The organism is Butyrivibrio hungatei, from assembly GCF_001858005.1.
GTDB lineage: Bacteria > Bacillota > Clostridia > Lachnospirales > Lachnospiraceae > Butyrivibrio > Butyrivibrio hungatei.
Genome location: NZ_CP017831.1, coordinates 630,001 through 745,343 on the forward strand (window position 1 = coordinate 630,001; position 115,343 = coordinate 745,343).

General features: G+C 40.8%; 101 protein-coding genes, 6 tRNA genes, 1 rRNA gene and 1 other annotated feature (2 of these 109 only partly in view). Of the genes, 93 read left to right on the top strand and 15 right to left on the bottom strand.

Features of this window, described 5'->3' with window-relative positions; all coding sequences use genetic code 11:
- The 6 genes from bhn_RS03320 to bhn_RS03345 form a co-directional block, all read left to right on the top strand.
- Positions 1–984, top strand: a 23S ribosomal RNA gene (locus bhn_RS03320); it begins 1,878 nt to the left of the window's first position.
- Between the two features lie 109 nt (positions 985–1,093).
- Positions 1,094–1,166 (top strand) — tRNA-Asn (locus bhn_RS03325).
- Positions 1,167–1,197: 31 nt separating this feature from the next.
- A tRNA-Glu gene (locus tag bhn_RS03330) sits at positions 1,198–1,269 on the top strand.
- Positions 1,270–1,273: 4 nt separating this feature from the next.
- A tRNA-Ile gene (locus bhn_RS03335) sits at positions 1,274–1,347 on the top strand.
- Positions 1,348–1,389: 42 nt separating this feature from the next.
- Positions 1,390–1,462 (top strand) — tRNA-Val (locus tag bhn_RS03340).
- 55 nt (positions 1,463–1,517) lie between these two features.
- Positions 1,518–1,603: transfer RNA gene (locus bhn_RS03345), tRNA-Leu, on the top strand.
- Positions 1,604–1,617: 14 nt separating this feature from the next.
- Here bhn_RS03345 and bhn_RS03350 read toward each other — a convergent pair.
- The gene (locus bhn_RS03350) at positions 1,618–1,980 is read right to left on the bottom strand and encodes a helix-turn-helix domain-containing protein (RefSeq protein WP_071175359.1); all 363 of its coding nucleotides are present in this window, start codon (positions 1,978–1,980) and stop codon (positions 1,618–1,620) included.
- A 124-nt stretch (positions 1,981–2,104) separates the two neighbouring features.
- On the opposite strand from bhn_RS03350, the gene bhn_RS03355 reads away from it, so the two are divergent.
- Both bhn_RS03355 and thrS read left to right on the top strand, forming a co-directional pair.
- Positions 2,105–3,238 (top strand): PDDEXK nuclease domain-containing protein, encoded by a 1,134-nt coding sequence (locus bhn_RS03355; RefSeq protein ID WP_071175360.1) that lies wholly within the window; start codon positions 2,105–2,107, stop codon positions 3,236–3,238.
- 238 nt (positions 3,239–3,476) lie between these two features.
- Positions 3,477–5,237 carry a threonine--tRNA ligase gene (gene thrS / locus bhn_RS03360; RefSeq protein ID WP_071175361.1) on the top strand — a complete coding sequence of 587 codons (1,761 nt, stop codon included), beginning with the start codon at positions 3,477–3,479 and terminating at the stop codon, positions 5,235–5,237.
- A 206-nt stretch (positions 5,238–5,443) separates the two neighbouring features.
- On the opposite strand, the gene bhn_RS03365 is transcribed toward thrS, so the two are convergent.
- The 3 genes from bhn_RS03365 to bhn_RS03375 are packed head-to-tail and all read right to left on the bottom strand — an operon-like array spanning position 5,444 to position 6,848.
- Positions 5,444–6,133 (bottom strand): hypothetical protein, encoded by a 690-nt coding sequence (locus tag bhn_RS03365; protein WP_071175362.1) that lies wholly within the window; start codon positions 6,131–6,133, stop codon positions 5,444–5,446.
- Positions 6,134–6,139: 6 nt separating this feature from the next.
- On the bottom strand, positions 6,140–6,376 hold the full coding sequence (locus bhn_RS03370) for a helix-turn-helix transcriptional regulator (RefSeq protein WP_071175363.1): 237 nt from the start codon (positions 6,374–6,376) through the stop codon (positions 6,140–6,142).
- Positions 6,369–6,848 (bottom strand): hypothetical protein, encoded by a 480-nt coding sequence (locus bhn_RS03375; protein WP_071175364.1) that lies wholly within the window; start codon positions 6,846–6,848, stop codon positions 6,369–6,371. The genes bhn_RS03370 and bhn_RS03375 overlap by 8 nt, the downstream gene beginning before the upstream one ends.
- Before the next feature lie 161 nt (positions 6,849–7,009).
- Between bhn_RS03375 and bhn_RS03380 the strand changes: the two genes are divergently transcribed.
- A complete protein-coding gene (locus bhn_RS03380; protein ID WP_071175365.1) occupies positions 7,010–7,828 on the top strand; it encodes an MBL fold metallo-hydrolase in 819 nt (272 codons plus the stop codon).
- A 42-nt stretch (positions 7,829–7,870) separates the two neighbouring features.
- Entirely contained in the window at positions 7,871–8,776 is a 906-nt protein-coding gene (locus tag bhn_RS15905; RefSeq protein WP_236845959.1) for an NUDIX domain-containing protein, read from the top strand.
- Between the two features lie 60 nt (positions 8,777–8,836).
- Here bhn_RS15905 and bhn_RS03390 read toward each other — a convergent pair whose 3' ends face one another.
- The gene (locus bhn_RS03390) at positions 8,837–10,114 is read right to left on the bottom strand and encodes an endo-1,4-beta-xylanase (RefSeq protein WP_071175366.1); all 1,278 of its coding nucleotides are present in this window, start codon (positions 10,112–10,114) and stop codon (positions 8,837–8,839) included.
- 760 nt (positions 10,115–10,874) lie between these two features.
- Between bhn_RS03390 and bhn_RS03395 the strand changes: the two genes are divergently transcribed.
- From bhn_RS03395 to sdaAA, 3 genes are read left to right on the top strand one after another with little or no spacing between them, the layout of a single operon-like run.
- The gene (locus tag bhn_RS03395; RefSeq protein ID WP_071175367.1) at positions 10,875–11,981 is read left to right on the top strand and encodes a hypothetical protein; all 1,107 of its coding nucleotides are present in this window, start codon (positions 10,875–10,877) and stop codon (positions 11,979–11,981) included.
- Between the two features lie 20 nt (positions 11,982–12,001).
- On the top strand, positions 12,002–12,670 hold the full coding sequence (gene sdaAB, locus bhn_RS03400; protein WP_071175368.1) for an L-serine ammonia-lyase, iron-sulfur-dependent subunit beta: 669 nt from the start codon (positions 12,002–12,004) through the stop codon (positions 12,668–12,670).
- A gap of 8 nt (positions 12,671–12,678) precedes the next feature.
- Entirely contained in the window at positions 12,679–13,566 is an 888-nt protein-coding gene (gene sdaAA / locus bhn_RS03405; RefSeq protein WP_071175369.1) for an L-serine ammonia-lyase, iron-sulfur-dependent, subunit alpha, read from the top strand.
- Between the two features lie 19 nt (positions 13,567–13,585).
- Here sdaAA and bhn_RS03410 read toward each other — a convergent pair whose 3' ends face one another.
- On the bottom strand, positions 13,586–14,608 hold the full coding sequence (locus bhn_RS03410; RefSeq protein ID WP_071175370.1) for a glycosyltransferase family 2 protein: 1,023 nt from the start codon (positions 14,606–14,608) through the stop codon (positions 13,586–13,588).
- Positions 14,609–14,761: 153 nt separating this feature from the next.
- On the opposite strand from bhn_RS03410, the gene bhn_RS03415 reads away from it, so the two are divergent.
- From bhn_RS03415 to prfB, 5 genes are all read left to right on the top strand, one after another.
- Positions 14,762–15,268 carry an acyl-CoA thioesterase gene (locus bhn_RS03415; RefSeq protein ID WP_071175371.1) on the top strand — a complete coding sequence of 169 codons (507 nt, stop codon included), beginning with the start codon at positions 14,762–14,764 and terminating at the stop codon, positions 15,266–15,268.
- 144 nt (positions 15,269–15,412) lie between these two features.
- Entirely contained in the window at positions 15,413–16,333 is a 921-nt protein-coding gene (ptb, locus tag bhn_RS03420) for a phosphate butyryltransferase (protein WP_071175372.1), read from the top strand.
- A 2-nt stretch (positions 16,334–16,335) separates the two neighbouring features.
- Complete coding sequence (gene buk, locus bhn_RS03425; protein WP_071175373.1) at positions 16,336–17,400, top strand: butyrate kinase; 1,065 nt, start codon at positions 16,336–16,338, stop codon at positions 17,398–17,400.
- Positions 17,401–17,986: 586 nt separating this feature from the next.
- Positions 17,987–20,554, top strand: coding sequence for a preprotein translocase subunit SecA (secA, locus tag bhn_RS03430; protein ID WP_071175374.1), 2,568 nt, complete (start codon positions 17,987–17,989; stop codon positions 20,552–20,554).
- A gap of 77 nt (positions 20,555–20,631) precedes the next feature.
- Positions 20,632–21,774 carry a peptide chain release factor 2 gene (gene prfB, locus bhn_RS03435; RefSeq protein WP_071175375.1) on the top strand — a complete coding sequence of 381 codons (1,143 nt, stop codon included), beginning with the start codon at positions 20,632–20,634 and terminating at the stop codon, positions 21,772–21,774.
- A gap of 90 nt (positions 21,775–21,864) precedes the next feature.
- On the opposite strand, the gene bhn_RS03440 is transcribed toward prfB, so the two are convergent.
- The gene (locus bhn_RS03440; protein ID WP_071175376.1) at positions 21,865–22,923 is read right to left on the bottom strand and encodes a LacI family DNA-binding transcriptional regulator; all 1,059 of its coding nucleotides are present in this window, start codon (positions 22,921–22,923) and stop codon (positions 21,865–21,867) included.
- 226 nt (positions 22,924–23,149) lie between these two features.
- On the opposite strand from bhn_RS03440, the gene bhn_RS03445 reads away from it, so the two are divergent.
- From bhn_RS03445 to bhn_RS03465, 5 genes are all read left to right on the top strand, one after another.
- Positions 23,150–24,070, top strand: a complete 921-nt coding sequence (locus bhn_RS03445) for an ABC transporter permease (RefSeq protein ID WP_071175377.1) — start codon at positions 23,150–23,152, stop codon at positions 24,068–24,070.
- Between the two features lie 11 nt (positions 24,071–24,081).
- Positions 24,082–24,996 (top strand): carbohydrate ABC transporter permease, encoded by a 915-nt coding sequence (locus bhn_RS03450; protein WP_071175378.1) that lies wholly within the window; start codon positions 24,082–24,084, stop codon positions 24,994–24,996.
- Between the two features lie 67 nt (positions 24,997–25,063).
- Entirely contained in the window at positions 25,064–26,716 is a 1,653-nt protein-coding gene (locus tag bhn_RS03455; RefSeq protein ID WP_071175379.1) for an ABC transporter substrate-binding protein, read from the top strand.
- Between the two features lie 73 nt (positions 26,717–26,789).
- On the top strand, positions 26,790–28,271 hold the full coding sequence (locus bhn_RS03460) for a glycoside hydrolase family 32 protein (RefSeq protein WP_071175380.1): 1,482 nt from the start codon (positions 26,790–26,792) through the stop codon (positions 28,269–28,271).
- Positions 28,272–28,274: 3 nt separating this feature from the next.
- Complete coding sequence (locus bhn_RS03465; RefSeq protein ID WP_071175381.1) at positions 28,275–29,243, top strand: carbohydrate kinase family protein; 969 nt, start codon at positions 28,275–28,277, stop codon at positions 29,241–29,243.
- A gap of 13 nt (positions 29,244–29,256) precedes the next feature.
- Here bhn_RS03465 and bhn_RS03470 read toward each other — a convergent pair whose 3' ends face one another.
- Positions 29,257–30,339: a GGDEF domain-containing protein gene (locus bhn_RS03470; RefSeq protein ID WP_071175382.1), complete on the bottom strand. Its 1,083-nt coding sequence runs from the start codon at positions 30,337–30,339 to the stop codon at positions 29,257–29,259.
- A gap of 92 nt (positions 30,340–30,431) precedes the next feature.
- The gene (locus bhn_RS03475; RefSeq protein WP_071175383.1) at positions 30,432–31,481 is read right to left on the bottom strand and encodes an NHL repeat-containing protein; all 1,050 of its coding nucleotides are present in this window, start codon (positions 31,479–31,481) and stop codon (positions 30,432–30,434) included.
- A gap of 71 nt (positions 31,482–31,552) precedes the next feature.
- Between bhn_RS03475 and bhn_RS03480 the strand changes: the two genes are divergently transcribed.
- The 32 genes from bhn_RS03480 (at position 31,553) to bhn_RS03620 (ending at position 65,056) form a co-directional block, all read left to right on the top strand.
- Positions 31,553–32,575 (top strand): tetratricopeptide repeat-containing glycosyltransferase family 2 protein, encoded by a 1,023-nt coding sequence (locus bhn_RS03480; RefSeq protein ID WP_071175384.1) that lies wholly within the window; start codon positions 31,553–31,555, stop codon positions 32,573–32,575.
- A complete protein-coding gene (rfbG, locus tag bhn_RS03485) occupies positions 32,575–33,612 on the top strand; it encodes a CDP-glucose 4,6-dehydratase (protein WP_071175385.1) in 1,038 nt (345 codons plus the stop codon). Before bhn_RS03480 ends, rfbG begins: the two co-directional genes overlap by 1 nt.
- Positions 33,613–33,624: 12 nt before the next feature.
- The gene (gene rfbH, locus bhn_RS03490) at positions 33,625–34,971 is read left to right on the top strand and encodes a lipopolysaccharide biosynthesis protein RfbH (RefSeq protein WP_071175386.1); all 1,347 of its coding nucleotides are present in this window, start codon (positions 33,625–33,627) and stop codon (positions 34,969–34,971) included.
- Position 34,972: 1 nt separating this feature from the next.
- Complete coding sequence (locus tag bhn_RS03495; protein ID WP_071175387.1) at positions 34,973–35,881, top strand: NAD-dependent epimerase/dehydratase family protein; 909 nt, start codon at positions 34,973–34,975, stop codon at positions 35,879–35,881.
- A gap of 8 nt (positions 35,882–35,889) precedes the next feature.
- Positions 35,890–37,428, top strand: a complete 1,539-nt coding sequence (locus bhn_RS03500) for a glycosyltransferase family 2 protein (protein WP_071175388.1) — start codon at positions 35,890–35,892, stop codon at positions 37,426–37,428.
- A 4-nt stretch (positions 37,429–37,432) separates the two neighbouring features.
- Complete coding sequence (locus bhn_RS03505; RefSeq protein WP_071175389.1) at positions 37,433–38,170, top strand: zinc ribbon domain-containing protein; 738 nt, start codon at positions 37,433–37,435, stop codon at positions 38,168–38,170.
- Positions 38,171–38,523: 353 nt separating this feature from the next.
- Entirely contained in the window at positions 38,524–38,859 is a 336-nt protein-coding gene (locus bhn_RS03510) for a transcriptional regulator (RefSeq protein WP_071175390.1), read from the top strand.
- Between the two features lie 120 nt (positions 38,860–38,979).
- On the top strand, positions 38,980–40,167 hold the full coding sequence (gene glf, locus bhn_RS03515; protein WP_071175391.1) for a UDP-galactopyranose mutase: 1,188 nt from the start codon (positions 38,980–38,982) through the stop codon (positions 40,165–40,167).
- 169 nt (positions 40,168–40,336) lie between these two features.
- Positions 40,337–41,641, top strand: coding sequence for a flagellar filament capping protein FliD (gene fliD, locus bhn_RS03520; protein ID WP_071175392.1), 1,305 nt, complete (start codon positions 40,337–40,339; stop codon positions 41,639–41,641).
- Between the two features lie 117 nt (positions 41,642–41,758).
- A complete protein-coding gene (locus bhn_RS03525) occupies positions 41,759–43,633 on the top strand; it encodes a hypothetical protein (protein ID WP_071175393.1) in 1,875 nt (624 codons plus the stop codon).
- A 122-nt stretch (positions 43,634–43,755) separates the two neighbouring features.
- Positions 43,756–43,905, top strand: a complete 150-nt coding sequence (rpmG, locus tag bhn_RS03530) for a 50S ribosomal protein L33 (protein ID WP_013281689.1) — start codon at positions 43,756–43,758, stop codon at positions 43,903–43,905.
- Positions 43,906–43,936: 31 nt separating this feature from the next.
- On the top strand, positions 43,937–44,215 hold the full coding sequence (secE, locus tag bhn_RS16055; RefSeq protein WP_083385679.1) for a preprotein translocase subunit SecE: 279 nt from the start codon (positions 43,937–43,939) through the stop codon (positions 44,213–44,215).
- A 16-nt stretch (positions 44,216–44,231) separates the two neighbouring features.
- Positions 44,232–44,855, top strand: a complete 624-nt coding sequence (gene nusG, locus bhn_RS03540; protein ID WP_083385681.1) for a transcription termination/antitermination protein NusG — start codon at positions 44,232–44,234, stop codon at positions 44,853–44,855.
- 126 nt (positions 44,856–44,981) lie between these two features.
- Positions 44,982–45,407: a 50S ribosomal protein L11 gene (gene rplK, locus bhn_RS03545; protein WP_071175394.1), complete on the top strand. Its 426-nt coding sequence runs from the start codon at positions 44,982–44,984 to the stop codon at positions 45,405–45,407.
- A 13-nt stretch (positions 45,408–45,420) separates the two neighbouring features.
- On the top strand, positions 45,421–46,110 hold the full coding sequence (rplA, locus tag bhn_RS03550; RefSeq protein ID WP_071175395.1) for a 50S ribosomal protein L1: 690 nt from the start codon (positions 45,421–45,423) through the stop codon (positions 46,108–46,110).
- 72 nt (positions 46,111–46,182) lie between these two features.
- Positions 46,183–47,430 (top strand): CapA family protein, encoded by a 1,248-nt coding sequence (locus tag bhn_RS03555; RefSeq protein ID WP_148661907.1) that lies wholly within the window; start codon positions 46,183–46,185, stop codon positions 47,428–47,430.
- A 59-nt stretch (positions 47,431–47,489) separates the two neighbouring features.
- Positions 47,490–47,619, top strand: a sequence feature (ribosomal protein L10 leader region).
- Positions 47,620–47,642: 23 nt separating this feature from the next.
- A complete protein-coding gene (gene rplJ / locus bhn_RS03560; RefSeq protein ID WP_071175397.1) occupies positions 47,643–48,218 on the top strand; it encodes a 50S ribosomal protein L10 in 576 nt (191 codons plus the stop codon).
- A gap of 71 nt (positions 48,219–48,289) precedes the next feature.
- Entirely contained in the window at positions 48,290–48,667 is a 378-nt protein-coding gene (gene rplL, locus bhn_RS03565; protein ID WP_071175398.1) for a 50S ribosomal protein L7/L12, read from the top strand.
- 290 nt (positions 48,668–48,957) lie between these two features.
- A complete protein-coding gene (gene rpoB / locus bhn_RS03570) occupies positions 48,958–52,827 on the top strand; it encodes a DNA-directed RNA polymerase subunit beta (protein WP_071175399.1) in 3,870 nt (1,289 codons plus the stop codon).
- Between the two features lie 59 nt (positions 52,828–52,886).
- Complete coding sequence (gene rpoC / locus bhn_RS03575) at positions 52,887–56,609, top strand: DNA-directed RNA polymerase subunit beta' (protein ID WP_071177418.1); 3,723 nt, start codon at positions 52,887–52,889, stop codon at positions 56,607–56,609.
- A gap of 144 nt (positions 56,610–56,753) precedes the next feature.
- On the top strand, positions 56,754–57,173 hold the full coding sequence (rpsL, locus tag bhn_RS03580) for a 30S ribosomal protein S12 (RefSeq protein WP_026515647.1): 420 nt from the start codon (positions 56,754–56,756) through the stop codon (positions 57,171–57,173).
- Between the two features lie 164 nt (positions 57,174–57,337).
- Positions 57,338–57,808, top strand: a complete 471-nt coding sequence (gene rpsG, locus bhn_RS03585) for a 30S ribosomal protein S7 (RefSeq protein WP_071175400.1) — start codon at positions 57,338–57,340, stop codon at positions 57,806–57,808.
- A 54-nt stretch (positions 57,809–57,862) separates the two neighbouring features.
- The gene (gene fusA, locus bhn_RS03590; RefSeq protein WP_071175401.1) at positions 57,863–59,980 is read left to right on the top strand and encodes an elongation factor G; all 2,118 of its coding nucleotides are present in this window, start codon (positions 57,863–57,865) and stop codon (positions 59,978–59,980) included.
- Between the two features lie 138 nt (positions 59,981–60,118).
- Complete coding sequence (gene tuf / locus bhn_RS03595; protein WP_071175402.1) at positions 60,119–61,309, top strand: elongation factor Tu; 1,191 nt, start codon at positions 60,119–60,121, stop codon at positions 61,307–61,309.
- Between the two features lie 115 nt (positions 61,310–61,424).
- Positions 61,425–61,559 carry a shikimate kinase gene (locus bhn_RS15560; protein ID WP_148661908.1) on the top strand — a complete coding sequence of 45 codons (135 nt, stop codon included), beginning with the start codon at positions 61,425–61,427 and terminating at the stop codon, positions 61,557–61,559.
- 43 nt (positions 61,560–61,602) lie between these two features.
- Positions 61,603–62,160 (top strand): hypothetical protein, encoded by a 558-nt coding sequence (locus bhn_RS03600; RefSeq protein ID WP_071175403.1) that lies wholly within the window; start codon positions 61,603–61,605, stop codon positions 62,158–62,160.
- Between the two features lie 47 nt (positions 62,161–62,207).
- Complete coding sequence (locus bhn_RS03605) at positions 62,208–62,627, top strand: GNAT family N-acetyltransferase (RefSeq protein WP_083385683.1); 420 nt, start codon at positions 62,208–62,210, stop codon at positions 62,625–62,627.
- A 94-nt stretch (positions 62,628–62,721) separates the two neighbouring features.
- On the top strand, positions 62,722–62,865 hold the full coding sequence (locus bhn_RS15380; protein WP_202816791.1) for an NUDIX hydrolase: 144 nt from the start codon (positions 62,722–62,724) through the stop codon (positions 62,863–62,865).
- Positions 62,862–63,404 (top strand): histidine phosphatase family protein, encoded by a 543-nt coding sequence (locus tag bhn_RS03610; RefSeq protein ID WP_071175404.1) that lies wholly within the window; start codon positions 62,862–62,864, stop codon positions 63,402–63,404. The genes bhn_RS15380 and bhn_RS03610 overlap by 4 nt, the downstream gene beginning before the upstream one ends.
- A gap of 120 nt (positions 63,405–63,524) precedes the next feature.
- Positions 63,525–64,400, top strand: coding sequence for a metallophosphoesterase family protein (locus bhn_RS03615; RefSeq protein WP_071175405.1), 876 nt, complete (start codon positions 63,525–63,527; stop codon positions 64,398–64,400).
- Positions 64,400–64,546, top strand: a complete 147-nt coding sequence (locus bhn_RS15785) for a hypothetical protein (protein WP_193399764.1) — start codon at positions 64,400–64,402, stop codon at positions 64,544–64,546. Before bhn_RS03615 ends, bhn_RS15785 begins: the two co-directional genes overlap by 1 nt.
- Positions 64,547–64,561: 15 nt before the next feature.
- The gene (locus tag bhn_RS03620) at positions 64,562–65,056 is read left to right on the top strand and encodes an HAD domain-containing protein (RefSeq protein ID WP_071175406.1); all 495 of its coding nucleotides are present in this window, start codon (positions 64,562–64,564) and stop codon (positions 65,054–65,056) included.
- A gap of 43 nt (positions 65,057–65,099) precedes the next feature.
- Here bhn_RS03620 and bhn_RS03625 read toward each other — a convergent pair whose 3' ends face one another.
- Positions 65,100–66,710 (bottom strand): hypothetical protein, encoded by a 1,611-nt coding sequence (locus bhn_RS03625; RefSeq protein ID WP_071175407.1) that lies wholly within the window; start codon positions 66,708–66,710, stop codon positions 65,100–65,102.
- Positions 66,711–66,917: 207 nt separating this feature from the next.
- Between bhn_RS03625 and bhn_RS03630 the strand changes: the two genes are divergently transcribed.
- The 12 genes from bhn_RS03630 to bhn_RS03685 all read left to right on the top strand — a co-directional run bounded on the left by bhn_RS03630 (position 66,918) and on the right by bhn_RS03685 (position 79,520).
- Entirely contained in the window at positions 66,918–67,976 is a 1,059-nt protein-coding gene (locus tag bhn_RS03630) for a hypothetical protein (protein WP_071175408.1), read from the top strand.
- Positions 67,977–68,021: 45 nt separating this feature from the next.
- Positions 68,022–68,546: a cysteine hydrolase family protein gene (locus tag bhn_RS03635; protein WP_071175409.1), complete on the top strand. Its 525-nt coding sequence runs from the start codon at positions 68,022–68,024 to the stop codon at positions 68,544–68,546.
- A gap of 142 nt (positions 68,547–68,688) precedes the next feature.
- Entirely contained in the window at positions 68,689–69,384 is a 696-nt protein-coding gene (locus bhn_RS03640; RefSeq protein WP_071175410.1) for a hypothetical protein, read from the top strand.
- A 175-nt stretch (positions 69,385–69,559) separates the two neighbouring features.
- The gene (locus tag bhn_RS03645) at positions 69,560–69,763 is read left to right on the top strand and encodes a hypothetical protein (RefSeq protein ID WP_071175411.1); all 204 of its coding nucleotides are present in this window, start codon (positions 69,560–69,562) and stop codon (positions 69,761–69,763) included.
- A gap of 7 nt (positions 69,764–69,770) precedes the next feature.
- Positions 69,771–71,006: a bacterial transcriptional activator domain-containing protein gene (locus bhn_RS03650; RefSeq protein ID WP_071175412.1), complete on the top strand. Its 1,236-nt coding sequence runs from the start codon at positions 69,771–69,773 to the stop codon at positions 71,004–71,006.
- Between the two features lie 189 nt (positions 71,007–71,195).
- Entirely contained in the window at positions 71,196–71,933 is a 738-nt protein-coding gene (locus bhn_RS03655) for a GTP pyrophosphokinase (RefSeq protein ID WP_071175413.1), read from the top strand.
- A gap of 112 nt (positions 71,934–72,045) precedes the next feature.
- On the top strand, positions 72,046–74,274 hold the full coding sequence (locus tag bhn_RS03660; protein ID WP_071175414.1) for a DUF3160 domain-containing protein: 2,229 nt from the start codon (positions 72,046–72,048) through the stop codon (positions 74,272–74,274).
- Positions 74,274–75,725 (top strand): CapA family protein, encoded by a 1,452-nt coding sequence (locus bhn_RS03665; protein ID WP_161487289.1) that lies wholly within the window; start codon positions 74,274–74,276, stop codon positions 75,723–75,725. The genes bhn_RS03660 and bhn_RS03665 overlap by 1 nt, the downstream gene beginning before the upstream one ends.
- Positions 75,726–75,853: 128 nt before the next feature.
- Complete coding sequence (locus bhn_RS03670) at positions 75,854–76,660, top strand: hypothetical protein (RefSeq protein WP_071175416.1); 807 nt, start codon at positions 75,854–75,856, stop codon at positions 76,658–76,660.
- Positions 76,661–76,743: 83 nt separating this feature from the next.
- Positions 76,744–77,265 (top strand): peptidylprolyl isomerase, encoded by a 522-nt coding sequence (locus bhn_RS03675; RefSeq protein WP_071175417.1) that lies wholly within the window; start codon positions 76,744–76,746, stop codon positions 77,263–77,265.
- 829 nt (positions 77,266–78,094) lie between these two features.
- Positions 78,095–78,166: transfer RNA gene (locus tag bhn_RS03680), tRNA-Trp, on the top strand.
- 151 nt (positions 78,167–78,317) lie between these two features.
- A complete protein-coding gene (locus tag bhn_RS03685; protein WP_071175418.1) occupies positions 78,318–79,520 on the top strand; it encodes a hypothetical protein in 1,203 nt (400 codons plus the stop codon).
- Positions 79,521–79,872: 352 nt separating this feature from the next.
- On the opposite strand, the gene bhn_RS03690 is transcribed toward bhn_RS03685, so the two are convergent.
- Complete coding sequence (locus bhn_RS03690; RefSeq protein ID WP_071175419.1) at positions 79,873–80,115, bottom strand: helix-turn-helix domain-containing protein; 243 nt, start codon at positions 80,113–80,115, stop codon at positions 79,873–79,875.
- 115 nt (positions 80,116–80,230) lie between these two features.
- Here bhn_RS03690 and bhn_RS03695 point away from each other — a divergent pair, with 115 nt between their 5' ends.
- The 16 genes from bhn_RS03695 to bhn_RS03770 all read left to right on the top strand — a co-directional run bounded on the left by bhn_RS03695 (position 80,231) and on the right by bhn_RS03770 (position 95,936).
- Positions 80,231–80,746 (top strand): B-box zinc finger protein, encoded by a 516-nt coding sequence (locus bhn_RS03695; RefSeq protein ID WP_071175420.1) that lies wholly within the window; start codon positions 80,231–80,233, stop codon positions 80,744–80,746.
- Positions 80,747–80,759: 13 nt separating this feature from the next.
- Positions 80,760–81,821 (top strand): hypothetical protein, encoded by a 1,062-nt coding sequence (locus tag bhn_RS03700; protein ID WP_071175421.1) that lies wholly within the window; start codon positions 80,760–80,762, stop codon positions 81,819–81,821.
- 157 nt (positions 81,822–81,978) lie between these two features.
- Complete coding sequence (locus tag bhn_RS03705) at positions 81,979–83,007, top strand: CPBP family intramembrane glutamic endopeptidase (protein WP_071175422.1); 1,029 nt, start codon at positions 81,979–81,981, stop codon at positions 83,005–83,007.
- 23 nt (positions 83,008–83,030) lie between these two features.
- Positions 83,031–84,695: an alpha-amylase family glycosyl hydrolase gene (locus bhn_RS03710; RefSeq protein ID WP_071175423.1), complete on the top strand. Its 1,665-nt coding sequence runs from the start codon at positions 83,031–83,033 to the stop codon at positions 84,693–84,695.
- A gap of 177 nt (positions 84,696–84,872) precedes the next feature.
- Positions 84,873–85,544, top strand: a complete 672-nt coding sequence (locus bhn_RS03715) for an HAD family hydrolase (RefSeq protein WP_071175424.1) — start codon at positions 84,873–84,875, stop codon at positions 85,542–85,544.
- A 23-nt stretch (positions 85,545–85,567) separates the two neighbouring features.
- Entirely contained in the window at positions 85,568–87,367 is a 1,800-nt protein-coding gene (gene pepF / locus bhn_RS03720) for an oligoendopeptidase F (protein ID WP_071175425.1), read from the top strand.
- A gap of 13 nt (positions 87,368–87,380) precedes the next feature.
- Positions 87,381–87,998 (top strand): flavin reductase family protein, encoded by a 618-nt coding sequence (locus tag bhn_RS03725; protein ID WP_071175426.1) that lies wholly within the window; start codon positions 87,381–87,383, stop codon positions 87,996–87,998.
- Positions 87,998–88,579 carry a VanZ family protein gene (locus tag bhn_RS03730; RefSeq protein ID WP_071175427.1) on the top strand — a complete coding sequence of 194 codons (582 nt, stop codon included), beginning with the start codon at positions 87,998–88,000 and terminating at the stop codon, positions 88,577–88,579. Before bhn_RS03725 ends, bhn_RS03730 begins: the two co-directional genes overlap by 1 nt.
- Positions 88,580–88,793: 214 nt before the next feature.
- Entirely contained in the window at positions 88,794–89,303 is a 510-nt protein-coding gene (gene infC, locus bhn_RS03735) for a translation initiation factor IF-3 (RefSeq protein WP_178297644.1), read from the top strand.
- 69 nt (positions 89,304–89,372) lie between these two features.
- Positions 89,373–89,573 carry a 50S ribosomal protein L35 gene (rpmI, locus tag bhn_RS03740; protein WP_013280183.1) on the top strand — a complete coding sequence of 67 codons (201 nt, stop codon included), beginning with the start codon at positions 89,373–89,375 and terminating at the stop codon, positions 89,571–89,573.
- Positions 89,574–89,623: 50 nt separating this feature from the next.
- Positions 89,624–89,980 (top strand): 50S ribosomal protein L20, encoded by a 357-nt coding sequence (rplT, locus tag bhn_RS03745; protein WP_071175429.1) that lies wholly within the window; start codon positions 89,624–89,626, stop codon positions 89,978–89,980.
- A gap of 105 nt (positions 89,981–90,085) precedes the next feature.
- Entirely contained in the window at positions 90,086–91,537 is a 1,452-nt protein-coding gene (locus bhn_RS03750; protein ID WP_071175430.1) for an aminoacyl-histidine dipeptidase, read from the top strand.
- A 33-nt stretch (positions 91,538–91,570) separates the two neighbouring features.
- Positions 91,571–92,137 (top strand): TetR/AcrR family transcriptional regulator, encoded by a 567-nt coding sequence (locus bhn_RS03755; RefSeq protein ID WP_071175431.1) that lies wholly within the window; start codon positions 91,571–91,573, stop codon positions 92,135–92,137.
- Between the two features lie 2 nt (positions 92,138–92,139).
- The gene (locus tag bhn_RS03760) at positions 92,140–94,515 is read left to right on the top strand and encodes an alpha-galactosidase (protein WP_071175432.1); all 2,376 of its coding nucleotides are present in this window, start codon (positions 92,140–92,142) and stop codon (positions 94,513–94,515) included.
- A 31-nt stretch (positions 94,516–94,546) separates the two neighbouring features.
- Positions 94,547–95,581 carry an aldo/keto reductase gene (locus bhn_RS03765; protein ID WP_071175433.1) on the top strand — a complete coding sequence of 345 codons (1,035 nt, stop codon included), beginning with the start codon at positions 94,547–94,549 and terminating at the stop codon, positions 95,579–95,581.
- Between the two features lie 79 nt (positions 95,582–95,660).
- Entirely contained in the window at positions 95,661–95,936 is a 276-nt protein-coding gene (locus bhn_RS03770) for a DUF1858 domain-containing protein (RefSeq protein ID WP_083385687.1), read from the top strand.
- 63 nt (positions 95,937–95,999) lie between these two features.
- On the opposite strand, the gene bhn_RS03775 is transcribed toward bhn_RS03770, so the two are convergent.
- From bhn_RS03775 to bhn_RS03790, 4 genes are all read right to left on the bottom strand, one after another.
- Complete coding sequence (locus tag bhn_RS03775; RefSeq protein ID WP_071175434.1) at positions 96,000–96,869, bottom strand: carbohydrate ABC transporter permease; 870 nt, start codon at positions 96,867–96,869, stop codon at positions 96,000–96,002.
- Complete coding sequence (locus bhn_RS03780) at positions 96,869–97,966, bottom strand: carbohydrate ABC transporter permease (RefSeq protein WP_148661909.1); 1,098 nt, start codon at positions 97,964–97,966, stop codon at positions 96,869–96,871. Before bhn_RS03780 ends, bhn_RS03775 begins: the two co-directional genes overlap by 1 nt.
- A 77-nt stretch (positions 97,967–98,043) precedes the next feature.
- The gene (locus bhn_RS03785) at positions 98,044–99,390 is read right to left on the bottom strand and encodes an ABC transporter substrate-binding protein (RefSeq protein WP_071175435.1); all 1,347 of its coding nucleotides are present in this window, start codon (positions 99,388–99,390) and stop codon (positions 98,044–98,046) included.
- Positions 99,391–99,744: 354 nt separating this feature from the next.
- Positions 99,745–100,758: a LacI family DNA-binding transcriptional regulator gene (locus bhn_RS03790; protein WP_071175436.1), complete on the bottom strand. Its 1,014-nt coding sequence runs from the start codon at positions 100,756–100,758 to the stop codon at positions 99,745–99,747.
- A gap of 197 nt (positions 100,759–100,955) precedes the next feature.
- Between bhn_RS03790 and bhn_RS03795 the strand changes: the two genes are divergently transcribed.
- The 10 genes from bhn_RS03795 to bhn_RS03835 all read left to right on the top strand — a co-directional run.
- On the top strand, positions 100,956–101,930 hold the full coding sequence (locus tag bhn_RS03795) for a nucleoside/nucleotide kinase family protein (protein WP_083385690.1): 975 nt from the start codon (positions 100,956–100,958) through the stop codon (positions 101,928–101,930).
- Positions 101,931–102,027: 97 nt separating this feature from the next.
- Positions 102,028–103,689, top strand: a complete 1,662-nt coding sequence (locus bhn_RS03800) for an alpha-amylase family glycosyl hydrolase (protein WP_071175437.1) — start codon at positions 102,028–102,030, stop codon at positions 103,687–103,689.
- Positions 103,690–104,401: 712 nt separating this feature from the next.
- Positions 104,402–106,315 (top strand): hypothetical protein, encoded by a 1,914-nt coding sequence (locus bhn_RS03805; RefSeq protein WP_071175438.1) that lies wholly within the window; start codon positions 104,402–104,404, stop codon positions 106,313–106,315.
- Positions 106,316–106,582: 267 nt separating this feature from the next.
- Positions 106,583–107,647 carry an MFS transporter gene (locus bhn_RS03810; RefSeq protein ID WP_071175439.1) on the top strand — a complete coding sequence of 355 codons (1,065 nt, stop codon included), beginning with the start codon at positions 106,583–106,585 and terminating at the stop codon, positions 107,645–107,647.
- Positions 107,637–107,804, top strand: coding sequence for a hypothetical protein (locus bhn_RS15670; protein WP_161487290.1), 168 nt, complete (start codon positions 107,637–107,639; stop codon positions 107,802–107,804). Before bhn_RS03810 ends, bhn_RS15670 begins: the two co-directional genes overlap by 11 nt.
- A complete protein-coding gene (locus tag bhn_RS03815) occupies positions 107,801–108,178 on the top strand; it encodes a hypothetical protein (RefSeq protein WP_071175440.1) in 378 nt (125 codons plus the stop codon). Before bhn_RS15670 ends, bhn_RS03815 begins: the two co-directional genes overlap by 4 nt.
- Positions 108,179–108,312: 134 nt before the next feature.
- A complete protein-coding gene (locus tag bhn_RS03820; RefSeq protein ID WP_071175441.1) occupies positions 108,313–109,302 on the top strand; it encodes a LacI family DNA-binding transcriptional regulator in 990 nt (329 codons plus the stop codon).
- Between the two features lie 130 nt (positions 109,303–109,432).
- Complete coding sequence (locus bhn_RS03825) at positions 109,433–111,742, top strand: glycogen/starch/alpha-glucan phosphorylase (protein ID WP_193399765.1); 2,310 nt, start codon at positions 109,433–109,435, stop codon at positions 111,740–111,742.
- Between the two features lie 645 nt (positions 111,743–112,387).
- Positions 112,388–114,469 (top strand): DUF1266 domain-containing protein, encoded by a 2,082-nt coding sequence (locus bhn_RS03830; RefSeq protein WP_071175442.1) that lies wholly within the window; start codon positions 112,388–112,390, stop codon positions 114,467–114,469.
- Positions 114,470–114,632: 163 nt separating this feature from the next.
- A protein-coding gene (locus tag bhn_RS03835; RefSeq protein WP_071175443.1) for a sensor domain-containing diguanylate cyclase crosses the window boundary here: on the top strand, positions 114,633–115,343 show its 5' end (the start). 1,137 nt of this gene lie beyond the right edge of the window; 711 of the gene's 1,848 nt are visible here — the first part of the coding sequence; it begins with the start codon at positions 114,633–114,635; the stop codon falls past the right edge of the window.

Below are 115,343 nucleotides of genomic sequence, written 5' to 3' on the forward strand. Positions count from 1 at the left end.
AACGGTCCTAAGGTAGCGAAATTCCTTGTCGGGTAAGTTCCGACCCGCACGAAAGGCGTAATGATTTGAGCACTGTCTCGGCAATGCACCCGGTGAAATTGAAGTACCAGTGAAGATGCTGGTTACCCGCGCCAGGACGGAAAGACCCCATGGAGCTTTACTCCAGGTTGATACTGGGGTCCGGTACCATATGTACAGGATAGGTGGGAGACTAAGAAGTAGTGACGTCAGTTGCTACGGAGTCGCTGTTGGGATACCACCCTTATGATGCTGGGCTTCTAACCAAGGATCTTGAAACAGGTCCGGGGACAATGTCTGCCGGGGAGTTTGACTGGGGCGGTCGCCTCCGAAAGGGTATCGGAGGCGCTCAAAGGTTCCTTCAGAATGGACGGAAACCATTCGCAGAGTGCAAAGGCAGAAGGGAGCCTGACTGTGACACCGACGGGTGGAACAGATACGAAAGTAGGACTTAGTGATCCGGTGGTATGAAAGTGGGATTGCCATCGCTCAACGGATAAAAGCTACCCTGGGGATAACAGGCTTATCACTCCCAAGAGTTCACATCGACGGAGTGGTTTGGCACCTCGATGTCGGCTCATCGCATCCTGGGGCTGTAGCAGGTCCCAAGGGTTGGGCTGTTCGCCCATTAAAGCGGTACGCGAGCTGGGTTCAGAACGTCGTGAGACAGTTCGGTCCCTATCCGGCGCGGGCGTAGGATATCTGAGAGGAGCTGTCCTTAGTACGAGAGGACCGGGATGGACGGACCGCTGGTGTATCAGCTGCATCGCCAGATGCATAAGGCTGGGTAGCCACGTCCGGAAGGGATAAACGCTGAAGGCATCTAAGCGTGAAGCCCCCCTCAAGATGAGATATCCCTGCTTCGGCAGTAAGACCCCTTGGAGAGTACGAGGTTAGATAGGCACAAGGTGTAAGCACGGTAACGTGTTCAGCTGATGTGTACTAATAGGTCGAGGGCTTATCCAAAACGCAAGTATAGGAAAATGGATTTAGATATCAGTGTTCGGTTTTGAAGGTACAAAGCAAAAGGACCATGCAGTAGCATGGCATTTTGTATATATAGTATCTTTAATAATCCTCCTTAGCTCAGTCGGTAGAGCATTCGGCTGTTAACCGAAGTGTCGTTGGTTCGAGTCCGACAGGGGGAGCTAAAAAAAGACTGTTACTACGGTCTGATACGGCTCCGTGGTCAAGCGGTCAAGACATCGCCCTTTCACGGCGGTAACACGAGTTCGATTCTCGTCGGAGTCACTCAGGAGATTTAGCTCAGTTGGTTAGAGCAACCGGCTCATAACCGGTCGGTCCCGGGTTCAAGTCCCTGAATCTCCACTAGGTTTCTGTATTGAAATCATTACCCAGTTATTTAAATTAGGGGTCTTAGCTCAGCTGGGAGAGCATCTGCCTTACAAGCAGAGGGTCACAGGTTCGAGCCCTGTAGGCCCCACTCGCGATATGTCTAGGCATATCGCGAATTTTTTACCAATTAAATATGGTAGAATGCCGGCGTGGCGGAATTGGCAGACGCCCGGGACTTAAAATCCCGTGGGTAGTAATACCCGTACCGGTTCGATCCCGGTCGCCGGCATTAAAAAAGAGAAGCTATTGCTTCTCTTTTTTTTGTTTATTTTCTGACTGAGTTATTTTTTTAAAATACGCTAATAGTCTTTTTTCCAGATCCTTATCTTTTTGCATTGAATTAACAAATGAAAAGATTTCCGGATCTTCAGATGAAGAAATCGTTATTGTACTTGGCGATGGATCATCAGTCAAACCATAAAGATAGTCAGAAGTAGTGTTGAAAGTTGATGCAATGTAACATACTGTTTGGAAAGAAGGCTCCCTCTGTCCATTTTCATAACGTCCATAGCCCATTGCAGACATATTGAGCTTTCTGGCTGCTTCAGCTTTGTTTATACCTAATTGTTCACGTAGTCTTATTAGTCTTTCAGCTTTGAATTCCATAGACACCTCATTTCTATGTTGACAAATAACCATTGGTTATGTATTATTTAATAACCGTTGGTTATATTATAATCAAAATAATATATTTTTCAAGAATATAAATAAGGAGAATCAGTAAGTAATTATGGATCAAAGATACAGAGATGCTGTAGATCTCATTAAAACTGCAATACTTCAGAGTCAATATGAAGCTGCAAGGTCAGTAAATGAGAAACAACTAATGCTATATTATGGAATAGGGAAATACATATCGCTAAATTCTCGTAATGGATTTTGGGGACAGGGCGCAATTGATAATATTAGTGAACAACTTACGAGAGAATTACCAGGACTTAGAGGCTTTTCTGCTAGAAATATCAGAAATATGCGTACTTTCTATGAGGAGTGGACTGTTCTAGACAACGATAAAATGAACAACGACAATTTGGCAGTTGCAACTGCCAAATTTGAATATGAGTGTGAACTGGCAATTTGGCAGTCACAACTGCCAAAATTAGAGGGCTTTCCTATTGAAGAGTTTTTGGCAATCAGTTTTACCAATCACATTCTGATTATTTCTAAGGTGAAAGAATATGAGAAAAGAATTTTTTATATAAAAAGGTGTGCTACAGAGCATCTTTCGGTAGAACAACTCAAGCAGAGCATAGCGGAAGATGATTATTTACATCAAGGAAGATTGTCAAATAATTTTTCAAAAGCTGTGAACCCATCGCTTCAGGCTTTTAAAGCGATTAATACATTTAAGGACGAATACCTTTTGGATTTCATCAACGTGGAGGAGATAGATGTTCGTGATGCGGCAGACATAGATGAGAAGGTTGTTGAGAACTCAATTGTTAACAATGTAAAGAATTTCATTCTTACTTTTGGAAAGGATTTTGCATTCGTTAGTAGTCAGTATCACCTGGATGCATTCGGAGAAGATCAATATATCGATTTGCTTTTCTTTAATAGAGAATTGAACTGCTTGGTTGCAGTAGAACTTAAAAGAGGAAAGTTTAAAACTTCATATTTAGGACAACTTCAGGGATATCTGAGTGTGCTGGATGGCTTTGAGAAGAAAACGCATGAGAATCCTGCCATTGGTCTTATTTTGTGTAAGGATATGAATAAGTCATTTGTGGATTATGTTATACAGGATTATTCAAAGCCTATGGGTGTTGCAACATACAAAACATCAAGGGATATGTCAGAAGAGCTGAGGAAAGCATTGCCAAATATAGAAGAATTGAAGAGATTGCTTGATACAGAAAATTAAGAAGAATGACAGACGAAAACCATTCCTGAGCTGTAATGCTGAACATCAGTAAGCGTTACCGTATGCCTGCGTCAAAGGATAGGATTTGTTAGAATCTGAAGTGAAAAGTTAAGGTGGAACCGTGCATCATGCACCCTTAAGATCAAAGGATCTTTTGGGTGCTTTTTTAGTTTGAAAAACACTATTTCTTATGTTGTTGCAGATACTAATAATCTATTCTAGAAAGGAGCAACACATTATGAAAGTATTACAAAGAGATGGTCAGGTGATGGAGGTGTCTTTTGATGACAATTATGGAAAGAAAGCTTTTTGGCATACAAGTGCTCATGTCCTGGCACAGGCTGTAAAGCGTCTTTATCCGCAGGCAAAGTGCACCATAGGACCTGCAATTGAAAATGGTTTCTACTATGATTTTGATTTTGGTTTTTCTTTTAATGAAGATAACCTGGGCGCAATAGAAGATGAAATGCGAAGGATTATCAAGGAATCCTTATCGTTACAGGTATATGAGATGTCAAAGAAGGATGCCATCTCATATATGGAAAAGGCGGACGAACCATTCAAACTTGAGATGATAAGAGAACTTCCTGAAGGTGAAGTGATTTCTTTTTACAAACAGGGAGATTATGCGGAATTCTGTGCAGGTCCACATATCGTCAATGTAAGTCACATTAAGGCGGTTAAGCTTCTATCGGTAGCAGGGGCATACTGGCGAGGAGATGAGCACAATAAGATGCTTACAAGAATTTACGGAATCTCTTTTCCTAAGGCATCTTTGATGGATGATCATCTTCACCAGCTTGAAGAGGCTAAGGCAAGAGATCACAGAGTGCTGGGAAAAGAACTTGAACTGTTTGCGCTGATGGATGAAGGGCCAGGACTTCCCTTCTACTTCCCCAAGGGACTTGTACTTAAAAATCTTCTGATTGACTATTGGAGAAAAATACATGTTCGCGAGGGATATCAGGAAATATCCACACCTATAATGCTGACAAAGGCGCTTTGGGAAAAGTCAGGCCATTGGGTTCATTACAGAGATAACATGTATGTAACAAGCGTGGATGATATGGATTATGCCATTAAGCCGATGAACTGCCCGGGAGGAATGCTGGTCTATAAGTCTAAGCCTCATTCATACAGGGAGTTTCCAATCAGATGCGGAGAACTTGGAATTGTCCACAGAGCAGAGAAGTCCGGTACACTGCACGGACTCATGCGCGCAAGATGCTTTACACAGGATGATGCACATATCTTTATGCGCGAAGACCAGGTTCTTTCTGAGATTCAGGGTGTAATGAGGCTTATAGATGAAGTTTATTCTAAGTTCGGCTTTCCATATGAGATAGAGCTTTCTACAAGACCAGAGAATTCCATCGGAAGTGATGAAGACTGGCAGTTGGCAACAGAGTCACTTAAGGTAGCAGTAGAGGGAATGGGAAAACCATATAAGATAAATGAAGGTGATGGCGCATTCTACGGGCCTAAGCTTGATTTCCATGTGAAGGATTCTATTGGAAGAACATGGCAGTGCGGAACAATACAGCTTGATTTCCAGCTTCCGCAGAGATTTGATCTTGAGTACATAGGCGAAGATGGTAAGGAGCATCGCCCAATCATGCTTCATAGAGTTGTGTTTGGCTCAATAGATCGTTTCATGGGTATATTGATAGAACACTATGCCGGTAAATTTCCTGTCTGGCTTTCACCTGTGCAGGTTAAGGTGTTGCCAGTATCTGATAAATACCTTGATTATGCAAAAGAAATCATGGCAAAGCTCTATGAAGAGGGAATACGTGCAGAACTAGATGATCGTGATGAAAAGCTTGGCTTTAAGATTCGCGAAGCAAGAATGCAGAAGGTTCCTTACATGATAATTGTCGGGGAAAAAGAAAAGGATAACCGTCTTGTCTCTGTCAGACAGCGTGACGCTGAACAGGATAAACAGGAAATTGGGGAGATGGATATGGCAGATTTCATTGATTTGCTGAAAAGAAGTTGAGGATTACTATGAATAATATGTTTAGTGTACAAAAGAAAGGCAAGGCCGGCGAAGCCCCTTTCTCTGCGGATTCGCGAGATTACTAAAAGTTCGATCCCGGTCGCCGGCATTAATGAGTTTAGTCGCAAACTTAGTTTGATCTAGGTTTGCGATTTTTTTATTCTGTAGGAAATTACATAGAAAAGGGTGTACAAAGAATAAACTGCTTACTGATAATTTACGGTTATAGTTCCAAGCATTATTTTATCCAAAACTTTATCATTGGTAATAACTGAATGTCCCGGTAAAATGTTTTCCTGATAATATGCTCCATCCCAGTTCATTAGCTTTTCCGGAGGATCAGCGTATCCAGTGAAGTTCAGGACTTTTGCAAGATTGTTGGAGTATTTCCTTGCGATAGTTTGTTTTATTCTCATGTTGATAAGGATATTTTTATCTACACCTGTCTTAGCAAGCTGATAACCATTCATGCTGTTTAAGATCATCTCAGCTTCGGCTATAGCTTGTTTTTCTTCCTCACTACTTAGTACAACACCATCAGAAAGAGCTTTTTTATAATAAATCTCGTCTGATATACAGCTGTTTACAGCGTACTTCTTGGCATAGTCGCAAACAAACTGAGAATCCAAACCTGCGGAAAAATGAGTATTCCACCAATGCTTTGGGTTCTCAGGATCATACAAAAGAGCCTGATCTTGAACAAACTCTTCAACTAAATATATGTAATATCCAAATTCTCTTAAAGTTATCTCACTGTCATCAACTGTGATAAGCGGCTCATCAAGATGGTCTTCGTAAACAAATCTGCTGAGTATTTTTCCACATGTGGCGGCAATAATCAGGAAGCAACTAAATATGATGAGTCCGATAATGCTTTTTTTATTAGCTTTTTGCATAAGATTTTATCCATCCTGTCTAAAAAGTTCTATAAATTCCTTTTTTCCTGGTACCCAGGCTTTTTCATAAATGTGTGTGAAATGATTTTTGACTGTCTGCTCTGAAATGCCGAGCATATAAGCGATTCTACGATTGGAAAACCCGGCTACTTTTAGGTAGCCGAGTTCGAGTTCCCTTGTGGTAAGCCCCAAATTACGGGCGATATTCAGATATTGTGCTTTTGTGATTCCAGAATCAGTCATTTTCCATATCCATTTCTTCATTCATTTTGCGCTCAGCATTAAGCTTAAGAGGGAGAAGAAAGAACTCTATAATAACTGCATAAAAGCCTGCAAGGAAGCAGATAGCAAGGCTAGGTCCAATTGTTTCTGGCTTGGAGATATTTCCCAAAACGAGTATTGCTGATATTATGATAGCAAACAGAGATCCAAAGACAACAAGTTTCTGAGCAGCACCTACTGCTTCAATGATATTTTTTAACTCAAGGAGCCTGTATTCTTTTATTCCTACAGAGAAAGACTTTAAGAAATCTTTCCACTCTCCTATGATGATGAGACCGGGAATCAGTGTAAGTATAATAACTAGCAGCGAAGGCAAGTCAAAAAACCATGCCATAACTGAAAAACCAAAGTTGGATCCAAGTGTGCTGATCAAAAAAACTGCAATAAAAAGCAAAAGTTCTCCCAATAAAACGGTACGTATATTCTTTTTCATTAGTATTCTCCTTTTTTATTCTCATATCAAAATAGAAGTACTTCTAATATGACGTTATCATATGTGTGAAAAGAAATATATAGTACCTTTTTGCTTGCTAGTAAAACTGGAACATATTGTGATATGCTGATGGTGTATGAAAAATAAACGAGGGGAAAGTTATGGAGACGAAACTTACAGTAGTTGTTGATAATATTTCAAATGAAGATCTGCAGGGAGAATGGGGATTTTGCATACATGCAAAAGTTGGTGAAAATAATGTACTTATAGATACTGGTGCGTCTAATCTTTTTGCTGAGAATATGGAAAAGCTTGGACTTAATATTGCAGATGTAGACTATGGCGCTATCAGTCATGCTCATTATGATCATTCTAACGGACTTCAGTATTTCTTTGATCACAATGATAAAGCTAATTTTTATTTAAGAGAATCAGCAGCAGAGAACTGTTACCACAAGAAATTTATTTTCCACTTTTATATAGGTCTTCCAAAGCATATCATCAAGAGAAATCCCGACAGACTCAAATTCGTATCAGGTGATTACAAGCTTTGTGAAGGTGTTTATCTTATTCCTCACAAGACTCCAGGATTGGAAGCCATTGGAAAAAGAGAAATGATGTATGTTCGTACAAAGAAGGGCTGGAAGCCAGATGATTTTTCACATGAACAGAGCGTTGTAATTGATACTGATAAGGGGCTTGTGATCATTAACAGCTGTTCTCATGGCGGAGCTGTTAATATCATAAACGAAGTGAAAGAAACATTTCCTGACAAGCATATCTATGGACTTATTGGAGGTTTCCATTTATACAATAAATCAGAAGAGGAGGTAAAGACTCTTGCTGAGGGTATAATCAGCACTGGTATTGATTACGTTTGTACTGGTCATTGCACCATGAATAGAGCTTATCATATTCTTAAAGATATTCTTGGGGACAAGCTTGAACAGTTACAGGTTGGTAAAATAATTGAAATTTGACACTTAAACTAATTAGAGATGACTGAATAATGAGGTGGTTACATGATAGAGAAGTCATGCGGGGCAATTGTTTTTACTATACGAAGAGAACAGATCTTTTACGTGATAGTCGAGGAAGATTCAGGATTTCATAGCCTTCCCAAGGGACATGTTGAAGAGGGTGAAAATGAGGAACAGACAGCAATCCGTGAGATAAAGGAAGAGACAGGACTTGAGCTTGACCTTATCCAGAATTTTAGGATGGTTGATGAATATGTGCCAAATGAGAGACCTGATGTTACAAGGCAGATCGTATATTTTCTTGCTGAGTATCTAGATGAAGAGCCTTGTATTGTAAGGCCTGATGAAGTTAGGTCTATCAAGGTTCTTAATCTTGAGGATGCGCTTAAGACTCTTGAATATGATGGAGTCAGAAATATCTTAAAGGCAGCAGACAAATATATCAAAGAGCACATAAAGGGAATAGAGCTTTGGGATGCTTATAATAGAGATTTTACAAAGATACCTGGTGAGACTCTTGTAAGAGGCGAGGGGATTCCTGAGGGACAGTATCATCTTGTTGTAGATATAGCGGTTAAGCATGTTGATGGCACTTATCTTATGATGCAGCGTGATTTTAAGAAAATGCATGGCGGACAATGGGAGTTTACAGCAGGTGGGTCAGCTTTTAAAGGTGAGGAACCTTTAGGCGCCGCTAAAAGAGAGCTTTCAGAAGAAACAGGTATCACAGGGAAAATAGAAGAGATTGGAAGAGTTGTACAAGATGAAAACAGGTCTCTTTATGTGATTTATTTCTGTGAAACTGATGCAAAAAAAGATAGCGTGGTACTTCAAAAAGGAGAAACTATTGACTTTAAGTGGGTCAGCAGAGAAGAGCTATATTCATTTAATGAATATGAACTGGCGTCATTAAGGCCTCTTAAAATGGTAAAAGAAAAGAACTTATAAGAAAATGCCTAAGTAGGAAGGATAACATCCACTGCTTAGGCATTTCTTTATGTAAAAAAATCAGTAGTTCTCCATAGCCTCTTTTATCTTGAAATAAGCAGGCTTAGGCTCGTAGTTCATATCAAAGATTCGTGTATTGGTTGAATCTCCTTCTCTGTAGTGGTCTACAAGTCCAAATAATGTTACGTTCGTGATGTTTGCTGGGCCGCCAGCTTCTTTATCCATATCGTGGAGAAGCTTAAATACTTCGCCGTATCTTTCACCCTGTTTTTCAATAAGAGCGTCGGTTTCGTTGTCAATTCCGATGGAAAGCTCAGTTACGTGGATCTCAAGGTCAAGCTCTGAAAATTTCTCGATGGCTTTTTTGATAGCTTCGTCCTTGGGATAGTCAATTCCCCAATAGCCCTGCATTCCAATACCATCAATGAGTCCTTTTTCTTTAAGGCGACTGCATAGAGCGTAGATTCCTTCTGTCTTTGGCTCCTGATAGGTGTTGTAATCATTGTAAAAGAGCTTTGCTCCGTCAGTTACGTATTTTCTGGCGTAGGTAAATGCCATCTCAACATAGTCTTCGCCTATGGTCTCGTACCATGGGTTTGGCTCGTCTCCGGTCTTTACTCTGCATTTAAAGAAGCTGTCTGGATCGCAGGCATCTGGCTCTACAGCTTCATTTACAACGTCCCAGCAATAAACAACACCAGGATATTCTTCCTGAACGTGAGTTACCAGCTGCTTAATATAGCTTTCCATTCTAAGGAGCATAGTGTCTTTATCCACATATTCGCCTTCGTCTGTATAGCCTTCTCTAAAGAACCAGTTTGGAGCTTGTGTATGCCATACAAGGGTGTGACCGCGCATCTTCATGCCGTTTTCCTGGCACCATTTCAAAGTAGGGTCAATGGAAGCAAAGTTAAGAGCAGGTTCTTCATTTCCATCTTTGAGATTTGCCTGAGAGCCGAACTGGTCGAGAATGTAGCAGCTCTTCATAAGGTTTGTCATGGTGCAGCTGTTAAAGTGATACTCGCACATTTCCATGTAATGTGGGATGTTTAATGTTTGATTTTCAAGACTGCTTCCATTTATGCCCACGCCGAGAGTGAAGTAATCGCTGCATAGGTCTTTTAATGGAGCATAGTCAGTGTACTCTGTCTGCACATCAGCAGATTCCTCTGAACTTGAAGCTTCTGCAGCTAAGACATCGTTGGCGCTTTCTTCTATATTTGTACTTTCAGTAGCGCTTACGTTTGTACTTGGATCAGTATTTGTCACAGCAGAGCTTGCACATCCTGCAAGGAGCGTGACTATCAGAGCACCTGATAAAAGAGTTTTTATTTTCATGTTAGCCTCCCAAAGTCAGTAGTTTTTTGCTTTTAATAAAATATACAGTATCATGGCGTTATCCACTAACCACAACTTGTTACCTGGTTGATATAAATTGCTAATTTGTTACCATTCACAGTTTGGGGGTAGCCGCTGGCTGGTTCACTGGGGCCGCGCCCTGCCTCTGCCTAGTTCAGCTAAGTGGGGCCACCAGCCCAAAGTTTGTTTTTGTGAATCTCTGAGGATTTTTCTATGTTCATGAGCGTTATATTTCTTACTTTAAATTCTGTTTTTGAAACACTGTCTGAGTCTTTGATGCCATTTTTGCTGTAAAGTTTTGTTTTGCCCTCATCAAAAAAAACGATACTTTTCTATGTGCTCATGCAGCTTTTGTTTTAATACGCATGCTCTTGCTAAACGCAAACCGCATGCGCTTCAAAAGCTGCTTATGAGCACAAGAAAATGGCGTTTTTTTGAAATCGTTCAAACCCAAAACTTTACATGCAAAAAATGGCAATCAAAGGCGAGTTTGTTTCAAAGAATTTAAAGTAAGAAATACAATGCCATGAACATAAAAATCCAAAGGATGAACAAAAATAAACTTTAGGCTGGCGGCCCCACTTAGCTGGACTAGGCAGAGGTAGGGCGTGGCCCCAGTGAACCAGCCAGCGGCTACCCCAAAACTGTGAATGGTAACGCTAATTTTTGTCACGGGTACATTTTAAACGTATAATAGTACTATATTGGAAAACATGAATTTAAATGAGGAGAAGATAAAATGAAAAAGAATAGCTGGATCATTTTAGCGCTGATAACTGTTTTGACAACTGCCTGCGGAACGTCTGGTGGTACAAGTGCAGATGGAAATAGTACGGAAAAAGAATCTTTGGAGGCTCAAAATGAAGCCCAGGTAGAAGGTAATTCTTTTGCTAATGATTTTATAGAGATGACGATTCCTTCAGAGTTTGACGGAATTTGTAGAGTTGAAAATGAGCCTGACAGATTATCAGTTATCTACAAGGAAGGCGAGGATGCTGGCTATGGCGGACTTGAGTTTTATGTCTGGGTAAGAGAAGTTACTCCTGATTACGCAGGAGGACCTCAGATCAAGATCGGCGAGCTTGTTTCTGCTGATGGCAAGGACTACGACGTGGTTGTAGGTTATCCTTCAGAGGTTCAGTGGGATTTTAATAAATCCTATTCTATGCCTGAGGATTATAAGAGAATCGCAGATGCAGAAAAAGATATCTGTAATACAATTCAGGCAGTTAATGGCGCAACATATAAAGCTGGAGCCGGAATACACGGTGAAGACCTCTACGGAGACGTACTTGATAAGTATGTAAAGGCTGTATCAGAAGGATGGGATGCAAATAAGCTTGAAGAGGAAAAGATGAGCCCTCAGTTTTATGAAGTTGCTACCTTTTCAGAAGGTAGTGCAGGTGATAGAATTGGATTTGCTTATCTTGATGTAAATCTTGACGGTGTAGACGAACTCTTCGTTGGAGAGATTGCAGAAGGCGACTTTAAGGGCGTTGTCTATGATATCTATACAGTAGTTAACAGACAGCCACAGCTTGTAGTCAGCGGATCAGCCCGAAACAGATATTTTGTATATGATAACGCATTTATTGTTAATGAGTATTCTGGCGGCGCAGCTGAGAGCGGAAGCATGGTTTACAATCTTGATTACAATACTACAGAGATGACTCTTCAGTGGGGAACCAAGTATGATGGCTATGAAAATGAGGCTCAGCCTTGGTTTATCACATATGATGGAGAAGAGTGGGAAAACGTAACTGAGGAAGACTACAACAACAGAGTTGCAGACACAAGCAAGTACGTGAGATTTGACTACACACCACTTTCATCTTTGGCAAAATAATTGAAAAAGGTTTTTATCGGATGAATGTTTTTGACATAATCGGACCAGTAATGATCGGACCTTCAAGTTCGCATACAGCGGGAGCTGTGAGACTGGGCCGAGTAGTTAATAAGTTAATAGATGACAGGCAGCTAAAAAAGGTTGAGATCGTGCTCTCAGGCTCTTTTGCCAGAACCTACAAAGGACATGGCACGGATAGAGCTCTCCTTGCTGGTATCATGGGTTACAAGAGCTATTCTCCTGAGATCAGAGATGCTCTTACCATCGCAGCTGAAAGAGGCATCGAATACTCTTTTTTCAAAGAGGATATAAAGGGAGCGCATCCTAATACTGCCAAGATCCATTATTATCTTACAGATGGCACCGAGGGAGTCATGCAGGGAGCCAGCATTGGTGGAGGTAATATCCTTGTAAATCAGATCAATGGCATGTCTGTTGAGTTTAATGGTGATAACAATACGTTACTTGTAATGCATGAGGATAAACCTGGCGTAATTGCAGCAGTTACTAACCTTATGCACTGGGAACATGCAGATCTTAATATCTCGAATTTCCATCTTTCCAGACAGGAGAAGGGCGGAGATGCCATCATGACTATTGAGATCGACAATCAGCCACAGGAGACACTGGTGGACGATATCAGACAGATCGAACATGTCACAAATGCTATCTTGATCAGAAGGATTTAATTGGATATATGCTAAGATATGAGACTATTGCTGAGCTTGTGAGCGAAGCTGAGAAAAGAAATATTAAAATAAGCGAGCTTGTGCTGGAAGACCAGGCAAAGGCCATGGAAAAAGAGCCTTCCAAGCTTTTTGATAAGATGGCTACAGACTTTGACATTATGGTGGAGTCTGTAAAAGCAGGATCTAAGAAGGAACAGAGCTCTATGTCAGGACTTACTGGCGGTGAGGGCTTTCTTATGAATGACTATGTGAAAAGAACTGGCGGCGGACTTAGCGGTGAGCTTATGACCAAAGCAATGGGAAGGGCTCTTTCTGTTGCCGGATGTAACGCTTCCATGGGCAAGATCGTTGCAACTCCTACAGCAGGAAGCTGCGGCATTCTGCCAGGATGCCTTGTCACTTTGTATGAGGACAGGGGATATGACAAAAATGACGTTATCATGTCACTTTTCACAGCAGGAGCCTTTGGAATGGTGATCGCAAACAGGGCAAGTATCGCTGGAGCAAATGGCGGATGTCAGGCTGAGTGCGGAAGCGCAGCAGCTATGGCGGCAGCAGCTCTTGTGGAGCTTATGGGTGGAACACCTTCAGAGTGTGCAGATGCTTGTGCTATTGCAATATCAAGCCAGATGGGACTTGTGTGTGACCCTGTGGCTGGACTTGTGGAAATTCCTTGTATCAAGAGAAATGTGTCAGGCCTTATGATAGCTTTTTCTAGCGCAGATATGGCTCTTGCAGGGATAAAAGCCAAGATTCCTGTGGATGAGTGCCTTGATGCCATGAAGGAAGTTGGAGATGCTATGGTACCGGCGCTTAAGGAGACTGCAGTTGGCGGGCTTGCCGGAACACCTACTGGTAAGAAGTTAAAAGAAAAAGTTTTTGGCTCAGATAAATAAAAAAGCCGAAAGACCTTTGTTAGTTGGTCTTTCGGTCGTAAGCTGTGATGATAGCTTTTGTTACGGCTACTACTACAGGGTTTGGATGCTTAATGCAGTAATATAACAATTTATTAGCTTTTGAGGTGACATCTACTTTGGTGGATGTCACTTTTTTTCTGATATCAGGTCTTAAGAAGAGCTTTTTGACGCGGGCGGCAGTGTCTTTATCAGGGCAGCGAAGCTCGTTTTTGAGGATTACAAGGAGCATGATGATGAACTCTCTATCCATCTGTGCTTCGTAGCCGTCAACTTTTTTATCTGCAAGGATCTCTCTAAAGGTCTTGTCTGTGAGCTCAAGGTTTGGAAGAAGCTTTGGATTATAGTTGTGAACTATGGATTCACCTACAAGTCTGTAGTGATAGAAGTAGCTTCCTTCTGCTATTACGAGGCGCTGACAGTCGCAAAGGCATGGGAGAGTAATATTTACGTCTTCGCTCATGGAAATGGCTGTGTTGCAGTACTTTAGATTGTTAAGGAGCAGCTCTTTTGATATGAGCTTCATGCATCTTGACATAGTCACAGGGCGGATCTCTGCACCAAGGAGACCTTCACAGATCTTATCGAGGTCCTGTCTGAAATATACGCCAGGTTTAAGTGTCTGGGTTTCTTTTCTTCTTTCGTTGTTTTTTTCAACAATATAATTACTTGAGATGATTTCTGATGTGGCAAAAGAACTGTCGGTGAGAGCATAGAGAGATTCCGCCATTTCAGTATCTACCCAGTCGTCACTGTCAACGTAACATAGATAATCTGAAGTAGCGGCTTTGGAACCACAGATCCAGGCTGACATGAGACCACCATTTTCCTTGTGAATCACTCTTACGCGGGAATCTTTGGCAGCGTAGTCGTCGCACATCTTTGGACATATGCCATCTGTAGAGCCATCATCAACGAGGATTATCTCTATATCTGAAAGAGTCTGATCTAAGACAGACTCCACGCATTTATCTAAGTATTTAGATGTATTATAGATCGGGATAATAAAGCTTATCTTGGACATTTGTTATTCTCCACTTCTTTGTTAGCTTTTTTGCCAAGCTAAATATATACTACCACAAAACTGTTGCTGGTAACATTTTCATGGAAACAATGGCGTATTTAGAGTAAAATTATATGTAGAGAAAGTATTAAACTCACTTTGGAGGTGCAAGGTATGGGCAAGGTTTTTCACGTTGACAAACAGATTGCAAACAAAAATGTGGAGGATTCAATAACAGAGTGGACCAAGGTCGTTAAGTATGGTGATATCAACGCTGAGAACAGACTTTTTGGTGGAACACTTATGGCGTGGATAGATGAGGTTGCAGGTACAGTTGCCATGAGACATTCAGGCAATCCTATAGCAACAGCAGCGATCGATAACATGCAGTTTAAACAGGGAGCACTTCTTGGAGATGTGCTTGTTATGATCGGCAAGATCACATATGTGGGCAAGACTTCTATGGAGGTTCGCGTAGATACTTATGTTGAGGATGTTAAGACTGGTATGAGACATGTCCTTAACAGGGCTTACCTCACAGAAGTGTGCATCGATCACGATGGATCACCATGTACAGTGCCTTATGGACTTAATGTCAAAACAGAAAATGAAAAGGCTGAGTGGGAAGGGGCTATCAAGAGACGCGAGCTTCGTAAACAGCGCAGAATGGAAGGCTTCTAAAAATTCTTTTTTATAGTATGAAAAGTTGGTAAAAATATTGTAATTGTAAGTTCGGAGTGTTAAACTTTTGTCATATGGCGAGAGTTTAACACTCTTTTTTCATATTTTATTTCGATCGAACAATTAAAACGGAGGTTTTTTATCATGAGTAAGAACTTTGATGACATTTTAGCTAAGCTCAAGACTGCCAGCACCAAGAAGATGTCTGTTGCTGTAGCACAGGACACACACGTACTTGAGGCAGTTAAGGTTGCTAAGGAGAGAGGAATCGTTGATTCTATCCTTGTTGGTGACAAGGAGCTGATCGAGGAGAAGGCAAAAGAGGTTGGAATGAACCTTGATGATTACGAGATCATCGATGTTAAGGATACAATCGAGGCTGCACGTACAGCAGTTTCACTTGTATCAAGCGGCAAGGCTGATATCTACATGAAGGGTGCCCTTGAGTCAAGAGATTTCCTTAAGAGCGTACTTGATAAGGAAGTTGGTCTTCGTACAGGTCGTCCTCTTTCACACGTTTGCGTATTTGAGATTCCTGGAATCGATCGTCTTTTATTCCTTACAGACGTTGCTTTCATGCCTTACCCAACACTTGAAGACAAGAAAGTCATCATTGAGTATACAGTAGATGTTGCAAGAGCCTGCGGCGTTGAGTGCCCTAAGGTTGCTCCACTTGCAGCAGTTGAAGTTGTTAACCCTAAGATGCCTGTTACTGTTGAGGCAGCAGAGCTTACAAGACTTAATGAAGAAGGTGAGATCAAGAATTGTATCGTTGATGGACCTCTTTCTATGGACCTTGCTATCGATCCAGAAGCTGCTAAGCACAAGGCTGGCGCTCTTGACAGAAAGATCGTAGGCGATGCCGACATCCTTCTTTTCCCAGATATCCACGCTGGAAACCTTACATACAAGACTATCGTAAGACTTGCAACTGTTAAGAATGGTAACATCCTCACAGGTACAAAGGCTCCAGTTATTCTTACATCAAGATCTGATTCTGTAGAAGTAAAGGTTAATTCTATCGCACTTGCAGCTGTTGTAGCAGCAAACAATAAAGGAGAATAATCATGATAAAGAGTTTGATCATTAACCCAGGTTCAACATCAACAAAGGTTGGTATCTTTGAGGATGAGACACTTGTAAAGGAAGAGACACTTAGACATAGCACAGAAGAAATCGAGAGCTATGCATCAATCATTGATCAGAAGGATTTCCGTAAGAATATCATTCTTGATTTCCTTAAGAAAGAGAACATTGATATCAAGTCATTCAACGTTATCGTTGGTAGAGGCGGACTTCTTCGTCCTATTCCAGGCGGTACATATGAGTGTACAGATGCTCTTTTAGAGGATCTTAGAAAGGGCGTTCAGGGTCAGCATGCTTCTAACCTTGGCGGTATCCTTGCTAGAGAGATCGGTGATGAGATCGGTGTTCCTTCATACATCGTAGATCCAGTAGTAGTAGATGAGATGGAGCCAGTTGCACGTATTTCAGGTGTTCCTGAGATCGAGCGTGTTTCTATCGACCATCCTCTTAACCAGAAGGCTGTTGCCAGAAGATATGCAAAAGAAATCGGCAAGAAGTATGACGAGATCAGCGTTATCGTTGTTCACATGGGCGGCGGTACATCAACTGGTGTTCACAAGAACGGCAAGATGGTAGATGTTTACGCAGCACTTAACGGTGATGGTGCATTCTCTCCAGAGAGAGCAAATGGCATCCCAGCTAAGGCTCTTGTAGATATGTGCTTCTCAGGTAAGTACACATATGATGAGATGAAAAAGAAGATTGTTGGTTACGGCGGACTTAACGCATACCTTGGAACTAACGATATGAGAGAAGTTAACAAGATGTGTGAAGAGGGCAACGAGAAGGCTATCCTTGTTCGTGAAGCTTTCATTTACCAGATCTGCAAGAACATTGGTGCTTGCGCTACTGTTCTTAAGGGTAAGGTTGACCAGATCATCCTTACAGGTGGTATTGCATATGGTCAGGTTATTACAGATGCTATCAAAGAGCGTGTAGATTGGATCTGCCCAGTTACAGTATATCCTGGTGAGGACGAACTCCTTGCACTTGCACAGGGTGCAATCCGTGTAATGACAGGCGAAGAAGAAGCACAGAAGTATTGATTACCCGGAAGGTAGTGGTACCGGAAGGAAATTGGTTTCCCGGAAGGTAGTGATACCGGACGTGTGATAGTATAAAAAGTCATCTCTCGCTCCGATATTTTTTGCAGGGGTAGGATGACGATAGAGTTTTGGTTTTGCAGTGACTGCAAAAAATAAATCGCTCGTGCTAACTTTTTATACATATCACACTGTGTGGTGTTCATAGACCTTGTGTGAGACTAAATGGCCTTATGATGTGCTAGCTTTTGATAATAAGACTGATAAAAGCCTTAATAGGCATGAACTAATTATAGTTTGTGTTTGTTAAGGCTTTTTTTGATTGCCATTAAGCATCCCCTGTAAAAACTATCGGAGCGAGAGATGAATCTTACTGCAAAATATTACGTCCGGTACCAACAAAGTAAACTCTGAGTTACCATTCACAGTTTTGGGGGTGGCCCCAGTGAATCAGCCAGCGGCTATCCCCAAACTGTGAATGGTAACAACTCTGACAAGGTTGAATAGTTTGTGTAAATCTGCTACAATGTACAACGGACTTTTGCTAAAATATTGGGGTAGTTTACCCTTTTTTAGGAGATACAACGGTATGAGCATTATTGATAAGATTATTGGAACACATAGTGAGAGAGAGCTTAAGCGTATCAAATCAACAGTTGATGCTATCGAGGCAATGCAGCCAAAGATGCAGGCTCTTTCTGATGAAGAATTAAGAGGAAAGACTGAGGAGTTCAAGAAGAGACTTGCTGATGGCGAGACTCTTGATGATATTATGCCAGAGGCATATGCGACAGTTCGTGAGGCTGGTAAGCGTGTACTTGGAATGGAACACTTTAGGGTACAGCTCATTGGTGGTGTTATCCTCCATCAGGGTAGAATTGCCGAGATGAGAACTGGCGAAGGTAAGACACTTGTTGCTACACTTCCTTCATATCTGGATGCTCTTGAAGGTAAGGGCGTACATGTAGTTACAGTCAACGATTACCTTGCTAAGCGTGATGCTGAGTGGATGGGTAAGATTCATGAGTTCCTTGGACTTACTGTTGGTGTTGTACTCAACAGCATGAATGCAGAAGAGAGAAGAGCAGCATATAACTGCGATATCACATACGTTACTAACAACGAGCTTGGTTTCGATTACCTTCGTGATAACATGGCTATATACAAAGAGCAGTGCGTTCTTCGTGGCCTTAATTACGCTATCATCGATGAGATCGACTCAATCCTTATTGATGAAGCTCGTACACCTCTTATCATTTCTGGTCAGTCAGATAAGTCTACTAAGCTCTATGAGGCTTGCGATATCCTTGCTAAGCAGATGACTCGTGGTGAGGATATGGAAGATCTCTCCAAGATGGATGCTATCATGGGAGTCGAGAGAGAAGAGACTGGTGACTTCATCGTTAATGAGAAAGACAAGATCGTCAACCTTACTGAGCAGGGTGTTGCCAAGGTTGAGAGATTCTTTAGAATAGAGAACCTTGCTGATCCTGAGAACCTTGAGATCCAGCACAACATTATCCTTGCACTTCGTGCGAACAACCTTATGCAGCGTGATCACGACTACATCGTTAAGGATGACGAAGTTCTCATCGTAGATGAGTTCACAGGTCGTGTAATGCCAGGTAGACGTTATTCAGACGGTCTTCACCAGGCTATCGAGGCTAAGGAGCATGTTAAGGTTAAGAGAGAGTCCAAGACTCTTGCTACTATCACATTCCAGAACTTCTTTAACAAGTTTGAAAAGAAGTGTGGTATGACAGGTACAGCGCTTACAGAGGAGCGTGAGTTCCGTGATATCTATGGAATGGACGTTATCGAGATTCCTACAAACGAGCCTGTTATCCGTAAGGATCTTCAGGATGCTGTATATAAGACCAAGAAAGAAAAGCTCAATGCAATCTGTGATGCTGTAGAAGAGGCACACAAGAAGGGACAGCCTGTTCTGGTTGGTACTATTACCATCGAATCTTCTGAGGAACTTTCCAAGATGCTCAGAAAAAGAGGTATCCAGCATCAGGTACTTAATGCTAAGTTCCATGAGATGGAAGCTGAGATCGTTGCAGAGGCTGGTAAGCATGGCGCTGTAACAATCGCTACTAACATGGCTGGTCGTGGTACTGATATTAAGCTTGATGAAGAAGCTAGAGAGCTTGGCGGTCTTAAGATCATCGGTACAGAAAGACATGAGAGTAGACGTATTGATAACCAGCTCCGTGGACGTTCAGGACGTCAGGGCGATCCTGGTGAATCTAAGTTCTATCTTTCACTTGAAGATAACCTTATGAGACTCTTTGGTTCAGAGAGACTCATTGCAATGTTCAATGCACTTAACATTCCTGATGGACAGGAAATTGAGCATTCATCACTTACCAGAGCTATTGAGTCAGCTCAGAAGAAGATCGAGTCTAACAACTATGCGATCAGAAAGAACCTTCTTGAGTATGACCAGGTAAATAATGAACAGAGAGAGATCATCTACGCAGAACGTAAGAAGGTTCTTGATGGAGATTCCATGAGAGATTCTATCTACAAGATGATCACAGATATAGTAGAGTCTTCAGTTGAGACAGTTGTTGGTGAAGAAAATGATCCAGATAACTGGAATCTTAACGAGCTTAATGAAATCCTCCTTCCTACAGTTCCACTCAAGAAGATCACAAGAGGACGTATAGAGACTCTTACAAAGTCAGGACTTATGCAGCAACTTAAGGAAGAGGCTGTTAAGCTTTATGAGGCAAAGGAAGCTGAGTTCCCAGAACCAGAGACAATCCGTGAGATCGAGCGTGTTATCCTTCTGAAGGTTATCGACAGAAAATGGATGGATCACATTGATGATATGGATCAGCTCCGTCAGGGAATTGGCCTTCAGGCATATGGTCAGAGAGATCCTAAGCTTGAGTACAAGCTTGCTGGTTATGAGATGTTCGATGACATGACCAGAAATATCAAAGAAGACACAGTCAGACTTCTTTTCCATGTTCACATCGAAGAGAGAGTTGAGCGTGAGCAGGTAGCTAAGGTTACTGGAACAAACAAGGATGACTCAGTAGCTAAGGCTCCAGTTAAGAGAGTTGAAGCTAAGGTTTATCCAAATGATCCATGCCCATGCGGAAGTGGTAAGAAATACAAGAACTGCTGTGGCAGAGTTCAGTAATATATAAAGGTGTAGTTAATGGGGAATGCGCATGTTTAATGCGCATTTCTTTAGGAGAAAAATAGAAAGGTTTATTTATGGTAGTTTTAGATCAGATGAAGGTTGAGATTCAAAACCTTCAGGACACATTAAAAGAAGTAACTGCTTCACTTGACTTAAATACTAAGAAGAAGATCATCGAAGAGCTTAGTCGTGAAATGGAAGAGCCTGGTTTCTGGGATGATGCTGAAAAGGCAAACAAGAAGACAAAAGATCTTAAGAACATGCAGGATCTTGTAGAGGGTATCGAGAAGCTCAACACTCAGTATGGCGATATCATTGATCTTATCGATATGCAGAATGCAGAAGGTGTAGATGATGAGGATATGGCTGCTGAGATCAGAGCTGAGCTTGATGATTTCGAGACAACTCTTGAGAATATCCGTATCAGCAATCTTTTGAATCAGCCTTATGATAAGTATGATGTAATCCTTAGACTTAACGCTGGAGCAGGCGGAACAGAGGCTTGTGACTGGGCTTCTATGTTATATCGTATGTACACAAGATGGGCAGAGAGAAAGGGCTTTACAACAGAAGTTCTTGACCTTCTTGATGGAGATGAAGCTGGTATCAAGTCAGTTACATTCCAGATTTCTGGAACAAATGCTTATGGACTTCTTAAGTCAGAGCATGGTGTACACAGACTTGTTCGTATCAGCCCATTCAATGCTCAGGCTAAGCGTCAGACATCATTCGTGTCATGTGACGTAATGCCAGATATTGAAGAAGACGTAGATGTAGAGATCAATCCTGATGATCTTAGAATTGATACATACCGTTCAAGTGGTGCCGGTGGACAGCATATCAACAAGACATCATCAGCTGTTCGTATCACACATATTCCTACTGGTGTAGTTGTTGCTTGTCAGAATGAGCGTTCACAGTTCCAGAACAAGGACAAGGCTATGCAGATGCTGAAGGCAAAGCTCTTTATCATGAAGCAGGAAGAACAGGCAGCTAAGCTTGCTGGTATCCGTGGTGAGGTTATGGATAATGCATGGGGAAGCCAGATCCGTTCATATGTCCTTCAGCCATACACAATGGTTAACGACACACGTACAGGTTTCAAGGCATCAAATGCAGATGCAGTTCTTGATGGAGATCTTGATCAGTTCATCAATGCATATCTTAAGTGGCTTGCAACAGGCGGTAAGCCAGTTGGAGATACATCTGAAGAGTAATGTGAGTTTATGCTTAAACAAAAGCTACAGGCTAAACACTAAATTTATAGTGTTTATACTGTAGCTTTTTTTATAAGTGACAATATCTTTTTATAGTATTTGTGTTGACTCTCTGTAAATGAGATCTGTCTCTGTGTAGGTGATCCTGTAATTTAGATCAGGCTGCTCAATCCTTGAGATCACGAGGTTGGCAGCCGAGTATCCGATTACCTGGCTGTGTATGTGGCTGGTTGAAAGAGAAGGTGTCATGATCTTGGATTCTGGTGAGTCATCAAAGCCAAATATCTTAATGTCTCTTGGACATTCTATTCCAAGTCTCTTAAGTCCATATATGAGGTCAAGGGCAACAAAATCGTTAGCACAGATAAATAATTCAGGAAGCTCACTTGAATTTTTAAGAGCTTTATATAGATACTCTCTGTAGTCCTGTCCATGTGGATGAATCTCAGTCAGACAATATTTCTCTTCAAAACTTAGATTATTGATATACATGGCTTCTCTAAAAGCGATAAATCTCTCATAGAATGAGCGGCAGTGTGTAACCTGACCTACAAAGCCGATCTTGGTAATACCTTTTTTGCTCATATCGTTGACTACAGTGTAGATATTGGAGAAATTGTCCATCAGCAGCACATCTGCATTTAATGGCTTCCAATAACTTGCAACGGGAGCATCGATCATAAGGACTGGCAATCCCAGATCACATAGCATTTCGCAATAGGAATGCTCAAACATCTCAATACATACAATGGCCTTGGTATTCTCTGGTCTGTATGACAGCGGAAGACTGTGGCTTTCGAGGTTATGCTGATCAACACGGTGCATTGTAAGACTATAACCTAAAAGCGATATTTCATGCTGGAACTTATCAAGCATAGTAGAAGCAAAGTGCGAATTGTTGAGAAAATTACCTGTAAAAAGAGCTATTTCACCGGATGCAGATGGTTTGGCGCCAAACGATGGGTTTTTGATGTCGCCTAGAGAGTTGGCATAGGAAAACTGCTTGTATCCCATTTCTATAGCTTTTTCTAAAACCTTTTGTCTGGTGGCCTCTGCTAGAACTCCTGTGTTGTTGATAGCCTTGGATACAGTGTTTCTGGATACTCCAAGAGCGTCTGCTATATCTTGCAAGGTGACTTTGGCTGGCATAATATAGTCTCCATTTTCTATAGTCGTTTGATTTGGCGAATAAGCCGTATTTACGGCGCATCACACCCTTATCATTATAAAATGTAAAAAATAATGTGTCAAACGTAAATATTAATTGTGCAAATGTAAAATAATTATGTTGACATTAGAAAACATGGGTGATATATTTTACATATGCAAATGTAAATGGTGCAAATGTAAAATACAAAACGCCAGGGAGGATCAAATGAACACAAAGGTAAGAGATAATTCATTGCATAATACCTTGATATATATTAAGCAACATTGGCAGCTATATGTGTTTTTCTTAGGACCTGCATTGATACTTACGATAGTGTTCAGATACATTCCAATGGGAGGTATCCTGATCGCCTTTCAGAAATATAATCCATTCAAGGGAATTCTTGGCAGCGAATGGGTTGGCCTTAAATATTTCAAACAATTCCTATCATCACCTGATTTCATGCAATATCTTGTTAATACACTCAAGCTTAGTGTCTTTGGCTTGCTTTGGGGATTCCCAATGCCGATCATTTTGGCACTTCTACTTAACAGGGTAGCCAGCAGTAAGGTTAAACAGAAGATACAGCTTGTTCTTTATATGCCGAACTTTATTTCAGTTATAGTTCTTTGCGGTATGGTCAGAATCCTTTTATCAGTTACAGGACCATTTAATATGCTCCTTGGAACAAACATCAATTTCCTGACAATACCTGCAGCGTTCAGACCAATTTACATCATAAGTGGTATCTGGCAGGGCGCTGGTTGGGCATCAATCATGTATACTGCAGCTCTTTCCAACGCAAGTAAGGAACTTAAGGAGGCGGCACAGATTGACGGAGCTAACATCTGGCAGCAGATCAAAGCAGTTGAGTGGCCAGCTATAAAGGATATGGTTGTTATCCAGTTTATCCTTCAGGCGGGAAATATCATGAGTGTCGGATTCGAAAAAGCTTACGCACTTCAGTCTGATATGAACCTTGCTTCATCTGAGATCATTGCAACTTACGTGTATAAAAAAGGTCTTTTAAACGGAGATTACAGTTATTCAACAGCGGTAGGCCTGTTCAATACCATAGTCAATGTAATCCTTTTGATCGCAGTCAATAAGGTCGTTGAGAAGCTTAACGATGGCCAGGGACTATAAGGAGGAGAGAAATGGAAAGAACAGTTAGAGCAAAAAAGAGTGAGTTTGCAAGAGCATCTATCGGGGATAAGATGTTTCTCCTTGTGGGATATATCCTTCTTGCAGCTTTTGTTGTAGCAATCATAGGTCCTGTAGTGTATATCATCGTAGCTTCTTTTATGGATCCTATTACACTGCAGAACAAGGGAATCGTATTTGACGTCAGTAAGTGGACTTTGACAGCTTACGAGAGGGTTATGACTAACTCTCAGATATGGATAGGATTCAAGAACGCAATTATTTATTCTGTGTTATTTGCGTTCATATCGGTTTTTGTAACACTTCTGTGTGCATATCCGATGTCTAGAGATGATTTTAAGGGAAAAAAGTTTTTTAATGCAATTTTCATTATCACAATGTTTTTTGGTGGAGGTCTGATTCCTACATATCTTCTTATCAGCAATATGGGACTTCTTGATACTATGTGGGCTGTACTTCTTCCTGGATCATTCAGTGTATGGAACATGATCATTGCAAGAACATATTACAAAGGCATTCCAAGTGAATTAAGAGAAGCGGCTGATGTAGATGGAGCGAATGAACTGGTATTTTTCTTCAGGATCCTACTTCCTGTATGTACTCCTCTTATTGCTGTTTTGGTCTTGTGGCAGTTTGTTGGAATGTGGAATAGCTACTTTGATGCAATGATATATCTCAATTCTGCTGAGAAGCAGCCACTTCAGCTGGTGCTTAGGGCTATTTTGATTCAGAATGAACCGGATCCTGGAATGATAGCTGATATGCAGAGTACTGCACAGAGAGCGCAGCTTGCAGAACTTTTAAAGTATGCGACGATCATTATATCCAGTTTGCCACTGATCGTGATGTATCCGTTCTTCCAGAAGTATTTTGATTCAGGTATCATGGTTGGCTCAGTAAAGGGATGATCTTTTAAAAATGTATTTCCCCTGGTAACAGGAGCGAATAAATAATTTTTTTATAAGGAGAGGGTATATGAAAAAGAAAACAACAAAGTTATTTTCAGCAGTACTTGTTCTTGCAATGTCAGCTAGTGTTCTTGCTGGTTGTGGAAAAGGCGCTGCAAAGAGTGGGGCAGCATCAGTTTCAGCGGAAAATATCAGCTTTCCGTTAGAAAATAAGGTTACTATTACTGGTACTATCAGCTATCCATCAGGAACTGAGTCAGAACCTAATAATAGAACTATCTTTAAGAGACTTGAAGAAGAGACAAATGTACATGTTGAATGGACAGCAATTTCAAACGATCAGTGGGGTGACAAGATCCAGCTCAACATGGCTAACAAGAGTACACTTACTGATTTTGTGTTTAACGCAAGCTTTAGCAACTCTGATCTTATCAGATATGCTGATCAGGGAGTTATTCTTCCTATAGAAGAGTATATAGACAATAACATGCCTAATCTGAAGGCAGTATTTGATAAATACCCTGAATACCGCGCAATGTGTGAGGATTCAGAGGGACATATCTGGGCTCTTCCATGGATTGAGCAGCTTGGTTCAAACAAGACAGCTATCCAGACTGTAGGTAATAACTTTACATACATTAACAAGAAGTGGTTGGATTTCCTTGGACTTCAGACACCTACAACAGTAGATGAATTTGAGGAAGTGCTTAAGGCATTCAAGGATCACGCTTCAGAGCTTCAGGCAGAATTTGGTATTGAAGGTGACATCATTCCTATGTCATGCATCATGAATGATCAGGATCCAAGTCTTCTTATCAATGGTTTTGGTGAAGGCTACGGTGACAATGATCTTGGCCAGCATATTGCAGTTACTGATGACAAGAAGGTTATCTGCACAGCTACACAGGAGGGCTTCAAGTCAGGTATGCAGTGGCTCCACAAGCTCTACGAAGAGGGACTTATTGATCCTGAGTGCTTTACACAGGACTGGTCAACATATGTAGCTAAGGGAAAATCACACAGATATGGTGTTTGCTTTACATGGGATGTTGCAAACATTGATAATCTCGAAGATTTCGTTCCTCTTGCAGCACTTAAGGCAGATGTAAGAAATGTAACTCCAATGAACAGTTCATTTACATCAGGTTTTGATCGCGGCAGATGTGTCATCACTTCAAAGTGCGAGAATCCTGCATTTGTATGCGCTTGGCTTGATAAGATGTATGATCCATTCCAGTCTCCACAGAATAACTGGGGAACATATGGCGAGGATGATGAGTTTGATATCTTTGAACTTTCAACAAATGCGAACGGCGATAAGATGCTCAAGCACGCACCTCTTGGAGATGCTTCTCCTGTAGAAGTACGTGAGGCTGAGTGCGTCGGTGGTCCTCTTGCTATTCTTGATGAGTACTATGGAGTATATGTAACATGTCCTGATGATGCGCAGTATCGTCTTGACTGGATCAAAGAGTATTACACAGATGATATGAATTGCAAGTACGTATATCCTAACGTATTTATGACAGCTGAAGACACAGAAGAACTTACAACTATCCAGACAGATCTTATCAGCTACATCAATTCAAGCAGAAGTAACTTCGTGATGAACGGCCTTACAGATGCTGAGTGGGATGAATATATCAAGCAGGTTAATGCTTATGGTCTTGATAAGTATCTTTCTATCTACCAGAAGTATCTTGATGAGTTCTACAAGTAATCTAAAAAGTAATACAGGGGGGAGATTATCTCCTCCCTTTTTTTAAGAATTTCAAAGTTAAGCGAGGAAAGAAATGAGCGATAAGTTAAACAAGGCACGTGAATATGAAGAGAAAAAGGAAAAGATGATAGCTCCTGAAATGAGACCTCTTTTTCATCTGACTCCAAGAATTGGTTGGATGAATGATCCTAACGGCTTTAGTATCTACAAGGGCGAATATCATCTCTTTTATCAGTATTATCCATACGAGACTGTGTGGGGACCAATGCACTGGGGACATGCAGTCAGTAAGGATCTGATCACCTGGAAATATTTACCGGCTGCGATCGCGCCTGACAGTGAATATGATCAGAATGGATGCTTTTCAGGAAGTGCTATAGAGCTGGAAGATGGAAAACAGCTCCTTGTCTACACTGGCGTTCAGAAAACAGAAGATGAAAACGGCAATATCAGAGATGTGCAGACCCAGTGCGTTGCCATTGGAGATGGCAGGGATTATGAGAAGTACGAAAATAATCCGGTTATCGACAGTACAATGCTTCCTGAAGGGGCTGGTAAATACGACTTCAGAGATCCAAAGATATGGCGCGAAAATGGTAAATACTATATCGTTGTTGGCAATAAGACAGAGGATGAGGATGGACAGATTCTTCAGTATGTGAGCGTAGACGGAATTCATTGGTCCTACGATAAGACCCTGATCAAGAATAATCACAGATTTGGTGTTATGTGGGAGTGTCCTGATTACTTTGAGCACGATGGTAAACATATCCTTTTGACAAGCCCTCAGGATATGCTTCCTGAAGAACTTGAATTCCACAACGGCAATGGAACCCTGTGCATTATTGGAAGCATTGACGAAAATGGTGATTTCTGCGAAGAAAATTGCCAGGCGGTTGATTATGGTATCGATTTCTATGCACCACAGACTATTAAGACCGCTGATGGACGCAGAATTATGATCGGATGGATGCAGAACTGGGATACATGCGGAATTAAGCGAAACGACTTCCCTTGGTTTGGGCAGATGAGCATTCCAAGAGAAATCTCTATTCGTGATAACAAGCTTATTCAGTGGCCTGCAAGAGAAATAGAAAACTATTACGGAAAAAGGATCAGCAGACAGAATGTTCTTATTTCTGACAGTGTTTCATTATCAAGCATCGAGGGCAGATGTGTCGACATGACTGTCAAAGTAAGATCCACACAGCCAGAGCTTTCATACAAAAAGTTTGAGATCCGATTTGCAGATAATGGTAAGGCATATTCAACTATTGAGTATGATCCTGTTGACAATATCGTTAAGATTGACAGAAAGCATTCCGGCAGCAGAAGAGCTATCGTCCACCAGAGGAGATGTAAGGTGGCAGGAAATAAGGGTGAAATTTCTCTTAGACTTGTTCTTGACAGATATAGCTGTGAGCTGTTCATAAATAATGGCGAGCAGGCAATGTCTATGGTCATCCTGACAGATGTAAGAGCTGAGGGCATAAGCTTCAAAGCGGCTGGAGAGCTTCTTATGGATGTTACTATGTATGAACTTGAGAGGAAATGATCTATGAAAAAAGATGTAGTTGCGCTTGGGGAATTACTTATAGATTTTACAGGTAGTGGAGATAGTGCTCAGGGAAATCCTTTGTTTGAGGCTAACCCTGGCGGGGCTCCCTGCAATGTATTGTCAATGCTTCAGAATCTTGGAAATAATACAGCATTTATAGGAAAAGTAGGAAATGACTTTTTTGGAAGGATGCTAAAGGAAAGGATTGAAAAGCAGGGAATAGATTCAACAGGGCTTGTCTTTGATGAAAACGTCAATACTACACTTGCTTTTGTAAACAAGCTATCAAACGGTGACAGGGATTTTTCTTTTTACAGAAAACCTGGTGCTGATATGATGCTGACAGTAGCAGATGTTGAGAAGGCAGCAGATCTTATAAAAAGCGCAGATATCTTTCATTTAGGAACATTGTCAATGACAGATGAACCTGCAAAGGCTGCAACTATCAGGGCGGTTGAAATAGCAAAAGAAAATGGAGTAACTATCTCTTTTGACCCGAATTATAGAGAACCTTTGTGGAAAAGTGAGAGTGATGCTCTGGAAGCTATGAAATTTGGCTTTGAGAACTGTGATATCTTAAAGATTTCAGACAATGAGATTCAGTTATTTACAGGAATCAAGGATATTGAAGAGGGTGCCAAAAAGATCAAGAAGGATTATGACATTCCGATAGTATTTGCAACTCTTGGACCTGATGGAAGTATTGCTCTTTATAAGGATATAGCCGTAAAAAAAGATGGCTACAGAAATCCGGCAACTATAGAGACTACAGGGGCAGGCGACACATTCTGTGCCTGCGCCATAGACTACATTCGCAGAAACGGCCTTGATAACCTCACTGAGGAAGGACTTACCAAGTGTCTTTCTTTTGCAAATGCTGCAGCATCTATAATTACTACCAAAAAAGGTGCGCTTTCTGTGATGCCAACTAAAGAAGAAGTAATGTCTTTCTTAGAAAACAATCATTGATATATTAAATTTCTTAAACCACAACCACCCTGTTTCGTCCTGTGTTCTTAGCTTTGTAGAGGGCGTTGTCTACATTGACGATTGTCTTTTCAAAGTCGCCAGTGTACTTGGAAACGCCCACAGACACAGTGATAGGAACTGGTGAGTCTGTGGCTTTTTCTATGTCTTGACGGAACTGCTCCATGCGTGCGCAGGCGTTGTTCACGTCGCAGTCTTTGAAGATAATGATGAATTCCTCACCGCCAAATCTGATAACATAGTCCGTGTCGTGAGTCTGAGCTGTAAGTTTCTGTCCAATGTATAAAAGAGTCTGATCGCCAGTGTAGTGACCATGCTCATCGTTAACCTGTTTAAAGAAGTCGATATCAAGCATTGCAATCGCAACTTCCTTGGAATCACCGATAAGTGCGTTCTTGGTTACGATCTTTTCAAGCAAATGTCTATTGTAAACCTGAGTTAGTGGATCTGTTACCATTGACAGCTCAAGCTTTTGCTGCATGCGATAGTGATCCAGGTAGAAAAGAGTAAGGATCAGGTGTGAAGCAATAACCGCAAGAGCACATGGAATCTCAAGAGAAACGATGATCTCAATGTTTTCATAATGATTGAAACCATGGGATATAAGTATCTCTCCAAGGAAGAACAAACTTGAAAAGATGATCTGACTAGGCCGCGCCACGAATCCCACAGTCAAAAATACCAGATTCATTATTATGAATCCTTCACTTGCGTGAAGCCTTATCTTGAGGAAGTAAATTGCCCATATTGTGGCTATGACAATATAATGTCCCAGAAAATAGTCCATAAAAATAGTAACACCAGTGCTGTCCACAAATTCAGTCACTAAAATAAAGATAAGCACAGCGACAAGAACTGATAATCTTGGAATTAAAGTTGGACCATAAGATCCATTTAATTGATAATCTGAATAAAGATACGCAATTGAAAAAATACTGCCAAATAATAAACTGATGCCAACGTAATCCTGATAATAAGTACACTTGGATTTGTAAAAGTCTGCCAAGTCTGCTTTATCCATAGTGCGATAATCTTTGTACAGATTAATCAGTGTTTTAGCGTTTTCTACAATCTTCATATAATACTTCTCCTAATATAATATTGTACTAAAAAAACAAAAATATATAAAGGGAAAAGTCATTTAATAATTATAAAAAAAGAGGCCATCCATTAGTACAATGGAGTGACCTCTGTAATGTCGTTATTTTTGATCTTGAAGGACCATATTCCGTGGTCTGCAAGACGATGTTCAGTAAGAAAATAAGTATCATCTACTTCTGAGATGTAATATGGGGTTCCACCTCCAACAAAGTACTGAGAATAGATATCTTCATATTCACCTTGCATTAAGTCGTGTAAGGATTTTGTTCTTACTAATGTTGCGCTGTCCTGAGAACCGCTAGCATCAGTAGATACTGTTATATAGTAGTAATCCTGAATTTTGGTGATCTGCGCCATTCCTGCAAGCGCTGAAGGGACGTCTATTTTTTCTTTTACCGAAAGATCAGACAGATCACATCTGTAGATCTTGGAAGTTGCCTCTGAATCTGAATCAGAGATTCCCGAAACAAAGTAGATATCGCCATCTATTATAGAAAAGGACCTTACATATATGCCGTCAAGGTCATCAACTTTTCTGATATCTGTCAGATACACTCTTGTGGAGGATGAATCTCTTCTAAAACAGTACAGCTCGCCAGTTATGGAGCTCCAAACATAAAAGGTGTCAGTTGCTTTGTCATAAACTGTGTAATGAGGGCGATTTCCGATATCGTAAAAAACCTGAGTCTGCAAGAATACGCCATCGACTTTTTCGAAGATTCGGACTTTGTTATTTTCAGTGTCATCTATCATATAGACCGTGCCATCGCTGGCAATGGTGTGCGGCTGTGTGACTTCTGTAGTCATGATGCGCCAATCAGTCAGAGGAACCCCGAGAGTGTCGGAGTAGATGACTCTGTTGTGGTAGCAATCTACAATGAACCAGGTGCCATCTATCTGTGTGATGCAGGTAGGGACACTTAACTTGGTATCGTAGTTATTTATGGGCTCTAGTTCTGAAGCTGCGGTCTGTGGATCTTTGCCGGCCTCGGTCAGTTCAGATTCAGCGATGTAGCCTTCTGGCTCGTAGGGAGTGACCGCTACGGTTTCAGCAGGTCTTTTACCACAACCTGTCAAAAGAGCTATTGTCAAAATAGTAAACACTAGTGTCTTTTTCATAATTCCTAATTTTACATTATGTTTGCTACATGGTAAAGGTTGTTGTACCATAAAACTATGGAGGGTTAATTATGGTTACGATTAGTGTTTGTATGATAGTAAAAGATGAAGAGGCAAACCTTTCAAGATGTTTAAACAGCCTTAAGGGGATTGCTGATGAATTTATCATTGTTGATACAGGATCTACCGACAAAACTAAGGAAATAGCTGAGTCTTTTGGTGCCAAGGTCTATGACTTTGAGTGGACAGGGGATTTTAGTGAAGCCAGGAACTTTGCTTTTTCTAAGGCAAGTTGTGACTATATTTATTCCGCAGATGCTGATGAGGAGCTTGACGAGGAGAACAGAGGACGTTTTTTGAAGTTAAAAGAGGACCTTTTGAAGCTCGATATAGATATTGTGCAAATGTACTATTGTAACCAGCTTGCATTCAGAACTGTCTACAACTACGACAGGGAGCTTAGACCAAAGCTCTTTAAACGTCTCAGGAGGTTCGTGTGGGAAGACCCGATCCATGAGCAGGTGGCAATTGACCCTGTTATCTGCAACAGCGAGATCGAGATCATTCACAGACCAGCAGAGAATCATGCTGGAAGAGATCTTGAGTCCTTTAGAAAGGCTATCTCTGAGGGCAGATATTTGTCAAAACGTCTTCATAACATGTACGCCAGGGAACTTATGATGGCTGGAACAAAAGAGGATTTTATCAAGGCCAGATCATTTTTTGAAGATTCACTTAAGGACAACAACAGGAGTATCGATGAGATAAAAGAGGCCTGCTGCGTCCTTGCACACATCGCGGTTATTGCAGATGATACCAAAACTCTTTTGAAGTGTTCCTTAAAAGATGCAAATACCGAAATGTCGAGTGAAATGTGCTATGAACTTGGTGAATATTACTATGGTCAAAAGGACTATGATGAGGCTATAATATGGTTCTTCAATGCTGCATATGAATGTGAGAGTATCTTGGATCTCAGGAAGTCAAAAGAGCTTCCAAGACTGGCTCTGGCTAAGTGCTATAGGGCTCTTGGCAATGACGAGCAGGCAGCAGATTATGAAAGGGAGGCCGCAGAGGTCGAAAAGGAAGAGTAATGTTAGATTTTTACAAGGGTAAAAGAGTTCTTATCACCGGACATACTGGATTTAAGGGGAGCTGGCTTTCCAAGATCCTTTTGATGGCTGGTGCTGAAGTTTATGGATATGCTTTGGAACCTGAGGGAGACAATCTTTTTGATATCCTTAAGATTTCAGAAAATATGCACTCCTGCATTGGAGACATCAGAGATTTTGATAAATTACAGAAGTTTTTTGACGAGGCAAGGCCTGAGATAGTATTTCATCTGGCTGCGCAGCCTATCGTCAGAACATCTTATGAGGAGCCAAGATATACCTACGAGACCAATGTGATGGGAACAGTTAATATCTGCGAGTGCGTCAGAAAGGGCGGTGTTAAGTCTTTTCTCAATGTAACTACAGACAAGGTTTACCAGAACAATGAGTGGGAGTGGGGATACAGAGAGGATGAGAAGCTTGATGGCTATGATCCATATTCTAATAGTAAGTCCTGCTCTGAGCTTGTGACTCATTCTTATGTGAATTCATTCTTTAATGAACTTAATATAGCAACTTCAACAGCAAGAGCTGGTAACGTTATTGGAGGCGGCGACTTTGCAAGGGACAGGATCATTCCTGACTGTGTAAGAGCTGCTATGGCAGGAGAACCTATCGTTCTTAGAAATCCTGATTCAACAAGACCATTCCAGCATGTGCTTGAAGCTCTTTCAGCATATCTTTTACTGGCTCAGAAGCAGTACGAGGATCATAAGTATGCTGGCTATTATAATGTAGGTCCTAATGAGAGCGATGCTGTCACAGCAGGCAAGCTTACAGATATCTTTAAGCGAGAGTGGAAGGGCGATTTTAAGGTTGAGGTTAAGCCTGATGGGGGACCTCATGAGGCTAATTACCTGAAACTTGACTGTTCAAAAATAAAGAGTAAACTAGGCTGGTCACCAAAGTGGGATATCGATATGGCTGTCAGCAAGACTGTTGAATGGACCTCTGAATATATGGCTGGCAACGCAATTTCCTGCACTGAGAAGCAGATAAAAGAGTATTTTGAAAAATAAAGGAGATTTATTGTGGCAATTAGTAACAACGAGCAGGCTGCAAGAGAGCAGATAAAAGAGCTTGTAGCAGAGTATTATGAGAAGTTTTTAAAGGTAGACAGAGAGTCTTTTAACAAGGGCGACAGAATCCCTTATTCAGGAAGAGTATTTGATGATAAAGAAGTGGTGAATCTTGTGGATTCTTCACTTGATTTCTGGCTTACAGCTGGAAGATATACTGATGAGTTTGAGGAGAGATTTGCTAAGCTTCTTGGAGTTAAGCACGCTAGCCTTGTTAACAGTGGTTCATCAGCTAACCTTATTGCATTTATGGCACTTACAGGCAAGGAACTTGGAGATAGACAGGTGAAAAGAGGCGACGAAGTCATTACAGTTGCCTGCGGTTTCCCTACAACAGTTGCTCCTATCATGCAGTACGGCGCAGTTCCTGTATTTGTTGACGTTACAATTCCTCAGTACAACATCGATGTAACTAAGCTTGAGGAAGCACTTTCAGACAAGACCAAGGCTGTTATGATCGCTCATACACTTGGTAATCCATTTGATCTTAAGGAAGTAAGAGCATTCTGCGACAAGCACAACCTTTGGCTTGTAGAAGATAACTGTGATGCTCTTGGTTCAGAATATACAATTGATGGCGAGACCAGACTTACAGGTGCCTGGGGCGATATCGCTACATCAAGCTTCTATCCACCACACCACATCACAATGGGTGAGGGCGGATGCGTTTATACCAACAATGGTCTTCTTCACAGACTTGTCAGAAGCTTCAGAGACTGGGGCAGAGACTGCGTATGTCCTCCAGGTAAGGATAACTTCTGCGGACATAGATTTGATGGCCAGTTTGGTAAGCTTCCAGTTGGCTATGATCACAAATATGTATATAGCCATCTTGGATATAATCTTAAGGCAACTGATATGCAGGCAGCAGTTGGCTGTGCACAGCTTGATAAACTCATTCCATTTGCTGATGCTAGACGTAAGAACTGGGATAGATTTAAGGCTAATCTTCAGGAACTTTCAGATGTTCTGGAGCTTCCTGAGAGAGCAGAGAACTCTAATCCTTCATGGTTTGGATTTATCATGTGTGTAAAAGAGGGTGCTACATTTACCCGTAACGATATTACTAAGGCTCTTGAAGAGAATAACATTCAGACCAGACTTCTTTTTTCTGGTAACCTTATCAAGCATCCATGCTTTGATGAGTATGTAGAGGGTAAGGACTACAGAGTAGTTGGTTCACTTGATGTTACAGATAGAGTTATGAACAATGCTTTCTGGATCGGCGTATATCCAGGACTTACAGATGAGAAGATCGACTTCGTATCTGATGTGATCAAAAAGGCATGTGGTAGATAATATGAAAACAGCTGTAGTTACCGGAGCCTTTGGCTTTGCGGGCGCTAATCTCACAGAAGCTTTGCTGGATAGCGACTACAAGGTTTATGCCATTGGCAGAAAGGGCTCCTTGCACAACTCCAGATTTAAAGAGTCGGACAAGCTTAGCATTCTATTGCTGGGTATGGATGAGTATGACCAGATAGCGGGGCTCATGGATCCTTCTGATGTCACTGGCAAGGATGTGATAATCTTCCATCTTGCCTGGGGCGGCGGAAGAGATGACTTTGATGCGCAGTACAGCAATATTGAGGGCTCTTTAAAGGCTATGGATTCAGCCATCAGCTTGAAAGAGAAGGCCCAGAGCGTTAGATTTGTAGGAATTGGATCTCAGGCAGAATATGGCGTTAAGTCGGATAAAGCCGAGATCACAGAGAATATGTCCTTGGAACCTTTCTCTGCTTATGGTGCATCCAAGGCAGCAGCATATTATTTACTTAAGAAAAAAGCTGAAATCTCCGAAATACAATTTATATGGGGCAGGATATTTAGCCTTATCGGTAAGTATGAACCTGAAGGCAGGATGCTTCCTGATCTTGTAAAAAAATTGAAAGACGGACAGGAAGTAAACTTAAGCTCATGCGAGCAATATTGGGACTATCTTGATGCAGTAGACGCTGCAGGAGCTATCATGGCTCTTGGTGAGCGAGGCGCGTCCGGAGAAGCTTACAATATTGCTAATGGCAAGTATGATCTTCTAAAGAACTTCGTTTTGGAAGTGGCAGATCATCTTGGGGCTGACAGAGCTCTTTTACACTTTGGTAAAAGAGCTGATCCATTTGTATCACTTAGACCTTCAGTTCAAAAGATCAAGAGGGATACAGGGTGGGAAGCAAGTACACCACTTATTGATAGCATAAAACAATATTAAGGTGAGACATGTACGAAAAACTTGAGCAGCTTATTTCAGAGGGTGATTACAAGGAAGCTTTATACGAGTTTCAGGAGGAATACCAAAATATTGGCCTTCGCAGCGATGAAGATGCATCCAGATTGTGTGTATTGGAGGCGTCTATTTGGGAAGCTCTTGGAGATGGCATAGCTGAATTTGAAGCTATTGCTAAGGGTATGAGCTTTGATCAGACAAATTATGAGCTGTTCTACATGCTTGGCCTGTACTACCAGAACTTTAATATTGATAAGGCCTATCTATGCTATGAAATGGCTTTATTTTACTGTGATGTAGACAGCGATAGGGAAGTTATCGCTTCGACATTGCAGGAATTAAAAAAAGACACCAGAGTGCGCGTTCGTTGTGTAAGCGTTATGGTGCTCTCATATAATGATCTTGAATTATTAAAGATGTGCATTGACTCGGTTGAGAGGTCTCTTCCAAAGGAGAGCCTTGAGATTGTAGTGGTAGACAACGCTTCCACAGAGGAAGGCGTTCGCGAGTTTCTTAGAGAAAGAGCTGATAGTGCTGACTATAGTTTTAAGCTCATAGAAAATAGCGAGAATATGGGCTTTCCTGTTGGATGTAATCAGGGAGCTGACTGCTGCAATGAGGACAATGACATCTTTTTTTTGAACAACGATGCAGTTCTTACAACAAATGCTCTTTTCTGGCTGAGAATGGGGCTCTATGAAAATAGAAATGTGGGAGCCTGCAGTTCTTTATCTAATAGCGCTTCTTTGCAGGAAGTTGCGCCATCACTTCTTGATGAGTATGCGGGTCAGGAGCTTGACAATCTGTGGCACAAGAAGCTTGGTGTAACTAAGAGCTTTGAAATCTTTAGTAAATATGCCGCTGTAAATACCATTCCTATGTATTATCCCTATATCAAAAGGTTTAGGCTTACTGGCTTTGCACTTTTGGTTTCAAGAGACGCCTTGAAGGTGGTTGCTCCTGATAACAAGGTATTTGACGAGATATTTTCTCCTGGCTATTTTGAGGATGATGATCTTGGAATGAGGCTTGCCACAGCTTCTTTTGAACAATATCTGTGTACTAACAGCTTTATCTATCACAACGGTGGAAGCGGCTTTGAAGGGCACAATGATGCTATGGAAAGGAGCCGCCAGACCTTTATAGACAAGTGGGGCTTTGATATCTGGGGATTTTGCCTGCACTGGCAGGAGGCCTGCGACAAGATAGCAGATCTTTATGCAGAGAGAAAAGAGCCTCTTAAGATCCTTGATTTTAGCTGCAATTTCGGTGCTACTGGCTCGTATTTAAAGCACATGTTTCCGGATGTTTTTGTGGCTGGCGTTTGCGATAACTCTTTTGCTGCAGGTATTGCCAAAAATATTGTTGATGATGTGGTGTACGGAAACCTCAATACATCGAAGCTTCCCTGGAATGATCACTCATTTGACGTGGTGCTATTCGAGAGGGAAAAGGTCTGCAAGGTGAGGGCTTCACAATTTGTAAAAACAAGTGGTATCATTATAGACGATAGGGAAGAGGAAAGGGATTGAGTTTATGAGATGTCCAAATTGCAAGCAGACTCTTGCGGATAACATAAATACAAAGGTCAACTTTTGCCCATTCTGTGGCAAAAGACTATATGATACCAGTAAGCATTACCTCATGCACATTTACAGCATGGGCGCTGTAGATATGGCTCTTGGCAACATGCTCGTATTTATCGATGAGAGGCTTATGTATGAGGTCAAATCTGGAGATGGAATATTGATAGTTCTGGAGGCTGGATTCCACACTATTAAGTTCAGAGTTGGTGTGAGGAATAAATCTATTCAGATCCTTTTGGATGCTGACTTTGAGATCAAGGCCCACTTCAATACAGCCACAAGTCTTATTGAGACTATCGTCAATGAGATGGAAGGAACTGAGGATGGCCGCAACGCTGAGACTATCTCCAAGGAAGAGATCACTCAGCCTGTTATGATTTCAGAGACTGGCGAGAAGGGCTTTGAGACTGCTCTTGGAGATGATATGCCAGAGTATGAGTTCAAGGCTTCCAGTGGTTTGTTGGAAGGTGAGCTGAAGCTCTTTTCAGAGAGACTTGAATTTACTCCTGCAGGCGGTATGAAGAAGGAAACTTTGGACTACAAAAATATCGTTGCAGTTAATAGGAAAATGGGCACTATAGACGTTCAATGTGCAGGAAATGTGCATAAAGTTTATAGTATTCCGAAAGATATTTACAATGAAGTTATAGTATTTTTAACTAAAAAGATTGAAGAAGTGAAAAACTAATAACTAAATAACATACAGAAATACATGACAAACAGCACTTTTGTGCTGTTTGTTTTTTCGTCAATTGTTCAGATAATTCCCACGGTTCAAAGGTTAAGATTGGCTCTTGGTGGACGTAAAAAAGCATTTATTGTATCAATGAATTGTGAAGAATGTGTGAACACTTTCGCAAATTCTTGTTATCGATTGCAATTTCGTTAAAATGCCAAAAAACTGTAGTCAAACTCGATAAAATTTTATTGGAAAATTCCCCTAAAAAGTGAATGACGAAATAACGTCTATGTGGTAGACTTGTTTGTGCAAAAAGGTAAGATTATTTTTTGCAAGAAAAAAATAAGTAGGAGGATAGCGCTATGACAAAGGCAGAAATCTTAAAAAAAGAAATTCTACAGCAGTATAAGAGTGTCAGACAGTTCGCTTTAGATATGTCTATTCCATATAGTACACTTGTTACAGCATTAGATAGAGGAATCGAGGGTATGGCTTACGGAACAGTTATCAAGATGTGTGATCGTTTAAATCTTAATCCTGTTGATTTTTCTACTCTTGAGCAGGGTACAGACCTTGGTAAGAAGATTGTTGAGAATCGTGTAATGCAGCAGTATGTTAAGCTCAACAAGGTTGGACGTAAGAAGATCCTTGATATGATGGGTGATTTCTCTCAGCTTGATAAGTACCAGGCAGACTAATAGTACATTATCTATTTAAGGTATAAAAAGCCTCGCGGATTTGATATAATTAAATCCGCGGGCTATTTTTTTGCCTGAAAACAGACGGCGTAGACAATACGTCAATTTGGAGGTTTTTATATGAAATACGATTATCTGGTTGTTGGTGCGGGACTTTATGGCGCTGTCTTTGCCCATGAGAAAGCTAAGCAGGGCAAGAGCGTTCTGGTCATAGATAAAAGAGAGCATGTTGGAGGAAACATCTATACAGAGAACAGAATGGGGATAAATGTTCATATGTATGGTGCACATATCTTCCATACTTCTGACAAAGAGGTCTGGGACTATGTTAATAACTTTGCGGAGTTTAATAACTACATCAACAGTCCTGTTGCTGTTTATAAGGATGAGCTTTACAATCTTCCTTTTAATATGAACACATTTAGCAAGATGTGGAACATCAAGACTCCTGAAGAGGCTAAGGCTATCATTTCCAAGCAGGCCAATGAGGAGATTGAGAGAATGAAAGCGGAGAAAGGCACAGATTCTTTTACCGCAGATAATCTTGAAGAGCAGGCACTTAGCCTTGCTGGAAGAGATATCTATGAGAAGCTTGTTAAGGGCTACACTGAGAAACAATGGGGGAGAGACTGTAAGGAACTTCCAGCCTTTATCATCAAGAGACTTCCTATGAGATATATTTACGACAACAATTACTTTAATGATAGATATCAGGGAATTCCTATTGGAGGCTACACAGCACTTATTGAGAAGCTCCTTTTGATAGGAGAGGGAACAGAAAAGGTTTCAGGCAGCATCACTGTTAAGACAGGCATTGATTACTATGACTTTGTTAAGATCGAAGGAAACGTACCTGCACAGCCACTTTCATCAGTAAATGGCGATGAGTTTGATAATATGCTCTTTACAGGCATGATCGATGAGTTCTTTGGCTACAAGCTTGGAACTTTGGAATACAGATCACTTAGATTTGAGACAGAGGATCTTCCTGATGTTGATAACTACCAGGGCAATGCAGTTGTGAATTACACTGAGCGTGAGATCCCATATACAAGGATCATCGAGCACAAGCACTTTGAATATGGAAATGGTAAGGGCACTATCGTAACAAGAGAATATCCTGCAACATGGAAGCATGGCGATGAACCTTATTATCCAATGAATGATGAAAAGAATAATACTCTTTTTGCAAAGTATCTTGATCTTGCAAAGGAATATCCAAATATCCAGTTTGGCGGAAGACTTGGAGCTTACAAGTACTACAATATGGATCAGGTCATCAGAGCAGCGCTTGATATGGTTAAATAATTTATGTTTTTTTAATAACTTTTTGCTTTAATATTATTGACTTATTGCTTTCTTTAGTGAAAAATATAGGTAACTAAAAGTGTCTAATTGTACCCTGGCGCGATTGATGTCAAAGGATTGACAGAGAGAAAGGACTCGTGCATTATCAAGGAAGAAAGGAGGGGCGCATATGGCAGGCATTTCCATGAATGGTGTCTACAACCATTTCATACAAGATTATGTTTCTAAAGATGTGACACAGGCTGATGCCCATCGAAAAGATGAGCTTCGGGATGTGTATAAGTCGATTGCAAAAATCAATAAAAAATCCCCTCTTTATCTACTTACAGATGATGATGCTTCGCGCAATGATGCGATTGATATAAAGGAACGTGCAAGGCTACTTCAGGGCAATATATTTAGTTTAAGTAACCAGGACGATAAGTCTTCACTTAATCATACTTCTGCATTTACTACAGATGAGCAGAAGGTTACTGCTTCTTATATTGGCAAGACTCCTGATGCTGATGTTAATGGCTCGGGCTTTGATATTGAAGTAACGCAACTTGCAGCCAGCCAGGTAAATAGAGGAAAAGCACTTCCTAGGGAGTCTACATCAGTTCTTGCTCCTGACAGTTATGCATTTGATGTCAAGCTGGATGATCAGGAATTTGAGTTCCAGTTCAGCATTTATCAGACTGATCGTAATTCGGATGTCTTTGATAAGTTGGAGAAGCTGATCAATAAAGCAGGCATAGGTATTTTTGCTGAAGTAATAGATGCAGGTGAAGGAAGAAGCGCTCTTCAGATATCAAGTACCAGAACAGGACTTAAGAGCGGAGCTATCAGCCAGTTTGAAATATACGAAACATCCGGTGAACTTGCAAAGGGCTCAGTAGAAGCACTTGGACTTGACAGGGTTTCAGCTCCTGCAGCAAATGCTCACTTTACACTTAATGGTGAGCCTAAGACAGCAGTCTCTAATCATTTTACTGTTGGCGGCAAGTTTGATATTCAGGTCAATGAACTTACAGAGGAGCCTATACATGTAGGTGTCAGAAGGGATAACGAAGCACTTGTTAAGCATGTTACAGCTCTTATTGATAACTATAACAGCTTTGTTCTTGATACCGGCGATTATACGGATGAGAAGTTCAAGGGTGACAAGCTCAAGAGCGAAGCTATCGGAATCGCAAGACAGTGCCTGTCAGGTATTGAAGATATAGGAATTAAGCTTGAAGCGAATGGAACAGTATCGGTCGATAAAGAACTTTTAGGACAGACAGTTGCCAGCACCCAGAGTGATGAGTCCCTTGCCCCTGTCAGAAAGTTTGCAGATGCACTTATTGCAAAAGCTAAGGACATAGCAGTTGATCCTATGAAGTATGTAGATAGGCCGGTTGTTAATTACAAGAATCCTGACAGTAAGGATAATACAGCATCTCCTTATATTACCAGTGAATATTCTGGAATGATGTTCAATAATTATTGTTGAACACTGTTCGGTTATCATGTGGCCACATGATAACTTGAAATATATATAAGAAGCGGCGCACCATTTTTGTGTGCCGCTTCTTTGCGTTATATGAAGGGTTTGGTATAATAGATCATTATGATCACATTTTTTATTACATTCATAGCGCTCTTTTTGGGTAGCGCTCTTATCTCAATAAGATATAAACAGATTCTTGGGGATGCCATAGCTCTTTGCACAGCAGGACTTATCCTTGTTTTATATGTCCTTGCATTTTTTAGAGGCATGAAGTTTATCGGAGTGCTGGCTTTTCTTTTTTGTGCTGCTTTTGGCGTGCTTCTTTTTAGAATGGACAAGGCAGGGAGAAGTGACCTGGTAAAAGAGCTGGGAAGGACCCTTGCAGATCCTACTAACTTTATGCTTATACTGGCTCTTGTTTTGGTGACTGTAATGACTTTGGAAACACCATTTACCTGGTGGGATGATATCAATTTCTGGTCATCTGATGCCAAGCAGCTCTTTTTCATGAACGGCTTTCCTGGAAAATACGGAAATGTTTCACCTGAGTTTGGGGATTATCCCCCAGTAACATCTATCTTTAAATGGCTCTTTTTACAGCTTGGAATGAAGGAGTACAGGGAGAGCCTTCAGTTTGCGGGATATTTTGCATTAAATGCTTTGTTTTTGATGCCGCTTTTTGGCAGAATCAAAAAGACTGGACTTGGCACGGCAGTCAATGTGCTGGGGTTTGTGGTTGTTATGATGCTTCCTGGTGTATTTAATGGAATCATCTATTATGGAACACCGGCAGACATCACCATGGGAATAATTTATGGCGCGCTTCTTCTTACAATGATCGAAGGTAAGTATGGCAGCGATTCATTATTATATGTAAAGATCGCAGCTTTTACAGCAGTTCTTTTTCTGACAAAGTCTGTGGGAGTTGAGTGGGCGGTGTTTGCACTTATCTTCTATATTTTAATCTGCAAGAAAGACAAAAAGATATTCGGCGCCGCTGCTTTTAGCGGAATAACTTACGGCAGCTGGCTTGTCTTTTGTCTGATCAATAGAAGGGTTGCTAAGCTCACAGGCGCAGGTCTCAAGATGGCAACGTCAGGAACCTACACTGCACCACAGAATGCGGCTGATAAGGCGAGATTTTTTGCAGAGGGATTTCTTACAATGCCTATGCATGCCGACAGAAACCTGACTTTTGATATTTCTGTTTGCGCTGGCGTAGTGATACTATTTGCTTTTTTATTCGTTCTTTATTATAAGAAGCTCATGGACATTTCAGAGATCAAGAAAGTTGGAGCATTTCTTATAGTTACCGGACTTATTACTTATGGAATTATTTTCCTGGCACATATTTCAATCTTCCAGACTGAGGATCAGTACCTTGATGCCTATGCCATGGCTGTGTCCATGGGAAGATACGGCTTTCCTTTCCTTTTTGGAGGATATTACCTTTTGATGGGAACTCTTTTTTCAAGGCTTGAAGAGGTTCAGGAAAAGAAATTTAAAATGATCGCCGCTACTGTAACTTTTGCATTTGTTCTTTTAACAGCGGATTATGCCGGAATTTACAAGCACTTAAGCGGATATAGAAAAGATGTGTCTGAGAATAATGCATATAATCATGATATGGTAGGGGATGACGGCAGGATAATTGTGGATAAAGTCCTTAGAGATAAGTCTCTTTGGGGAAAAAGAGTTCTGATCATCAGAGATGGTCACACTTATCACTGGGTACATGATACTTATATCAGTAAAGAGGCTTCACCTGTTGCACTTGTCTATGACTCTTTTAAGGCAGAGGAAGATAGCAGCGATACGATGATGCAAAAGATAATTTCTGATCACGCTTCATATATTTATGTGGAAGATGAAGATAATTTATCTAAGGAACTTTTTGCTCCTCTTATGAGTGCCGGACAGGATTTTGAACCTGGAGAAATATATGAGGTCAATTGGAATAATGGCGGTATTTTGCTTTCAAAAAAAACTAATTGACGAAGAAGTTTGTCTATGTTATAGTAGACAGGCGACATGAGATTTACGTCTTTTTTTTATGCAAAAATTTAGTAAAAAATGGCGTGAATTTAAAGTGATAATAACACGCCGGAGGTGAGATAATGCGTACAAGAATTACATTAGCATGTACAGATTGTAAGAATCGTAACTATGACACAACAAAGGATAAGAAGACACATCCTGATCGTGTTGAGATGAAGAAGTACTGCCCATTCTGCAAGAAGCACACATTACACAAGGAAACAAAGTAATTTCATCCTTTATTGGAGGGAGACTACAGGTATGGAAGAAACCAAGGTAGTAGATAACGAGTCTAAGGCTTCTAAGAGCAGTTCTACAAAGAAAAAGAAGGAGAATGTTTTTGTTGCTACATTTAACAAGATCAAGAACTTCTTTGTAGGCGTTAAGGCTGAGTTCGGTAAGATAATTTGGCCTACCAAGGACGATATGGTTAAGCAGACAACTGCTGTTGTGATCGTATCTGTCATTTGCTGCGCTTTGATTGCTGTATTAGACTATGTGTTTGGATATGGAATGAATATCATTACATCTATATTCTAAGTTAAAAGGAGATAATATGTCTGAAGAAATGGAAAAGGCTTTAGAATCTGATGAGGTATTATCAGAGGCAGAGGCTCCTATAACTGAGGGAGAAACTGCTGCAGCGGAAGCTAAGGCTAATGAAAACGCTCATTGGTACGTTGTTCATACATATTCTGGATATGAGAACAAAGTAAAGGACAATCTTGAGAGCGCAATCGTCAACAGACACCTTGAGGATCAGATTTTTGAAGTTCGTGTTCCTCTTCAGGACGTTGTCGAGGTTAAGAATGGTGTTCGTAAGAATGTTCAGAGAAAGTTGTTCCCAGGTTATGTTCTTGTTAACATGGATATGAATGATGAGACTTGGTATGTAGTTCGTAATACACGTGGCGTAACAGGTTTCGTTGGACCTGGAAGCAAACCAGTACCTCTTACAGATGCTGAGATTAAGCCTCTCGGAATCAAGACAGATACAATTTCTGTTGATTTCGGTGTTGGCGATGAGATTGCAGTAATCGCAGGCGTTTGGAAAGATACAGCTGGCGTTGTTCAGAGAATGGACTTCGGTAAGCAGACTGCTACAATCAATGTAGATCTGTTTGGCCGTGAAACACCAGTTGAGATCAGCTTTGCTGAAGTTAGAAAGATAGAATCATAAGATTTGATATTTGGACGCGAGAGCGTTTGAATATATAGCAGCTTATAGCTGCACGTAACCGCTGAGTGGGAGCGTTACACGATTTTGTAGTAGCGCGCCGACCACATATTTTCAGGAGGTGCCATAATGGCAAAGAAAGTCGAAGGATACATTAAGTTACAGATCCAGGCTGGTAAAGCAACACCAGCACCACCAGTTGGACCAGCACTTGGTCAGCATGGTGTAAACATCGTTGAATTCACAAAGCAGTTCAACGCACAGACAGCAGATAAGGGTGATCTTATCATCCCTGTTGTTATCACAGTTTATGCAGACAGAAGTTTCACATTCATCACAAAGACTCCACCAGCTGCAGTTCTTCTTAAAAAGGCAGCTAAGATCCAGAAGGGTTCTGGAGTTCCTAACAAGACTAAGGTTGCAACAATTTCTAAGGAAGAGATTAGAAAGATTGCAGAGACAAAGATGCCTGACCTTAATGCTGTTGACATCGAGGGTGCTATGAGCATGATCGCTGGTACAGCACGTAGTATGGGTATTGTAGTAGAAGACTGATGGAGGATGAGAGATGAAACACGGAAAGAAATACGTAGAAGCTGCTAAGCTTATCGATAAGACTCAGCAGTATGAAGCCGCTGATGCAATAGCTCTTGTTAAGAAGTCAGCTACTGCAAAGTTTGACGAGACAGTTGAACTTCACATCAGAACAGGTTGTGACAGCCGTCACGCTGATCAGCAGATCAGAGGCGCTGTAGTACTTCCAAACGGCACAGGTAAGACAGTTAAGGTTCTTGTATTCGCTAAGGGTACAAAGCTTGATGAGGCTCAGGCAGCTGGCGCAGATTACGTTGGCGGTGAGGACCTTATTCCAAAGATTCAGAACGAAGGATGGCTTGATTTTGACGTTGTAGTTGCTACACCTGATATGATGGGTGTTGTAGGACGTCTTGGTAAGGTACTTGGTCCTAAGGGACTTATGCCAAACCCTAAGGCTGGTACAGTTACTATGGATGTAACAAAGGCTGTTAACGATATCAAGGCTGGTAAGATTGAGTACAGACTTGATAAGGCTAACATCATCCACGTTCCAGTTGGAAAGGCTTCTTTCACAGAGGAGCAGCTCGAGCAGAACTTCAACGCACTTATGGATGCTATCACAAAGGCTAAACCAGCATCTGTAAAGGGTCAGTACCTCAAGAGCATCACTCTTGCTACAACAATGGGCCCTGGTGTAAAGGTTGTTTCTAACAAGTATTAATTTGCATAAAATGTAAATTTGAGAAGCAAGTCGTTTATCGACTTGCTTCTTTTTTATGTTATACTGTTTTCTATGAGAAATAGTGGTAAAAGAGAAGTTAATAATGGTGTTTTGGCTGTCAGAGTCTTTATTTTGACGTTGTCGATAGTTCTTTTTGCTGGAATCCTTGGGATTCTCGTGATCAAGAAGATAAATGATTCGACTCAGGGCGGAGGAGTGAAGCTGGTAAGTGGATGGGAAGACATTCCAGAAGCAAGTACAGCTCCAAATGCAGCGGTTGATAGTGAGGAAGGCGCAAAGAGAGCAGCAATCATATATGAAGGCGATGAGGATTATACACATGTAATCGCTGCGGCGGATGATGATACTGTAACTATCGGATTTGCTGGTGATATTCTTTTTGATGATAACTATGCAGTTGGCGATGCTTTTGCAAGAGCAGGGAATACAGCTGTTGGTGTAGTTGGAAGTAGCCTTCTTGAAAAGATGCAGGGTGTTGATATCATGATGGTCAACAACGAGTTTCCATATTCTAATGGAGGAACTCCTACTGCAGGTAAGACCTATACATTCAGGGCAAGACCTGAGACAGCTTCTATATTAAATGATATGGGCGTAGATATAGTTGGACTTGCCAATAATCATGCATATGATTATGGAGAACAGGCTCTTTTAGATACGTTTACAACTGTTAATGATGCTGGGATTGTGTATGCTGGAGCTGGCAAAAATCTTGATGAAGCTTCACATCCTGTATATTACATCACTGACAGTGGCATGAAGATTGCAATCATCTGTGCTACACAGATTGAAAGACTTGATAATCCTGATACCAAGGGCGCTACAGAGACTAGCGCAGGCGTATTTAGATGCTTTGATGATTCGCTTTTGCTGGATAGAGTAAGAGAAGCAAGAGAAAAGAATGCCTATGTTATAGTCTTTATCCACTGGGGAACAGAGAGTACATCTGAAGTTGATTATCTTCAGACTGATCAGGCAAAAGAAATTACAGATGCAGGAGCAAATCTTATTATAGGAGCGCATCCACACGTGCTTCAAAAGATTGATTATGTAAATGGAGTTCCTGTTGTATATAGCCTTGGAAATTATATCTTTAATTCTAAGACGATTGATACAGGAATGATGGTAGCAACTCTTCACAAAAATGGATCAGTGAACCTACAGTTTGTACCTGCAATTCAAAGTGGATGTAGCGTATATGAAGCTGTAGGTGATGAGAAGATGAGAGTGCTTAATGAGATGGCTGGAATGTCACCAGGAATAGTACTTGATTCTAACGGATATATCAGTCCTAGATAAAATAATAAAATAATGTTGACAAGTATATGTGTTTGTGATATCTTTACTAAGGTCGTCTGAAAAAGACAGACAACCGTCCGAAGACAGTAGGTGTTCGTAAGAACATAATGATGATCCGCCTACCGAGGAAAAGTTATTATTTAGACTTTTTGCCTCTCGATGTCTTCGAGGGGCTTTTTTTTCGGCGGTTAATTCTATAAGGAGGTAAGAAGATGGCAAAGGTTGAATTAAAAAAGCCTGTAGTTGATGAGATTTCAGAGAAGATTAAAGACGCACAGGCTGTCGTACTTGTAGATCACCGTGGACTTACAGTAGCACAGGATACTGAGCTTCGTAAGAAACTTCGTGCAGAAGGCGTAACATATAAGGTTTACAAGAATACGATGATGAACTTCGCATTCAAGGGAACAGATTTCGAGCAGCTTAAGGATCTCCTTAATGGTCCTAGCGCAATGGCTGTTTCAACAACAGATCCAGCTGCACCAGCTCGTGTACTTTACGAGTTTGCTAAAACTGCTAAGGCTCTTGAGATTAAGGGTGGTGTTATAGAAGGTAAGTACTATGACGCTGACGCTATGACAGAAATCGCTACAATCCCTTCAAAGGAAGTTCTTCTTTCCAAGTTGCTTGGCTCTATGCAGTCACCTATCACAAACTTCGCTCGTGTTATTAAGCAGATCGCAGAGAAGAATGGTGAGGAAGCTCCAGCAGCAGAGGAAGCTCCAGCTGAGACAGCTGAGGCACCAGCAACTGAAGAAGTTGCAGCAGAAGCACCTGCAGCAGAGTAATCTGATCGCACTGAGTGCTTAAAGTAATGAAAACAAAAATTTATTGATTATACTATACGGAGGTATATAAAATGGCAAAGTTATCTACAGCAGAAATTATTGATGCTATCAAAGAGTTAACAGTTCTTGAGTTAAATGATCTCGTAAAGGCTTGCGAGGAAGAGTTCGGCGTATCTGCAGCAGCAGGCGTTGTAGTTGCAGCAGCAGGTGCTGGCGCAGCAGCAGCAGGCGAGGAGAAGTCTGAGTTCAACGTAGAGCTTACAGAAGTAGGTCCTAACAAGGTTAAGGTTATCAAGGTTGTTCGTGAGATCACAGGTCTTGGACTTAAGGAAGCAAAGGATCTCGTTGATGGCGCTCCTAAGATGGTTAAGGAAGGCGCAGCTAAGGCTGAGGCTGATGACATCAAGGCTAAGCTTGAGGCTGAGGGTGCTAAGATCACTCTTAAGTAATTTTGATTACTTCAAAGACAAGCAGATAAATAATGAAAGAGGCAGATGTAAGTTTACTTACATGTCTGCCTCTTTTTTATTTATATATTTGGTGCGAAGCGCCAAATGAGAAAATGCGGAGCATTTTCGAGTCTGATTGTTTTTTATAAAAAGTTCTTGACACGGAATTTAGTTAGATGTAAGATGGATAATGCACTATTGTGGTGTGGTGGGCTTTTTTGCGCTCTTTTTTCTGTGCAAAAAAATCCGTATTACCACTACGAAAATATTTAAGAACGGGGTGAATGTCAATGGAAAAAAACAGATTACATCCTACCGGCTCTGGTAAAAACATACGTATGAGTTTCCAGCGCCAGAAGGAAGTCCTGGAGATGCCAAACCTGATCGAAGTTCAGAAGAACTCTTATCAATGGTTTCTTGACGAAGGCTTAAAAGAAGTCTTTGACGATATCTCTCCTATTGAAGATTACAGTGGCAAGCTCAGTTTGGAATTTGTTGATTTCAAGCTTTGCGAGGATGAGATTGACAAGAACAAGAATACAATTGAGAAGTGCAAAGAAAGAGACGCTACTTTCGCTGCACCTTTAAAGGTTAAGGTTCGTCTTCATAATAAAGAGAAAGACGAGATTACAGAACATGAGATTTTCATGGGCGATCTTCCTCTTATGACAGCAACTGGTACCTTTGTTATCAACGGAGCTGAAAGAGTTATTGTCAGCCAGTTGGTTCGTTCACCCGGTATCTATTATGATATTACATATGATAAGATCGGTAAGGAACTCATTGCATGTACTGTTATCCCTAACAGAGGAGCTTGGCTCGAGTATGAGACAGACTCTAATGACGTGTTCTATGCAAGAGTAGACAGAACCAGAAAGGTTCCTGTAACTGTACTCATCAGAGCACTTGGTATTGGTACAAATGAGGAAATTCTTGAACTCTTTGGTGATGAGCCTAAGATTCAGGGAAGCTTTTCTAAGGATTCTTCGACAGATTATCAGAGCGGTCTTCTTGAACTTTACAGAAAGATCCGTCCTGGTGAGCCACTTTCAGTTGAGAGTGCGGAGAGTCTTATTAATGCTATGTTCTTTGACGCTAGAAGATATGATCTTGCTAAGGTCGGAAGATATAAGTTCAATAAGAAGCTTCATTTCAAGAATCGTATTAGCGGACATGTTCTTGCAGAGGATGTTGTTGATGAGACAACAGGCGAGATGATCGCATCAGCTGGTACTAAGGTTGATCGTGCACTCGCTACTGAGATTCAGAACAGTGCTATCCCTTACGTACTTATTCAGGGTGAAGAGCGCAACATCAAAGTTCTTTCTAATATGATGGTTGATATCACACACTTTATCGAGTGTGATCCAGAGCAGCTCGGAATCAACGAGGACGTATACTATCCTGTTCTTAAGGAAATTCTTGAAGAGTACTCAGCCAAGAATGATCCTGAAGGACTTGCAGAGACAATCAAGAAGCGTGTACATGATCTTATTCCTAAGCACATTACTAAGGAAGATATCATTGCTTCTATTAACTATAACATCCATGTTGAATATGGAATTGGTAACGATGACGATATCGACCACTTAGGTAACAGACGTATCCGTTGCGTAGGTGAGCTTCTTCAGAACCAGTATCGTATCGGTTTATCAAGACTTGAGAGAGTTGTACGTGAGAGAATGACTACTCACGATACAGAGGAAGTTTCTCCTCAGTCTCTGATCAACATCAAACCTGTACAGGCTGCAGTAAAGGAGTTCTTCGGATCTTCACAGCTTTCACAGTTTATGGATCAGAACAACCCTCTTGGTGAGCTTACACATAAGAGACGTCTTTCAGCACTTGGTCCTGGCGGTCTTTCAAGAGATAGAGCCGGATTCGAGGTTCGAGACGTACACTATACACACTATGGACGTATGTGCCCTATCGAGACACCTGAAGGACCTAACATCGGTCTTATCAACTCACTTGCAAGCTATGCAAGAGTTAATGATTATGGTTTCGTAGAGGCTCCATATCGTAAGGTTGACCAGTCTGACCCTGAGAATCCAAGGGTAACAGATGAGGTTGAGTACCTTACAGCAGATGAAGAGGATAATTACCATGTAGCTCAGGCTAATACTCCTCTCGATGAGAACGGATACTTCAAGAAGAATTCTGTATCTGGTCGTTACAGAGAAGAGACATCAGCTTATCCTAAGACAGCATTTGAGTACATGGACGTATCTCCTAGAATGGTATTCTCAGTTGCTACAGCACTTATCCCATTCCTTGAGAACGACGATGCTAACCGTGCGCTGATGGGATCAAACATGCAGCGTCAGGCCGTACCTCTTCTTACAACTGAAGCTCCTGCAGTAGGAACTGGCATGGAGCGCAAGGCAGCTGTTGACTCAGGTGTTTGCGTTGTTGCTAGAAAAGCTGGAACTGTTGATTTCGTTGACAGTAAGCTTATTCAGATGACATATGATGATGGTGAGAAGGAAGAGTTCCACCTTATTAAGTTCCAGAGATCTAACCAGAGTAACTGCTACAATCAGAGACCTATCGTATTCAAGGGTGATCATGTAGAAGCTGGTCAGGTTATCGCAGATGGACCTTCTACTTCACAGGGAGAACTTGGTCTTGGTAAGAACCCTCTTATCGGTTTCATGACATGGGAAGGTTACAACTACGAGGATGCTGTTCTTCTTTCAGAGAGACTTGTTCGTGATGATGTTTATACATCAGTACATATTGAAGAATACGAGGCAGAAGCTCGTGAGACTAAGCTCGGACCAGAAGAGATCACTCGTGATGTTCCTGGCGTAGGTGATGATGCACTCAAGGATCTTGATGATCGTGGTATCATTCGTATCGGTGCTGAGGTTCGTGCTGGTGATATTCTTGTAGGTAAGGTTACTCCTAAGGGAGAGACAGAACTTACAGCAGAAGAGAGACTCCTTAGAGCTATCTTCGGTGAGAAGGCTAGAGAGGTACGTGATACATCTCTTAAGGTTCCTCACGGCGAATATGGTATCGTAGTTGATGCTAAGGTATTTACAAGAGATAACGGCGATGAGCTTTCACCTGGTGTAAATCAGGCAGTTCGTATCTATATCGCACAGAAGAGAAAAATTTCTGTTGGTGATAAGATGGCTGGTCGTCATGGTAACAAGGGTGTCGTTTCACGTGTACTTCCTATTGAAGATATGCCATATCTTCCAAATGGTAGACCACTTGATATCGTACTTAACCCTCTCGGCGTTCCTTCCCGTATGAATATCGGTCAGGTCCTCGAGATTCACCTTTCTCTTGCAGCTAAGGCTCTTGGATTTAACGTAGCAACACCTATCTTTGATGGTGCAAACGAGATAGATATTCAGGATACTCTTGAGATGGCTAACGATTACGTTAACAGCTCATGGGAAGACTTCGAGAAGAAGTATAAGGATCTTGTACTTCCTGAGATCATGGATTACCTCTATGAGAACAGAGATCACAGAGAACTCTGGAAGGGTGTTCCTATCAGATCAGACGGAAAGGTACAGCTCCGTGATGGTAGAACAGGTCAGAAGTTCGATGGCCCAACAACTATTGGACACATGCATTACCTCAAACTCCATCACCTTGTAGATGATAAGATCCACGCTCGTTCAACTGGTCCTTACTCATTAGTAACACAGCAGCCTCTGGGTGGTAAAGCTCAGTTCGGTGGACAGCGTTTCGGAGAAATGGAAGTTTGGGCACTTGAAGCTTACGGTGCAGCTTATACACTTCAGGAAATCCTTACAGTTAAGTCTGATGACGTTGTAGGACGTGTTAAGACTTACGAAGCAATCATTAAGGGTGATAACATTCCTGAACCTGGTGTTCCAGAAAGCTTTAAGGTTCTTCTTAAGGAGCTCCAGTCACTTGGACTTGATATTAAAGTTCTTCGTGAAGACAATACAGAAGTTGAAATTATGGAAAGCGTTGATTATACAGATTCTGATTATCGCTATGAGATCGAAGGCGATACATCAGGACGCGATTACAATCAGGAATCTTTCGCTGCTAACGGATATACAGAGCAGAGCTTTAATGAAGATGGCGAGCTTGTAGCAGATGAGAGCGACGCTGATGGCTTTGATGAGGAAGGTTTCGACGATTTTGACGAATCATCCGATGAAGAGTAATTGTGACTGTTGATTACGTTTAACATAAAGAAAAGAGGTTACGAATGTCTGATTCAACTATGAATAAAGCAATAAATGAAGCTTCAAGCGGAAGAAGTAGTACACAGCAGCAGACCTATCAGCCTATGACCTTTGACTCAATCAAGATTGGACTTGCATCACCAGAAAAGATCAAAAGCTGGGCAATTAGAGACAAGAACGACCCGGAAAGCGGCAAGGTAACAAAGCCAGAGACAATCAACTACAGAACATTGAAGCCAGAAAGAGATGGTCTTTTCTGTGAAAGAATATTTGGACCAACTAAAGACTGGGAATGTCACTGTGGTAAGTACAAGAAGATCAGATATAAGGGCGTTGTCTGTGATCGTTGTGGCGTAGAAATTACAAAGAGCAGCGTACGTCGTGAGAGAATGGGATACATCGAGCTTGCAGCTCCTGTTTCTCATATCTGGTACTTCAAGGGAATCCCTAGCAGAATGGGTCTTATCCTTGATCTTTCTCCACGTGTACTTGAGAAAGTTCTTTACTTTGCTTCATATATAGTACTTGATCCAGGTGAGACATCACTTGAGTACAAGCAGGTTCTCTCTGAGAAAGAGTACCAGGATGCCAGAGAAGAGTGGGGCGGAAAGTTCCGAGCTGGTATGGGCGCTGAGTCCATCAAAGAGCTTCTTCAGGCAATTGATCTTGAAGCTGAATATCAGGAACTCAAAGAGGGTCTTGATACATCAAGCGGACAGAAGAGAGCTAGAATTATTAAGCGTCTCGAAGTAGTCGAAGCATTTAGAGAGTCTGGAAATAATCCTGCATGGATGATCATGGATTGCATCCCAGTAATCCCACCAGATCTTCGTCCTATGGTACAGCTTGACGGTGGACGTTTCGCTACATCAGATCTTAACGATCTTTACAGAAGAATTATCAATAGAAATAACAGACTTAAGAGACTTCTCGATCTCGGTGCACCTGATATCATCGTTCGCAACGAGAAGAGAATGCTTCAGGAGGCTGTAGATGCCCTCATCGATAACGGTAGAAGGGGAAGACCTGTAACAGGACCTGGTAACAGAGCACTCAAGTCACTTTCTGACATGCTCAAAGGTAAATCAGGACGTTTCCGTCAGAACCTTCTTGGTAAGCGTGTTGACTATTCAGGACGTTCAGTTATCGTAGTAGGACCAGAACTTAAGATTTATCAGTGTGGACTTCCTAAGGAAATGGCTATCGAGCTTTTCAAACCTTTCGTTATGAAAGAACTTGTTTCTAGAGGAATTTCACAGAACATAAAGAACGCTAAAAAGCTCGTTGAGAGACTTGATGAGCAGGTTTGGGACGTTCTTGAGGATGTAATTAAGGAGCACCCAGTTATGCTGAACCGTGCCCCCACACTTCACAGACTTGGTATTCAGGCATTTGAGCCAATTCTTGTAGAAGGTAAGGCTATCAAGCTTCATCCTCTTGTATGTACACCTTTTAACGCCGACTTCGATGGTGACCAGATGGCTGTTCACCTTCCATTGTCAGTAGAGGCACAGGCTGAGTGTAGATTCCTCATGCTTGCACCTAATAACCTTCTTAAGCCTTCAGATGGTGGTCCAGTAAACGTTCCTACACAGGATATGGTACTTGGTATCTACTATTTGACACAGGAGAGACCTGGTGCTCTTGGCGAAGGTAAGTTCTTTAAGAGTGTTGACGAAGCTATTCTTGCTTATGAGAATGGTTACTGCACACTTCAGACAAGAATTAAGATTAGAATGGACAGAACTAAGGCTGATGGAACAGTTGGAACTGGAATCGTAGAGTCAACTCTTGGTAGATTCCTCTTCAATGAGATCATTCCTCAGGACCTTGGATTTGTTGATAGAACAGTTCCAGAAAACGAGTTCAAACTTGAAGTTGACTTCATGGTTGGTAAGAAGCAGCTCAAGCAGATTGTTACAGCTATGATCAATACTCACGGAACATTTGCTACAGCAGAGGTTCTTGATAAGATCAAAGCTACTGGTTATCACTATTCAACACGCGCTGCTATGACAGTATCTATCGCAGATATGACAGTGCCAAAGCAGAAGCAGGAAATGCTTGATGAAGCACAGGCTACAGTTGATAGAATCGCTATGAACTTCCGTCGTGGTCTTATCACAGACGAAGAGCGTTACCGTGCAGTAGTTGATACTTGGATGGAGACAGATAAAAAGCTTACTGATGAGCTTCTTGCTGGTCTTGATAAGTACAACAACATCTACATGATGGCTGACTCTGGTGCCCGTGGTAGTAACCAGCAGATCAAACAGCTCGCAGGTATGCGTGGACTTATGGCTGATACAACAGGTCGTACAATCGAACTTCCTATCAAGTCAAACTTCCGTGAAGGTCTTGACGTTTTGGAATACTTTATGTCAGCTCACGGTGCTCGTAAGGGTCTGTCAGATACAGCTCTTCGTACAGCCGATTCAGGATACCTTACACGTCGAATGGTTGACGTATCACAGGAACTCATTATCCGTGACATCGACTGCTGCGCAGACAAGGAAGTAATTCCAGGAATGACTGTAAAGGCATTCATGGATGGTAAAGAAACAATCGAGCCATTAAAGGATAGAATCACAGGAAGATATTCTTGCGAGACTATTAAAGATAAAGATGGTAACGTGATCGTTAAGAAGAATCACATGATCACACCATCAAGAGCAGCTAAGATCCTTTCAGTAGGCGTAAATGCTAAGGGTCAGCCAGTTGAAGCTGTTAAGATCCGTACAATTCTTACATGCCGTTCACACAACGGAATCTGTGCTAAGTGCTACGGTGCAAACATGGCAACTGGTGAGGCTGTACAGGTTGGTGAGGCAGTTGGTATTATTGCTGCTCAGTCAATCGGTGAGCCTGGTACACAGCTTACAATGAGAACATTCCATACTGGTGGTGTTGCCGGTGGCGATATTACTCAGGGTCTTCCTAGAGTAGAAGAGCTTTTCGAGGCAAGAAAGCCAAAGGGACTTGCTATTATTTCAGAGCTTGATGGACAGGTTGAGATCAGAGATACCAAGAAGAAGCGTGAAGTTATTGTAACTAACGATGAGACTGGTGAATCAAAGGCTTACCTCATTCCTTATGGATCACGTATCAAGGTTCAGGATGGAATGACAATTGAAGCTGGTGATGAACTTACTGAAGGTTCAGTTAACCCACACGATCTTCTTAAGATTAAGGGTATCCGTGCAGTACAGGATTATCTCTTAAGAGAAGTTCAGAGAGTATATCGTTTACAGGGTGTTGATATCTGCGATAAGCATATCGAAGTTATTGTTCGTCAGATGCTTAAGAAGGTAAGAATCGACGAGAGTGGAGATACAGAATTCCTCCCAGGAACACTTGTAGATGTACTTGATTTTGAAGATAGTAACGAAGCACTTATCAGTGAAGGTAAGAGACCTGCAGAGGGTAAGCAGGTAATACTCGGTATTACAAAGGCTGCTCTTGCAACTAACTCATTCCTTTCAGCTGCATCATTCCAGGAGACAACTAAGGTTCTTACTGATGCTGCTATCAAGGGTAAGGTTGATCCACTTATCGGACTTAAGGAAAACGTTATTATCGGTAAGCTGATCCCTGCTGGTACAGGTATGAAGAGATATAGAAATACAGCTCTTAATACTGACGCAAACTTCAAGGATCCAGAGAAACTTATCCTTAAGAAAAAGAAGAAAGACTTTGATGATGAGTTTGAAGATGCAATCGACATTGAAGATGATGAAGTTTCAATCTCAGAAGAGGAGTAATTTTCTGACAAGTTGTCATAAAAAATTTAGTTGACAACTAAAATAATACTATTTATAATTCATAATTGCGTGTATGTGCAAAGGGGTGATATTCTGCCCCTTTGTATTTTGTACATACATATATCAAAATAGGAGGTAAAAAGAATGCCAACATTTAACCAGTTAGTTAGAAAGGGTCGTCAGACATCAGTTAAGAAGTCTACAGCACCTGCTCTTCAGAAGGGTTTCAACTCTCTTCACAAGAAGGCAACTGCTACAGCTTCTCCACAGAAGCGTGGTGTCTGCACAGCTGTTAAGACAGCAACACCTAAGAAGCCTAACTCTGCTCTGAGAAAAATCGCCAGAGTACGTCTTTCTAACGGTATTGAGGTAACAAGCTACATTCCTGGAGAAGGACACAACCTTCAGGAGCACAGCGTTGTTCTTATCCGTGGTGGAAGAGTTAAGGATTTACCTGGTACAAGATACCACATCATCAGAGGTACTCTTGATACAGCAGGTGTAGCCGACAGAAAACAGGCTCGTTCTAAGTATGGCGCTAAGAGACCTAAGGCTGCCAAGTAATTTTTTTGTTTCATTAACAGATCTAATTTTTGAATAGTGTTGGTGTTCTATATCTATATATTTTAGTAAGAAAACCGCACGTACACTAAATTAGTGAGTACCGATGATTATAGTAAGCAATGATCTTACTAGTGATCATTGCAATTCTAAAGGAGGGAAGAACCGTGCCACGTAAAGGACATATTGTAAAACGTGATGTATTAGCGGATCCTTTATACGATAACAAGGTTGTTACTAAGCTTGTTAACACAGTAATGCTCGACGGTAAGAAGGGTGTTGCTCAGAAGATCGTATACGGTGCATTCGCACAGGTAGAAGAGAAGGCTGGAAAGCCAGCTCTTGAAGTTTTTGAAGGAGCTATGAATAACATCATGCCTGCCCTTGAGGTTAAGGCAAGACGTATCGGTGGAGCTACATACCAGGTTCCTATCGAGGTTAGACCTGACAGACGTCAGGCTCTTGCACTTCGTTGGCTTGTAACTTTCTCACGTGCTAGAGGCGAGAAGACTATGGTAGATAGACTCGCTTCAGAGATTATGGATGCATACAATAACACTGGTGCAGCTGTAAAGAGAAAAGAAGACATGCACAAGATGGCAGAAGCAAACAAGGCGTTCTCACATTACAGATTCTAATTCTAATCTGATTTTGTATGAGACAGGTTTAATATTATTTAGGAGGAAGAACCTTTGGCTGATAGACAATACCCATTGGAGAGAACCAGAAACATCGGTATTATGGCACATATCGACGCTGGTAAGACAACTCTTACAGAGCGTATTCTTTACTATACCGGTGTAAACTATAAGATTGGTGAGACTTACGAAGGTACTGCTACCATGGACTGGATGGAACAGGAGCAGGAAAGAGGTATCACAATCACATCTGCAGCTACAACTTGTCACTGGACACTTCAGCAGAATGGTAAGGTTAAGCCAGGTGCTCTTGAGCATCGTATCAATATCATTGATACACCTGGACACGTTGACTTTACTGTAGAAGTTGAGCGTTCACTTCGTGTACTTGATGGTGCTGTTGGTGTATTCAGTGCTAAAGAAGGCGTTGAGCCACAGTCTGAGAACGTTTGGCGTCAGGCTGATGGATTTAATGTTCCTCGTATGGCATTCATCAACAAGATGGATATCATTGGAGCAAACTATTTCGGTGCTGTAGAGCAGATCAGAAATAGACTTAAGAAAAACGCTATTATGATTGAAATCCCTATTGGAGCTGAGGATCAGTTCCAGGGTGTTATCGATCTTTTCGAGATGCAGGCTTACATCTACAATGATGATAAGGGTGAGGATGTTACAATTGGTGAGATCCCTGCTGACCTCAAGGATGATGCTGAGCTTTATCACTCAGAGCTCGTTGAGAAGATCTGCGATCTTGATGAAGATCTTATGATGAAGTACCTTGAGGGAGAAGAGCCTACAGTTGATGAACTTAAGGCTGCACTTCGTAAGGCTACTTGCGAGTGTAAGGCATTCCCTGTTTGCTGTGGTTCAGCCCACAAGAACAGAGGTATCCAGAAGCTTATCGATGCTGTTATCGAGTTTATGCCTTCACCACTTGATATCCCTGCATGTAAGGGAACAGACATGGATGGCAACGAGATTGAGGTTGAGTCAACAGATGATGGCCCATTCGCAGCTCTTGCATTCAAGATTGTCAGCGATCCATTCGTTGGAAAGCTTGCATTCTTCCGTGTATATCGTGGTACAGCAAATTCAGGTTCTTATGTACTTAACAGTACTAAGGACAGCAAGGAGCGTCTTGGACGTATCCTTCAGATGCATGCTAATAAGAGATCTGACCTTGATAAGGTTTACGCAGGTGATATCGCAGCAGCTGTAGGTCTTAAGAATACAGTAACTGGTGATACTCTCTGTGATGAGAAGAACCCAGTAATCCTTGAGTCAATGGAATTCCCAGATCCTGTTATTGAGCTTGCTATCGAGCCTAAGACTAAGGCTGGTCAGCAGAAGCTTGATGAAGCACTTATGAAGCTTGCTGAAGAAGATCCTACATTCAGAGCTCATACAAATCCTGAGACAGGTCAGACAATCATCGCTGGTATGGGTGAGCTTCACCTTGATATCATCGTTGATAGACTTCTCAGAGAGTATAAGGTTGAGGCTAACGTAGGCGCTCCTCAGGTTGCATATAGAGAAGCTCTTACAAAGGCTGTAGACGTTGAGTCTAAGTACGCTAAGCAGTCTGGTGGACGTGGTCAGTATGGTCACTGTAAAGTTCGTTTCGAGCCTATGGATGCTAACGGAGACAACCTTTACCAGTTCGATAGCGAAGTTGTTGGTGGTGCTATTCCTAAGGAATTCATTCAGCCAATCAGCGACGGTATCGAAGAAGCTATGAAGGCTGGTACACTTGGCGGATATCCAGTAGTTGGTGTTCATGCTACAGTTTATGATGGATCATACCATGAAGTAGACTCATCAGAAATGGCATTCCACATCGCTGGATCTATGGCATTCAAGGATGCTATGGCTAAGGGAGCACCTGTACTTCTTGAGCCTATCATGAAGGTAGAAGTAACAATGCCTGAGGAGTACATGGGAGATGTTATCGGTGACGTTAACTCTCGTCGTGGACAGGTAGAAGGAATGGATGATCTTGGCGGCGGAAAGATCGTAAGAGCACATGTGCCTCTTGCTGAGATGTTCGGTTATGCTACAGACCTTCGTTCTAGAACACAGGGACGTGGTAACTACTCAATGTTCTTTGAGAAGTATGCTCCAGTTCCTAAGAATGTTCAGGAGAAAGTCCTTTCTAACAAGGGCAACTAATTAAAAACTAAATGAAAGCCGCAAAAAATCAAGTTTTTAGCTTGATTTAGCGGCTAACATTTAATATAATCGATATAGTCGGTTAAATTATGTATGAAAATGTTGATTTAACATTTCACTTAAGGAGGATATTTAGAAATGGCAAAAGCTAAGTTTGACAGAAGCAAACCACACGTTAACATTGGTACAATCGGACACGTTGACCATGGTAAGACAACTCTTACAGCTGCTATCACAGCTGTTCTTGCAGACAGAGGATTCAGCCCTGCTGTAGCATTCGATCAGATTGATAAGGCTCCAGAAGAGAAGGAAAGAGGAATCACAATCAACTCAGCTCACATCGAGTATGAGACAGCTAACAGACACTATGCTCACGTTGACTGCCCAGGTCACGCTGACTACGTTAAGAACATGATCACAGGTGCAGCTCAGATGGATGGATCAATCCTTGTTGTTGCTGCTACTGATGGTGTTATGGCTCAGACTAAGGAGCACGTTCTTCTTGCTCGTCAGGTTGGTGTTCCTTACATCATCGTATTCATGAACAAGTGCGATATGGTTGATGATCCTGAGCTTCTTGACCTCGTTGAGATGGAGATCAGAGACCTTCTTACAGAGTATGAGTTCCCTGGAGATGACACACCTATCATTCGTGGTTCAGCTCTTAAGGCTCTTGAGGATCCTAAGTCTGAGTGGGGTGACAAGATCATCGAGCTCATGGATACAGTTGATTCTTACATTCCTGAACCTACTCGTGAGACAGATAAGCCTTTCCTTATGCCTGTTGAGGACGTATTCACAATCACAGGTCGTGGAACAGTTGCTACTGGTAGAGTAGAGAGAGGTGCTCTTAACCTCAACGACGAAATCGAAATCGTTGGTATTAAGGAAGAGACATCTAAGTCTGTTGTAACAGGTATCGAGATGTTCAGAAAGACAATGGATTACTGCGAAGCTGGTGACAACGTTGGTCTTCTTCTTCGTGGTGTTGACCGTGAGGGTATCCAGAGAGGACAGGTTATCACAAAGCCTGGTACAGTAACTTGCCATACAAAGTTCACTGCTGAGGTTTACGTTCTTACTAAGGACGAGGGTGGCCGTCATACTCCTTTCTTCACAAACTACAGACCACAGTTCTACTTCAGAACAACTGACGTTACAGGTGTCTGCAACCTTCCAGATGGTGTTGAGATGTGCATGCCTGGTGACCACGTAACAATGTCTATCGAGCTTATTCACCCAATCGCTATGGAGCAGGGTCTTAAGTTCGCTATCCGTGAGGGTGGACGTACAGTTGGATCAGGTAAGGTTGCTACAATCGTTGAGTAATTCTTATCGGATTGCATAAACACTGAATTTCAAAGAGCTTCAAGCCTTGTGCTTGGGGCTCTTTTTTCGTACAATAAAGAAACGTATTGAGTATATTTTGGGGAGTAAAAAGACTATGCGTATTATTGTTTGTGGTTTAAATGGAGCTGGTAAAAGTACTTTGGGGAGAGCTTTGGCAGGACAGCTTCATTATGAATTCAGAGATATCGAAGATTATTATTTCCCTATGTTTTTGAAGAAGGACACATAATGGAACAGGAACAAGAATTGCGATTGGCTTATTATTGGTATTGATGGCCTTTCAGCTATGCGCTTGCGGGAAAAAGGCTGAAGAGTCTCAGGAGGCGTCTTTCTACATCCCACAGGTGTACAGATGCTCATTTGTATCATTATCTGAGGAAGATGGCCATAGAAATACCTTTAGGCATAAGATGAGATATGATCTTAATGATTTCTACAGGCACAATGACAGCTACGAAGCTATTTTCAGACTCTACAGAAACGTTTCAGTTAACAGCTTTCTGTTTGATGTAACTGATGACAACTTTGGAATAGAGAAACTTACTGGTGCGGACAAAAATCATTTCCACTATGTTGTGATAGATTTATGTGAAGAAGAACTGTTTCCGGGGACAGATCAGAAATATCAAACTATGGTTTATGATGTGGAGTCTGGGAATTTCTGGTTGGGAAAAGATTGTGACCATTTATACTCGTTTGGCAAATGTGCAATCGAAAATTACAGAGCTGATACAGATCTGCTTGCATATGTAGAAGGCAAGTGGGAGGTCCCGGAATATCAGACTTTTTATGACTACCTTTGTTCTATGGATTGGCTGAAGACTTCTTAAGAATCATTGTTTAATTGAGAAATGCAAAAACTTGATGGGAGAAAAAGATGGAAATAGTTTATTATGAAACAATACCGGATTTAGATACTTATTTTGAACTTCGTAGATCTGTTGATTGGAATAATTTTTGTCCAGAACAGACGCAGAAAGCCATAAATAAAAGTGCATTTTTTATATTGGTAAAGGATGAAGATAAGCCTATAGCAATGGGAAGAGCAGTTGGAGATGGCATGTACTACACTATTGTGGACGTTGTAGTAAGACCTGAATATCAAGGAAAAAAGGTTGGCTCAACTATAATTAGTAAATTACTTGAGCTTATTCAAAAAGATGCGCCTGAAGGAGCGAGAATAAGTGTACAACTGCTGGCAGAAAAAGGAAAAGAAGAATTCTATGTAAAACAAGGCTTTAAGCTTTGCCCACACGAATTCTGTGGACCTGCGCTTAGAAAGGTAATATACACATAAGGCAGATAAGTAGACCTGTTTTTGGTAAGACTAGAAGGAATGTATATGAGCAGAACCGAAATATCAGAAATAACAGTCCTTTGCCTCATTTCAGATGGAGAGGGTTGAAATAAGTAAACTGTCAGAGCTTGAAACAGTTGATGACTTGGAAGAACTACTAGAAGTTATAAATAATCCTGAACTGACAGAGTTCCAATATCTGGTTGATGGGGATAACTGGACGGTAGCGATTAAATGAGAGTATATGTAATAAGGCATGGCAAAGTACTTCATGATTGGAAAAAGTGGTGCACATCTGCTGAGTTTGATGAGCAATGTGTGTTATATGACAAAGCTCCGATTGATAAGGCATCTGTAGATGCAGTGAACGATGATATTCAAAAGATTTATATTAGCGATTTGGACAGGACTCTACAAACTGCAGAAAAGATATTTGGAGAAGAGGATTTCAATAGGACAGCACTGCTAAATGAGGTTCCGCTTCATTCAGGATTTGATATAGCAATACGTTTGCCGTTGGGTGTTTGGAATTTTCTAGGAAGGCTGCAGTGGCTGATCGGAAATAAAAGACAACCTGAAGGCAGGAAGCAGACCTCTAAGAGAGCAGAGCAGTTTGTGAACATGATAATAAAGCATAATGAGGATTGTGCTGTAGTCACACATGGCTTCTTTATGCATACTTTGATTAGAATAATGAAGAATGTGGGCTTCAAAGCAGATAAAGAGCGAGTGAACTATAGGAATGGAGAAGTGATTTTACTTACAAGAAAGTGTTAAGGGGAGAATTATGGCGGATTTTGGTATTAAGGTAGTTATAATGCCCTTGGACCTTGACTAATTTATAGCATACGGCTAACATCTTAATAATATTGTTTATGGCAGATTGGTGGTGACTAGATGAAGATAGCAGTATTTGCAGATATACATAGTAATTTCGAAGCTTTTAAGACTTGTTTTGATAAGGCAATTAAAGAAGGTGCTACAGAGTTTATTTTTCTTGGCGATTACCTTGGAGACATGGCTAATTTAAGACAGACCATGGATATGGTATATCAGGTAAGAAAAGACTATCCCTGCACCTTCATTAGAGGAAATAAAGAGGATTATTGGTTAGAACATAGAAGGCATCCTGACGCAGAGGACTGGGCGTATGGTAGAACTACTACTGGGATGCTTCGATATAATTTTGACCGTGTGACAGATGAGGATTTGGATTTCTTTGAGAGCATGCCAATTAGTATAGATAAGCATTACGAGGGACTTCCTGATATCACATTCTGTCATGGTTCACCATATAGCGCGAATCAGAGCCTGCGCCCTGATTATGACTATATAGACGAGGTTACAGCTACTTTTAATAACGATATAGTAATCTGTGCTCATTTCCACATTCAAACCCAGTATACAAGATCAGGGAAGCTAATTATCAACCCTGGAGCAATAGGAATATCGCTAAATGCAGGCGGTAAAGCTCAGTTTATGATTCTTGAAGGTGAGAATGGAGCCTGGGATTATCATTTCTATTCTGTAGACTATGACGTAGACGCCACAATTAAGGCTATGCACGATGAAAAGATAAATGAGCTGGCACCAGGCTGGTATAGAATTACAAAACATCTTTTGCAGACTGGTGAAAATTCTCATGCATCAATATTGAGAAAAGTAATGTCTGATTATTACAAAGAGACAGGTATAGAGACTCTTCACGGTATACCTGAGGAGTTTTGGGAAAAAGAACTTGATACAATATTTGGCAAAGAGGAGACTAGATAATGCCAGATTTTAGAATAACATCAGATGGTAATGAACAAGATATTCAAGAAATATATGAGATGCTTAAGACATTTAATCTAAGCAACCTTGAAGATTATCCATACACGGGGAAAAGGCATTATTACACCAAAGAACTGAATCAGTGAGGCTATGTTGAAACTATGAATAAAATCATTTTTCTAGACGTAGACGGCGTTCTCAATTCCAAATTCTGGGATAATGATCATCAGCGTGAAATTAGTGAAGGTAAATATGTAGACCTTGAAGCTGTAAAGCTCCTTGGAAGCCTAGTTAAAAGAACTGAGGCTAAGATCATTCTCCATTCAGGATGGAGGTTTTGGTTTGATGAATCTATGAATCCCCTTAGACTGGAAGCTGAGTTTTTTGCTAACGCGCTAGCAAAAGAAGAAATAAGCATTTACGGAGTTACGCCGGATCTGACGATAGAGGAGATAAGAAAAACAAAGAAATTTAGTCTAGTTAAGGCTGATGAGATACTTAAGTGGCTGGATGACAACAGCTCTTTTACCAAGTGGGTGGTACTAGATGACCTAGATCTACATAACGAGGAAGTGGCAAGACATCAGGTGAAGACTGATCCAGAGATAGGACTTACGGAAAAAGACGTAGAAAAGGCAATAGAGATACTTAAATAATGAGACCTCTATCTCGAAAAAGGATAGAGGTCTCATTTTATGATCATCCAAGCTTCATCACAACATCATATGTATCAAATTCATATGCGCCATTAACTTTCTCACCCTTATCAACAACAACTCTAAGGCCGCTATCTTCAAGACTGACATAAACAACATTTCCGCTAGTTAAAGCTTCGTCATGTTCAATGTAGAAGTAAGCGTTGCCCCAAGAAAAGTCATTATTTAGGTGGTAGCAAGTATCTATGCCATATGATGAGCCATCAGCCGCATTTCTATTTTGGCAGTACTTAAGAGCTGAGAAATCAACAGCTATAATTGGTTCTGAACTGTAGGTATAAGTAACGATGAGAATCTCAGCAACTCCATCACCATCAATATCTTTGGCCTGAATGTAATCAATGGTCTTAAAGTCATGTGCCTCATGAATACAGCTTCCAGCCTCTTTTCCATCAACTGTAAAACTGTAAATGATGTCTCCGCTGTCGTTCTTACTTCTAAATACAGCTAAATGCCCATCAAATTGAGTTCCTTTGATTCCATCTACGTACTCGGTGATATCACCAGTAATATCATTTAATGAAACATCTCTGCAACTTTCAAACTGATCATCCGGGCATAAAGATGATACATCCGTGTGTTCCATAGAAACTAAAGAAATGCCATATTGATTATCTTCTTCATCAGAAGAGTATGGGTGGTAGCCTCCTGGATAGCTTATTTCCTCAGCTTTTTTGGTGAGCATTTCGTCAATTTTGTTTTGCTTATAGACCTTTATGCCAGCTTCAATGAATCTTTGCATATAGGGATTTGATTCGTCAAAGCACTCATCAGTAGTAATGATCGAATAATCTTCATCAAGCATATCGTAGGTGTAGTAAGGGTGATCCACACCGTTTTCATCCTCGATGTAGTATCTAGTGATCATAAAGTGCTCAGTTTCAAGCCCTTCAAATTTAACTGTTACCATATCGCCCGCTTCATTGTAAGCATAGTAGCTATAAGGATCACCTTCTGTCATACTGGAGTAAAAGAACTTGTAATCACCATCGGCGTTTACGAATGCAAAATCACCGCCGTGAGCTGTTGCCCCTGCAGAACCTGCTGATGAGATCATTCCGGTATCACTGATACTAAGTTCACTTCTCTCCCAAGCTTCACCGGAATAACAGATCTTAAGCTTCCCATCAAATTCCTTAAGGATAAAGGAAAGGCTAGATGATGTGTCAAGATCAAGCTTTACCAAAAGCTCTTTTATGCCGTCTTCTCCGCAATCGATGTAGCAATACTTAGGGTCTCCATCGACAGTATTGTGGTCATCTTCGATACATTTGATGATCTCATTGATGTCGTATTCTTTGCCATCTTCTAGGTAATCAGAAAGAGTATCGCCGCCTTTTGATGGGAGATTTTGATATTTAACTTTAACGTCACCATTCATGAAGGCTTCGTAGATATTGTCTTCTATACTAGCGTTTTCAGCGGCAGTTTCGGATGAAATTTCTAAAGAGCTTTCGCTATTATCAACTGATTCAAACTCTTTAGATCGCCCTGACGCGCTTTCTTTTATTTCTGTATCTTTACCACAGCCAGCAAGCATTGACGCTGCAAGGGTAAAAGACATTATTCCTGCTAAAAATTGTTTTTTCATCATATATACTAACCTCACATTATCTTTATATATCATACTCGAAACGGTTACCCATTCAATAGTGACACAAGTATAAATGGAATTATGTTGAGCAAATGGACTGATTAACTAAATAAAAATCAGTAATTGCCGATATACGAAGTAGAAACCTATATCCATGGAACTTCATACGTATCTACAGGGAGGTAGATGTCTAAGTGGAGGTGAAATATGCGAATTGAACAAAACAAGGATGTTAGTAATTCGATACAGGCTCAGGATAGGTCCAAAAAAGAAATCGATAGTAATCCCAAGAAAAAAGGCGAAAAACAAACTGAAAAGAATGATCAGTCTATTAGTATTGATGGCGTAGATCTTTTTGGCGGCAGATTAGTGGAGACGAGGCAGGCTTTTGCAAAGAGGCAGGCTTATAAAGTTGTGTCTGAAGCTTTTAAGAGTGAAAAGAAGATTGATAGAATAATGGAGCATATAAGCGATGAGATAACAAGGCTAAAGGAACTTATCGGTGAAATCAAGCTTGAACAAAGGGAAAGAAAAGAACAAATCGAACAACTCAAAGAAGAGTATGGAATTGACACTAAGAGCTTAGAGTATCGCTCATATTTTAATGACCCATTTCTTCCAAAAGAGGACAGAGTGGAGGTTTCGGCAGATGATGCAGCTAAATTCCGTGAATTTGCTCAGAGGGTAACAGAAATAGCAAGCATGGGGTCAAAGGACAAAGACGACTTGGAAAAGGCAGAAAGAGCATTACAAGCAAATGTCTACGCCTATAGTGAAATACGAAAAGAACGAGATAAATCTCAAGATATGGTAAATGCTCAGGAGGCAGCAGATGGCATTTTGGATGCAGCCAATGAGGAGACGAAGGTTCTTTTAGCAAAAGAAGCTGTTGATCATATTGATGAGGAACAGGAAGAGAGAGAAGAACAGGCAAAAGAGGCTTCTGAAAAGAAGAAAGAAGAAAAGAAGGAAGAGGCTGAGAAGCTTGAAAAGGAAGCTCTTCAGCAGGAGATAATCGAGAATATAAAAGAGCATATGGCAGAAAACCAGAGGACTAGCGCCGATATTAAAAGAGCAACAGCCAGAAAAGAAAGAGCTCAAGCTGATGAAATGGATGTAGTAGGTGCTAAAAAGACAGTGATCACAGAAGATTTGACAACAAAAGACATACAAAGTGAAGTAGATATTGCCATAACAAAAATATTAAATGAGTTAAGCCTTGTGAATGAAGATATTAAGGGAAATGTAGTAGATGAACTTATATGATCTGTGCGATAATAATTTCTATTACAAGACATCTGGAGGAAGTGTATGAAATTATTAGTTATCGACATTCAAAAGGGAATCACTGACGAAAGACTTTACGCATTTGAAAGCTTTATAAGTAACACCACAAAGATCATAGATACCGCAAGACAGAACAATGTAGAAGTGATCTACGTTCAGCATGATGACGGTCCTGGTTCAGGATTCTCAATTGGAGATAGAGACTTTGAGATTGCGGATCAGGTAGCTCCTAGGGATGGAGAAAAGATCTTTTATAAGACCATAAATAGTGCCTTCGGAAACAAGGAATTAACGGAATATCTGGAACAGAGCAATGAAAAAGACCTGATGATAGTAGGCCTTCAGACAAATTTCTGCATAGATGCCACTGTTAAGTCAGCCTTTGAAAGGGGATACAACGTGATAATCCCACAGGGCACAAACTCAACATTTGATAATGACTACATGGATGGAGAGACAACCTACAGATACTACAACGAGATGATGTGGCCAAAGAGATTTGCACAGTGCCAATCCATGGAAGAAGCTATAGAAATACTTGAAGGATAATTTACATATTTATTACAGTCAAAGAAATAAATGATATTCTAAATATTAATAGACACATTCAAACTCCTGTAAATACATGATTTGACAATTATTACAATTAATGTAATAATTACCAACATATTATTAACAGGAGGAATTGCCTATGAAGAAAAAAATCGTACTTTCTTTGGCATTGGCAGTAATGCTAATGGGATGTGGAAGTCAAGGCAAGTCACTTGATACATCAGAAAGTAGTTCAGGCGCTACTGGCGATGTATATGTGATCTCAGAAGACACAACACATGAAGCTACAACACCAAATGCAGAAACAGCGCCAGATGAGATAGAAGGCGACTACGACGTAGTTCTCCCTGGCGGAGCGCCAATGATTGATGCGGAAGGCCTTGATTCTTTTGACCAGTTGATCGACACAAAGCTTGATGCTGGTATGGGATATGCCAAGCTCAAGTTTGGAGATACAGATGTACTCTTAGTATCAAGCGGTTGCTTCGACCTTGATGGCAAGAATGCGGCAATAGATTCAAGCTTCTTTATCATTGGAGAAGATGGAAAAGTAACAGGACTCGGCGGATTAGACAGCAGTGGTACAGGATACCCTGTAGTCATGAAAGGAGATTGTATATACTTTGCAACACCTAACTCAGTTGCAAAATATACGGTCAAAGATGGTTTACTCTCACTTGTGCTTTTGGCAAGGACAGAGTTTGATTCAGAAGATAATGCAACAAACTACGTAAATGATGGCAATGAAGAAAAAGAAGTACCAGACTATTCTGTGATCGATGGCTTATTTAGCGAGATGCAGAATGCTGACGTAGTTGAATTCACAGTAAAATAAAAAATAATCGTATAATTACTCGGAAGCTCCTCAGGTTTACAAAGCCTGGGGAGCTTTTTTCATCCCACGACAAAAAAAGTACATTTGGCGACAATATAAATCAGTGAAAATAAGTTTCATGTTATTGTAAAAGTGTGAAAGAAAGCATGCAGTTGTGACGATGAATGGAGGAACTATGTACGACGAATGTGGACTCATGATCGTAAAGGAGGATTACTGCTGCGAGCATTGGGAACCTGATGATGGAGCACTTGTTCCTATGAAAGAATGTTGGTGTTGTAAGTGGTCTAATTTTCGACTAGAAAATATAAATGGCGGAACGGAAAATCTCAGTGTTTGCAATTACGAAGGCAACCGGAAAGAAGTAGTAAACAGGTAGGTGACTTATGAGCGAGGGGATTAGGATTAAGTTAGACGTTCAGTTATTTGGTGGACTTGTGGTTTCTTATGAGGGTAAGAACATATCAGTTGGTAAAAATAAGTCTGCAAAATACGTTCAGCTGTTAGAAATAGTGTGGCTCGCGGGAGAAAATGGTATTCCTAAGGAAAGACTTATGAATATCCTTTATGAGCGCGAAGAACAGTCGAATCTTAGCAACAGCTTCAACAATCTGATCTATCAGATGCATAAGCAGCTAAAGAAATCAGGACTGCCAGACTATGACTACATTGTCAATAAAGATGGTATCTTCTATACTGATGACAATATAGAAATAGTCACAGATGCAGGAGAGTTTGAGAAGGCTGTTATTGAGGCCAGAAAGCACGAAGACACAACGGAAGGTTTTTTACATTATAAAAGAGCCTTTGATCTTTATGTAGCTGAGCTTTTACCAGAAGTGGCGACCCAGGAATGGGTGATCATCAAGAGTGTTCAATTACAGAAGATGTACTCTGAGTGTGTAGTTGCGGTTGCCAATTACTATGAAAAACGCAGAGATTACGAAGCTATGTATAAGACCTACAAAAAGGCAGCAGAGCTTTATCCAGATGATGAGTGGCAGATCGGTGAGATCAACGCCCTTGTGGATATGGAAGCGTTTAAAGATGCATATGCTGTATATGATGAGACAGTCAGATATTACACTGACGAACTTGGCATAACCCCAAGTAATGATCTTCTTGAATGCTATGAGCGAATGAGCAGACAGATCACTAATACACCAGGTAAGATATTACAGATCAGGAATGACATCATAGAAAGAAGAGGAAATGTATCAGTAGAAGAAGGTGGAGCCTATGATTGCTCCTACCCAAGCTTCATAGATGCATATCATATACTTAGTCGCAACATGGAGCGTTCAGGACAGTCAGTGTACATGATGCTCCTGACACTGGTAGATTACGAAGGCAAGACCATTTCTAATCAGGCTAAGTTGGAGGCAAGAGGAAAACTCTTGCAGAAGGCAATATCTCTTACTCTTCGTCAGGGAGATACTTATTGTAAGTATTCCGCATCACAGTTCTTGCTTCTCCTTGTTGGAACCAACAAAGAAAGCTGCAAGATCGTATACAGAAGAGTTCTTAACAAGCTTAAAATTTTGGCTGGGCCAAGAACAGAACTGGAATATAGCGTAGTTTCTTTAGTAGATCTTCCAGAAGGTCTTGGCCGGGCAGAATAACAATAAATATAGCTTTTCGGGGGAAAAGTGGTTTTTTTATGAGGATTCCGCAGGCACGTAACGTGCCTTGCGGAATTTTGGGTTTATGGGCAATTTATTTATCGAAAATTTTATAATTCGTTCATATGTGGTTTAAGTTATGTTGATATACTTATCAGGTAGTATTATAAGCGAAAAGGAGTGAAGTCTATGGCAGCTAAACATGTTGACTACTCAGATATAGATTTTGCTGAGAATGCAGAAAGTATAGAAGAGATTGGGTCACTTAATTTTATTACACCAGGTGATCTCGAGAACCTTCTCAAAATGAAAGATCAGGCAAAGGATTTCCAGATCCTTATGATGAAATATGATTGTGCGTTATCAGAAGTGAGGACCAAGCTTGATGTTCTAAACAAAGAGCTCTCACTTATCAACAACCGTAATCCATTTGAAGCTATTAAGATGAGGATCAAGACTCCTGTCAGCATCTACAACAAGCTGGCAAGCAAAGGAGTTGAGTTTACCCTCGATAATATAAACGAGCATTTGTCAGATGTAGCCGGTATCAGAGTCATCTGCTCCTTTGTGGATGATATCTATATGCTGGCTGATTGTCTTGCAAATCAGGATGATATCAAGGTCCTTTTGAGAAAAGATTATATTGAAACCCCTAAGGAAAGCGGATACAGAAGTCTTCATCTCATCATCGAGGTTCCTATTTTCCTGACTCAGGAAAAAGAGTATATGAAGGTCGAGGTTCAGTTCAGGACCATCGCTATGGATTTCTGGGCAAGTCTTGAGCATAAGATGAAATATAAAAAGAATATTGAGAATCAGGAAGTTATTTCTGATGATCTTAAATTCAGCGCAGATCTCATCAACCAGCTGGATCTTCGAATGCAGCAAATCCGCGAGAAGATTGACGCTAGCGGAGATACGGACTAAGATAAAAAGCAAAAGTGAGCCCTAGGGACGGAGGTTGCGGCTCACTTTTTGAAAATGAGCCGCAACCTCCGTCCCTAGGGCTCACTTTTTGGGGAAAGGAAAGAGGAGTGTTATGAAGAAAAGAATTGTTTCTATAGTTATGGCGATCACTATGACTATGTCACTTTGTGGCGTAGCCGGATGTTCAAGTACGCCAAATGATCCTGAATCTGCTTCGGATTCAAATTCAGCAACAAATACAAATACAAATACAAACGTAGCTCAGGGCACAGGAACTGAATCCACCTTTGGCTATGATGAAGAGATCTACTATGATCCTGATCTGGTTCCATCAATTGAACCATACAAGGTAGCAGATGACTTCTCTAATGTTGTCTATCACCACTACTTTGACTACATGTTTGATACAAGTAGTGAGTACAGCGGAGAATCTGCAGCGCAGCTTGTTGATTCTCTCAAGGCAAAGAACTTTGCAGTCAAGCAGGATAGCTTCTCAGAGTTTTTTGATGTGTATGAAAGTAACAGATACATCGTATTTCCTAGCTTTGTAACTGTTGATTCCCTTATGCACACATATCACCTGTATTTCTCATATCTTCTTAAAAGAACTGAGAAAAACTACCTTTCAGTAAAATTAAATAACATCAGTAAAGATATGCTCAAAAGAACTGCAATCCAGTATGAAGCCTTAAAAGGCACAGATTGGGAAGGCGCAGCTTTAAATAACCTTGAATTCTTCTATGTTGGATGCCTTCTTCTTGATGACAAGATCACAGCTCCAATTTCAGATGATAGCTTTAACAAGGCAGTCCAGCAGGAACTTGCCAAGATACAGGCAGCAGATGGCATATATGAATGCCCGCTTACAGGCCTTAATGAAGACTACAGCCAGTACAAACCAAGAGGCTACTATGAAGGGGATGAGCAGCTTGAAAAGTACTTCCGCGCTATGATGTGGTACGGACGAATTGCCTTCAAGGCTGACAGCGAGGAAATGGTTAGATGCACAGTTCTCATGAATGCAGCACTTTCAGAGGGTGATGCTGATTACAACAGCGTTTATGACATCACCAGCTTTTTTGCCGGAGTATCAGATGATATCGGATACGCAGATGTTAAGGAAATCTTGGAAAAGAGCTATGGCAAGATGCCAGAAACTTCTGACCTTACATCAAATGCAGCTGCTTTTCAGCAGGTAGTAACTGAGTTTAAGAATGCTAAGGCACCGCAGATAAATTCAATACCTGTATATGAAGACGAAGAAAACGTGATCCCATCCTATAGATTCATGGGACAGAGATTTACAGTAGATGCAGCGATCATGCAGCAGCTAATATTCCGCGCAGTGGAAGAGAACAGCCAGGGACAGCGCAGGATGCTCCCTGATGCTCTTGATGTGCCAGCAGCCCTGGGCTCAGACACAGCAATGAATATCTTAACTGAGCAGGGTGCTACAGATTACAAGAACTACTCAGAAAATATGGCTATGATGCAGGAAACCTTCAATAATTCAGATCCTGCAACATGGAATGCATCTCTTTATTCTGGATGGCTCAACACACTTAGACCACTCCTTGAGCATAAGGGCGAGGGATACCCTTCATACATGCAGTCTGAGGATTGGGACAAAAAGAACCTTGAAACCTTTGCTGGTTCCTACGCTGAGCTCAAGCACGACACAATTCTTTACGCTAAGCAGGTCATGGCTGAAATGGGCGGCGGAGAAGATGAGGAAATTCCAGATGACAGAGGATATGTAGACCCTCAGCCAGTTGTATATAGCAGATTCGTGTCTCTTTCTAACAAGACTCTTGAAGGCCTTAAGGGCTATGGCATGATCGACCAGGAGAGCGAGGAAGACTTAAAGCTCCTTTCGGAGATTGCCATGAGACTTCTTCAGATCTCAGAAAAAGAGCTAAAAAATGAGTCACTTTCAGATGATGACTATGAGTACATCAGAAATTATGGCGGTAATCTTGAGCACTTCTGGCTTAAGGCTAATCAGGATGACTTTGATACGGACCTTGTCTATGCTTATCAGGCTCCATGCCCTGTAATTGCAGATATAGCCACAGACCCTAATGGAACTGTTCTTGAGGTCGGCTCTGGTAAAGTTGATAGCCTGTACGTGGTGTTCCCTATCGACGGCGAGCTCCACGTAGCAAGAGGCGCAGCTTACAGCTTCTATCAGTTCACGCAGCCAATAGAGAACAGGCTCACAGACAGCCAGTGGAGAGCAATGCTTGAGGGTGGATATCTCGATGATGACTGGAACTGGGTTGAGAGCGAATCAGCACCAGCCAAGCCTGAATGGACAATGAGTTACAGAATAGGTGGCTGATGAAAAGGTGTTTACAATACATAAGTAAATATAAATGGTGGCTGCTACTGCTTTTTGCAGTGGCAGCCATTTGCTGTGCTCTGAATTTTTCGTCCTTTAGAACCCTGTTTGCTCCGCTTTTGTGGGTAGATTATCAGGATAAAAGAATTTCTTTTACCGAAAATGGATACGATTATTCGTTGGTAATTCAGGGTAAAAAATGTGGATTATATAGTTCAAACGGCGACAGATTGTGGACAAGTGATGATGCATACAGGATTCAGGATGGATTTCTTACGGACCTTGATGGAAATGGCGATCCTGAGATAGTTCTTTTGGTGTGGAAAAGAGGAACCTACGGCAAGGCGCGTCCCTTCTGGGTGAAAAATAACGACAATGCCTATTCGCAGCATATCTTCATATATGACATTTCTGATGGTGGGAAAGTCAGCCAGAAATGGTTTGCTTCGGACATTGGTATCCTTGTAAGCCGCATGAAACTCATGGACAAGAATCCTTCGATCATCCTTGCACAGGACAGGGACGGCAATAATACCCTTTGGAGATGGGAGTCCTTTGGGCTTAAGAACATAGAAAACGAAGTGAGCTTTTTGGCCTTTGGTGACAACATCATTCATGAGCCTATCTACGAATATGCAAAGAGATACGAAGGCGGAAGCTTTGACTTTTTGTATGAGCCCTTTGCAAAAGAGATCCAGAGTGCGGACATTGCTATGGTTCAGGCAGAGACTGTGTTAGTTGATAAAACAGACATGGTATCAGGCTATCCAAGCTTTGGTTCACCTATGGAAGTTGGCAAAGCTCTTAAAAAAGCGGGATTTGACGTTGTGGCCTGTGCCAATAACCACGTTCTTGATAAAGGAACTTATGGAATCGATGTCAGTAGCTCTTTTTATAAGGAAAACGGTATGACTGTAATTGGAATACAGGAAAGTACTGAGAAAGAGTACCGCCCCTATGAGCTTATCAGCAAAAATGGCATTAAGATAGCACTGTTTGCCTACACATACGGAACTAATGCAGGTGATGCGTCAGACAAATACCCATACATGATCCATTACCTTCCTGGAGATTCAGATGCAGAAAGGAATGCATTCGTTAGCGAGATCAAAAGCGCCAGAAATGAAGCGGATTTTGTGATCGTATATGTGCATTGGGGTGATGAGTATGAGACAAAGATATCAGATCAGCAAAAGGAGATGACAGCTCTTTTGGCTGAGGCTGGGGCGGATGTGGTGATAGGAAGCCATCCTCATGTGGTCCAGAAAGCAGAGCTTGTAAAAAGACCTGATGGCAAAGACATGCTTGTTTTCTACTCTTTAGGGAACTTCAGAGCAGATCAGGAGTATAAAGGAGCCAAAGCAAGCTTCGTTATCGAGCACTCTTTTGAAGGAGTTTCCATTAAAGAATGGCAGCAGACAGAGTTTGAGGCATACTGGAAACTAAAGTGACTTGGCATATATTTTTTTTCGCCAAAAAGTCTATTATAAACTTGACTAATTTGCCCTTTGTATTGTTTAATGTCCTAAGCGCTGGCTATAAAATTTTTACTATGATAGCCCTTTAGGAGGAAAGAAAAATGAAAAAGAGATTAGTATGTTTTGGCTTATGTCTCGTAATGCTGTTCTCAGCAACTGCTTGTAACAGTTCAAGTGGAAGCCACGAACTTAAGGGAACAGAGGACGAGAATCAGAAGAAAGAGTTCGTTTCAGAAAAGAAGCTCGAAGAAGAGATTGGCTCATCTGATGAAGCTAGCACAGAGGCATCAGAAGATATTGATACAGATATTGACGAGATGAGTGAAGATTCAGATCTTGAACTTGAAGATATTGAGGATCTTGAAGATATTAGCAGCACTGCAAACAGTGGACAGGGCGTTCTTCTCGGATATGCTTATGTAGGATATGAGGATGGATGCATCACATCAGCACCAAGTGGAACGATCAAAGATGATACAGTTCTTTTCAACGGTGTAACTGCTGGAGAAATGTGCGATTACATGGATAAAGAGATTCTTCCAAAAGGAGAGAAGCTCAATAGAGACCTTGTTTACCAGTTCCTTGAGGTTAATCTTATCAGTGATGACGTAACAGACGATGATTACTCATTTGCTTATGCTTGCCTTCAGGCACTTTCACTTGCTTATGAATTTGGAGATCATGATGTTCAGGTTAAGAAGATGAGAGTTTCCTTCGAAAACAGAGAGGTTCGTTACTACGACGTAACTATCGATGGCAAGGATGATACATTTGTAAGTGATATGCTCAACTACAAGTTCTCCATTGATAATGGTGACACAGATTACTCAGATATCTACAGCAAAGACAATCTTGCTCTTTGGGTACTTGGTATCTCAAAGGTATTTAATATCACCTTAGGCGAATAAGACGTTAAAAGAACTGCTGGTTTGTGCCGGCAGTTCTTTTTTGTTATACTAGTCAAAGAATGATTTGACTAGGAGGAAAAGAAATGGCACAGAACCCAATAGTTACAATTACTATGGAAAATGGTGATGTTATTAAGGCTGAGCTCTATCCAGAGATTGCACCTAACACAGTTAATAACTTCATTTCACTTATTAAAAAGAACTTTTATGATGGACTTATCTTCCACAGAGTAATTCGTGGATTTATGCTCCAGGGCGGAGATCCAGAAGGAACAGGAATGGGTGGCCCAGGATATGGTATCAAGGGTGAGTTTTCATCAAATGGTTTCAAGAATGACTTAAAGCACACAGAGGGTGTACTCTCTATGGCTAGATCTATGATGCCTAACTCAGCAGGCTCACAGTTCTTTATCATGCACAAGACATCTCCTCACCTTGACGGTGACTACGCTGCATTTGGTAAGGTTACTGAAGGTCTTGATGTTGTCAACAAGATCGCAGAGACAGAGACAGACTGGAATGATCGTCCTGTTCAGGATCAGGTCATGAAGACAGTTACTGTTGAGACCTTTGGAGTAGACTATCCAGAACCTGAGAAGTACTGATACTAAAATAGTTGTTACTATTCAAAGTTTTTGGAGAAACCGCAAACTGGTTACCCGGGGCCGTGCCCTGCCTCTGCCCAGTAAACAGCGGTGGGGCCGCCAGCCTGAAGTTTGTTTTTGTGAATCTCTAAGGATTTTTCTATGTTCATGAGCGTTATATTTCTTACTTTAAATTCTGTTTTGAAACACTGTCTGAGTCTTTGATGCCATTTTTGCTGTAAAGTTTTGTTTTGCACTCATCAAAAAAACGGTACTTTTCTATATGCTCATGCAGCTTTTGTTTTAATACGCATGCTCTTGCTACATACTTGCAGGGCGGAATTTATAATAAGTGGTCACGCCCGCTTTAGGCGGGCTCTTCAACATAATAAAGAGACGATCTCTCAAGCTAGCTTGGAGAGTCGTCTCTTTTTATGTTTGTGGAGCGTTGCTCCAATGACCACTTATTATAAATTCTTATCGCCCTGCTTCAGACAACGCAAACCGCATGCGTTTCAAAAGCTGCTTATGAGCATAAGAAAATGGCGTTTTTTGAAATCGTTCAAACCCAAAACTTTACATGCAAAAAATGGCAATCAAAGGCGAGTTTGTTTCAAAGAATTTAAAGTAAGAAATATAATGCCATGAACATAAAAATCCGAAGGATGATCAAAAATAAACTTCAGGCTGGCGGCCCCACCGCTGTTTACTGGGCAGAGGCAGGGCACGGCCCCAGGGAACCAGTTTGCGGCTTCCCAAAACTGTGAATGGTAACAAATACTTTTGTTTTTGCAGAATTCTTCTTTACAATCATGAGTCGGTATGCTATCATAACATTCGTTGGTGCAATAGGGGAATCATACAATGGCTAGTATGCCGGTCTCCAAAACCGCTCATGCGGGTTCGAATCCTGCTTCCCCTGCTATTGTATAGGCTGAACTTTAGAGAGCTTCTAGAGTTCAGCTTTTTTGTTGTATAAGAAATTCTTATTTGACGCAAAACGTGTACAAAAGGTGGACCTTGAAGTATACTGTGTAAATATGAATAAATGTGTAACAATTTGGAGCCAATATATGAAAAAAAGAAATGTATTAGTATGCCTTACAGCTCTTGCAGTTTCAACTTTCCTTGGTGGATGCGGCGGACCTGAGGGACCTGTTCCTAGTAAAGGCGATGTGGCAAAGTATGTTAAAGAAAATATTTCTGAAAAGTGTGAGTATGTAAGTCGAGAGACAGTTAGCGAAAGCCCAAAGGAAATAGCTTATACATATAAGTCAAAAGAACGTGACCTTGAATTTAAGGTATATGCATATCGACATAATGTTGGTATGTACGAAATGAAGATATATAAAGGAAAAATAAGAACTGATTATGATTACGTGGTCAGAACATCTTACGATTCCAGGATACAGCCTTTATTTGAGGAGTTCATTTCTGATGGAGATGTAAAGATTGCCAGTTCTGATCAGGTGGATAAGCTTGCAGAAGCCTTTGTAAAGGCCAACGAGATCTATAGAGAAGAGCTTCAGTACAATGAAAAGAGCTTTTTAGAAGAGCATCCTTATGACAACATCAGAGTAGTATGCGATACTGCTCCAGGAAGCACTTATAAGACCTACGGCCTTGGATATTTTGCTATTAATGGTGTTGAATATGATGAAGAATATTATAAAAATGCCTTAGACAATGGGATTGCACAGGCCATCAAAGATGGAAAAATCTCGGGAGAGCAGTATCAGGGCTATGAGGATGCTATAGAAGATATACATGTTTCACAGCTGGACCACATCTATCTTAATGATGAAGAGATGCTCTATGATAACAATCAAAACGACTACGGTACTGTAGGAGTAATGACTGAAAAATACGCTTATTCAGAATATAACTATGATGAAAACAGCTATATGATGTTTGTAGATTACGGTCTTGTAGCAGAAGGTATAGGAAGTCCTGCCTTTGTGATCAGAGAGTACACAGACAGACTTGGCGGTTCTTTTGAGATCCTTACTAAGGATCAGACCACCAAAGACCAGGACCTTGAGTGTACCTGGATCATCGGCGACCACAAATACGTAATGACATGCCATTACAACGAGATGAATGTTACTGATCTCAAAGTTACACGCGATGGCGAAGATCTAGGCATCGGCAAAAACTATAAACCAGAGAATGACTTCAGAGTAACATTGATCACCCTTGAGGATTTCTGTAAGATGCTGGATCTGAATTATAGAATTGATGAAGAGAGCGGAAGTTTGTATCTGTATTCTAATTGATTGAAATTGACTCGTTGTAGTAAATGTAGTATTATGATTGTGCGGAAACGCATTAAAACGAGATAATAAAAAGCTATGGCAAAAACGAAACCCTAGATGTTGCAGCATCTAGGGTTTCTTGCTCGTTAGAGTGAGCTATTCTCAGGTTAGTACCGTGTTACTCATCTCTGTCTAGCCATTTGCAAATATAGTAGGCTACTATACTTGCCAATACAGAGACAATAAACGAGATAATATAAGCTATGGCTGCCACCTCCTTTCTGCTGGAGGGACACGGCTTTATAACATTAGCATAAGCCGTGAGGCAATACAATTAATTTTTCCCCGTCATTTACTGAACAGGATTTTGTTCTTACATCGATAAAAGTTCTTCTATACTCACATTTAGAACTTTAGCAATTGTGACCAGTTCTATATCAATAACAAAACGTTTTCCACATTCTATGCGCTGAACGGCGTTTTTATCAATATCTAAACCTGCAATTTGTAAGCGGTCTGCAAGTTCTCGTTGAGAAATTCCCAGTTCTTTTCTTAATGCTGAAATGTTATATCCACAAATGTTGTTTAATCCGTTTGCCGACTTGTTTATAAACATTTTTATCCCCTTTTTGACATTTAGTACTTGTCACAGTGGATATTGTGTGATAATATTCTCGCGATAATGACATCTAGTGAATGTCAAAATGAGATTTTTGGGAGGAAGGATTAAAATGAAATGTTTTTATCACAGCGATAGAGAGGCTGTAGGAACATGTCAAACATGTGGGAAATCTTTATGTAGGGAGTGCGCAGAAAAGTACACACCACTTTCATGTGATGATTGCCACAGAGAAATGATTGCTAGAAGTAGAAATGAGCGCGAGAAGGCAAAGCAGGATGCACTAATCGACACAAAAGCTGAGCTTATTAAAGCTACAGTAATCGGATTAATTTTCGGTATTATTAATCTTGTATTTTTTGGACTGCAAAAGGATAGTCATGGTGTCCCAATGTTTAAACCTCATGAACTTGTTCAAGTTTTTTTTCTTGGGATGGGACTTCCTTATGGATGGGCATTAACATCACATTTCATGCCACTTTACTATGGTTTGTCAGAAGAAGGCTTTTTCAAGGCGCTTGTTCTTAATGCTTTAAAATTTGGACTATCACTTATACTTGGTATTCCTGCATTCTTATATCAGATTATTCGTTTGATTGTAAGATATGTTTTAGTAAAAAAGAGCTGAGGAAGTACTATAAATGAATGAATTAGAGAAAGCCTTGGACTGCTTTTATGGTACGCTAAATAAAAAAAGAGATTCTGCAGATGATTTTTGTTTGGCTACTGTTGATATTCAAAACAATATAAAAGACATAGACGATGAAGAATTACTAAAGCTAGTAGATAGCGGATTTGCTTGTGTGAATGCGGGATTAGATGATACCATAACATGTTTTGCTATTTCGACTGCAATTAATATTATCAGTACCTTGATTGACAGAAAAAATACCGAATCAGTAAAAAAGCTAACTCTGTTTTTTAGAGATGACTATTTTGAAATATACCTGAAAAATAAAACAATATATTACAGAATAGCCAATTATTTTTATTATACAGTGGTTGGTGAATATCCAGAGCTCTATAAAGAAGGTTATAGAGATGTAAGAAATATGGCCAAGGGCATGCCTGATTCTGGCTTTATGGATATGGATTATATCTATATGGCAGCGTGGGCATCTTATAGAGGTATTATGATGCACGATGCAGGATGTGATGTCAAAGAGTCTGACTATAAGCTGTATTTGAAAATGTATGATATGTATATTGATTTTCATGATTTTGCTGATCAAGGATATGGAGTAGAAACTTATAACCATCCAAAAGAAAAGAAGCTTTATAATGAGTGCATTAAAAATTATAGAGATGCTGAAAAAGATGATCCATTTTTTGATAAACCAATATGGGCTTCACTTGCTTATGCAACAGCAGAAGCTGGCGCACAATATTTTGAAAGATGCAAGATTGCACAAATGTTTGGTTTAGAGGAATTTTGTGATAAACCATATCCTATTGAAAAGAGTAAGCTAGATTCATTGAAAAAGGGAAGAATAATCAGAATTGTGCTACTTGCTGTAGTTGTAGCAATTGCATTGTTTATAGTTAAAACATATGCGGCGCATCCATATATTTATGGGGGAATATTAGTTTTTGTATTATGCGTAATTGTTACAAGTATTACTAGAAATGGTAAAGGATCAATTATAGGTTATTCTGGCCATCATTATGTAGGTCGAGCATACTGGATAAAAAATAATGATTAACAGATAATATAAAAAGTCTTCAATTGAAGGCTTTTTTTATTTGCTAAATTAGCATAACACTGCAAGCTAATTTGTTTCATGTGTCGTAATCCCCCTCTAGTTATGTCACACTCTTTCTTGGTATAATAACACTCATAGCAAACACAGGAGGAGTGTAATGGAAAGAGAAAACGCAAAAAGGACATACTCAAGATTTGGGCTGAGTTATGTGGGGATGCATTGGGTGTATGTACTTTTGTACATAGTGGTACTGCAGGTTGTTAAGCTGATATGCAGAGCACCATATTTACCACAGAGCATCACATTGATCATTAATTTTGGCCTTAGATTTGCAATCATTTATCCGGTAATGTACCTGGCAGTCAGGAGCCTTCCTAAATTTGAAATTACCAAAAAGAGACTTGGAATAGGCGGATTTATTGCATGTTATTGCATATCTATAGCACTTATGTACATATCTAATCTTATAGGGCTTTTGTTAAATAGTCTTATTGGGAGACTTACAGGTGTTGGGGCAGTAAATCCTATATTTGACGTGATAGGATCAATGCCGCCGGAGGTGCAGATCATAGTTGTTGCGATTCTTGCACCTATATTCGAAGAATTATTGTTTAGAAAATTTCTGATCGATAGAACTGTAAAATACGGTGAAGTATCAGCAATGCTCCTTTCGGGAATCATGTTTGGTCTGTACCACGGCAATCTTGCGCAGTTTGTATATGCTACAGCACTTGGCATGTTTTTTGCATTTATTTATATCAGAACGGGAAGAATCGGCTATTCAATTGCAATCCACATGATGATCAATGGCGTAAGCAGCTATCTGTCAGCATATGTACTTAATGGATCTGTGATTGGCCAGATCACAACAGCTCTTTTATCTGGAGATATTGACACATATACTGATCTGGTACGGGATAATATTTATTCACTTATATTATTAATGACTATTGGCCTATGGCTTTTGGCAGTTGCTGTAGCAGGAATCATACTTATGATCGTTTTTCGCAAGAAGTTTGTGTTTGAACATCATGAAGGCGAGATTCCAAAGGGCGAGAGATTTGATACAGTTATGGGTAACCCTGGAATGATAATTTATGTATTTTACTGGATCTTATCAATCATACTGATGCAGTTTGGAATCAGCATATTGGAAGTTATCTGCAAGGTGTTTAAGTTTATTTGATAAGTGTTGGGGAAAAGAGCTATATGAGAGCAAAGTTATTACGAAAAGAACTAGCAATCCTATGTGCTACGGCATGTATGCTGTCTGCTTGTGGAAATACGCCTCTTAATATCATAGACGACAAATACCGCACAACCTATGAGGTATTCGTCTACTCTTTTTATGACAGCGATGGCGATGGAATCGGAGATCTCCAGGGACTCATACAGAAGCTTGACTACATAAACGACGGCGATGATGCCACAGATACGGATCTTGGTTGCAATGAGATCTGGCTCATGCCAATCTGTCCATCTACAACCTATCACAAATATGACGTGACAGATTATAAGGATATTGACCCTCAGTATGGTTCCATGGATGATTTTGATGAGCTTGTAAAGGCTTGCCACGACAGGAAAGTTAACATCATCGTAGATACAGTCCTTAATCATACGTCAGATCAGCATCCCTGGTTTAAAGAGGCAGCTTCTTATATAAGAGATAATGCAGAAAGTATTAAGGATGCTGAGACTTCTGAGGATGGCAATATCCTCTTTTCACAGGAAGATCTCGTAAATTGTAAATATCTTGGTTACTACAACTTTTCAAAAGACAAAAAGGAAGGCTACGAGCCACTTAAGGGAACTGATATTTACTATGAAGCAAGATTCTGGTCAGGAATGCCGGATCTAAACCTTGATAGCGAAGATGTAAGAGCTGAGATTCAGGATATCACAGGCTTTTGGACTGAGCATGGAGTTGATGGATTTAGACTTGATGCGGTTACGTCATATTATACAGGTAATGATGAGAGTAACATCGAGTTTATGACCTGGCTTAATAGTGAGATAAAAGAGCAGAACAAGGACGCTTACATTGTTGGTGAAGCCTGGACTAATATCGCAACCTATTCCAAGTACTATGCTAGCGGAATAGACAGCTTTTTTGACTTCGACATGTCAGGAAGTGAAGGTGATATAGCCAAGATGGCAAGAGGCAAATACGTGGCATCCAAGTACGCAGAGACTCTAGCTAGTACAGAAAAGACTCTCTCAGCGGCAAATCCTGAAGCCATAAATGCACCTTTTTATACAAATCATGATATGGCAAGGTCTGCTGGTTACTATACTGGAAGACATTCTCAGGAAGGCGTCAAACTTGCGGGAGCACTGAATCTTTTGACCAGTGGCAATGCTTTTATCTACTATGGTGAAGAGCTTGGTATGGTAGGCTCTGGCAAAGATGAAAATAAGAGGGCACCAATGCAGTGGGGAAGTCAAGACGCGGAAGGAATGTGCGACGGGCCTGCTGATATGGACTCTTTTGACATGAAGTATCCTTCTCTTGACGAGCAGATAAAGGATACACAGTCCATATACAATTACTATAAGGCTGCAATCAGGCTTAGAAATACCTATCCGGTCATAGCCCGCGGTGTTACTGAACCTATTGAGGAATTGGCTGATAAGGATATTTCATGTTATATTAAGAAAGAAAAGCAGAATGGTGAATTTGAAACAGGAAGTCTTCTTTTCCTTATCAATATCTCTGATGAGGCGAGGGAAGTAGACCTTGGTAAGAATGCAGAGGCAGCTCAGTATACAGAGCTTGCGTATTCTCTTAATGCCACTGAGGCAGTTTCTACGATTAGCGGGGAAGTAGTAACTGTTCCAGCCTTTGGAATAGCAGTACTTACTAAGAAGTGATAATTGAGCCATGTTCTGCATGACTCTTTTTGTTGCACAAGACCGGCAAGCGAATGGATGCTTGCATACAAATTCATTTGCCGGTCGTAAGAACATGGAGCACTAAGTGCGGAATGTTCGTGTGCGAAATCGAGTAGGAGTCAGCCTACTCGATTTTTTTTGGGAGGAGGTATCGGTATGTATAATAAGTACGATAATTACATTTTCGATCTCTATGGAACCTTAGTAGACATCCACACTGATGAGGAATCATTGGAGCTTTGGACCAATATGGCAGGCAAGCTCAAGGATGAATATGGCGCTAATTACGAGGCCAAGGAGCTAAGGGCTACATATCTTAAGCTTTGCAAAGAGGAAGAAAAAGACCTCCAGTCAAAGAATCATGCTGAATATCCAGAAATTAAGATAGAGAGAGTATGGGCGAAACTCATTTCTAACAAGAGCAATGAAAAGGTAGCCCCAGCAAGCCTTGAAGACCTCTGCATCTATTTTAGAGAGGAATCAAGGGATAAGTTCACCCTTTATAAGGATACTATGAACCTTATAAATGGTCTTAGAAAGGATGGCAAGAAGGTATTTCTTTTATCTAATGCTCAGAGATTCTTTACAGAAAAAGAGCTGGATGAAACAGGACTTACACCTTGCTTTGATGACATTTTTATCTCTTCAGATAAAGGGGTAAAAAAGCCGCAAAAGGAGTTTTTGGAAGAACTCATAAAAAGTAACAACCTTGAGCCTTCAAGGTGCGTTATGATAGGAAATGAAACTTTTAGTGATGGCGGAGTTGCCGAAAAGAACGGCGTTGACGCTATCATTGTAAAAGACGGAGATTTCTCCGATATAGGATAATCTTAAAGACAGGAGACATAAGTATGCAGCAGAAATTACCAAAAAGAGAAGAAGTCGCTAAGGAACTCACTTGGCGACTGGAAGATATTTACGACGATGAGAGCAAATGGGAGAGCGAGCTTAATAAGGTAAATGAACTTGCAGATAAGTTTGCTTCTTACCAGGGCAAGATCTCAAAAGACAGCAAGAGCCTCTTAGAGGTATCAAAGCTTGCAGAAGAGGTTGAGCTTTATCTTGATAGAGTTTATGGATATGCTCACATGAGAGAAGACCAGGATACAGCTAATTCCAAGTATCAGGGCATGAAACAGAGAGCACTTTCAACATATATGGCTGTTTCAGAAAAGTCAGCATTCATTGATCCAGAGATCCTCGAGATCTCAGATGCAGATCTTGAGAAATTCTACGCTGAGACTCCAGAACTTGACAGATACAAAAGAAAGATTGCCGAGACCAGAAGGCTTAAGGAGCACATGCTTGATGCGGCTACAGAAGCTCTTTTAGCATCAGCAGGAGAGATGCAGGGCGCATCACAGAAGGCATATGGTATGCTTGCTAACGCTGACCTTAAGTTCCCTTCTGTTAAGGATTCCAAGGGCGAAGAGGTTCAGCTTTCAAACGGAAGATTCGTTCCTACACAGATGTCCAAGGACAGAGATCTTAGAAAGGCTAGTTTTGAGGCTTTCTACGGCAGATATGAAGAGTTCAAGAATACCTGGGCTGCAATGTATGATGGAGAGGTTAAGAGCCGTATCTTCGAAGCTAAGGCTAGAAAATATGGATCAGCTTTCGAGGCAGCAGTAGATCATAATGATGTATCTCCTGCAGTTTGCGACAGCCTCTTTGAGTCAATCCATGACAACATGGACAAGATGCACAGATATGTGACACTTCGTAAGAAACTCCTTGGAGTTGACGAGCTTCACATGTATGACGTTTACGTAGGAATGCTTCCTGATTTTGATATGAAGGTTTCCTATGAGGAGGCAAAAGAGCTTTCACTTAAGGCACTTGCTCCTCTTGGAGAGGACTACCTTGAAGTAGTTAAGGAAGCTTACGAGAACAGATGGATCGACGTAGTTGAGAACGAAGGTAAAAGAGGTGGCGCATATTCTTCAGGTGTTTATAATGTACACCCTTATATGCTCCTTAACTACAATGATACTCTTGATGATGTATTTACACTTGTGCATGAAATGGGACATTCAATGCACACATGGTATTCAAATAAGGCACAGACAATCGTTGATGCCGGATACAAGATCTTTGTAGCAGAGGTAGCTTCTACTACAAACGAAGTTCTCCTTTATCACTACATGAAGGACAACGCTAAGTCCAAGGAAGAAAAGGCATTTATCATCAACCACTTCCTTGATAGCTTTAAGGGTACAATGTTCAGACAGACTATGTTTGAAGAATTTGAGCGCAAGACCTGTGAGATGGCAGAAGCTGGAACACCACTTACAGCAGAGTCACTCTATGACGTATATCTTGACCTTAACAAGCAGTACTTTGGCAAAGACATGATCTCTGATCCACAGATTGGATGGGAGTGGTGCAGAATTCCTCACTTCTATTACAACTTCTATGTATATCAGTATGCTACAAGCTTTGCAGCAGCTGTTGCGATCGCAGATAGGATCCTTAAGGAAGGTAAGCCTGCTGTAGATCAGTACAAGAAGTTCCTTTCAAGCGGATGCACTCAGGATCCAGTAAGCCTTCTTAAGATCGCAGGCGTAGACCTCACAACAAAGGCCCCTATTGATTCAGCACTTGCAGTATTTGGCGAAGCTATCAGCGAGATGGAAGAGATCACCAAGTAATTGAGGTAATAATATGGCAAAAGAGGTATGGCAGCCGGGAAACATGCTCTATCCAATACCAGCGGTAATGGTGAGCTGCGGACGCCCTGGCGAAACACCAAACATAATAACAGTAGCATGGGCAGGAAACATATGTAGTTCTCCTGCTATGCTGTCTATATCTGTTAGAAAAGAAAGATTCTCCTACGATATCATAAAGGAAACAGGTGAATTTGTAGTTAATCTCACCAGCAAGAAGCTTACACGTGCTACAGACTGGTGCGGTGTCAGATCAGGAAGAGATTTCGACAAGTTCAAAGAGATGAATCTTACTCCTTCGAAATCCCAAAAGATATCTGCGCCTGGAATTGAAGAAAGTCCTGTGAATATCGAATGCAAAGTTAAGCAGGTTGTAGACCTTGGAAGTCATGACCTTTTTATAGCAGAGGTTGTCTGTGTTACAGTTGATGACAAGCTTCTTGATGACAAAGGAAGGCTTGATCTTGGAAAAGCCAAGCTTGTGGCTTATTCCCATGGCGAATATTTTATGCTTGGAGAAAAGCTTGGAAAATTTGGTTACAGCGTGGCAAAAAAGCCTGAGAAGTCAGAAAAGAAATCTGCTAAAAAGCCAGGAAAAAAGAAGAAAAAATAATGAAATACTTTTTGATGTATATAAAACAAACATTGCGGTTCGTGCTTAAACCACTTTCCTTCACACCCGCGATCATAATGATGTGCATCATATTCATGTTTTCATCTCAGGAAGGCACTACCAGTAGTCAGCTCAGCTATAAGGTCGGAATAAAGGTCTTTTCATTTGCCAATGAAAAGCTTGATAAGGGATGGAGTAAGGAGCATATTGAAGATCTGTCCGAAAGCTCCCAGTTTTATGTCAGAAAGACAGCCCATTTTACAGAGTACTTTTTGCTTGCCGTATCAGTAGCATTTCCGCTTTATGTATATGGTGTAAGGGGACTGTGGCTGGTGTTTACGGCAGGAATATTCTGTGCAGGTTTTGCGTGTCTTGATGAGTATCATCAGTCCTTTGTAAGTGGCAGGTCGCCGTCCAAAAGAGATGTGCTCATCGATTGCTGCGGAGTACTTCCCGGAATCATCCTCACCAGGATAATTGGCTGGACAGGAAGAATGACAATATTTAAACCCTTGTCCAATAGTGAAGAGCCAGACAAAAACAGGAAGAAAGGCAAAAGAAGAAAGCCTTTACATAATTGATGCAATTCTGATAAAATGTGTTGACATGTTTTTTTGCATGTGATATATTACTTTAGTATTTGAAAACAAAGCAGAGTATCCACTCTCACCCTGCGGCTTAGCCAGTAGGCGTTAATATCTTTCAAACAGACATGTATAAGGTCTGTGATTTATGTGAGATTTTGGTGGATACATTGCGTATTCACCTTTTTTATTTATTTCGGAGGGTAAAGCCATTAGCGAGTTATTTATTAATGATCAGATCAGAGCTAAGGAAGTTCGTGTAATCGGTATTGATGGGGAGCAGCTTGGTGTCATGTCAATTCAGGACGCTAGAAAAGTTGCCGAAGATGAAGGAGTAGATCTTGTTATGATCGCCCCAACAGCTAAACCACCTGTTTGCAGAGTTGTTGATTACGGTAAGTTTAAGTATGAGCAGCTTCGCAAAGAGAAGGAAGCAAAGAAGAAACAGAAGACTGTTGAGATCAAAGAGATCAGACTTTCACCAAACATTGATACAAATGATCTTAATACTAAGGTTAACGCTGCCAAGAAGTTTCTTGAAAAAGGAAATCGTGTAAAGGTAACACTTCGTTTCCGCGGACGTGAGATGGCTCACATGGGAGCAAGCGTACACATTCTTACAGATTTTGCAGAAGCACTTGCAGATGTAGCAGTTATTGAGAAACAGCCTAAGGTTGAGGGACGTAGTATGACAATGTTCCTTTCAGAAAAGAAGAACTAAGGTATTTTACCAATTTTTGGTTAAGATATAGCTACAAAATAATGAAAGAGTCATAGGAGGATTTTAGTTATGCAGCAAAAGATGAAAACAAAGAGAGCTGCTGCCAAGAGATTCAAGGTTACTGGCACAGGAAAGCTCATGAGAAACAAAGCGTATAAGCGCCACATCTTAACAAAGAAGTCCACAAAGAGAAAGAGAAATCTTAGACATGCCGGACTTGTTGACGCTACAAACGTTAAGGCAATGAAGAGCATTCTTCCTTACGCATAAGAAGTACGTTTACAGTTTGGTTTATTAGAATTTATTAGGAGGATATTAAGATGGCAAGAGTTAAAGGCGCAATGAATGCCAAGAAGAAGCACAATAGAGTATTAAAGCTTGCAAAGGGATACAGAGGAGCAAGATCAAAGCAGTATAGAGTTGCTAAGCAGTCAGTTATGAGAGCACTTACATCAGCATTCGCTGGACGTAAGCAGAAGAAGAGAGATATGAGATCTCTTTGGATCACACGTATCAACGCAGCTGCTAGAATCAACGGTCTTTCATACAGCAACATGATGCATGGTCTTAAGCTTGCAGGTGTTGATATCAACAGAAAGATGCTTGCTGAGCTTGCAGTAAATGATCCAGAAGGATTCAAGACACTTGCAGAGCTTGCTAAGACAAAAATCGCATAATTTTTGCGGAAACTTTCATTGTAAAAAAAGTTTTTTTAGGATAGAATTAAGGAGTATCAAATCTTTGATACTCCTTATTTTTTCGCGTTTAGGAGGCAATTTAGAATGGCATTTGAAAATTTACAACCAAAAGAAGTTTTTAAGTATTTTGAAGAAATTTGTAATATACCACATGGTTCAGGCAATCTGCAGAAGATAAGCGATTATCTCGTTTCTTTTGCTAAGGAAAGAAATTTTGAAGTTATCCAGGATAAGGAACTCAATGTTATCATCAAAGCTCCAGGTAGCAAGGGCTACGAGGACAAAGAGCCAGTTATTCTCCAGGGACACATGGACATGGTAGCTGTTAAAGAAGATGGCTGCGATATTGACATGACAAAAGAGGGACTCAGATGCAGAACTGATGGAGAGTACGTATGGGCTGAAGGTACCAGCCTTGGCGGAGATGACGGAATAGCTGTAGCTTACTGCCTTGCAATTCTTGATTCAGACGATATCCCACATCCTCCACTTGAAGTTGTCATCACAACAAATGAAGAGACAGGTATGTTCGGTGCACAGGCGATTGACCTTTCAATGCTTAAGAGTAAAAAACTCATCAACATTGATAACGAGGAAGAGGGCCACTTCATTGTAAGCTGCGCTGGTGGTGCAAGATTCTATACAGAATTTGATCTTGGAAATAGCATAAAAAAAGATGGCATATGCCTTGAGGTTAAGGTTTCAGGTCTTTTAGGTGGACACTCAGGAGAGATGATCATCAAAGGCAGAGGCAATGCGAATGTTCTTTTAGCAAGAACTCTTGTTGAGGCTATGGATGATGCCAAAAATGAGACAGAGGTTGCTCTTATCAGCATAAATGGCGGCGTTGCAGATAATGCAATTCCTTCATCTTCAGTTGCTAAGGTAGTTGTAGATAAGGCATATGTAGATACATTTAAGGCCAGCGTACAGAATACTCTTTCAGACGTTAAGGGAGAGCTTGAAGTAAAGGATCCTAACGTTGATATCACAGTTACAGAGTGCGGCGAGGGAAGCTTTGATGCTTATGACTTCCACAACGCTAAGAGAGTACTTGGTGCTATGATCTCTTTCCCTGACGGAGTTCAGGCTATGAGCTCATCAGTAGAAGGACTTGTTGAGACATCTCTTAACCTTGGTATTGTCAAGACAGAAGGAAATGTCGTAACAACAGAACAGTCGGTTAGAAGCAGCGTAGAGTCTGCCAAGAAGATACTCATCAGAAAGCTGGAGACAATTGCTACAGTTAATGGCGGAGTAATAAACGTAACTGGACAGTATCCAGGTTGGAAGTACAGACAGCATTCAGAACTTAGAGATCACATGGTTAAGGTTTACAAGGATATGTATGGCGTTGAGCCTAAGGTTGAGGCTATTCATGCCGGACTTGAGTGCGGACTCTTTAGCGAGAAGATTCAGGGACTTGATTCAATTTCTATCGGCCCTGACATGCAGGATATTCACTCACCAAAGGAAAAGCTTTCAGTTAAGTCTGCAGGCAACGTATTTGAATATTTAAAAGCAGTTTTGAAGTAATATATTGGGGCTTATATAAGGAGGGGATTTCATATGAATGAAATCAGGCAAAAGATTATGGAAGCTGTTATCGACCAGTTTAACAGCAAGGGAATGAAGTTTACTATGGATGATATATCCAAGGAGCTTCACATTAGTAAAAAGACAATCTACAAGGAATTTGATGATAAAGATGAACTCTTTTTTGCTACTGTAGAATATGGTTTTTCTAACATCAAGAAAAAAGAGGCAGAAGTCTTGGCAGATGATTCCTTGGATCTTCTGGAAAAGATTTCTATGCTCATTGTTTGTCTTCCTGACAACTATAAGAATATCGACTTTAGAAAGGTTTACCAGCTCAAGGAAAAGTATCCTCTTGTTTACAGGAAGGTTGCTGAGCGAATTGAAAGCGATTGGGAAGAAACAGAGAAGCTTTTAAAAGAAGCTATCGACAAAAAGCTAATAAAGGATCTTCCAATTCCTCTTATTAAGCTGATCATCGAGGGAGCCATTGAAAAGTTCCTTACATCAAAAGAACTCAGTAACACCAAGTACAGTTATGAAGAGTCACTAAACGGCATGATCGATATCATCATGAATGGACTTAAAGTGAGGGATTAACAATGATCGTTACTAATAGTAATGTCTTTTTGCTGCAGACAAAGAATACTGCATATATGTTCAGAAGGCTTGAATCAGGTCATCTGGAACACCTTCATTACGGAGGGCTTTTGTTTCCTAACAAAAATGACTGTTTAAATCATTTAGATGAAGTAGCAGCAGCTGTTGCGCCAAAGCACTTTAATGGAGCAGGTAACCTCAATAACTATTCAGATGAACATAGCTCTGTCATGCTTGAACAGCTGACTTTGGAGATGTCCAGCTTTGGGAAAGGTGATATCAGAGATCCTTTCGTGGAGCTGACCTATGCAGATGGCTCTAGTACCGTGGACTTTCTCTATGAGTGCCACAAGGTAACCGATGGCAAAAAGCCTCTAAGTACACTTCCATCTTCATATGCAGAGGATGTTGCAGTTTTAGATGACAAGATCCAGCAACTTGTTGTTACCTTAAAAGACAAGGAATATGGAGCAAGACTTAAGCTCATTTATTCAGTATTCCCTGAGTGCGATGTCATCACAAGAAGTGCAGTTTTGTCCAATGAAAGTAAAGAAGATATCAGGATTGACAGGATCCTTAGTACCTGTGTTGATTTTAATTCTCCATCTCATAAGTTTACTTCCTTCCATGGAAGATGGGCTGATGAAATGGGCAAGTATGAGAGTATCTGCAGCGGTGGAAAAGTAGTATCTGAAGAGCTTGCGGCAGGCGAGTCAGGATCAAGATCCAATCCTTTAGTTATAGTAAGCAGCCCATCAGCTGATGATTTTAGTGGAGACTGTTACGGTTTTAACCTTATCTACAGTGGCAATCATTATGAGGCACTGTCATCAAATGGTAATTCTATGAGCCGTTTTGTCAGCGGCATCCAGCCTGTGGGATTTTCTTGGATCCTTGCGCCAGGAAGCAAATTTGAGGCCCCTGAGGCTGTTATGACCTATTCTGACAAGGGCATGAATGCCATGAGCATCAACATGCAGGATTTTGTAAGAGAACATATAGTAAGAGGTACCTGGAAAAAGAAAGAACGTCCTATCCTGATCAACAGCTGGGAGGCTTCATATTTCAACATTACTCAGAACTCACTTGTTTCCCTTGCAAAAGAGGCTAAGAAATGCGGTATAGAGCTCTTTGTCATGGATGATGGCTGGTTTGGCAAAAGAAATAATGACAATTCATCTCTTGGTGACTGGTATGAGAATAAAAAGAAGCTTCCTGGAGGAATCAAGGAGCTTGCGAACAAGATCACAGATCTTGGAATGTCCTTTGGCCTTTGGGTTGAGCCTGAGATGGTAAATGAGGATAGTGACCTCTACAGATCACATCCTGAGTGGGCTGTAACTGTTCCTGGCCATCCTCATTCAAAGGGTAGAAATCAGATGAACCTTGACCTTACAAGGGATGATGTTCAGGACTATGTAATTGACACCATGAAAAAGGTCTTTTCATCAGGCAAAGTGTCCTATGTTAAATGGGATATGAACAGGATATTCTCTGATAGATATAGTACAGCACTTGCACCTGAGAAACAGGGCGAATTCCAGCACAGATATTATATTGGACTTTACAGGATCATGAAGGAACTTACTGAGAGCTTTCCTGAGATATTATTTGAAGGCTGCTCTGCTGGTGGTAACAGGTTTGATCTTGGCATATTGTGTTATTTCCCACAGATCTGGGGAAGTGATGACACAGATGCTATGTGCAGAGTAGATATTCAAAGAGGCTACAGCTACGGATATCCTGCAAGTACTATTGGAGCCCATGTTTCAGCTTGTCCTAACCATCAAACGCTTAATACTGTGCCAATGGAGACCAGGTTTGAAGTTGCAGCTGCCGGATGCTTTGGCTATGAACTTAATCTATGCGACATGTCTGAGGCAGATAAAAAGCTGGTTTCGGATCAGGTTGAGTTTTACAAGAAACATAGAAAATTGTTCCAGTTTGGTGATTACTACAGGCTTCCTGATAATAGCTATATTATTGTCAGCAAGGATAAGACTAAGGCTGTAGCATTTGTGGTTGAAAAGAATGCAAGGCCAAATAATGACTATAGATGCCTTAGAACAGTGGGACTTGATGATTACAAACTCTATAATATGACAGGCAGAAAGGTTCCTCATAGTCTTAAGGACTTTGGAAGCCTTGTAAATACACAGACTCCTATCCATGTGAAACAGGACGGAATCCTTCATACTATTATGGACAAGGTTGTTAATATGAGTGGAGAAGAGCAGAAAGAAACGGCTACAGGAGCTTCTTTTAACAATCATGGAGTAGCTCTTAATTCATCCTTCTGTGGAACTGGCAACAACGAAGGAACAAGGATCATGAGAACCGGAGATACAAGACTCTACGTATTTGAAGAAGTAAAATAAAGACTTTTGACTAGTATATAGGAGATTTGGCATGAGACAGATAACACTTGGCACCACAGGGATAAGCGCGCCACAGAACGGATTTGGTGCTCTTCCTATTCAGAGAGATGATATTGAAACCTCTGTTAAGATACTTAGAAAGGCCTATGAGGGTGGAATTACCTTTTTTGACACAGCTAGAGCCTATAGCGATAGCGAAGAAAAATTGGGCAAAGGTCTTGTAGAATATGGCGTCCGTGACAAGATTTATATCGCCACTAAGACTGCAGCCAAGACACCAGAGGATTTCTGGAAAGATCTTGAGACATCCCTTAATAAGCTACAGACAGACCATATCGATATCTATCAGTTCCATATGGTGTCACAGTGCTACAAGCCTGGCGATGGTACAGGAATGTATGAATGCATGCTGGAAGCCAAGGCAAAAGGACTTATAAAGCACATTGGTGTCACATCTCATAAACTACTGGTTGCCAGAGAATGTATAGAAAGCGGACTTTATGAGACGCTTCAGTTCCCATTTAGTTATCTCTCTTCTAAGAGGGAAATCGAGCTTGTAAAAATGTGCAAAGAGCACAATATGGGCTTCATAGCTATGAAAGGACTCGCTGGAGGACTTATCAACCGCTCTGATGCGGCTATGGCATTCATGAGTCAATTTGATAATGTCATGCCTATTTGGGGGATCCAGAGAGAATCTGAGCTTGATGAGTGGCTCTCATATATGGACAATACTCCTGAATATAGTGGAGAGCTTCAGGCGTTCATTGATAAGGAGCAGAAGGAATTGTCAGGTGATTTCTGCAGAGGTTGTGGTTATTGCATGCCATGTCCAGCAGGTATCCAGATCAATAACTGTGCCAGAATGTCACTTATGCTCAGAAGAGCGCCATCTGAAAATTGGCTTAATGAATATTGGCAGGGTGAAATGGCCAAGATTGACGAGTGTTTAGGTTGCAGAGCATGTACATTAAAGTGCCCTTATGAACTTAATACTCCTGAACTTCTGCGAAAAAATTATGAAGATTATAAAAAGGTACTTGCAGGAGAGGTTAGTGTGAGGTAAAATCATTGTGCACAATCAAAAAAGTGCTAACTGTTAAACTTACTTGTACATGGTTACACATGCACGAATAGGAGAAAAAATGAGCGGATTAAAAGATCTGTTTTTTGGAAATGACGAGGAAAGAGAGGACAAAAACGTGGAGAACGAGAACTTAGTTACAGTTGATATGAACGTTGGTGAGATCATTACTAAGCATCCACTTGCAGCACAGTTCCTTATGGAGTGTGGTATGGGATGTATTCATTGCCCAGCTTCACAGATGGAATCACTTGCTGAGGCTTGCGCAGTTCATGGCATCGATGGCGAAGAGATTGTAGATGCTCTTAATGATTACCTTCTTGAGCATAATGCATAATTAGATCAGAATATCAAAATACCTCGCACATATAATGTGCGAGGTATTTTTTGTGGGTTTATATTAGCCTTTAACGGCTCCTTCTATCATACCTTCCATGATCTGCTTCTGAGCGATAAGGAAAAGGATGATCATTGGCAGGATTGCCAAAAGTGCTGCAGTAAGGATCAGATCCCATTGCTTAACGAATGAACCAACAAATGCCTGTACGGCAATTGGAAGGGTTTTGATATCACCGGCTCTTCCAAGCATAAGTGATGGAAGAAGGTAATCGTTCCAGATCCACATACCATTAAGGATGGTAACTGTTGTAATAACAGGTGTAAGAAGAGGAAAGATGATCTTAAAGAAAATCTGCTCAGGAGCACAACCATCAATTGATGCTGCCTCTTCAAGGTCATATGGAACACCCTTGATAAATCCGTTTAAGATAAATACTGTCATAGCTCCACCAAATCCAAGGTAAGCAAATACGATACCCTGTACAGAGAAGAGCATTGGAATACCGATGAAATCACCAGCTCTTCTAAATGTTGAGATAAGTGGAAGCATAACTACCTGGAAAGGAATGATCATAGAAGCAATGAATGTGAAGTAGATTGCTGCTGACCATTTTGTCTTGTTTCGGCAGATGACCCAGGCTGCCATAGCCCCAAATAATGCCAAAAGTACTAAAGATAACACAGTTATAAGCGCAGAAAAGCCAAATGCTCTCCAAAATAGGAAGCTCTGATTATTGATAACATTGTCAAGGTTTGACAACAGCTGTCCCAAGCTTGCTCCATTAAAACTGATAGGATTATCAATAATTTTTGTTTTGTTCTTGCATGAGTTGATAACTACAAGTGCAAAAGGAAATAGTACATATATTGCAAGTATAGTAGCAATAACGAACCTTAATACAATGATAGGTAGTCTTTCTTTTCTATGCATTACAGTTCTACCTCCTTCTTATTAGAAATGCGAACCTGAATGATGGATACACAAGCAAGGATTATGAAGAACAGGAACGCTTTAGCCTGTGCAAAAGAGTAATCTCTTGCAGTAATAGCTGTATCATAAATATTAAGGGCAAGCATCTGAGTACCATTTGTGATGAACTCTCCAAGGAAGTTTGGAACAGCGCCTGCACCGTTTGTAAGAGCAAGGTTTACATCGAACTGTTTGAAAGCAGATGTAAGTGTAAGGAATGTACAGATCGTAATAGTTGGTGCGATCATTGGTATCTTGATCTCAAATAGTGTCTGAAGAGGCTTAGCGCCATCGATTGCTGCAGCCTCAAGTACATCACCTGGAATAGTGTTAAGACCTGTGATGTAGATCAGCATGATATAACCTGCATACTGCCATACATATACGATGATGATCGCCATAAATGCTGTCCTTGTATTGGCAAGCATTGATAATCTGTTTCCTGATAATGAATCTGTTAAAAGAGTTACTACATTAGCAAAAATGAAATTCCAAATGTAACCAAGTACGATTCCGCCGATAAGGTTTGGCAGGAAGTAAGCTGCTCTGAAGAATCCCATGCCTGGAAGCTTGGAAGTACATAGAAGAGCTAAAAGGAAAGCTACAAGGTTAACAAGTATCATATTAAATACTACAAACAAGAATGTAATAAGGATTGACCAGATAAAGCTTGGATCCTTGAACATTTTTGTATAATTTCCAACTCCAATTACACTCGAATACTCTATTCCATTCCAATCAGTGAAAGAATAGAAGAGACCTAAAAACAGAGGTAAGATAACTGTAATAAAAAATGCGAAAAGTAATGGGAACAAAAACAATACATTAATAATTGTACGATGATGCTTGAGTGTAGGATAAAAATATAATCCTAAAACAATTCCTATAATTCCAAGTACTAACAGAGGTCCTCTAAACCACAGATCGGAACTATTATCTGAAGGAATGAAACCTGTTGCCAAAAAAATATCAATTGTAAGAGCCGCAGCTGTAAGCAATATGCCGATTATAAGACATATGACTGCTGAAGTTCTCTTGGGTCTGAAAGTTCCTCTCATATTGAATCTCCTTTTTCCAGAAAAGGCAGGAGCAATTAATTTGCCCCCGCCTAAACAATCTATAATTTTTTTCAGGATTATTTAGCGTAGTAGCTAGAAATAACCTGACCCATTGTAGATACGAAGCTATCTACATCAAGAGCGCCCTGTGCAAACTGGTTGAATACTACAGAAGTCTTATCTTCAAGACCGCTCTTCTTCTCCATTGTGTGCCAGTATGAAAGCTTACCAGCTGAGATATACTGTGCAATGCTTGCTGCGAAAGGAGCATCTGATGTGTACTTACAATCTGTGTATGGGCTGATAAGTGCAGCTTCCTCAACAAGGATCTGCTGAGCAGAATCTTCAGAACACCACTGAAGGAATGCCTTAGCAGCTTCTACGTTACCATCAGCATATACTGCCCAGAAGTTTGGAACGCCACCGATGATTGTATCGATACCATCTTCGAATGCGTATGGAGCAAAGCCCATCTCGAATCCGCTGTAGTTATCATTTGCAAGAATGTTAGGAGCAATCCAGTTACCCTGAGTTACGAATACATACTTGCCTTCTGCAAATCCAGCAACCTGGCTATCATAGTTACCATCGATAACAAGATCAGGATCTGAATACTGATTCATCATGTCGATGAACTCAGCGAAAGCTTTCATTCTATTCTCGTCGATCTGTCCGCCATCATTGAGAAGATCGATATACTTTGTGTCGTCGTATGCAAGACCAGCATCAAGATACTGACCAAATACGTGTGTACCTGATGACCATCCAAGGTTAGATGGCTCTGTGCACCAGCCAAATACAGCTGTGATACCAAGCTCATCCTTCATAGAATCAAGCTTCTCTACAGCTTCTTTCCAAGCTGCAGGTGAAGTAAGAGTTGAAGGATCGATACCTGCCTTATCAAGGAGCTCCTTGTTGTAACCAAGAGCTGTAGCCTCAACTGAATATGGGAAACCTACTGTAACGCCGTTAACAACGAGTTCAGAATCTGTATCTTCTGTCCACTGCTCACCAGCAAGGTCAACGAGCTTACCTTCCCAATCAGGAATGTCGTTGCTCTCTACGAAGAAGATATCAGGCATATTACCAGCCTGGTAATAACCCTTAAGTGCATCAGAAGCTTTCTGATCACCACCGATTGTCTCGATAACTACTTCGTTACCAGTTTCTTCCTTGTACTTAGCAGCAAGGGTATTGAGCTGGGCGTTGATCTCAGGCTTACCATTTACAAGACGAATTGCATCTTTAGAACCTGAAGCGTCTGCTGACTGGGTAGCGTCAGCGTCTGTCTGAGTAGCATCTGTCTGAGTAGCTGTTGCATCTGTGCTGTCAGATGTAGTTGTGTCAGCTGTAGTCTTTCCGCAAGCAACAAGTGAAAGAACCATTGTTCCTGCTAAAAGAACTGACATGAGTTTCTTTTTCATTTTTGTTTCCTCCTTTGTTCCTTTGTGCAAAATGCCATAATAAATTTCATTTTTGGCGGTTACTTTTGCGCATAAGTTGTACGCTATATTCAAATTAGCACAGAAACTGTTAAAATTCAAGCGGTATCTAGCATTATTTTAATATAAGTGTGCTAAAGAAAAACACCAAGCCCAGTAAAATACTGGGCTTGGTGTGAACACAGAAAATTCTTAAATTATAATAAAACGTACATTAAATATTTGTAATAGCGTTAATAATCAGGGCTTATGCGCATAAGGTGATTGGTAAAAATAAATAACCCTTATCCGATTTTGCTCAAAAAAATTTGACATATTCACGGATAAGGGTCATTATTACGTTAATTTCTTTACAGTATCTCTGATAACAAGGTGTGTAGGAAGAAGAATCTGATTAGGAGTCTTCTGGTTGTTTAGCTGCTGTAACAACGTCCTTGCTGCTACAATACCTTTTTCTTTTACATCCTGATGAACAGTAGTGAGGGCTGGTCTGTGTAACTGACCAAGCATATTATCATCAAAACCAACGATTGAAATATCATTTGGAACAGATATGCCTCTATCTTCAAGAGCTGCCATAAGTGTAATGGCATAGAGATCAGATACGCACATGATCGCGGTGAAATCTCTGGCTCTTCGGCAGATCTCTTCCAAACTGTATTCAAGTTCATCACTCTTAGGTCTGATCTTTAGGAAGTTTGAATCCGAGTACTTTATATTGTTGTCTTTTAGAGCTTTCTTGTAACCATTTAATCTTGCAAGGTCGACACCATTCATATTATCTGACAGGAAAGCAATCTTTTTATGACCTTGTGAGATAAGATAGGTGACCATGTCGTAGGTGCCCTGTTCATCGTCAAGGCCGACATTTGTGAAGTGCTTTAATCCTTCAATACTGTAAGTGTCGATGCAGACTATAGGCTTTTTGTATTTTTCACTGACGCGGATTCCGTCGTCATTGAGCATACCAAAAAGTATCAGGCCATCAACATTCCATGTGGAAACATGTCGCATGATCTCTGTTGTGTCACTGGAAATATACAGCATCATGAAGTAGCCGGCATTTCTGATGGTTTCTTCGACACCACCTATAAGCACCGATACAAAAGGGTCCATTATGAGGTTTTCATACTTGTCGGCACGAGCCTTAAGAGCAAGGCCTATGATCTTGGATTCATTTTGTGCAAGATTTCGCGCGTTGATGTTAGGTACATAGTCAACTTTTTTCAGGAAGTCTTGAACGATTTTTGTTGTTTCTTCGGACACTTCACCAGTTTTTCCGTGGATAACATTTGAAACTGTTGTAGTGCTCATGTTTAGTTGTTTTGCAATCTCTTTAATCGTTATCATAATTTTTTTTAGTCTTTACAAAGAAAAAAAGTTATTGTATCTTGTGTTCAAAATAACATGGCATAGTATGACTTGTCAAAATGAAAACTGTACGCGAAATTTCTTTTGATGAAACTATTATGTAGAAGCCGCATAAATACTGGCTCTTGGCGGTGGCTGGGATTTGTGCAAGTTGGTTGTTTTTAAGAAGGAGAATTATGAATAAAGAATTTAACAAAATGACTGTTTCAAACGATGTTTTAGACAAGGTTGAAAAAGCTTCAGATAATATTGCTAGTTTAGAAATACCAAGTGACATTCCTCACGGCGATATGCCAGGAGACAAGATTGAAATCGGCGAGAGCCATATAGCTAAGGCAAAGACTATTTTTCCTGTTCTGGTAAAAGAGCTTAAGGAAAAGATGACTGCTAATCCTTACAGACGCGCTGTTGTAGCAGTTTGCGGCGGATCAGGAGTTGGAAAATCTGAAATTGCGTCACTGTTGTCATATATGTTAGAACAGGCTGGAATCGGCAGCTACACAATGTCAGGAGATAATTATCCACATCGTATTCCTATGTACAATGATGCAGAGAGACTTCATACATTCAGAGTTTACGGCATCAGAGGAATGGTTGACGCTGGTGTCATGAATCCAGAAAACTTTGCTAAGGTAAAAGAATGGCAGATAGCTGAAGATGATGCAAACAAGGCACATATAGAAACTGACGCATGGTTCAAGTCATACTTTGAAGCTGGAAGCAAGGGACTTGATGAGTACCTTGGAACTCCAAAGGAGACAGACTTTGCAGAAGTAGATCAGATCATGAAGGCATTTAAGGATGGAGCAGACAAGCTTTGGCTCAAGAGAATGGGCAGAGATGAAGCTTCTCTTTGGTATGACGAAGTTGATATGTCAGACAAGCAGGTTCTGATCGTAGAGTGGACACATGGTAACAGCGATTACATGACTCAGGTTGATATACCTGTTCTTTTAAATAGTACACCACAGGAAACACTTGAACACAGAAGATCAAGAAATAGAGATGGCAAGCTTGACAGCCCATTTACAACACTTGTACTTGAGCTTGAGCAAAACAAACTTGTTAACCAGGCTCACAAAGCCAAGATCATCGTAACTAAATCAGGAGAGATCATTGACTTCAAGCAGTTTAGTGAGCTTATGAAGTGATAACCCGGACGCCTTTTTTGAGATTATGTATGACAGATTTTGTTGACACTCTCGTTCTATGAAAAACGTTACATTGTAGTATTTGAAAGGAATATGTATGAGTAAATTTGTGGATAATGGGCCTATGCTTAATGCTTATCCGGATAGTATGGGCGGAAGATTGGGAGATATAGTTTCTGTTCTTTCTAAGAAAGAGTTTGAGGATGTGTTCCAGTCTTTCTATATTTTGCCTAGTATATTTAACACAGATCTGGATAGAGGTTTTTCCGTTATTGATTATGGCATAAATGAAGAACTTGGAAGTAAGGAGGATCTTGAGAAGCTTGAGAAACTTGGAATCAACTTAAAGCTTGATTTTATCTTGAATCATGCCTCAGTTCTTTCTCCTCAGTTCCAGGATCTTGTGAAAAATGGTGAGAAGTCTAAGTACAAGGACTTCTTTATTAACTGGAATAAGTTCTGGGATGGCTATGGCGAGATGACTGATGAGGGCTACATTCAGCCTGATCAGAAGTATATTAAGGACATGTTCTTTAGAAAGCCAGGACTTCCAATACTTATGGTGCGTATGCCTGATGGAAAGGATGTTCCATATTGGAATACATTCTATCAGGAGGTGCAGTACAAGCGCCCTGACGCGCAGGATCTGATGGATAAGCTTGATATTCAGTATCTTGCAGCAGATAGATTGTCAAAGAGAGTGTGTGCAGGACTTGATGAGGGAAAGAAGCCAGCAGAAATCGATTTTACTGGCTATGAGAAATATAAGGATGCAGTTGTAGATCTTTTGGAATCAGGTAGAAGATATCTTGGTCAGATGGATCTTAATATTAAGTCTGATCTTGTTTGGGAGCATTACAGAAATACTCTTAAGGCTCTTTCAGGATATGGCGCTAGCATAGTAAGACTTGATGCTTTTGCTTATGCTCCAAAGGAACCAGGCAAAAAGAATTTCTTAAATGAGCCTGATACATGGGATGTTCTTGAGAAGGTTAAAAAGCTTGCTGACGAGTTTAAGGTATCTCTTTTACCAGAGATTCATGCAAGCTATAGCGAGAAGATCTATGAAGTTGTAGCAAATAAGGGCTACATGACATATGACTTCTTCCTTCCAGGTCTTTTGATCTATGCAATTGAGACAAAGTCTGGAGAAGTGCTTGCTAAGTGGGCAAACGAGATTCAGGAAAAGAAGATCCGCGTAGTTAACATGCTTGGATGCCACGATGGTATTCCTCTTCTTGATCTTAAGGGAATCTTAGCTGATGATGATATTCAGAAGATGATCGATACAATTGTTGGCCGCGGCGGATTTGTTAAGGATCTTCACGGTGCCAAGAATATGTACTATCAGGTAAACGCTACATACTACAGTGCCCTTGGCGATGACGACAAGAAGATGCTCTTTGCAAGAGCAATCCAGATGTTCATGCCAGGTAAGCCACAAGTATGGTATCTTGACCTCTTTGCAGGCAAGAATGATCATGAAGCTGTTAAAAGAGCTGGTGCCGGCGGACACAAAGAAATCAATCGTACAAATCTAACATTAGAACAGATTAATGAGGCTATGAAAAAGGATGTTGTTAAGGAGCAGCTTAAACTCCTGAGATTCCGAAATACATGCCCTGCATTTGGCTTTGATGCTAAGCTCGATATTTCTTTTGCCGGATCTGTTATGAAATTTGTTTGGGAGAACGAAGGCCATAAGGCTGTTCTCGAGGCAGATTTTGCAGATTATAGCTATAAGATCTCTGAAGAGTAAGATTTGAGTAAATTTTAAGTGAGTTTTAAACTTGTTTGATATGTGAATATGTAGTTCTATTCCCCCGTTTGGGCTTTTGAGGCTCAGCCGGGGGATTTTTGAGCCCTAGGGACGGAGGTTGCGGCTCATTTTTGGTATGAAGGCTTGGACTGCGGTGCCCATGTATGCTGGCTTGAGAGAAAATGAGCCCTAGGGACGGAGGTTGTGGCTCATTTTGGGTATATGGGCTTGATTTGTGGTATATTGGCTTGATTTGTTTGGGCTTAGCATGTCAAATGATGGAATTATAGAAAAAGACATGCCAAAATACTTGTTTATTTGGATATTCGGCATGTTAAAAGAGAAAATCATAGAAAAAGACATGCCATAAAACATGTTTATCTAGATTTTTGACATGCTAAAAGTAGAAAAGATAGAAAAAAGGCATGCTATAAAAACTTGCTTATCTAAATATTTGACATGTCCAAAAGGAGAATAAAGAGTCAAAGGCATGCTTTCAAGTTAGGATTTCTGTGAAGTTAGTCATGGAAGTGATGACAAGGTTTAGACAATTCAGTCTGATGACAAATTAAATATGAATCTTCTGTAAACTTGCCTAAATTAGATAAATTTATGAAAAATTTACTGTAAATTATCATCGAAATAAACGATAATATATATAGGCTGTTTTATGCATGTTTTTTGAGTTTGATTCTCGAAAGGAGATATATACATGGAAGGCATGAGCACTCAGGAAATGATTAACGGACAGGACCTTTCAACAGCGAATGTTGATGATTTATTAGCTGCTATGGCGGCAGAAACACCGGCTCCGGAGCCTGCACCTGCAGAAGCACCTAAGCCAAAGAGAGGACGTCCAAAGAAAGCTGCGCCAGAACCAGCACCAGATCTTCCTGATCTTGAAGCTATGCTTGCTGAAAATAAAGCGGAGGCTGCCGCTCCAAGTCCAGCTGAAATTGCAGAAGCAGATGCTCTTGCAGCAGCGGCTGCAGTTGAAATGCCAGCAGAAGAACCAGCACCAGAAATAGCACTTGAAGAGACAGTAGCTGAGGCTACAGCTGAAGAAGCGCCTGTACAGGATACAGAAGCTTTGATGGCAGCAATGGCCGCTGCAGAAACAGCAACTGATGTAGATAAGATGATGGCAGCAATGGCAGCAGGAGAAACGCCTGCAGAGGAGCCAGCACCTGAGGCAATGCCAGAGATGGCACTTGAGGAGCCAGCGCCAGAGATAGCCCTTGAGGAGCCAGTGGCAGAAGCACCAGCGGAAGAAGCACCAGTAGATATGGATGCAATGATGGCAGCAATGGCAGCAGGAGAAACGCCTGCAGAGGAGCCAGCGCCTGAGACAATGCCAGAGATGGCAATAGAAGAGCCAGTACCTGAGGCAATGCCAGAGATGGCAATAGAAGAGCCAGCGCCAGAGATAGCCCTTGAGGAGCCATTGGCAGAAGCACCAGCGGAAGAAGCACCAGTAGATATGGATGCAATGATGGCAGCAATGGCAGCAGGAGAAACGCCTGCAGAGAAGCTAGCACCTGAGGCAATGCCAGAGATGGCAATAGAGGAGCCAGCACCTGAAACTCCAGCTGATATCTCACCTGCAGATGATATTGATCCTGTAATGGCAGCAATGATGGCTGATATGGCTGCGGCAGAAGCTACAGGAGAGATGCCTGTAGAGGCAGAAACACCTGCAGAGAATCTTGATGCGATCCTTAATGCAGAAGTTGATGCTCTTGCAGAAGCACCAGCGGATGAGACAGCAGTAGATATGGATACAATGATGGCAACAATGGCAGCAGAAGAAACGCCTGCAGCAGATATCCAGACGGACCTTGATCCGGTTGCAGCGGCAATGCTTGCAGCTGAGCAGGTTGCGCAGGAAGAAGCTGCTTCTGCAGAAGAAACACCAGCGGAAGAAACACCAGTAGATATGGATGCAATGATGGCGGCGATGGCAGCAGGAGATGCACCTGCAGAGGCAATGCCAGAAATTGCCCTCGAGGAATCAACTCCTGAGGAAATGCCAGAAATAGCACTTGAAGAACCAACACCTGAAATAGTAATAGAGGAGCCTGCACCAGAAATGCCAGCAGAGGAAGCTCCAGCAGATCTTGATGCAATGATGGCGGCAATGGCAGCAGGAGATACACCTGCAGAGGCAATGCCAGAAATTGCCCTTGAGGAATCAACTCCTGAGGAAATGCCAGAAATAGCACTTGAAGAACCAACACCTGAAATAGCAATAGAGGAGCCAGCTCCTGAGATGGCATTTGATATGTCAGAAGCGGAGCAGACACCAGCTGAAATGGACATGGATGCAGCTGCAGGTTCCATGGAAGGCGCAGTTGAAGATATCGAAGATTTCCTCAGCGCAGAGGATTATGAATACCTTACAATTCAGGAAGGTAGCAAGACTACTATCCTGATGAAGACTTCTGATAACAACACTATGGCTCTTGTCTATGATGGCAATGAGTTTGAATCTCTTAATCCAAGCTATAGCAAGGATGGCAAGAATTCATACGTTGATATCATGAATGAACAGGTAAAAGAGGCTATTAAAGCGGGAGGTAACAGCTGCATTAATAGACATAAAGGCAGTAAAGTTGTTGCAAAATAAAATATTGTTTTTTGCAGTAAACTCAGGCAGCTACTTACAAAAGTGGGTAGCTGCTTTTTGAGCCCTGGGGACGGAGGTTATGGCTTATTTTTGTATTTTAAAAATGAGCCATAACCTCCGTCCCTAGGGCTCACTTATTTTTGTATTTCAAAAATGAGCCATAACCTCCGTCCCTAGGGCTCACTTTTTCATTTCTTTTCCGCCGCAACATATCAGGTTATAATATTGTCTATCTTATATAGAGAAAAGAAATATTGAGGGCAAAAAATGAGTCAAACGAAGATCCTCGCTAATTCATATGCCTGCTTTTTTGTTCATTTTTGCATAGAAGTCATATGCTTTAGCATTTTAACCCATACATTTAAAGTGGATAATGCCACAAGATTTTTTATATACATGTTCTTTGACATGGTGGCTTTTTACCCGCAGTTCCTGGTTGGAATAGTTCACGAAAAGTTCCCAAAACTAAATATTCCTGTCATATCCGTTGTTATAATGGCAGCAGGAATCATGCTTGTCCAGTATGACATCGCATCGCCCCGCAGTATGGCAGGCATGCTCATAGTTGCACTTGCCAACGCCTTTCTTCATGACTGCTGCGCAATACAGACGACACTCATTGGAAAAGGTAAGCTCTTTCCATGCGCACTGTTCGTTTCCGGTGGCTCTTTTGGCGTAGTAATTGGTCAGATCCTAGGGCCATCAACCTTTTGGAGAAAAGAGTACTTATTTATAGTCCTTGCTGTGATGCTGGTGTTACTTCTTTTAACCAACGATTCATGGCTTGTTGAGGAGTATGAGTATCCGAAATTTGACCTTGTTAAAAGAGATATGCCCAACAGCTACATGGTCATCATCGTCGCAGCCTATTTTGTCACTTTCGTTCGTAGTTTCATAGGCTACGCTATTCCGATTTCCTGGAGAAAAGAGCTGTGGCAGTCCATACTTCTTTTCTTTATAATGGGCATGGGAAAAGCGCTTGGAGGCTGGCTCTCAGACAAGATTGGAGCAAGAAAAGTCGGAGTTTACTCGACACTTTTATGTATCCCATTACTTATATGGGGCCAGAACCTCATGGTAGTCTCAATACTTGGAATATTCCTATTTAGTATGACAATGGCCATCACCTTTGGAATGTTTCTGTCGGTGATACCGGACAATCCAGGACTGGCCTTTGGTCTTACAACCCTTGCCCTTGGAAATGGAATAATGGTACCATTTATCACAGGACCTATTGATCCGATGCTAAATGCAGTAATAATCGTGGTTTTGTCCGTTGCATGTTCAGTTGTGCTAGGAAAGACCCTTAAGGAGGATAAAAATGTTAACTAGTTTACTTACACTTACTTTATTAGATGCTGGCGGCCCAGGACTATTGATCGTAGGTCTTGGAATTGTTATTGGAGCCCTCATACTCATAGTTCCAGCTGTAATTGCGCTTATAATCGCGATCGTAAATGGTATCAAGAAAAGGAATGGTAAAAAATGAAGTATGTGATTACTCCTGAAGGAGTCCTAGAAGGAATTACCGTGGTCGGAATATTGGCCCTTGTGACTATAATCCTTGAAATGGCCCCGGTTCTTATTGGATTTAAAAAGTCAGAGTATAAGTACAAGATTCCATTGCTGATATGTGTAAATATTGTAACAAACGGCATTTTGAACCTTATATTAAACGCCTACTTCATTCAATATGGTTTCACCTATTTTGTGCTAGAGCTGGCAATCGTGCTTGTTGAGGGCGTTATCTATTACCTGGCTATATACGATATCTCTTTTAACAGAGCCCTTTCAGTCAGCCTTATTGCCAATCTTTTTTCAGCAGTAGTTGGAGTTTTTCTCTTGTTATTGCTTGGGGTCTGAAAAAATAAATATTAAATATTCATAAACGCCGTAGCAGAGCCTTGTTACGGCATTTTTTTATTGTAGACAAAAGAATGATTTGCAGATATTATTAATAGTACGGAAAACGATTTCCAGGCATGAGAGGGAATACAATGGTTTCAATAAAAGACGTAGCAAAAGAAGCTGGTGTAGCTATTTCAACAGTTTCCAAGGTACTCAATAACTATCCAAATGTAAGCGAAGAGACTAGAAATAAGGTAAATGAAGTTGTTGAGAGACTTGGATTTGTACCAAATGCAGTAGCTGCCACACTTTCTTCCAAGAGAACCGGAAGAGTAGCTCTTTTGATAAAGCTGAATTTACATACCCAGGCCAGCGATGAGATCAGTATGCAGTACATTTCAGGTGCTATTCATAAGGCAAAAGAGCTACAGCTAGATGTGATCACTGTCTTCACGTCAATGATAGAAGACATGGACGTTGCAGAGGTTACAAGCTATTTTGCATCGCAAGGCATCAAGGGAATCATCATATATGGCATGACTACCAAGGATAAGGTCTTGCACAAGCTCATTGATAGTGGCAATTTCAAGATCGTAGTTGTGGATGCACCAATGGTAAATGAGTCAACCTCCAGTATCAGCATCGATCACGCCAAGGCTCAGTATGATGTGGCCAAGAAGACTATCACAGAGAATAAATGTAAAAAGATCCTGTACCTTGCAGGCGACGAAGACGGGTACGTTACAGAGGAAAGGCTCCAGGGCATCAAGAAGCTCTGCGATGAAAAGAAATGTAAGCTCACCGTTAGAAATGGTAAGTTTTCTGAGCTTAGGGCAAGGGAACTTACTATGAAATACGCCAAGAATTCAGATTGTGTAGTATGTGCTTCTGATATTATGGCGATCGGGGCCATGAAAGCTCTTATTGATATGGATATTTTCAGACCTGTCTGTGGGTTTGACGGAATCATCCTTATGGGTTATGCCGGCAAGCAGATGAATACTGTTAGACAGGACTTTGCCAAGATTTCCGAGGAAGGCCTCATGGAACTTAACAGATTAATGTCCGGAGAAAAAGGCAGAAAAGTAGCAGTAAAGCACGAACTTGTGCGCATCAAATATGAAGATATAATCTGCTGATAAAAAAGTACTTGCGGAAAACGTTTTCCTATGTTAAGCTTTTTTACAAGACAAAGAAAACGTTTTCCATAAAACAGAAATAAAAGGTATTTGTAAATCATATATTGTCTTACGAGAGGAGAAAGAAAAAATGTCCAAGCATACTAACATGCAGAGAGATGTACTTGTTCTTAATCTTGAGGAGCAGCTGGAAGATATTGCTCAGGAGAAATATAACAAGACTCTCAAAGAGTGCACAGATCAGGAAACATACTATGTTCTTCTTGAAATGACTTCCAGACTCATGGATGTTGCTGAAGTGTACAACGGAGAAAAGAAGGTTTACTACATTTCAATGGAGTTCCTCATTGGTAAGCTTCTTTCTAACAACCTTATCAACTTAAGAGTTTACGATCGCGTAAAGGCTATTCTTGAAAAGAACGGCAAATCCCTTGCAGATATCGAGGAGTGTGAGCCAGAGCCATCACTTGGTAACGGCGGTCTTGGAAGACTTGCAGCTTGTTTCCTTGATTCAATTGCAACACTCGGCCTTGCTGGTGAAGGAATTGGACTAAATTATCACTTCGGACTTTTCAAGCAGGTATTCAAGGACCACCTTCAGAATGCTGAAAAGAATGACTGGATCGAGAAGCAGTCATGGCTTGAGAAGACAGATACAACTTTCGAAGTTTCTTTTGGTGACAAGAAGGTAGTTTCACGCCTTTACAATATGAACATTGTTGGATACGACACAGGTGTTAACAAGCTTCGTCTCTTTGATATCGAGTCAGTTGATGAGAGCCTTGTTAAAAAAGGTATCGACTTCGACAAGACCAAGATCGACAAGAATCTTACTCTTTTCCTGTATCCAGATGATTCAGATGAAGCTGGAAACCTCCTTAGAATCTATCAGGAGTACTTCCTTGTTTCAAATGCAGCACAGCTTATCTTAAGAGAGCAGAAGGAACGCCAGTATGACCTCCACGAGCTCCACAAGCACGCTGCAATTCAGATCAACGATACACACCCAACAATGATCATTCCTGAGCTTATCAGAATCCTTGTTGAGGAGAAGGCTTTCAATATCGATGAGGCTATCAATGTAGTTAGCAAGACTTGTGCTTATACAAATCATACAATCCTTGCTGAGGCTCTTGAGACATGGCCACTTGAGTACCTTGAAAAGGTAGTTCCACAGCTCGTTCCATATATCAAGGAGCTTGATAAGAGAGTTAGAGCAAAGTACAAGAACCCTAAGGTTCAGATCATTGACAAGGAAAAGAAAGTGCACATGGCATTTATCGATATCCACTACGGATATTCAATAAATGGTGTTGCAGCTATTCATACAGATATCCTTAAGGATAGCGAGCTTAATGATTTCTACAAGATCTATCCTGAGAAGTTCAACAACAAGACAAACGGTATCACATTCCGTAGATGGCTCCTTTCATGTAACCATCCACTTGCTGATTTCCTTTCACAGACAATTGGCGATGGCTTCAAGAAGGATGCAAACAAGCTTGAAAAACTTCTTGATTATGCCGATGATCAGGCAGTTCTTGATAAGCTTGAGTCTATCAAGATGGGCAAGAAAAAAGAGCTTGCTGCTTACCTCAAGGAGCATGAGAACGTAGAAGTTGATCCTGATTCAATCTTTGATATTCAGGTTAAGAGACTTCACGAGTACAAGAGACAGCAGATGAATGCTCTTTACATCATTCACAAGTACCTTGAGATCAAGGGCGGCAAGAAGCCTACTAGACCTCTTACATTCATCTTTGGTGCTAAGGCAGCTCCTGCTTATGTTATTGCAAAAGATATCATTCACCTTCTCCTTGTTCTTCAGGAGATCATCAACAATGATCCTGATGTTAACAAGTACATGAAGGTCATCATGGTTGAGAACTATAATGTAAGCTATGCTGAGAAGCTTATCCCAGCATGTGATGTATCAGAGCAGATCTCTCTTGCATCAAAAGAGGCATCTGGAACAAGTAACATGAAGTTCATGCTTAATGGTGCTATCACTCTTGGAACAGATGACGGTGCAAACGTAGAGATTCACGAGCTTGTAGGTGATGACAACATTTACATCTTTGGTGTAAGTGCTGATGAAGTTATCAAGCACTACAAGAAGGCTGATTATGTTTCAAAGGATTATTACAAGAAGAGTCCGGTCATCAAGGAAGCTGTAGACTTTATCGTAAGCAAGCAGTGTCTTAAGGTTGGACACAAGGAGAATCTTGAGAGACTTTACAACGAGCTTCTTAACAAAGACTGGTTCATGACTCTTATTGATCTTGAGAGCTACATTGCCAAGAAGGATGAGATCTTTGCAGATTACGAGAACCGCGACAAGTGGAAGAAGATGATGCTCGTAAACATCGCAAAGGCTGGTTACTTCTCTTCAGATAGAACTATTGCAGAATACAACAGAGACATCTGGCATCTTAATTAAGTAGGACGCTGGTGGGAATAAAAGCTTCTTATTCACTCTAATAGTATTTTTTGTAGGATACATATAAACATTCAAAAATCCCGGAATAATTTACTTCACGTTGTTCAAAGCGTAAATTATTTCGGGATTTTTTCATGTAATGTATCACTACAAAAAATAAATCGTTCATAAGAAGCTTTTATTCTCCTCCAGCTGTTCTGCATATGAAAATAACATGATAAATGTAATGAGTTTTACGTTGAAAAACTATGAAGCTAATATATGGAGGTTGGCTTTCAGCCAAAAAACGCAGTCTTTCTTATTTTAGGCTAAAGCAAAATAAGAAGTGAGTGTTGAGATTTTTATAATTGTTAGCTGAAGCAATGTAGACGGGTGTATTTCGGCTAAAGTGATTTAAATAATAAAAGGGAAGAATTTTACAATCTTTAGCCGAATGTGTATGTATGAAGTGATTTAGGTTAAGGAAGCTGAGGTGGGTTTGAGGATGAATAGCAAATTATAATGAAAAATATTAGCTGAAAAAATTATTCTGTTGGATTTAGGCTAAAAACCTCAAATTTCTAAATGGACCCAAAGACATAGAAGAGAAAAATATTACGAAATGTTGTATTATATTGCGGGGTGAGTTGTTAAGGAGAGAGTTTAATGCTTTATCATATAAAATTTGATGCCAAAAATGTATATAAGGCCACGGAGGCGCTGGGAAAGTATCAGAGGGTATCTCTGGATGAGACAGAAATACAGAAATTGAAGCTTCCCAAGTTATTCAATCGCAATGAGATAACTGTCACCAAGAATGCCTACGATTATTCACTTAGCATGATAATTGGAAGCGCGCTCTATGGTGACTTTACGCTTACTATAGATCCTTACTACAAGAAGCTAGTAGCAAGAAGACGTTTATCAAGCTGGAGAGTGATATTTCTCCTGATTTGGTGGGTTATATGTATCTACACGTCAGTATGTGGCTATATGATATCGGATGCCTATACGGAATATCAGGTGGAGCCAGGGAATTATCAGATTCTGGCAGGGCTTATCTTAGGACTTGCTGTTACTATGGGGCTTAATCTATTGTGGACCTATGGGACCTCAAGGCTCATGCAGGCATATATTGAGAAATATATCATTGTAGCTAGAAAGGGCGATGCTAAGCAAATAGCGGCTACAAAGGAGTTTCTAGCTCAGAAAAGTGGAAAGACACAGAGAAAAGAACAGACTAGAGAACAAACTCAGGTTAAGAAGAATGATGCAACAATCTCTAAATCTGTAGAGTCATCTGACAAAATAGGAAACAAGAAGACCCGCCTTAAGGATTATGACCCTAAATTCAAAAATACCAGCACCAACAATCCTTACAAATACTTAGATAGCGATCAATATGCCTTCTTTTGTAGCGAGTCAGGAATCATCCAAAAGACAGCCTTTGCAAGCCTTCATTTTGACGACATACTAATTCTTGAGGATGGTCAGACAAGCTCAGGGCTTAAGCTCCTTCAGAGTATAAAAAATATCAGAAAAAACCTGCATCTTATTTGGACAAGCCAGAGCTATGATGCAATTCTTTTAGCAAAGGGTAATTCAGAAGATTCAGATTCAGCTGACGTTTACGCCTACAAAGATCCTGATGACGACAATCTTGTAAGAGTCGCAAGAGATTACAACGGCCTTATTAGGATCAGGTATAACGGAGAGAAAGATCCTAACGGTGTTTGCAAGGTGTGGATAAGCGATGAAGAGCCATATCAGTGTTTCCCAGGATTTGGTGATGAGACCAGGCTTAAGCTTGACCTAAATGTAATAAAGAAAAAAACTAAAACACTGGTAAATAAAGACAAGATCAAGGAAGTAACAAGTAAAAAGGATTTCAAAAAGAAAAGCTGGTATGTGGTATGGATCATTATGCTACTGATCCTAGCTAGAACATGGCTTGTTTACGGCGTAGCTCCAAACGCAGGTTATAAGGAACTTTTACCTGAATTTGACGACACAACCTACAATGCAAGTGATCCAAGGGACTATGATGGCAATACTACTGAAGAGTACAGGTGGGCAGCCCATGCCACATCTATATATGCTAAGCTCCTTAATGGTAATCCTGATGTTTTGTGCGGAACAGCAGTTAACACACAACAAGAACTAGATACCTATACTGCATTTCTTAGGCTTTCTTGGGGAATTGATAGTAGAAGCTCAGCCAAAGAAAAACTTAATAAGACCATGAAATATGGCTATAGAGCTAAATACAAGACATATGTAAAGTCTAATTCGGCAGTTAAAAAGGCAATAAAAGTCATAAAAAGGGACTTTGGAGAAGACCTTACTTTTGGCGAAGTAGGAGCCATTACAGCGGATTATTTTGAAAAGAACCATATATCCACAGATGAGTTTTTGAAGGTAAAAGCCGCTGCTTGTACGTATATTCGTTTTGGCGAAAGTGGACTTGATGCATATGACTATTTGAGGCTCATAAGGACCACTTATCTGTGCTACAAATGCGGATATTTAAGCCGCAATGAGTACCTTGGCTTCATTGCCAAGCTCAATGATGCCATGAAGTATGAATATTATGGATTTGAAGAGATCCATGAGTGTTATTACTACGGTGAAATGTTCAGGAGAAAAGAGCTAAATACTGACAATCTAAGCACTACAAACGATATCCGTAGTGCAATAAATCTTATGATGGATACAGGATATTATTACAAGATAGACCAGGAATACTAATGAAAAAATATGAAAAGCTTCTCAGCTATAGGTTATAGTTTGGGAAGTTTTTTTATATAAAATTTTAAGAATTACAGCGGCTTAAGGGGAACCAGACTCATGTTATAATATTATTGGTTTATCGTCACTACGCTATTGTATTTTTGTTTAGAAGGTGAGCTTTATGGCAACAGAAACCCTCAAAAACAAAATGAAAAAGATTGCAACTAAGAGCATGCTTGTTCTGGTTCTTTTAGGCTGTCTTACTGCAATGTTCACAATGTTTATTTTCTATAGGCTGTTTATTGTTTCCAAACAGAGTGTTATAAGCATCTGGAGTTACAATTCTGAGCAATTATCCCATAATGTTGATCATTATCTTAATACCCCTAAGGATGCCGTAATCTTCACATCTCAAGGTGTTGAAGAAATGATGGCCACTGGTCAGAGTAATGAGGAAATCCTCAAATACCTTGTGGCCGAGACCAAGGTCTATTCAACCCTTATAGAGAGCAACAACACCGGAATATATGGCTATTGTAATGGTGAATATCTGGACGGCTCTGGTTGGGAAGTTCCGGAAGGCTATGATGCCACTACAAGACCTTGGTATATTTCTGCGGTTGAGGCAGATGGAGACATAACTTTTGTTAAGCCATATATGAATATGCAGACAAATAAGTATATGATGTCCGTAAGTAAGCTCCTTTCGGATAAAAAGAGTGTTATATCCATGGACATTTTCCTTGATAGTATACAGGATATAGAGGAGGAAATCAGTAAGACAAAGCAGATCGATTTTTCTATGATAGTAGATGAAAGTGGCATGATAGTTGCCCATTCTGACAGTGCAGAGGTTGGCAAAAACTATCTTGAAGAAGAGATGGAGTATACA

Bases quoted from the DNA above. Each gene is read 5' to 3' on its own strand.
- bhn_RS03765 (WP_071175433.1), top strand. From the start codon at position 94,547: ATGAGACAGATAACACTTGGCACCACAGGGATAAGCGCGCCACAGAAC.
- bhn_RS03415 (WP_071175371.1), top strand. From the start codon at position 14,762: ATGGGCAAGGTTTTTCACGTTGACAAACAGATTGCAAACAAAAATGTG.
- bhn_RS03610 (WP_071175404.1), top strand. From the start codon at position 62,862: ATGAGAGTATATGTAATAAGGCATGGCAAAGTACTTCATGATTGGAAA.
- bhn_RS03460 (WP_071175380.1), top strand. From the start codon at position 26,790: ATGAGCGATAAGTTAAACAAGGCACGTGAATATGAAGAGAAAAAGGAA.
- secA (WP_071175374.1), top strand. From the start codon at position 17,987: ATGAGCATTATTGATAAGATTATTGGAACACATAGTGAGAGAGAGCTT.
- rplK (WP_071175394.1), top strand. From the start codon at position 44,982: ATGGCAAAGAAAGTCGAAGGATACATTAAGTTACAGATCCAGGCTGGT.
- bhn_RS15905 (WP_236845959.1), top strand. From the start codon at position 7,871: ATGATAGAGAAGTCATGCGGGGCAATTGTTTTTACTATACGAAGAGAA.
- sdaAB (WP_071175368.1), top strand. From the start codon at position 12,002: ATGAATGTTTTTGACATAATCGGACCAGTAATGATCGGACCTTCAAGT.
- rpmI (WP_013280183.1), top strand. From the start codon at position 89,373: ATGCAGCAAAAGATGAAAACAAAGAGAGCTGCTGCCAAGAGATTCAAG.
- bhn_RS03445 (WP_071175377.1), top strand. From the start codon at position 23,150: ATGAACACAAAGGTAAGAGATAATTCATTGCATAATACCTTGATATAT.
- bhn_RS03375 (WP_071175364.1), bottom strand. From the start codon at position 6,848: ATGAAAAAGAATATACGTACCGTTTTATTGGGAGAACTTTTGCTTTTT.
- bhn_RS03755 (WP_071175431.1), top strand. From the start codon at position 91,571: ATGAATGAAATCAGGCAAAAGATTATGGAAGCTGTTATCGACCAGTTT.
- bhn_RS03815 (WP_071175440.1), top strand. From the start codon at position 107,801: ATGAAGTATGTGATTACTCCTGAAGGAGTCCTAGAAGGAATTACCGTG.
- bhn_RS03655 (WP_071175413.1), top strand. From the start codon at position 71,196: ATGGCAGCTAAACATGTTGACTACTCAGATATAGATTTTGCTGAGAAT.
- secE (WP_083385679.1), top strand. From the start codon at position 43,937: ATGGAAGAAACCAAGGTAGTAGATAACGAGTCTAAGGCTTCTAAGAGC.
- bhn_RS15560 (WP_148661908.1), top strand. From the start codon at position 61,425: ATGCGTATTATTGTTTGTGGTTTAAATGGAGCTGGTAAAAGTACTTTG.
- pepF (WP_071175425.1), top strand. From the start codon at position 85,568: ATGCAGCAGAAATTACCAAAAAGAGAAGAAGTCGCTAAGGAACTCACT.
- bhn_RS03600 (WP_071175403.1), top strand. From the start codon at position 61,603: ATGGCCTTTCAGCTATGCGCTTGCGGGAAAAAGGCTGAAGAGTCTCAG.
- bhn_RS03770 (WP_083385687.1), top strand. From the start codon at position 95,661: ATGAGCGGATTAAAAGATCTGTTTTTTGGAAATGACGAGGAAAGAGAG.
- bhn_RS03830 (WP_071175442.1), top strand. From the start codon at position 112,388: ATGCTTTATCATATAAAATTTGATGCCAAAAATGTATATAAGGCCACG.
- sdaAA (WP_071175369.1), top strand. From the start codon at position 12,679: ATGCTAAGATATGAGACTATTGCTGAGCTTGTGAGCGAAGCTGAGAAA.
- bhn_RS03525 (WP_071175393.1), top strand. From the start codon at position 41,759: ATGATCACATTTTTTATTACATTCATAGCGCTCTTTTTGGGTAGCGCT.
- bhn_RS03710 (WP_071175423.1), top strand. From the start codon at position 83,031: ATGAGAGCAAAGTTATTACGAAAAGAACTAGCAATCCTATGTGCTACG.
- bhn_RS03750 (WP_071175430.1), top strand. From the start codon at position 90,086: ATGGCATTTGAAAATTTACAACCAAAAGAAGTTTTTAAGTATTTTGAA.
- bhn_RS03500 (WP_071175388.1), top strand. From the start codon at position 35,890: ATGTACGAAAAACTTGAGCAGCTTATTTCAGAGGGTGATTACAAGGAA.
- bhn_RS03665 (WP_161487289.1), top strand. From the start codon at position 74,274: ATGAAAAGGTGTTTACAATACATAAGTAAATATAAATGGTGGCTGCTA.
- bhn_RS03825 (WP_193399765.1), top strand. From the start codon at position 109,433: ATGTCCAAGCATACTAACATGCAGAGAGATGTACTTGTTCTTAATCTT.
- thrS (WP_071175361.1), top strand. From the start codon at position 3,477: ATGAAAGTATTACAAAGAGATGGTCAGGTGATGGAGGTGTCTTTTGAT.
- bhn_RS03480 (WP_071175384.1), top strand. From the start codon at position 31,553: ATGGTTACGATTAGTGTTTGTATGATAGTAAAAGATGAAGAGGCAAAC.
- rplJ (WP_071175397.1), top strand. From the start codon at position 47,643: ATGGCAAAGGTTGAATTAAAAAAGCCTGTAGTTGATGAGATTTCAGAG.
- bhn_RS03685 (WP_071175418.1), top strand. From the start codon at position 78,318: ATGAAAAAAAGAAATGTATTAGTATGCCTTACAGCTCTTGCAGTTTCA.
- bhn_RS03370 (WP_071175363.1), bottom strand. From the start codon at position 6,376: ATGACTGATTCTGGAATCACAAAAGCACAATATCTGAATATCGCCCGT.
- bhn_RS03640 (WP_071175410.1), top strand. From the start codon at position 68,689: ATGAAGAAAAAAATCGTACTTTCTTTGGCATTGGCAGTAATGCTAATG.
- bhn_RS03495 (WP_071175387.1), top strand. From the start codon at position 34,973: ATGAAAACAGCTGTAGTTACCGGAGCCTTTGGCTTTGCGGGCGCTAAT.
- bhn_RS03810 (WP_071175439.1), top strand. From the start codon at position 106,583: ATGAGTCAAACGAAGATCCTCGCTAATTCATATGCCTGCTTTTTTGTT.
- bhn_RS03440 (WP_071175376.1), bottom strand. From the start codon at position 22,923: ATGCCAGCCAAAGTCACCTTGCAAGATATAGCAGACGCTCTTGGAGTA.
- bhn_RS03730 (WP_071175427.1), top strand. From the start codon at position 87,998: ATGAAATACTTTTTGATGTATATAAAACAAACATTGCGGTTCGTGCTT.
- bhn_RS03355 (WP_071175360.1), top strand. From the start codon at position 2,105: ATGGATCAAAGATACAGAGATGCTGTAGATCTCATTAAAACTGCAATA.
- bhn_RS15380 (WP_202816791.1), top strand. From the start codon at position 62,722: ATGGAGAGGGTTGAAATAAGTAAACTGTCAGAGCTTGAAACAGTTGAT.
- prfB (WP_071175375.1), top strand. From the start codon at position 20,632: ATGGTAGTTTTAGATCAGATGAAGGTTGAGATTCAAAACCTTCAGGAC.
- bhn_RS03675 (WP_071175417.1), top strand. From the start codon at position 76,744: ATGGCACAGAACCCAATAGTTACAATTACTATGGAAAATGGTGATGTT.
- bhn_RS03795 (WP_083385690.1), top strand. From the start codon at position 100,956: ATGAATAAAGAATTTAACAAAATGACTGTTTCAAACGATGTTTTAGAC.
- bhn_RS03620 (WP_071175406.1), top strand. From the start codon at position 64,562: ATGAATAAAATCATTTTTCTAGACGTAGACGGCGTTCTCAATTCCAAA.
- rplT (WP_071175429.1), top strand. From the start codon at position 89,624: ATGGCAAGAGTTAAAGGCGCAATGAATGCCAAGAAGAAGCACAATAGA.
- bhn_RS03630 (WP_071175408.1), top strand. From the start codon at position 66,918: ATGCGAATTGAACAAAACAAGGATGTTAGTAATTCGATACAGGCTCAG.
- rpsL (WP_026515647.1), top strand. From the start codon at position 56,754: ATGCCAACATTTAACCAGTTAGTTAGAAAGGGTCGTCAGACATCAGTT.
- bhn_RS03615 (WP_071175405.1), top strand. From the start codon at position 63,525: ATGAAGATAGCAGTATTTGCAGATATACATAGTAATTTCGAAGCTTTT.
- tuf (WP_071175402.1), top strand. From the start codon at position 60,119: ATGGCAAAAGCTAAGTTTGACAGAAGCAAACCACACGTTAACATTGGT.
- bhn_RS15785 (WP_193399764.1), top strand. From the start codon at position 64,400: ATGCCAGATTTTAGAATAACATCAGATGGTAATGAACAAGATATTCAA.
- rpmG (WP_013281689.1), top strand. From the start codon at position 43,756: ATGCGTACAAGAATTACATTAGCATGTACAGATTGTAAGAATCGTAAC.
- bhn_RS03505 (WP_071175389.1), top strand. From the start codon at position 37,433: ATGAGATGTCCAAATTGCAAGCAGACTCTTGCGGATAACATAAATACA.
- bhn_RS03700 (WP_071175421.1), top strand. From the start codon at position 80,760: ATGAATGAATTAGAGAAAGCCTTGGACTGCTTTTATGGTACGCTAAAT.
- bhn_RS03715 (WP_071175424.1), top strand. From the start codon at position 84,873: ATGTATAATAAGTACGATAATTACATTTTCGATCTCTATGGAACCTTA.
- rpoC (WP_071177418.1), top strand. From the start codon at position 52,887: ATGAATAAAGCAATAAATGAAGCTTCAAGCGGAAGAAGTAGTACACAG.
- bhn_RS03465 (WP_071175381.1), top strand. From the start codon at position 28,275: ATGAAAAAAGATGTAGTTGCGCTTGGGGAATTACTTATAGATTTTACA.
- bhn_RS03650 (WP_071175412.1), top strand. From the start codon at position 69,771: ATGAGCGAGGGGATTAGGATTAAGTTAGACGTTCAGTTATTTGGTGGA.
- bhn_RS03775 (WP_071175434.1), bottom strand. From the start codon at position 96,869: ATGCATAGAAAAGAAAGACTACCTATCATTGTATTAAGGTTCGTTATT.
- rplL (WP_071175398.1), top strand. From the start codon at position 48,290: ATGGCAAAGTTATCTACAGCAGAAATTATTGATGCTATCAAAGAGTTA.
- bhn_RS03365 (WP_071175362.1), bottom strand. From the start codon at position 6,133: ATGCAAAAAGCTAATAAAAAAAGCATTATCGGACTCATCATATTTAGT.
- bhn_RS03705 (WP_071175422.1), top strand. From the start codon at position 81,979: ATGGAAAGAGAAAACGCAAAAAGGACATACTCAAGATTTGGGCTGAGT.
- bhn_RS03450 (WP_071175378.1), top strand. From the start codon at position 24,082: ATGGAAAGAACAGTTAGAGCAAAAAAGAGTGAGTTTGCAAGAGCATCT.
- bhn_RS03380 (WP_071175365.1), top strand. From the start codon at position 7,010: ATGGAGACGAAACTTACAGTAGTTGTTGATAATATTTCAAATGAAGAT.
- bhn_RS15670 (WP_161487290.1), top strand. From the start codon at position 107,637: ATGTTAACTAGTTTACTTACACTTACTTTATTAGATGCTGGCGGCCCA.
- bhn_RS03350 (WP_071175359.1), bottom strand. From the start codon at position 1,980: ATGGAATTCAAAGCTGAAAGACTAATAAGACTACGTGAACAATTAGGT.
- bhn_RS03555 (WP_148661907.1), top strand. From the start codon at position 46,183: ATGAGAAATAGTGGTAAAAGAGAAGTTAATAATGGTGTTTTGGCTGTC.
- bhn_RS03635 (WP_071175409.1), top strand. From the start codon at position 68,022: ATGAAATTATTAGTTATCGACATTCAAAAGGGAATCACTGACGAAAGA.
- bhn_RS03725 (WP_071175426.1), top strand. From the start codon at position 87,381: ATGGCAAAAGAGGTATGGCAGCCGGGAAACATGCTCTATCCAATACCA.
- bhn_RS03470 (WP_071175382.1), bottom strand. From the start codon at position 30,339: ATGAAGATTGTAGAAAACGCTAAAACACTGATTAATCTGTACAAAGAT.
- bhn_RS03625 (WP_071175407.1), bottom strand. From the start codon at position 66,710: ATGATGAAAAAACAATTTTTAGCAGGAATAATGTCTTTTACCCTTGCA.
- bhn_RS03660 (WP_071175414.1), top strand. From the start codon at position 72,046: ATGAAGAAAAGAATTGTTTCTATAGTTATGGCGATCACTATGACTATG.
- bhn_RS03670 (WP_071175416.1), top strand. From the start codon at position 75,854: ATGAAAAAGAGATTAGTATGTTTTGGCTTATGTCTCGTAATGCTGTTC.
- buk (WP_071175373.1), top strand. From the start codon at position 16,336: ATGATAAAGAGTTTGATCATTAACCCAGGTTCAACATCAACAAAGGTT.
- bhn_RS03510 (WP_071175390.1), top strand. From the start codon at position 38,524: ATGACAAAGGCAGAAATCTTAAAAAAAGAAATTCTACAGCAGTATAAG.
- rpoB (WP_071175399.1), top strand. From the start codon at position 48,958: ATGGAAAAAAACAGATTACATCCTACCGGCTCTGGTAAAAACATACGT.
- rplA (WP_071175395.1), top strand. From the start codon at position 45,421: ATGAAACACGGAAAGAAATACGTAGAAGCTGCTAAGCTTATCGATAAG.
- bhn_RS03605 (WP_083385683.1), top strand. From the start codon at position 62,208: ATGGAAATAGTTTATTATGAAACAATACCGGATTTAGATACTTATTTT.
- bhn_RS03800 (WP_071175437.1), top strand. From the start codon at position 102,028: ATGAGTAAATTTGTGGATAATGGGCCTATGCTTAATGCTTATCCGGAT.
- bhn_RS03805 (WP_071175438.1), top strand. From the start codon at position 104,402: ATGGAAGGCATGAGCACTCAGGAAATGATTAACGGACAGGACCTTTCA.
- bhn_RS03695 (WP_071175420.1), top strand. From the start codon at position 80,231: ATGAAATGTTTTTATCACAGCGATAGAGAGGCTGTAGGAACATGTCAA.
- bhn_RS03395 (WP_071175367.1), top strand. From the start codon at position 10,875: ATGAAAAAGAATAGCTGGATCATTTTAGCGCTGATAACTGTTTTGACA.
- bhn_RS03475 (WP_071175383.1), bottom strand. From the start codon at position 31,481: ATGAAAAAGACACTAGTGTTTACTATTTTGACAATAGCTCTTTTGACA.
- bhn_RS03390 (WP_071175366.1), bottom strand. From the start codon at position 10,114: ATGAAAATAAAAACTCTTTTATCAGGTGCTCTGATAGTCACGCTCCTT.
- bhn_RS03785 (WP_071175435.1), bottom strand. From the start codon at position 99,390: ATGAAAAAGAAACTCATGTCAGTTCTTTTAGCAGGAACAATGGTTCTT.
- bhn_RS03410 (WP_071175370.1), bottom strand. From the start codon at position 14,608: ATGTCCAAGATAAGCTTTATTATCCCGATCTATAATACATCTAAATAC.
- bhn_RS03645 (WP_071175411.1), top strand. From the start codon at position 69,560: ATGTACGACGAATGTGGACTCATGATCGTAAAGGAGGATTACTGCTGC.
- bhn_RS03760 (WP_071175432.1), top strand. From the start codon at position 92,140: ATGATCGTTACTAATAGTAATGTCTTTTTGCTGCAGACAAAGAATACT.
- ptb (WP_071175372.1), top strand. From the start codon at position 15,413: ATGAGTAAGAACTTTGATGACATTTTAGCTAAGCTCAAGACTGCCAGC.
- nusG (WP_083385681.1), top strand. From the start codon at position 44,232: ATGTCTGAAGAAATGGAAAAGGCTTTAGAATCTGATGAGGTATTATCA.
- bhn_RS03690 (WP_071175419.1), bottom strand. From the start codon at position 80,115: ATGTTTATAAACAAGTCGGCAAACGGATTAAACAACATTTGTGGATAT.
- rfbG (WP_071175385.1), top strand. From the start codon at position 32,575: ATGTTAGATTTTTACAAGGGTAAAAGAGTTCTTATCACCGGACATACT.
- glf (WP_071175391.1), top strand. From the start codon at position 38,980: ATGAAATACGATTATCTGGTTGTTGGTGCGGGACTTTATGGCGCTGTC.
- bhn_RS03780 (WP_148661909.1), bottom strand. From the start codon at position 97,966: ATGAGAGGAACTTTCAGACCCAAGAGAACTTCAGCAGTCATATGTCTT.
- bhn_RS03790 (WP_071175436.1), bottom strand. From the start codon at position 100,758: ATGATAACGATTAAAGAGATTGCAAAACAACTAAACATGAGCACTACA.
- fliD (WP_071175392.1), top strand. From the start codon at position 40,337: ATGGCAGGCATTTCCATGAATGGTGTCTACAACCATTTCATACAAGAT.
- bhn_RS03455 (WP_071175379.1), top strand. From the start codon at position 25,064: ATGAAAAAGAAAACAACAAAGTTATTTTCAGCAGTACTTGTTCTTGCA.
- bhn_RS03820 (WP_071175441.1), top strand. From the start codon at position 108,313: ATGGTTTCAATAAAAGACGTAGCAAAAGAAGCTGGTGTAGCTATTTCA.